Source organism: Algorimicrobium echini, assembly GCF_900115185.1.
Classification (GTDB): Bacteria; Bacteroidota; Bacteroidia; order Flavobacteriales; family Flavobacteriaceae; genus Algorimicrobium; species Algorimicrobium echini.
This window is the reverse complement of record NZ_FOVN01000001.1, coordinates 922,506-1,037,848: the sequence shown is the minus strand read 5'-3', so window position 1 is coordinate 1,037,848 and position 115,343 is coordinate 922,506. Positions and strand designations below refer to the sequence as shown.

Sequence of the window (115,343 nt, the reverse complement as noted above, 5' to 3'; positions counted from 1 at the left end):
TCCATTCACCGTAACATCAACAATGCTATCGGTATTTACATCGTCTACATATTCATAATCAATATAATCAATGAGTCTATTTAGCTTTTCTTTCTTACTATTAGAACTAAATAAGCGATCTGGTTTGTCAGAAAAATTTAATTTTCCACCAATAAAAATTCCAGCCGCAATCCCGAGACCTAATAAAAGTGGTAAATATTTCTTTTTAAATGTCATTCCGCTTGTAAATCTGTTATTAATTTTAGTTCTATTCCTGCTTTTTCTAAAAATTGCAGACCAGAATTATCTTTATAAGCATCTTTATAAACCACCCGTGTTATACCAGCTTGGTGTATTAATTTACTACATTCTTTACAAGGTGAAAGTGTAATATAAAGGGTAGCTCCCATACAAGATTGAGTTGAGGCTGCTACTTTTAAAATGGCATTCGCTTCTGCATGAAGTACATACCATTTGGTGTAACCTTCTTCGTCCTCACAAAAATTTTCGAAACCTGTGGGTGTACCGTTATAGCCGTCGGAAATTATCATTCTGTCTTTTACAATTATAGCTCCAACTTGTTTGCGTTTGCAATAGGATAATTTGCCCCATTCGGAAGCCATTCTTAAATATGCTTTATCATATTTAAGTTGTTTTTTCTCTTTCATAAACATACTTACTTATAACGAAGATAGTGGCTTCGTATTTTAATTACAACCTGACTATTAAAGATTTATGAAAACTTTAGGTAAACCGAGCTGTTAAGCTATAAAATCGCTATTTAAAATCATAGGAATTACCAGACCAACAACGACTGCTGAAATAACCATTACCCAATCGCGTTTTGAAAAACGAAAAACCGTTTGCATAATATAACCGAGAAACAAAACAACAAACACAATAATTACTTGCGCTATTTCAATACCCAAAGCAAACTCTAATAAGGTAATTATTTTATTATCAGATTTTCCGACCATCATTTGAAACTCTCTAGCAAAACCTAATCCATGGACGAGTCCAAAAAAAAGTGTAGAGAAAAACAGAACCCCAATTTTTTCTTTTTGGGCACCTTTTCCTGCGGTAAAGACATTAAACAAGGCAACAATTAAAATGGTAATAGGAATTAAAAATTCTACTAAAGCACCATTAACACTCACAACACCATAAGCCGCAAGCACCAATGACAATGTATGTCCTAATGTAAAGATAGAAACTAAAAGTAGGACGCGTTTCCAGTTATTAAATAAATAAGGAACGGTAAGTACAATAAGGAATAACACGTGGTCATAGGCGTTGATATCTAAAACGTGATTGATACCATATTCAACATTAAACCAAAAATTTTCAAGCATTATTTAAGTAGTTTTTAGGGTGTTTTCAAAGATACAATTTAAAATGAATTGATAAAAAACTGCCCATAAAATAGCTAAAGTTTTAAACCCGTGTAGATGTATGGCATTTACTTGCTATTTTTATCTGTATTTTTATAATCTACCGTTACAGGTATACTAGTTTGCGAACCATATAATTTAATTTCAGTTATATCTGCTGGCATATTTAAGCCGTTCTCCATAATAACTTGTTTCACGTTCCTTACAACACTACTTTTAACTTCTAAAGCTCGTTTTCTATATTCTTTAGTTTTGGTCCAAAACAGTATTTTTAAATTTACGGTACTAACGCCTAAAGACTCTACAACAACCAGACACTCATGCTCTTCATCTTCGTACACGCCTTCTGAATTCCTTACCGTTTCTAAAATAACGTGTTTCGCTGTATCAATATCATCTTCATAATCAATACCTACCATAAAATCCAATCTAAAATAGCCATCTTCTGTATAATTATAGACGGCTTTTTTTATAATATCACTATTTGGAATATATACGTCCCGACCATCAAATGTTTTTACTTTGGTATATCTGAATTCAAGAGATTTTATTTTACCAAAAATATTATCTACCATAATTGTATCATCAACATTAAACGGACGGTTAAACGATAGAATAATACCAGAAATAAAATTTTCACCAACATCCTTAAAAGCAAAACCGATTATAACGGCAGAGGCGCCAGCTGCAGTAAGTAAACCAGTAGCAATACCTCCTAACCCAGCTACTTTTAACGCCATCATAATCACCAAAGTTAACACACCTAATTTAACTGTTTTAGACAGAAAATTGACCATTAATGGATCTTCCGTTTTTAGTAAGTAGGTTCTTTTAAATAAACGAGAAATGGCATTGGCTAATAAAAACCCAACAATTATCATTAATAACGCCAAAATAAATTTAGGAACGCCCAAAATGAAAGACTCCCAATAGGCTTGTATAGATTCTTTCATAAGCTGTAAAGATTCATTCATGGCTATTACTTTATTTGAAATAGAATTTTTTTAAATATACAGCGTTATAGGAATCCTTGTTACACCTAAAACTAAAAATATTAACTGAAACTAATTAACTAGCTTAATGTTTAACACATGGTCTTTGTCAAAATAAAATTTACAATCTTCAAATTTTGGTGCCGAAAATTTGGGCTTAAAATTATTTGAGAAACCATAAGGCTCTTTCGGAATACCAATAAAATTTAAATTACAAATCCCATCAGAATTTTCATCATGATACATAGAAATAGCATAATCTCCACTAGGCAAATCGTCAATTATTAAACGCTCTGTACTGTTCTCTACCTTAATTGAATAATGTTTTATTTCTACATCTTTTTTTAAAAAACCTTCTTCAGCATTGTAAATTCCTACAATAATATTCCCTTGTATCTTTTCTATGTTTTGAATATTAATGGTCAACTTTGGGTTGTTGTTTGTTACTAAACCTAATATTAATGAGAAATATACAATAAGTGTATTCATATTTTTTGGGGTTTAAACTAAAAATGAGCACAATCCATTAAAATGGTACAAACATCGTGACTCATTTTCAAATACTAATTTACAAGTTTTTTAAATAGAAATTAAACAGATTCAATATTTTACAGTTTATAGTATGTAAAATTCTATTTACAAGCTGACTTAAATTTTATTGTACTGTCTGTTTTTTGAGATCACTTATACCCTATTTACTTAATTCAAATGTCTAGTAAACACGTTGTAAAAACGGAAAAAAATACAGCATAAAAAAACCTCAAACCATTTAAAATTAAATAGTTGAGGCTTTTATTAGTACTCAAGGTGGGAATCGAACCCACACTCCCGAAAGAACTGGATTTTGAATCCAGCGCGTCTACCAATTCCGCCACTTGAGCATGCTTATAAATTTAGTAGAGCACAAAATTATAAAATAAAAAACTTTTAACCATTAAAAATACACCCTATTATGCTTTTGGAGTTGAAATAAATTCCTAAATTTGCACCTCGTTAAGACAACCTGAATATAATTAGTTATAATACAACCAATTAAACATGCCAAACGTACAAACAGAAGCCAAAATTTTTACCTGTACACAAAGTAAAGTACTCGCACAGAAAATTGCAGATGCCTTTGGTATTAGTATGGGTAACGTTATTACCTCTACTTATAGTGATGGGGAGTTTCAGCCGTCTTACGAAGAGTCTATTCGTGGAACGCGTATTTTTATTATTGGTTCTACAAATCCAGGCCCTGAAAATTTAATGGAAATGTTGTTAATGATTGACGCTGCTAAACGCGCTTCAGCCAGACATATAACTGCTGTTTTGCCTTATTTTGGTTGGGCAAGACAGGACCGAAAAGATAAACCACGTGTGCCAATTGCTGCAAAACTAGTTGCTAAAATGCTTGAAGCAGCTGGAGCTACACGTATTATAACTATGGATTTGCATGCGGATCAAATTCAGGGATTTTTTGAAAAACCAGTTGATCATTTATTTGCTTCTACTATTTTTCTACCGTATTTAAAAAGCTTAAATGTTGATAATTTAACAATAGCTTCGCCAGATATGGGAGGCTCTAAAAGAGCCTACGCATACTCCAAAGCATTGGAAAGCGATGTCGTAATATGCTATAAACAACGTGCTAAAGCAAATGTCATATCACACATGGAATTAATTGGTGATGTTACAGGCAAAAACGTCGTTCTTGTAGATGACATGGTTGATACAGCCGGAACATTAACTAAAGCTGCCGACTTAATGATGGAGCGTGGAGCGTTAAGTGTTCGTGCCATATGTACACATCCTATTTTATCAGGAAATGCTTACGAGCGTTTAGAAAATTCTAAATTAGAAGAATTAATTGTAACCGATTCAATTCCTTTAAAACAAGAAAGCGCTAAAATACGCGTATTGAGCTGTGCTAATTTATTTGCTGAAGTCATGCAAAATGTGCATTACAACAAATCTATTAGTTCAAAATTTATCATGTAATATCATGTATGATATTACCAAAATTAGAATATTAATAACAATTATATATAAACAATGAAGTCAATTACAATTAACGGATCTCAAAGAGAAAGCGTAGGCAAAAAAGCAACAAAAGCCTTACGTAATGCTGGACAGGTACCTTGCGTATTATACGGAGGTGACAAACCAGTACATTTTAGTGCAGAAGAACTCGCATTTTCAAAACTGGTTTATACGCCTAACGCGCATACAGTTGTGATTTCTTTAGAAAATGGTGATGAATTCAACGCAGTTTTGCAAGATATTCAGTTTCACCCAGTAACAGATAGAATCTTACATGTAGATTTCTATCAGTTATTTGAAGACAAACAAATTTCAATGGAAATTCCTGTTCACTTTGTAGGAAATTCTAAAGGTGTGAAAGCTGGTGGTGTTTTACGTAAAAACGCTCGTAAGTTACGTGTGAAAGCGTTACCAAAAAACTTACCTGATTTTATTGAAATAGATATTACAGATTTAAAAATTGGTTCAAAATTATATGTTACTGCTTTAGAAAACGAAGCATACAAAATTTTACATACCGATAACACCGTTGTTTGTCAAATTAAACGTGCAAGAGCTGCTATGGCCATTGCTCTTGAAGAAGATGACGAAGAACTTGAAGAAGGTGCTGAAGGAACAGAAGGAACTGATACTCCAGAAGCAGAAGGTCAAGAGTAAACATATTTTAGTTTTAACATATGTAAAGCATTCTGTCCCGATAGCTATCGGGATTGAATGCTTTTTTTATTTTATATAAATTTGAAGTATGTGGAACATATTTACGTTATTAAACAAACGCCAAACTTTTAAAACAGACGAAACGGATAACATGAAAAAATTTCTAATTGTAGGCTTGGGAAATATTGGTGATAAATACCAAAACACAAGACATAATATTGGTTTTAAGATTTTAGACTTTTTAGCAAACAAAGAAGACCTCACCTTTACAACCGATAAATTAGGCGATTTAACCACCTATAAATTTAAAGGAAGAACCTTCATTTTATTAAAACCGAGTACTTATATGAACTTAAGTGGAAAATCTGTTTTGTATTGGCTGACGAAAGAAAAAATTCCTTTAGAAAATTTGCTAATCATAACCGACGATTTAAATTTACCTTTTGGAAGTATTCGACTAAAAACCAAAGGAAGTGATGGTGGTCATAATGGACTTAAAGATATTCAAGACAAATTAAATACTACAAAATATAATCGTTTCCGATTTGGCATAAGTAATGAATTTAGTCAAGGTCGCCAAGTTGATTATGTGCTTGGAGAATGGAGCGATGACGAATATAAATTACTTCGGGAACGTTTAGAAAAATCGGTTGAACTCATCAAATCTTTTGGAACCGCAGGTATTAATAACACCATGAATACCTTTAATGGTAAATAAAAAAAGGGACGCTAAATTAGCGTCCCTTTTTTTATACTGTTTACATAGTATTTACTTAATAACAATCTTTTTAATTGTTTCTTTTAATCCATTACTAACTTTAACTAGATAAACACCAGACTGGGCATTTTCTAAATTAATTTCTTGATTAAAGTCTGTTGAACTAGTAAACGAATTATTAAATATTGTGCGTCCTCGAATATCATAAACTTGCACATTAATACCCTTATCAGAATCGGATTGCAATTTAATATTAAACGAACCATTATTTGGATTCGGGAAAATAGCAAAACTAGCAATATCAAACTCTTCAACAGAAGCAGTTGGCTCGAAACATAATTCTATAGACCAGTAATTTATTTGCCCACCATCTTGTGTTGCATCATCCGTTACAGTTAGAATCCAATCTCCAGCTGCATCTTCACCATATAATGTTGATAAGTCTCCTTCAGGAATAAATGTTCCTGTAAATGGAGATGACCCTGTTGTAATTGAGGCGCCAGCTTCTTGATCAAAAACAGTAGCAGTATAATTTTGACCTGCAACACCACCGTTATCAGATGTCAATTCAACAACGGTTCCTGCTGGACTTGTTAATGTAATATCTAAATCTGCATTCCATGTATGAGTTATATCAATAGTAACATTTACATCTTCTAAAATTCCAGCAGTAGCTGTTATTATAGAAGTATATGTTTGCCCTCCAGCTCCATCTGAAATAGGTATTTCTGTATTATTTGTTAAAGAGGAACATGCTGGACAAGCTGCTCCAGAGACTACTGATATGTAATCTGTTAATACAAGTGTATTGGTGCCAAAGGAATTGGTTGCAACTAATGTTACATCATACATGCCATCAGCTGCATACGTTACAGTAGGGTTTTGAGCCGTAGATGTTGCTGGTGAACCACCTTCAAACGTCCATAACCAAGATGTGGCATTAGGTACTGTTTCATCTGAAAAATTTACCGTATTATTTGTGTCTAAACAAATAGTTTCATTATCTGCGCTAAAAGCTGCAACAGGTGGTCCAGGTAAAGCTGGAAGAGTATATCCACAAGAGGTTAGTGAGCTATGGATGATATTAATATCTGATGTGCTATAGTTTAAATTCACAGCTGCCTGATAAACAGCAACTGCTGCATCATTCTGACCTGTAGTTCCCCCTGTCATACCAAGTCCTTCCCAGAAAATGATATCCATTTCTTGTTGGCCAATTTGATCCCAAATACCCATTAAACAAGAGGCCCAAATTTGACCATCTGTATGTATTGAACCTGTTAATCCACCTGGATAACTAGCCGTATAATTAGTAACACGACCATTCCAACAAGCGTTATGACCATCCCAGTTAAATACCCAATTATATTGAGGATCTGCTGCTGTCCAATAACCATTGGCATTATTAACACCTCTATTGTATGATTGCGCTACATAATCCCCAGTTCCTTCGCCTAGACCTTCGGCACCACTATTTGCTCCTGCAGTAACCCAATCATGAAGCCCATGACCTAATTCATGATGAATAACATCTGAATCTTCAGCATCATCCACACAACCTTCACCAAAGGATAATCGGCCAGCAGCTGGTTGATAGTAAGAATTATCAGCACCTCCTGCACCATGAGGGTCATAACGGACACCTCCAGAATATTGATATGGCTCTATAGTTAGTCCGAGAGTATTGTTTAAGTAATCCATCATATAATCTATATGAAAATACGTGTTTACAGCTTCAAAACCTTGATCCTGCCTTGTAAAGCTAAAATCGGATGAGTTTTGAGAGAATAAACCAGTTGTTGGCGCATCAAAATCAATTATTTCTGCCCTTGGCCCTACTAATGAGTAAGTGCTTCCTGTTTGTGTTATATCATTCAGAGTTACACTAAAACGAGCTGCTGTAAGCTGGGCTGTATTAGCGTCTCCGCCATCAACATAACCTGTTGCGCCATATGTTGCCATATTAGAAGTTAAAGGGTCTGGATTAAAAACCATACCTGTACCGTTTACACGTCTTCTGTACTCATTTCTTTCAGTTGTTGACTTATCATGGTTACAGTTTTCATCATGTTCTCCATCATCACCACAATAATAATGATTCATATCTACAACTTTAAAAATTTCTCCTGTTCTTGCATCAACAAATACATGCCACTCTCCTAAAGGGTTCGTACTAGAAATAATTACCTCATGTGCTAACCTTGTTATTTTAGTGTTTTTATAAACCATTAATCGACTATCATTAAAACTAATGTCACTTTGTACATTCAAGTAATTAAGCGCTCTAGTGTAGGCATTATCTTTAGAAATACTCGGTTGCACATTTGCCATGTTTACTCCGGCTTCAAAACTATTCATAACAAAAACAACTTTATTTTGTGGTGAAATGCTAATAGTGACTTCGTTTTTATTTACAGGATAAGCTCCTGCATACTGTCTGAATCTAACAACCGAACCTGCATTAGAAGTTCGCGTGGCATGGTGCTTTAAATTTTGAAGTTCTTCTTTAGGAATTCCTAAAGTCTTTGATTCTTTATCTAAATAATAAAGCGCCATAGATTCTGGCGACCCTTGAGGAACCTCATAGTTAAGACCGTAAAGCGCAACTGGAACGCCTGTTTCTGAATTAAAGCGTCCATTATTTTTAATTTCAGTAGGAATGTATTCTTCTGCTTCTAAAGAAATTTCGATGGATCGTTTTTCCATTGGCTTTTGCGCCATAGCAAATTGCCCCATCATTACAAACATTGCTAATAACAATAAATGCTTGGGAATTAAAGCATGTCGAGTAATTGTTTTCATAATTTTTATAGTTTTCTAATTTTTAACAAGGGGTTTAAATTACTGAATATAAAGTAAATAAATTTGTAAAATTTACTTTTTTTTGATTTTGATTTTTTTTAAAAAAGAAATAAAAAAGGGAAAACTCAATGAGTTCTCCCTTTTTAAGTCATAAAAATTATTACTATTAATTAATAATAATTTTTTTAGTAATAGTTTTAGAATCTTCTGACACTTGTAATAGGTACATACCGGATTGGACATTACCCAAATCTATTGCTTGATTAAAATTTGGATCCCCTTTATATGTATTATTAAATACGCGTCTTCCTTGCATGTCAAATACTTGTACAGATACATTATTACGAGCACTCATTGATACCGTAAACTCACCATTATTAGGATTTGGATATACAGAAAAATTTGAGATACTTTCAAATTGGTCGGTACTCAAAGAAATGGTTGTTGTACAAACTGAAATAGACCAATCATTAAGAGTTCCTGTAATTGCATCCCAGTTGTCGGTTACGGAAATTGTCCAATCTCCACTACTATCAAGTCCAGAAAACACAGACAAGGGTGACGCAGGATTGTATTCTCCAGCTGTTGGTGAAGCACAAACAATTGCTTGTGCACCATCTCTAAAATCAATATCTATATCATCTTCACCGCCACAGTTTCTATTCCAAACAGTTGTAGCTACACTTCCGTTAGGGTGGATAACCTCAACAATAAGATCGTTTATCCAGCCGTGAGAAACATCTGTGTTTACAGTGATATAATCTATAATTTCAGAATCTGGAATATTAATAACATTGACCACTGGTGCACCAGGATTACCATTACCTCCTGCACCATCAGGAATAGCTAAATTTAAGTTTTCTGCAGAAGCGTATTCTGTACATGATGTTTCAACAATATAACCTATGGAGAACGTTTCAGCATTTAAGGCATAATAAATATTATCTACTGCTTCAATCATAATACGGCAGTAAGGAGCTGCCAATCCCGCAGGTAATTGAATAACTTCTGAACCATCATTAGGCGTATTTGCAGCTAAAACAGTATCAAAAGTAACACCGTTATCTGTAGACAACAAAATATTCACACTATTAGTATTTATACCATTGGCATCAGTACCTGCAACATCCCAAGTAAAAGTTTCCATAGCACCGACATCTAAAACAATATCAGATGTGCTTTGTGAAGTAACTGCAAATGGCCCAGCAGTTCCACTAACCGTAACCGACATTAAATCAGCATCCGTTTGGCCAATTCCTGAAGCAAAGCCACTACCATTATCGCGTACTATAAAAGAGAACTCCATATTTCTTCCAACTGAAGGGGTGACTTCCCAAGTAGGAGTAAGATTTCCTGCTAAAACATCACTAAATTTTGGCATATACCTATTAGGAGAATCGCTTGGCAGAATGGAACGATATAAAGGGCCAACTGTCCAAGTGGATTGTGGCGCACCGTTTCCAGGCGCTCGTTCTGGATCATTCTGACTCCAGTTATACGTTAAAGATTCTAAACCATCAGGATCTGTAGCCGTACCTCTTAAAACAAAAGCTGTACTTTTTGGAATGGTATAATTGTCTCCTGCATCTGCAACAGGTGGTTGATTTGTTAATGCTGTTTCAACATCACAATTACTTGATACTCCAGACTGAATGTTTGCAGAAATATCACGAATATTTACATAATTAAAATGTGCATCACTATTGGGTTGTACGTTGGTGGTACAAATACCAGCATAACCCATAATGGAACTTCCCGAAGCTGGTTCTACTTCTGTGGCTCCATTTCCAGAACGACTACAAGTGTTCATAGAGTGCCAACCGTCAAACTGATGTCCCATTTCGTGTGCTACATAATCAATATCAAACGGATCGCCTGTTGGATCAGCTCGACCTGTAAAACCTCTACCTTTATGAAAATTAGTTTGAGACTGACTTGAACAAACACAACCCAAACAACCTGCACTACCACCTCCTGAAGTGTTAAAGTTATGACCAATGTCATAATTAGCAACACCTATAATATTATCTAATGTTTGTGCTGTTGTTGTATTAAACTCACCGCTCCAAGGATCTGTAGCTGGATTTAAATAAATAACATCATCATTATTATCAACAAAAACCAATGTAATTGCCAAATCACGTTCATAAATTTCATTAACACGGTTTATAGTCAATGCCATTTGTGCTTGTACATTTGCTTTTTGTTGTTCTACTGTTCCAGAACCTGCAAAAATTTGTCCATACTCGCCATTACAAGATTGCGCAAGTCGGTATGTTCTTAATTTTTGATCATCCGTATCAGCACGATTTGAAGCACGTTCATTTTCTAAAGATTCTAAATCTATATTTTCTTCAATAAGGCATTCAAAACTTTGTAAATCTTCACCTAAAGATTTACGACTATAAACCATATATGAGTTTCTATTTTCTGTATATGGATCTATGTAAATGCTACTTCTCTTTCCCGAAAGGACCATAGCATGCAGTCCAAATTGAGTTACACTAAAACGCATGGTGGCCGTAGGGTCGTCAATACCAACTGCTTTATATGTTTTTATCATTGGATATCTAGCTGCTAATCCAGGCGCCATAATTGGCGATTCAGAAACCCTATATTTTTCGAAAGTCCCTTCTGGTGTTGGAAATTCAACTATCACGTTTGATTGATTTGCTCTCTCATTTCTTAATGGTGCATTTTGAATTACTCCTTTAAAGGCTTCTACATTTAAATTAAAAACTTCAAAATACTCGGGGTGAGAGGCACGATGAACTTTATCAACACCTCTTAAAGAGGAGATGGAAGCTTTACTCCAATAGGCATTATTTTGCTGTCCAGTAACAAACTGACTAATTGCAAGCACCATTATTAGTAATAATAGTTTGCTCTGGGAAATGTAACATTGTGTAATTTTTTTCATGAGAATTAACTTTTTTATTCTAGAAAACAATTTAGTCATAATTTACATATTTTCATAATTAGTGTTAAAACTTATCAAAAAGTGATTTTTAAGCTCCAAATTAATATGATTTACTTATTTTTAACAAAAATTTCACATTAATATATTAACAACATGAAAAAAACTACAATGGCAAGATTACTCTTTATGCTTTTATGTGTTCCGAGTTTTATTCTTGCACAAGAAAAAAACTCACAAGGTTCTGAAAAATGTTTTACAGACCAATATAATGCCGCACTATTGACTGCCAATCCAACTATGATGGGAAGTGAAGTATTTAAAAATCAATTAAATACCCAGATTGAAAAAGCAAATAATGCGTCTGAAAGACGTGTTGTTATTTCCATCCCATTGGTTGTGCACGTATTACATAATGGCGAACCGTTAGGAACAGGTGCAAACATTTCTGATGCACAAGTACTTTCACAAGTAACCGTAATGAATGAAGATTTTAGAATGATGATGGGAACACCTGGCCAAAGTACGGCAGGAGGTGTAGATGTTGAAGTAGAGTTTGTTATGGCACAGCGTACACCTGATGGTTGTCCAACAAACGGTATTAACCGCGTAAATATTTGTCAAGATGGAACAAATAGTGCCGATGTAAATTTCTGGAAAGCTCAAACAAACTGGAATCCTTCTACTTACATGAATATGTGGTCCTCTAAATATGTTGGAGACTTAAGTGGTATTCTAGGATTTGCACAGTTTCCTGGTGGACCAGCTGCAACTGACGGTGTAAGCGCAGGACACACCTTTTTTGGGAGTTCAGATTACAATGATGGAACATTTACATTAAGCCCTCCTTATGACAAAGGTAGAACCATGACTCACGAAGTGGGACATTATTTAGGCTTATACCATACCTTTCAAGGTGGTTGTTCTGGAGCTGGAGATGAGGTTGCTGATACACCTGCAGTAGACGCTCCAAATTATGGTTGTCCTACAGGCCATGTTTCTTGTGGTACAACAGATCAAATTGAAAACTATATGGACTATACGGACGATTTATGCATGAACACCTTTACAGCTGGACAAAAAACGCGTGTTCAAGCTGTTTTAGCTGGATTTAGATCAGGACTTGGTAGCTCTAATGGAGATTCACCTGTTACTCCAGAAACAAATGATGCGCAAGTTTCTATTGAATGCTTAAGCACTATTCCTTGTACTTCAAATCTTGATGGTAATTTTAAACTTACTAACTGGGGAACTGCTACTTTAACTTCAGCTACTATAAGCTATAATTTAGATGGTGGTACAAGTGAAAACATTGATTGGAATGGCTCGTTAGCTTATGGTGAATATGCAATTGTAAATTTACCAACCATTACAGCTAGTGGAGGAAACCAAACACTAAATGTTTCGGTTGTTAATACAAATGGAACCTCTGATGCACGTGCTTGTAATAATACCGATTCAAAAAGTTTTTCAGCCTCTGGAGCTTATACGACTACAGAAGTACGCTTAACATTAATAACGGATAACTGGTGTGAAGAAACTACTTGGGAGTTTAAAGACGAAAACAACAATGTACTTTATTCAGGAGGTCCATACACTGCAAATGTTCAAGATAATACTACATTTAATGAGGTCTTCACATTAACAACTGCTGGCTGTTATACGTTTACAATTAATGATTCTGCTGGTGATGGAATTTGTTGTGCTTACGGAATAGGCTCCTATGAATTAAGAACAGATGATGACACCGTTATTTTCAATGGTGGTGAATTTGGAGATTCAGAAGACACATCTATTGTTGTTTCTTCTTTGAGCGTTTCTGAATTCGACTTAAATAACACCATCAGTATTTTTCCAAACCCAACGACATCTGTTTTAAACATTAAAACTACGGACAGCGATTTACCAAATAACTATGCTATTTACAACATGCTTGGGCAAGTTATTAGAACTGCCACTATAAACGGTGCATCAGATTTACAAATAAGCACCTCTGATATGAGTAATGGTATGTACTTTATTAAAATTAGTAAAGAGAATGCAACATTAACGTTACCGTTTATTAAAAAATAACAGACGTTTCTAATAAAAACTTAAAAGCGGATTGGTATTTATATCATTCCGCTTTTATATTTTTGTATAAATACTTTTTTCCTTTGAAAATAATACAAACGCTCCATAGCGAATTTGAAAAAGAAACTGTTGTAACTATTGGCACCTTTGATGGCGTTCATATTGGCCATCAAAAAATAATAGAACGCCTAGTTACATCTGCAAAAAAAAATGGATTAAAATCAACTATTTTAACCTTCTTTCCACATCCACGTATGGTTTTACAGAAAGACACTTCTATCAAGTTACTGAATACTATTGATGAAAAAGCAGCCATTTTAGAAGCGCTTGGTTTGGATTATCTAGTGATAAAAAAATTCACTAAAATATTTTCTCGGATTAAAGCAGAAGATTTTGTTTCGGATATTTTAGTCAAGCAACTACAAGCAAAAAAAGTAATTATTGGTTACGATCATCATTTTGGAAGAAATAGAACTGCCAATATTGATGATTTACGAAAATTTGGAAACAATTATCAATTTGATGTTGAAGAAATCTCGGCTCAAGACATCAACGATGTTTCTGTAAGTTCTACAAAAATTAGAACAGCCTTATTGAAAGGTGATATTAAAACAGCCAACAATTATTTAGGGTACAACTACATGTTAACAGGAACTGTTATTAGCGGAAAAGGCCTTGGTAAAGACATAGGGTTTCCTACTGCCAATTTGTTTATTAAAGAAAACTATAAACTAATACCTGCCGAAGGCGTTTATGTTATTAAATCTGAAATAAACAAGCATACGTATTTTGGTATGATGAATATTGGCACTAATCCTACAGTAAACGATAATGACAATCAATCCATTGAAATAAATTTCTTTAATTTAGACGCTTCGTTATATGGCCAAAAACTAAAAATAGATATGCTTGAGCGAATCAGAAATGAACAGAAGTTTAATTCAGTAAGCGAATTACAAGCACAATTGAAACGCGATAAACAAACAGCATTGCAGTATATAAAAAATTATGCCACTCACTAATTTCCTTTTTAAGCAAGTTGATAATTCGTCCTTAATCGTTTTTCGAATTATTTTTGGATTGCTTTGCTTTCTAGAATCTATTGGTGCTATTTTTACAGGATGGCTCAATCGGACTCTAATTGAACCACAATTCACGTTTTCGTTTATTGGATTCGAGTGGCTACAACCACTACCAGGCAATGGCATGTATTTCTATTATACCATAATGGGGCTTTTTGGTCTATTTATTATGCTAGGATACAAGTATCGTTTTAGTGCATTTATGTTTACACTCTTATGGACAGGCACCTATTTAATGCAAAAATCGTCCTATAATAATCACTACTATTTATTGATACTTTTAAGCGCTATCATGATTATTTTACCAGCTCATAAAAATGTATCTCTGGACGCTAAATATAACCCAAGTATAAAACGAATAGCCATGCCCAATTGGTGTAGGTATATTTTTATCTTACAAATGTTTATTGTTTACACTTACGGCTCAATTGCTAAATTGTATCCAGATTGGTTAGACACCTCTGTAATGTCCATTTTAATGACAAGTAAAGCACATTACTTTCTAGTTGGCAACTTATTACAACAGGAATGGATGCATTATTTTTTAGCTTATGGTGGTATTTTATTTGATGGTTTAATTATTCCTCTATTTTTATATAAACCCACAAGAAAACTCGCTTTTTTTGCCTCCATATTTTTTCATCTATTTAATTCCTTTGTTTTTCAGGTAGGCATTTTCCCTTATTTATCGTTGGCATTTGCTTTATTCTTTTTTGAGCCCAAAACAATCCATCGTATTTTCTTAAAAAGAAAACCTTTTTATAAAGGTTCAGAAGTCATTATACCTCCATATAGAAAACCAATGCTTATTGTTTTTACTTTATATTTTACTGCTCAAATATTATTGCCTCTACGTCAGTATGTATTTCCACAATCTGTATTATGGACAGAAGAAGGGCATAGGATGTCTTGGCGCATGATGCTTCGTTCAAAAAGTGGCTATGCTCTTTATTACGTCATTGATAAAAAAAGTAAGGAAAAAACATTCATTAATTTAGACGAGTACTTAACACCCAAACAAAAACGTTTAGCGAGTGCCAAAGCAGATGTTATTTGGCAATTTGCACAGAGATTAAAAAACGATTATGCAAAAAAAGGCCAAGATGTTTCCGTATTTGTTAATTGTAAAATTAGTGTGAATGGCCGTGACTATATTCCATTTATTAATCCCGATACAGATTTAGCAGCCGTAAAATGGTCCGCATTTAAGCATAGTGAGTGGATTTTACCTCCAAAACAAGATTATTTCACGCGGTAATTGCGTAAATTTGCCGCTTAAATTTTTTATCCCATGTTACAAGTACCTTTTATTAGAGAGCATAAAGATTTAGTAATTGAACGTTTATTAAAACGCCAAATTGATGCTACAAAACTGATTAATGAAGTTATCGCTCTTGATGAACAAAGACGTCAAGAACAAACACGTCTAGATAACATGTTAGCAGAATCTAATACGCTTTCTAAAGAAATTGGCGCACTTTACAAATCTGGTCAGGCCGAAAAAGCAAACGAATTTAAAGCTAAAACTTCAGAATTAAAAACGGAATCTAAAAATCTAACAGACCAATTAAATGAAACTACTGAAGCTTTAAACCAGTTATTATATAAAATTCCAAATATTCCAAATGAGTTGGTACCAACAGGAAACTCGGAAGATGATAATGAGGAAATATTTAAGGAAGGAACTGTTCCAAAGCTCCACGATGGTGCTTTACCGCACTGGGAATTAGCTAAAAAATATGATATCATTGATTTTGAATTAGGCAATAAAATTACAGGTGCTGGCTTCCCTGTCTATAAAGGAAAAGGCGCCAGATTACAACGTGCACTTATTGCTTATTTTTTAGATAAAAACACCGAAGCCGGTTACACCGAATACCAATTACCGCTTTTAGTAAATGAAGCATCCGGTTTTGGAACTGGCCAATTGCCTGACAAAGAAGGGCAAATGTATCATGTTACTGAAGATAATTTATACCTTCTACCAACTGCCGAAGTGCCTGGAACCAATATATTTCGCGATGTTATTTTAAACGAGAGCGAATTGCCCATTGGTATTACAGGCTACACACCATGTTTCCGTCGTGAAGCTGGAAGTTATGGCGCGCACGTTCGTGGTTTAAACCGTTTACACCAATTTGACAAAGTAGAGATTTTACGGGTTGAACATCCAGAAAACTCATACAAAGCTTTAGATACCATGGTGGAACACGTAAAAGGAATTTTACAAGACCTTAAATTACCATATCGTATACTAAGACTTTGTGGTGGTGATTTAGGCTTTACGTCTGCTATGACTTATGATTTTGAAGTGTTTTCAACAGCCCAAGACCGTTGGCTAGAAATTTCATCAGTTTCTAATTTTGAAACATTTCAGGCTAATCGTTTAAAATTGCGATTCAGAAATAGCGAAGGAAAAAATGAATTAGCGCACACTCTTAATGGAAGTTCTTTAGCATTGCCTCGTGTATTAGCAGGCATTTTAGAAAACTATCAAACTCCCAAAGGCATTGTTATTCCAGAAGCATTAGTACCTTACACGGGATTTACACTAATAGATTAAATTTGTAGTTAATATCTTACTGTATTTTCACTAAAAACAGTCAAAAAATCGTTAAAAAGCAAAAAACACCTGCTGTTTAACGATTTTTTTGCGTTTTATTTTGATATGTAATAAATATTGTTGATGTTCGTATGCCCTAAATTTTTATCCTAACAATCATGAAAAATCTTGCACGAATTTTTCTACTAATAATATTAGCAGTAATCGCAGGCAAAGTCCTCGTTTCTGACTTCCATTTATCACAAAAAGAACACCTGAATGCAACGGCTTCCGTTGTTTCTGAATAACATATTTAAAATTGCCCCAATCAGGTAATTGAATCATGTTGTAATATACAATGATTAATAGCACTTTTATTTTGGTTGGTAAAATGCCTGAAAACACTTCAGGCATTTTTTTTATAAAAACATTCACACCATCTACTTCGCACTTTTGTTATATTTACACAAAGTAATGTTATGCGTCTTTTTATTTTATGCTTTTTTTTAGCCACTGTTAGTATGTTTTCACAAGAAGATTTACTTGCAAAGGAATATTCTAAAAATGGAGAATTCCAGAAAGCATTAGTGGCTTATCAGGAGTTATATAAAAACTCTTCAAATAATAATGCCTATTTTTTAGAACTCATCAAAACACATCAACAATTAGAACAATTAGATCAAGCGGAAGCCTTGCTAGTCAATCAAATTGAACGTGTAAAATACCCGGCACTTTACGTGGAATTAGGCTATAATTTTCAATTAAAAAACGATCTAGAATCTGCTAATAGTAATTATAACAAAGCCATTTCATTTTTGGATGAAAATCCAAACTACGCTTACTCTGTTGGTAAATTTTTTGAAAATCGTTCGCTTTTAGATCAAGCTATTACAACTTACGAAAAAGCTATGATTATAAAACCAGCCATGAATTTTAACCTTCAACTATCTCGTATTTATGGCGAACAAGGTGATGTAGAAAAAATGTTTAATAGCTATTTAGGCTTTATTGATGCAAATACGTCCTATTTAAATACCATTAAACGAGCCATGAGCGATTTTATAACGGATGATTCAGAAAATGATAATAACATCATTCTAAAACGCTTATTACTCAAAAAAATTCAACAAGAACCAAACCTACTTTGGAATGAATTGTTGAGTTGGCTTTTTATTCAACAGAAAGATTACAATAAAGCATTTGCTCAAGAAAAAGCTATTTTTAACAGACAACCTGAAAGTTTAGAACGTATAGAAGAATTGGCATTTACAGCTATGAATGACCAGGCCTATGAGGTTGCTAAAAGCATTTTTACCTACCTAACGGAAACAGCTCAAAATCCAGATGTTCAAATTGGCGCTCATTATAACTTATTACAAATTGCCTTAAAAACAGAAACCGATTTAAAAATAATAGAGGACACCTATTTAGAGCTTTTTGAGAGATTTGGAAAGTTTAATCAAACCATAAATTTACAAGTTTCTTATGCGCATTTTCTAGCATTTTATAAACATGAGCCCAAAGCAGCAACCACATTCCTGAAAGAAAGTTTAAAACTACCGCTATCTGACTTAGAAGAAGGAACCGTAAAATTAGAATTGGGTGATATTCTTGTTTTACAAGAAAAATTTAATGAAGCTTTAATTTATTTTACACAAATTCAACGGAATCTAAAAAACAGCACATTATCTCAAGAAGCCCGTTTTAAAGTAGCCCAAACAAGCTATTATAAAGGGGATTTTAAATGGGCAGAATCCCAACTTAAAATTTTAAAATCTTCTACATCACAACTAATTGCTAATGATGCTTTAGATTTAATGCTTTTAATAACCGATAATAAGTTTGAAGATTCTACTCAAGCCGCATTAAAACTTTATGCAAAAGCCGATTTGATGGCTTTTCAAAATAAACCCAACGAAGCGATAGCCCTTTTAAATTCCATTTTAGAAAATTACAAGGGGCAATCCATAGAAGACCAAGCCCTATACAAACAAGGCAAACTTTTTGAAACAAAAAAACAGTACGATAAAGCGGTAATCAATTACCAAAAAATCATTGCTAATTTTAAAGATGACATTTTAGCCGACGATGCCTACTTTGCATTAGCCGAATTATTTGAAAACCAACTTCAGGATTCACAAAAAGCTAAAGAAAACTACGAACAAATTATTTTTAATTACCAAGACAGTATTTACTTTGTCGATGCCAGAAAACGATTTCGTGTACTACGCGGTGACAATCTAAATTAACAAGAAAAAACAAGCGTTTATAAAAAAGCGCAAAACCCTTTGATGATGAGCTAGAACTCCTGTAATTTGCACATCTAGTTTTAAACAATAAACCCATTCCCTATGATTATATATAATGTAACCATAAACATTGAAAATAACCTGCATGAAGATTGGTTAAATTGGATGAAAACAGACCACATTCCAAAAGTATTGGCTACTGGAAATTTTAAAGAAGCAAAGCTAACACGTGTTCTCATTGAAGAAGAAATGGGAGGCGTAACTTATTCCGTGCAATACCGTGCACATTCGCGCGAGAATTTAGAGAATTATTATAAAAACAATGCAGACGCCCTACGCTTAGAAGGACTTAAAAAATTTGGTGAGAAAATGCTTGCATTCCGAACAGAATTAGAAATTATTGAAGAATTTACTGCAAGTGCTGAATAGAAAATAGTCTATTTTCAAAAAAAAACAAAAACACATATCATGTCTGTAAAAGCAAAAAAACATTTAGGCCAACATTTTTTAACCGATGAAACTATTGCGGAAAAAATAGCCGACACCTTGTCTTTTAAAGGCTACAAGCATGTTCTTGAAATTGGTCCAGGTATGGGTGTGTTAACCAAGTACCTTCTAAAAAAAAATAGCACAACCCATGTTATAGAAATTGATACCGAATCCGTTGCGTATTTAAAAAACAACTATCTTAATTTAGCCGATAGGGTTATCGAACAAGATTTTTTAAAGTACGATTTAACCACCGTTTTTAAAGATGAGCCTTTTGCTATAATTGGAAATTTCCCGTATAACATTTCTACACAAATCGTTTTTAAAACTTTAGAAATGCGGGACCAGATTCCGGAGTTTTCGGGCATGTTTCAAAAAGAAGTTGCCCAACGTATTTGCTCTAAAGAGGGCAGTAAAGTATATGGTATTTTATCCGTTTTAACACAGGCATTTTATGAAGCAGATTATTTATTTACCGTTCCGCCAACGGTTTTTAATCCACCTCCAAAAGTCGATTCTGGCGTACTTATTTTAAAACGAAAAGAAAATTTTAAACTCCCTTGCAACGAAAAGCTATTTTTTAAAGTGGTTAAACAAGCGTTTCAACAGCGGAGAAAAACACTTCGAAACAGCTTAAAAACCTTTAATCTGTCTGATAATTTAAAAGCAAATACTATCTTTGACAAGCGACCAGAACAATTGTCTGTAACCGCTTTTATAGAACTTACACAACTGATAGAAACTGATGAAACCGACTAAAGTTTTGTTATAATAACAAAACAAACTAACAAAAACGCATGTCCGAAGAAAAAGAAAACATACAATTTCAGCTCACTGATGAACTTATAGAACAGGTTGAAACCCTCATCGAAAATAAAAACGATAAGGAATTAAAAGCCTTGTTAAATGAATTTCACCATGCTGATATTGCTGAAATTCTTGATGAAATAAATCTGGAGGAAGCCGTTTATGTAATCAAGCTATTAGATTCTGAAACCACCGCAGATATTCTGATGGAATTGGATGAAGATACACGAGAAAAAATTCTTAAAAACCTTTCGGCTAAAGAAATTGCGGAAGAAATTGAAGAATTAGATACCGATGATGCAGCCGATATTATTGCAGAATTATCTGAAGAACGTCAGGCCGAAGTCATCTCTCATATTGAAGACACGGAACATCGTGACGAAATAACCGAACTTTTAGCCTATGATGAGGACACTGCTGGTGGACTTATGGGTAAAGAGCTGGTAAAAGTTTACGAAACTTGGACGGTTGCAGGTTGTTTACGCCGTATTCGTGGACAAGCTAAAGATGTTACTCGCGTACATTCTATTTATGTTGTGGACAGAAAAGATAAACTGAAAGGACGTTTATCCTTAAAAGATTTAATTGTTGCAAAAAGCGATCAGAAAATTGCCGATATCTACATAACCAGTGTGGATTACGTTTTTGTTGATGAAGACGCTGAAGAAGTAGCGAAAATCATGCAAAAATATGATTTGGAAGCCATTCCTGTAGTCGATAAAAATTACACACTTTTAGGCCGAATTACTATTGATGATATTGTAGATGTTATTCGTGAAGAAGCCGATAAGGATTACCAATTAGCAGCAGGTATCTCACAAGGTGTAGAAGCCGATGATAGCATTTGGAAGCTCACCAAAGCACGATTACCATGGCTATTAATTGGTATGTTTGGCGGACTTGGAGCTGCAGGAATAATAGAACAATTTAATGACCATATGGGAGCCTTTGTCGTTCTGTTAAGCTTTGTACCGTTAATCCAAGCAACCGCTGGTAATGTGGGTGTTCAGTCGTCTGCCATTGTTGTACAAGGTTTGGCCAATGACAGTATAGATGGCAATATTATTAAACGGCTTTTAAAAGAAGCACTTCTAGGTTTAGTAAATGGCGTTGCCATTGCTTGTATTGGATTGTTAATTACGCATTTTGTGTTCAGCACACCTTATATCGTTTCTATAACCATAAGTATTGCTTTGGTTGCCGTAATTCTTATGGCTGCGTTGGTTGGAACCTTTATCCCTATCTTCTTGGACAAACGCGGTATAGATCCAGCAGTAGCAACCGGACCTTTTATCACCACCAGTAATGATTTATTTGGTATTTTAATTTACTTTACCATTGCCAAACTCATTTTAGGGTTTTAATATTTAAATAGTTTTTCGGTGTAACTATACAGTCGCGCTATACAGCCTATTTTTTCTTTTTTTAAACGAAAGGATGCCGTTTCAACTAGAAAAGAAATCTTAAGTACTTATTTACCAAATGAAGAAGGAATTCATAAGTATAAGCACGAACAATATCTTGAATTGAAAATCGGGAGTTCATGTTTAGGTTTCATATATTTGAATAAACTAATCTGTTGTTTTTACATACATGAAAATACTCCATTTAGACACCAATCACCCATTAATGCTGGAGCAATTAAACGCTATGGGCTTTCAAAATGATGAAGATTATTCGTCTTCTAAATCTGAAATTGAAGCTAAAATTCAAAACTATGATGGTATTATTATCCGTAGTCGTTTTTCTATAGATAAGCAATTTTTGGATGCAGCTACCAATCTTAAATTTATTGGTCGTGTTGGTGCAGGTGTTGAAAATATTGATGGTGAATACGCGCTACAAAAAGGAATTCAACTTATTTCAGCACCAGAAGGTAACAGAAATGCTGTTGGCGAACATACATTAGGCATGCTGCTTTCTTTATTTAACAAATTTAACAAAGCAGACCATGAAGTTAGAAACGGCCAATGGTTACGGGAAGAAAACCGAGGTATTGAGTTAGATGGAAAAACCGTAGGCTTAATTGGTTATGGAAATATGGGGAAAGCCTTTGCTAAAAAATTACGAGGCTTTGATGTCACCGTTTTATGTTACGACATTCAATCCCATGTTGGTGACGAAAATGCAGAACAGGTCACTTTAAAAACATTGCAAGCCCAAGCCGATGTATTAAGTTTACACACACCACAAACACCCCTTACACTAAATATGGTGAATACAGAATTTATAAACGCATTCAAAAAACCATTCTGGCTTCTCAATACAGCACGCGGAAAAAGTGTGGTTACAAGTGATTTGGTATTAGCCTTAAAGTCAGGTAAAATTTTAGGTGCTGGATTAGATGTTTTAGAATACGAAAAAGCATCGTTTGAACAGTTATTTTCATCTAAAATGCCAGAGGCTTTTCAGTATTTAATTAAAGCCGAAAATGTGCTTTTAACACCGCATATTGCGGGTTGGACAATAGAGAGTAAAGTAAAATTAGCACAAACCATCGTCAATAAAATCCAAGCAAAATTTTGTTAATTCATCCTTATGAAAAAAACCGTTTTTATTTTCTCTGCACTTATTATTGCTTTACTTTCATTATTTCAATTGAGCCAGTATGCCGTAATTTCTGGAGACTTAAAAATTGAAATCGCCATTGCGTTTAGCGCTATTGTATGTTTCTTTGTCGGCGTTTATATCAGTAAGAAAAATGCTACGCATCAACCTATACTGACCAAAAAAATAGACACGCACAAATTAAAAGAATTAGAAATTACAACGCGTGAATATGCTGTTCTAAAACAAATATCAGAAGGCTTATCTAATAAAGAAATTGGCGAAAAATTATTTGTTTCTGAAAGTACTGTAAAAACACATGTATCAAACTTATTGGCAAAACTACAGGCTAAAAGACGAACGGAAGCACTAAAAATAGCCAAACAACTCCAAATTATTTAATTTCCCTACATTTATACTAAAGTAAGTGGGTTTTGGTACTTTAGTATGAGCGCTAAAAATAACAAATCTTCTATTTTTGATTATTAATTTTAAACTATCATATTATGGAATTAGGAGCTTTTTCAGTTAGCTTAAGTGTTAAGAATTTATCAAAATCAAAAATATTTTATGAAACTCTCGGATTTAAAGTTTTCGGTGGTGACATGGAAAAAAATTACCTGATTATGAAAAACAATAAAACCTTAATAGGCTTATTTCAAGGAATGTTTGAAAATAATATTCTAACTTTTAATCCGGGTTGGGATGAAAACGCTAACACGCTAAAAACATTTACAGATGTTCGTGACATTCAAAGCCAACTCAAGGAAAAAGATGTATCATTTATATCTGAAGTAAAAACCAACACGTCTGGTCCAGGTAGCTTTGTTATTAGTAATCCTGATGGGAATACGATTCTAGTAGACCAACACATCTAATTGATAAACTATTAAAAATGAAATCCACGGTAAAAAAATTTGGTGTCTACAGCAGTACCTTGTTAATAATACTCTTTAGTTTTTCTTTTCTTATTGAAGATTACATGAACTACACAATTAGTGAAGTTTTTGGATACGTTAGCATTATTTTAGCATTATCCGTTATTTATTTTGGAATAAAAAGTTATCGAGACACCATTAATAATGGCATAATTAGCTTTTCAAAAGCATTAACTTTAGGCTTATTAATTTCAATATGTGCCGCTATAACTTTCGGGTTAATTAATGTGATTTATACGGAGTATATTAATCCAGATTTTATAAATGAGTATTATGCACATTATGTGGAACAATTTCGAGAGAACCTAGACCCTGCGGAATTTGAAGAAAAATTAAAAGAACTTGAATCTGAAAAAGAATTGTTTAAAAATCCATTCATTGGTTTTACAGTCATGGCCTTGACGGCTTTAATTATAGGATTTATTATATCTTTAATATCTGGTTTAATACTACAACGTAAAAGCAAATAGAATGCAATACAAAGCAACATCGGCTGAAGATTATATTAATCAAACGCCTAAAGAACGCCAAGAAACACTAAAAAAACTTCGTAATACTATAAAGGATAATTTACCCAAAGACTTTCAAGAAGGCATTCAATATGGTATGATAGGTTATTTTGTACCACATAGCATTTACCCGGACGGATACCATTGCAATCCAAAAGAACCTTTACCATTTATGAGTTTTGCTTCACAGAAAAACTCAATTAATTTATATCATAGCGGTATCTATGCGGTTCCAGAAATTCACGATTGGTTTGTTTCCGAATATCCAAAATACTGTAAACGAAAACTGGATATGGGCAAAAGCTGTATCCGATTTAAAAAGATAGACGAAATTCCATTAGAGCTTATTGCGGAACTTTGTAAAAAACTCACCGTAAAAGAGTGGATTTCTATCTATGAAACAAATATTAAAAAAGCATAATTATGAAAAAACGCGTTACAGGAATTGGTGGCATTTTCTTTAAAGCAAAGGACCCTAAAGCATCCAAAGACTGGTATAAAAAACATTTAGGCTTTGATACAGATGATTATGGAAGTACTTTTAAATGGCAGGATAAAGACGGTAACGATTGCACCACGCAATGGAGTCCGTTTCCCGAAGACACAACATATTATGAGCCTTCTAAAAAAGACTTTATGTTTAATTACCGAGTTGAAAATTTAGTGGAGCTCTTAAAAGTTTTAAAAGAAGAAGGTGTTACCATTGTTGGCGACATGGAAGAATATGCATACGGTAAATTTGGTTGGATTCTGGATAACGACGGTAATAAAATTGAACTTTGGGAGCCTATAGATTCTGAATTATAAACTAATCTTTTTCTGGCTGATAATCCAGTGGTAGCGTATCAGCAATTCGTTGTTTACCAAAATAACCAGTAAAAATAAGGCCATCTACAGGTGAATGATTACCATTTTTATCCAAATAAAAATAGGTGTCTTTACTAGTTATTCTAGATTGATTATGTGTGTCATTATCATAAACAACCAACAAAGGTTTAAACAATCGCACTTGATACAATTCTGGATTATCGGTAGCATAGATACTGATAAAGTTTTTTTGTGGTACTTCCTTGCCCTCAAATATCAATTTAAATTTATTATCCGCTAATTTCCCTAGTAATAAGACACGCATAAAATGCAATACCGAACCGTTATAAACTTTATTTCTTCGCTTAATAATTCGTTTATTTACAGCACCTGACATGTAAAAAGATGTTCCTGCATAAAAAACACTTGAAGGGTAAAAATCTTGTAAGTTATCACCCATCTGATAGGTTACTTCAAAATCTTGTAAGTCGTATTGAATTTGGTACTTTAGGTTTTCATTCAAAATAACCAAAGGCGTTGTAGCACTTGCCACTAGTTTGTTTTCGGTTTCTAGGAACTGTAAACGAATAACTTCTTCATTTAAAATTTTACAGGATAACGCGTTATTGGTTTCTCCTAAAAAATAGGTTTTGAAATCTTTCAATTTCCGTGCACGCGACCAAGAATCTTTGGACTCTAAAAACACTTCGTTTAAAGCATTAATATCTTCAACTAAAAAAATGGTCAGTTTTTCTTCAGTGGAATAATTAGAGATAACTTGTTTTTTATATCCCAAAAAGGAAACTACTAACGGACTATTGATAGAAGCCGATTTGGTGATATTAAAAAGTCCTTCCATGTCTGAAATTGTACCAACGGTTGTATTATCGAAATATACAGAAGCACCTTCAATTGGTGTATTTGTTTTTGAGTCAACAATGATACCTGAAACCTCTTGAGGAAAAGATTTTACAACACACAATAGAAAAAATAGAAAGATTACATTAGCTTTCATTTTGTTCAGAAAGCTTACGTTCTAACTCTGCCTGAAACTCTTCCATTACTGGCTTTACAGTGCTTTCAGGCAAATCGGCAATTTTAATATACATCAAACCATCAACCGAATTATTAAATAACGGATCCACATTAAAGGCTACTAATCTGGCGTTTTGTTTGATGTATTTTTTAAGCAAAACTGGCAAACGTAATGCACCTGGTTCAACCTCATCTATTATTTTGTCAAACTTATTTAAATCGGCTTCTGCTTCATCAAACACAAAGTCTTTATCTGCATCTTTTAGTTTAACTTTAAATTCTTTTTTAGGATGCACATACTGTGCAACATAAGGATCGTAATAATGAGATTTCATAAACTCTATCATTAACGATTTAGAAAAGTTTGTGAATTGATTACTAATACTAACACCTCCAATTAAATATTTATGTTCTGGATACCGCAAGGTGGTATGAACAATCCCTTTCCAAAGAAGGAATAAAGGCATGGGCTTTTGCTGATAACTCTTTATAATAAACGCACGACCCATTTCAATGGATTGGCTCATCATTTTATAGAGTTCTGGTTCAAAACGGAATAAATCTTGAAGATAAAATCCATCTATACCAAACTTTTTAAATATTTGAGATCCGAGACCCATTCTATAAGCTCCAACTAGAATATCTTCATCAGAATCCCAAAGAAACATATGGTGATAATAGGTATCAAATGCGTCTAAATCTATAGCTTCATTGGTTCCTTCGCCTACTTCACGAAACGTTATTTCGCGTAGTCGCCCAATTTCTTGCAAGATATTAGGTACTTTATTAGCAGGTGCTAAAAACACCTCGTAATTTTTACTTTGTAGAAGTCGGAAATCACCTTCACGTAGCACAGCTACCTCTTTCGTCATTAACTTTTTATCAACCTGACCTACAATCCGTTTTGGAGGTTTTGGTAATTTTAATTTTGTTGGAAAGTTACTTAATAAATTATCTTTTTCATCAAATGAATTAGATAGCATATATGTTTTTCGCCTTAAAAACTCCGAAAAACTCTCTAGCGTAGCATGTTCATTTTGATCTGCAACTGGTATTGGTCTACCAATTCTTACTTTAATTGTTCGGCGTTTTTGTGTTAGTAATTCACTTGGCAATTTAGCCGTTCTAAATGTGTCACTAATTTTTGATAGTTTATAAAATAGCTGACTGTTTTTGGCATGAAAATAAATAGGAACAACAGGCACGTTGGCTTTTTGAATGAGTTTAATAGCAGCAGGTTCCCAAGGTCTATCCACAACTAATTTACCGTCACGATAGGTTGAAACTTCACCCGCTGGAAAAACACCTAACGGATGACCTTCTCGTAAATGAAGAATAGCATTTTTAAATCCTGCAATACTTGATTGGGCATCTTTCTTGTCCTCAAAAGGGTTTACAGGCATGATGTAAGGCTTTAAAGGCTCTATTCTATTAAGTAAAAAATTAGCAATTATCTTAAAGTCTTTACGTTGCTCCAACATTAATTTTAAGAGCAAAATACCATCAATTCCACCTAATGGATGGTTGGAAACAGTAATAAAAGGACCTTCTTTTGGTAAGCGTTTTAAGTCTTCTTCAGGAATATCAAATTTTATTTGAAATTCATCTAAAATACTATCTAAAAATTTTAAATCGGACAAATGCTTATTGCGATTATAGATAGCATTTAATGTAGAAATTTTTAGTAATTTCATTAAACCCCAACCAGCAAAAGTGCCAATAATACCATACTTATCAAGTTGTATAGCTTTTGCGACTTCCTTTGCGGATACTAATCCTTTTTCTGATTGTTTGCTCATTTAAACAAATGTAATTAAAAAATTTATGCAGTTATCATTTGCATAGTTTCTTGTGCTAATTGCTTCATTAAAACCGTTTTACCTTGTTCTAACTGCGAAACAACTTCAGTATTATAATGTCTGATTGTGTATAAAGATACATTTTCATGGCAAGTTACCTTGAATTTTGCTTTTAAATGTTGCAATAACTTATCCAGATTGTGGTAAATATCATCCACACAAACTGAAAAACTAATAGCTGAATTTTGAATGACATCTACTTTCATTTTATACAAATGCAATAAATTGAAAATGTCACTAATATTTTCTTCAACGATGTAAGAAAAATCTAAAGACGATAAGGAGATTAATATTTGATTGCGTTTTAGTATATAACATGGAATTTCAGGCTCTATCCCTTTTCCTTTTCCTACACAGGTTCCAGGGTTTTGAGGATTTAAAAACGACTTTACAAATAACGGTATTTCCTTACGCTGTAATGGCTGTAATGTTTTTGGATGAATGACAGATGCACCATAAAATGCCAACTCAATAGCCTCTCTATACGAAATAGAATTTAATAATTGTGCGTTTTCAAAATATCGCGGATCTGCATTTAAAACACCAGGAACATCTTTCCAAATAGTAACACTTTCAGCATTTAAACAGTAAGCAAAAATAGCAGCTGTATAATCACTACCCTCACGCCCTAAAGTTGTTGTAAAATTATTAGCATCACTACCTAAAAAACCCTGTGTTATATTTAGTTTATTCTGATTGAAATGGGTAGTAATTTGTAATTGTGTTTCCAACCAATTTACATTGGCTCGTCTATAATAATTATCCGTTTTTATAAATTCACGAACATCCAACCAGTTATTTTCTAAACCAACTTCGTTAAGGTAAGCACTAATAATGGTTGTAGATGCTAATTCTCCATAACCAATGGCTTGGTCGTAAACAAAGTTATAATCTGGGGACTTGTTACGGTCGAAAAAAGCGGCCAACTCATCAAATAATTTAGATATTTTATTAAAAATGATATGGTTTTCATTTTCAAATAAATCGAGTAAAATGGCGTTATGGAACTTACGAACTTCTTGGAGCGAACTTTGTAATTCGGTTTTATTATCAAAATAATTACCAACAACACTTTCCAAGGCATTGGTCATTTTGCCCATGGCAGACACAACAATCAATGTGTTTTTATGTCCAGCTTCTTGTAAAACAGTTACTAAATTTTTTACACCTTGTGCATCCTTAACAGAGGCACCACCAAATTTAAATACTTGCATGCTATAAGTTTAATAGGTATTCTTTAATTGCTTTTTCATTAAGATGTACCACATTCCAATCGCGCATAACGTTAGCGCCTTTTTGCTCATAAAAAGTAATGGCTGGTTCATTCCAATCTAACACTTCCCAACTAATCCGTTTTACGCCTAATTGATTTCCGTATTTTACCACCTCATCTAATAGAATTGTACCAATACCCTGTCCACGCATGGCTTGACTAACAACTAAATCTTCCAGATGCAAAACAGAACCTTTCCATGTAGAATAACGCATATAAACCAACGCAATTCCTACAATATTTGTACGGTTTTCTGCAACAAAACAATGAAATGCAGGATTCTCTCCAAACCCATCACGTTCTAAATCAGTTGTAGTAATTTCTACCGCTTTAGGTTCCTTCTCAAAAACAGCCAACTCATTAATCAGTTTTATAACCGCTTTCATATCGCCTTTTTGTGCTACCCGAACCGAAATACTCATACCTTAATTTTGGCGTAAATATAGTTTAAACTTGGGTATTTAACCACATATAATTTTGACGAAAACGTTGTAGTTTCCTAAAAAATACGATATTTGCACAAACCATACACACACGTTCATGTCAAGAAAAAATCAAACGCTCGGTGAGTTTATTATTGAAAATCAGTCCTCTTTCAAATATACATCAGGTGAATTATCCCGATTAATTAATTCCATCCGTTTAGCTGCCAAGGTCGTTAATCATGAAGTTAATAAAGCTGGGTTAGTTGATATTATTGGAGCAGCTGGCGAAACTAACATACAAGGTGAAGATCAACAAAAACTGGACGTTTATGCTAATGATAAGTTTATTCAAACGTTAACCAATAGAAATATTGTTTGTGGTATTGCTAGTGAGGAAGAAGATGATTTTATATCCATTAACAGTCAAGATGAAAACAATAATAATAAGTATGTAGTTTTAATTGATCCCTTGGATGGCTCTTCTAATATTGATGTTAATGTGTCTGTGGGTACTATTTTTTCTATTTACAGACGGGTAACACCAGTTGGGACACCCGTTCAATTAGAAGATTTTTTACAAAAAGGCAATCAGCAAGTAGCAGCTGGTTATGTGGTTTATGGCACGTCCACTATGTTGGTTTATACAACTGGTCATGGTGTTAATGGTTTTACTTTAAACCCAGCTATTGGAACATTCTACTTATCGCATCCAAACATGACCTTTGCTAAAGATGGTAAAATATACTCTGTTAATGAAGGGAATTATATTCATTTTCCACAAGGCATTAAAAACTATATTAAATATTGCCAAATGGAAGAAGGAGACAGACCATACACCTCAAGATATATTGGATCTTTAGTATCAGACTTCCATAGAAACATGATTAAAGGTGGTATTTATTTATATCCTAAAAGTTCAAAAACATCAAACGGGAAATTACGTTTATTATATGAATGCAACCCAATGGCCTTTTTAGCTGAACAAGCTCAAGGAAAAGCCAGTGATGGCTTTACACGTATTTTAGATATTGAACCTACTGAACTCCACCAACGTGTCCCTTTTATTTGTGGCAGTTGGAATATGGTAGAAAAAGCAGAAGAGTTTATGCGTTTAGCACCATAAAAAAAAGCCACTAATTAAGTGGCTTTTTTTTTATTAACTGTATAAATATTAACGATTCATTTGCTTCATTTCCTCGGTAAAAGTATCTAAATCAACTCCATTATTTACCAGAGTTAAAGCCTTATCAACAATATACTTTACATTTTCAGATGAAAATCCAAGGCCAATGGCTATTTTGCGCAATACAATTTCCTCATGATCACCTTTAATATGATCCACATAAACCATACGAGCCAAATCATATAAACGCTCTAATCGTCTATCATAAGACGTTGGTGGATTGATTGGATGCGATTGGTAATCCTTTAAAATCATTTTGTAATCCGCCTCGCTAATATCTAAATTTCTTGCTAAACGATCTAAAAATGCTTTTTCTTCATCGGTAATAATACCATCATCCATAGCAACTCTCACAATGGAAGCAAAATGATCTTCGTTCCGTTTTTTAAATCCGCTGTCGAATAAATCTGAAAATGACATATCTTTCTATTTTTAATCCCCACATTTAGGGACTGCAAATATAAATAAAGTTACCACTCTTTAAAATATTAATTTCGCTTTTTTAACAGATGATTTTTTATTTTCAATTTTTAATTGAAGTCGAAAAAAAATAGGCTAACATCAATTTAAAAAAGAAAGTTTAAAGCCTGTAATTACTATATTTGCACAAAATAAAATTGCTTTTGAGTACATCCATCCTCTCGCAAACATACGCACAGGCTTTGCAAACGCAAAATCTGCAAACTGCTATTGCCCAAACCCAGAATCGTACACATATAAAAGGCCTTGTTGGCTCGGCATTTTCCCTCGTTATTAGTGAAGCGTTTAAACAAGCAGACAAACCTTTTTTACTGGTTTTTAACGATAAGGAAGAAGCTGCTTTCCACCTCAACGATTTGGAAATCCTATTAAATGATAAAGATGTGCTTTTTTATCCAGGAAGTTATAGACGGCCTTATCAAATTGAAGAAACGGATAACGCTAACGTTCTACTACGCTCCGAAGTTTTAAACCGTATTAATTCGCGTAAAAAACCAGCCATTATAATCACTTATCCAGATGCGCTTTTTGAAAAAGTTGTAACCAGACGAGAACTGGAAAAGAACACACTCAAAATTTCGGTGAATGATAATTTATCCATCGATTTTGTAAACGAAGTCCTTTTCGAATACAAATTTAAACGTGTTGATTTTGTTACCGAACCTGGGGAATTTTCAGTACGTGGTGGTATTGTAGATGTGTTTTCATTTTCCCATGACGAACCCTACCGAATTGAATTTTTTGGTGATGATGTTGATAGTATCCGAACCTTTGATGTGGAAACACAATTGTCCACAGATCAGATTAAAAAAATAAGCATCATTCCAAACGTTGCAAATAAATTTCTTGACGAAAGCAGACAAAGTTTCTTAAAATACATTGCCCAGAAAACCGTTGTTTTTACAAAAAATGCCGATCTGGTTTTCGATAGAATTGACGATTTTTATAGCAAAGCCGAAGAGGCTTTTAAAAACCTATCGTCTGAACTGAAACATGCCGAACCTGAAACTTTATTTTGTAACGCAACGGAATTAAAAAAGCAATTACTGGATTTCAATTTAGTAGAATTTGGTAGCAAAGCCGTTTTTGCTTCACAAGACCATATAATTACATTCAACACCACACCACAACCAGCTTTCAATAAGCAATTCAACTTATTGATAGACGATTTAAACTTGCATCATGACAAGGGTTACACCAATTACATTGCCTGTGTTAGTGAACAGCAAGCCAAACGGTTTCATGATATTTTTGATGATGCGGAACAAACCGTTCATTATAAAACCATCGTCCTGTCCTTATACCAAGGATTTGTAGACCATGAAAATAAAATTACTTGTTATACGGATCACCAAATATTCGAGCGCTATCATAAATTTCATTTAAAAAATGGCTACGCTAAAAAACAAGCTATTACTTTAAAAGAGCTAACCAATTTAGATATTGGCGATTATGTAACACATATAGACCATGGAATTGGACGCTTTGGAGGGCTTCAAAAAATAGATGTTGAAGGACAAAAACAAGAGGCTATTAAATTAATTTATGGTGAACGCGATGTGCTATATTTAAGCATTCATTCATTACATAAAATAACCAAATTTAATGGTAAGGATGGTAAGCCTCCTAAAGTTTATAAGTTAGGAAGTAAAGCTTGGAAAACACTTAAAGCCAAAACCAAATCGCGCGTTAAGGAAATTGCGTTTAATTTAATTCAAGTTTATGCCAAACGGAAATTAGAAAAAGGCCATCAATATCATCCAGACAGCCACATGCAACATGAGCTGGAAGCCTCTTTTATTTATGAAGATACACCAGACCAAAGTACAGCAACTGCTGATGTAAAAGCAGATATGGAAAGTAAACGTCCTATGGACAGACTGGTTTGTGGTGATGTGGGTTTTGGTAAAACGGAAGTCGCTATTCGTGCCGCTTTTAAAGCCGTAGACAATGGTAAGCAAGTTGCCGTATTAGTTCCTACAACCATTTTAGCCTATCAACATTCCCGAACTTTTAGAGAGCGCTTAAAAGATTTTCCCGTAACGGTAGATTACCTTAACCGTTTTAGAACGGCTAAAGAAAAACGCGAAACTTTAGAAAATTTAGAGTCTGGTTCCGTAGATATTATTATTGGTACGCACCAATTGGTAAACAAAAATGTCAAGTTTAAAGATTTAGGTTTGCTAATTGTAGATGAAGAACAAAAATTTGGTGTTGCCGTAAAAGAAAAGTTAAAAACTTTAAAAGATAATGTAGATGTCTTGACCTTAACGGCAACACCAATTCCAAGAACCTTGCAATTTAGCTTAATGGCTGCTCGCGACTTATCGGTTATTACAACGCCTCCACCTAATAGATATCCTATAGAAAGTCATGTCATTCGATTTACCGAGGAGAGCATTCGCGATGCTGTAACCTATGAAATTCAACGTGGTGGACAGATATTTTTTATCCACAACCGCATTGAAAACATCAAGGAAGTAGCTGGTATGATTCAACGATTAGTACCTGATGCTAAAATTGGCATTGGTCATGGCCAAATGGAAGGAAAAAAACTAGAGCAACTGATGTTAGCTTTTATTAATGGTGAATTTGATGTTTTAGTCAGCACTACCATAGTAGAAAGTGGATTAGATGTTCCAAATGCCAATACCATTTTTATTAATAACGCGAATAATTTTGGCTTAAGTGATTTGCACCAAATGCGCGGACGTGTTGGGCGAAGTAATAAAAAGGCCTTTTGTTACTTTATTACTCCCGAATATTCAGCCATGACCGAAGATGCTAGAAAGCGAATTACAGCCCTAGAGCAATTTAGCGAATTAGGCAGCGGCTTTAATATTGCTATGAAAGATTTAGAAATTCGTGGTGCTGGCGATTTATTAGGTGGTGAGCAAAGCGGATTTATAAACGATATTGGTTTTGATACTTACCAAAAAATTCTAAATGAAGCCATTGACGAACTGAAAGAAACCGAATTTGCAGATTTATACGAAGATGATGGTAAAGAAAAAGAATATGTTAAAGATATTACCATAGATAGCGATTTTGAATTACTGTTTCCAGACGATTATGTGAATAATATTTCGGAACGTTTAATTCTGTACACCAAATTGAACGAGGTAAAAACAGAAGCCGAACTTGAAAAATTTGAAAGCGACATTCGCGATCGTTTTGGAGAACTACCAACCCAAGTAGAGGACTTAATGAATAGCGTTCGTATTAAATGGGTTGCAACTAAAATGGGACTAGAAAAAGTAGTGATGAAGCAAAATAAACTAATTGGTTATTTTATTACCGATCAGAAAAGTGGATTTTATCAAAGTCCGAATTTTACACGTGTTTTACAATTCGTACAAACGCATCCGCAAGCATGTAAAATGAAAGAAAAGCAAACTAGAAATGGTTTGCGATTATTGTTAACCTTCGAAAACATTAATAGTGTTGACAAAGCCTTACAGGTTTTAAAACCAATTGTGGCATAAGCCTTGCTATGATAAATAAAACATATTATTATGAAAAAATATCTTCTTCTGTGTCTATTATTACCATTAGTAACGTTCGCTCAACACAGCATTCAAGGTCAGTTTTCACCGGCTGAATCATTCAGTTTTGCATTGCTTTATCATGTAACACCTAGTGGTACAAACTACATTGAACAAGCTAAAACAAATACCGACGGAAGTTGGATAATCAATTTAAATGAAGATTCGGAAGTTGGGATTTATAAAATAGTGTACGCAACACCTGTTGAAGCCAATAATTTTGATGTATTTTATAACGGAAAAGAATCTATTTCATTAACCTTCGATTTAGAAACAGGATTACATTTTGTAATATCAGAAGAGAATAAATTATGGCAAAACTATACAGATAGTATTTTTAAACTAAACCATCAAATCAGTGACTATTTTATGACACAAAAAACGGATACATCTGAAATAACTGCCATTTTTAAAACATTGAAAAACACGCAAGATGCGTTCGAAAAAAAATCGTCAAACATGATGGTTTCCCCTTTTATAAAATCCAACAGAACCTATATTCCAGATGTTTATGAAGATGTGAGTACGTATTCAGCAAATCTAAAGAAACACTATTTTGATTATATGGATTTTAGTAATCCGTTATTACTAAGCTCTGATTTTTTAAATGAGCGTGTAGAAGCTTATGTTTTGGCAATGCCAGAAGATGCACACTACTACAAAATGGCTATAGATGACGTTGTAAATGCAACAAAGGATAATGAGGACGCCAAAATTATGATTCTGGAAAATCTGTGGAAAATCATGATGGATAAACAGCAACCTGAAGTAGTAAATTATATTAGCGACATCTACTTATTACCACTAGCCAAGGCAACTAATAATACATCTTTAATAGAAGCTTTAGAAGATTATAATAAATCTGCCATTGGTAAAAAAGCTACGGATTTTAATTTTACCTATTTAGAAAACAACAAGGCTATTAAAACAACCTTATATAATTTTAATACCTCAAAAAACACACTTCTTATTTTTTGGAGTAGCGGATGTAGTCATTGTTTGCAGGAGTTGCCAAAAGTTAAAACACTAATGGAAAACCATCCAAATATTACCGTTTTAGCTTATGGTTTGGAAGATGGCGTTAGAAATTGGAATCAAACTATTGAGCATTTTCCAAGTTTTATTCATACTTACGATTTAAAAAAATGGGAAAGTCCTTTAATTAAGGCTTATGGCGTTTCTGCCACACCATCCTATTTCGTTTTAGATTCTGATAAGATTATTTTAGCAAAGCCAGAACATGTTGAAGATTTGGAAAGTTATTTTAATAAATAATTTCAGAAAATAATCATTTTTGATGGCGACTTAAAAATGATAAAACGCATTTTCATAATGCGAAATAGTTTCAGTAGTTTTATTTTTCAGAACAGCTATAATATCAAACCGACTTTCTAAATCAATGTCATTTTCGGTTACATAAGCATCCATAGCTTTTACGAGTAATTTAACTTTTCCTGGCGTAACAAATTCTTGCGGATCGCCAAAAAAATCGGAATTACGAGTTTTCACTTCCACGCAAATCAGTTGATTGTTGTGTCTGGCAATTATATCTATTTCGGCTTTTTGAAATCGGTAGTTTCGCTCTAAAATAGCATAGCCTTTAGCTTGCAAATACTCTGCTGCTAGTTGTTCTCCTAAATCTCCTAATTCGTTATGGTGTGCCATGACCAGTTCCCATATCAATCAATATTAATTACAAGATAGTGAATTAGTAGAGTTTAAGTCTGGTTTAATTCAAGCTTATACCCAACTCCATGGACATTAGTAATTTTTATAGATGAATCATCTTGGAGTTTCTTACGTAATTTAGAAATATATGTATCTAAACTTCTGCCAACAAAAACACCATGATCCTCCCATACTTTTTTAGTAAGCTCATCGCGTTTTATAATTTGATTTGGATGGGCTACAAATATTTCTAACAGCTCACATTCCTTTTTAGAAAGACTAATTTCTTCTGTTTGCTTCACCAATTTATTCTGTTCTGGATAAAAATAAAAACTACCAATTTCAGAATAATTTCCCGATTCAACAGGTTTCAAAGCTGCTTCTTTTGCTTTATAAAAACCGAAAAACAACAAGCTACAACCGCCTATTAGCAAGCTATAAAATCCAGCATTTTTTAAAGATGTTTGCGGTTTAAAATCCGTAAACACTACCTCAATAGCGTAACAACTTTCTGGTAAATACCGACCGCTACAAGGCACAATGCTATTTTCTACATTATTTAAAATTTGAAAACTATAGGCAACCTCTTGCGCTTCGCAAGCAATGGTTTCCACGATATAATTATTGGGAAGTTTTGCTTTTTGAAATGCCGAATCAATAATAGAAACTAACTGACTAGGTTCAAAAGATAAAGGGTTTTCAAAGGTTAATTGAAAATTATTGTTTTTAAGCGCTTTTACAGGTAAAACTAATGATGTAGAGTCTTGATTAATAAGTAATAATTGGTTGCCAACATCGCGTAAAGACACCTTAACCCGTTCCGAAAACAAGGCATGATTATCATTAGAAGTAAGTAGTAATACAATTGAGAATAATACAATAAGTAACCCACTAATTTTAAAAATAAATCTTTTTGTCATAACAACTGTAAAGAACTAACATTTTGCTGACTTTTTACAACCGTTTACACTTCTTTTACATTTTTTTGACACTTTTTGAAGGTGTTTCAGCTAGTTTTACTAATAAATCAAAACGAATTAATTATGTACAAATCAGTTATTTACAGTCTTATTTTTTTAAGCACAGCATGTATTCAAACCAAAACAATGAATACAGAGTCAAATCAAGAGTTAGCCACACTAACCGATAATGAAAACCAGAATTCATTGGAATTTAATGGTAATCCGTTATTTATTACTGATCCGTATGATATAGAATTAACAATAAAAGAAACCGAAAACAGCGGCTACCAATTAGTAACAGAAATTATACTAAAAAATGATTCTTATTTTGTATCTCCACACTCTAAAGTTGCTTACAAAGGCAGGTTTAGTTCCGATTTGCAGAAAAACAAAAACCTTGAAATGATTAATAAAATTATTGAAACTCCACGTACTGTTGAAGAGATAGACCCACATCCTTTTGTAAATGGTCCAGTAAATTGGGTTCGTGAAAACACAACTTACAGACAACCTTTAAAACTTCATACAGATTCTGATTTTGAAGTTTCGGGATTAATCAAGTTTACTATTGAGCCTCGATGCTCTCTAGAGAAAATTGGTTATACAATTAGCTATAAAAATGGTAAGATGTCTGTAAAAATATTGAAAGGCTGCCAAATTGCAGATTTTTAAGCGTTTATCATATGACACCGTAGCTAATCTGTTTATTCAAGATACATCTTTTAATCGTATCTTTGTTTTTCCATTAAAACGTGATATGGCTAATCAAATAAAATGCCCAAATTGTGGTGTTTACAATACAAATGAAGATTATTGCACAAATTGTGGCACCTTATTGTCCTACCAGAAAAGACGTGAATTAGCGTTTGCACAAGAAGAAAAAGACCGCAAAAAACGTGCTCAGATTCAAAAGGAAACATCACCTTCCTTCTACGAAAAAAATAAAAATCACCGTTTTTTAGTCGTTCGTATTTTTGTAAAAATCATTCATTCCATCTGGATGGCGTTTATGGCTATAGGTATGTTTATTGCCTGGCTCGTTTCAGCAATTGCCGCATGAAAATTATTAAACATCCTGTTTTTATCATAAGTGCATTAATGGCGCTTATAATTTATATGTCGCAAAGATTTCAGCTGCCACTACCTAATTGGATCTACTTTTATGTGAATAATTTTTTATGTATGCCTGTTGTTTTAGGCTTGTGTTTGGCCATTATAAGACGACTAAAAAAAACCGAAAATAGCTACGTACCGTTGGTGGTTGTATTGGGATTAACAACCTATTTTGCAATATATTTTGAATGGTTTATGCCACAAATCAGTACGCGCTATACAACGGATATTATAGATATTGGCTTATATTATTTAGGCGCTATATTATTTTTCAGTATTCAGAAACGCTTATTTTAAAAACTGTAACGTAGACTGCTGGTTACCAACCACTAGTTCCACATTTTGTCCTAAAATCATGGCACGATTATCATCTTCATGACCAGCAGGCATATTAAAAGCAATAGGGAAATCGTAGTCTGATAAGGCATCCAAAATTAATTGTTCAATGGAACTTCCCCAAGCTGTTGTGTTTTTTCTCATTTTAGTCATGTCGCCAACTAAAAGACCAGCACAATTATCAAAGTATCCAGCACGTTTCAAACTCTGTAACATACGGTCTACATGGTATTTGTATTCGCCAATTTCTTCAATAAACAAAATTTTACCCGATGTATCTATACTGCTTTTAGAGCCTAACATGGTATGAAGTATGGTTAAATTCCCTCCAATAAGTGGTGCTGTTACCGCTCCAATTTTATTATAATCAGAACCCTTTAAAATATAAGTAAGTGGTTCGCCAAAAAGCGCTTTTTTAAAGGTAGCTATGGTTTCATCCAAACCGGATTCATCAGCTGTTAAACTGGTGCACATCATGGCATGAATGGTTTCAAAACCGTTATTATGAAAATCATTATGTAAGGCTGTAATATCACTATAACCTATCAACCATTTTGGTTTTTTTTTAAGTTGCGTATAATCTAATTTATCTAAAATGCGTACGGTTCCATAACCACCTCTTGCTGCCCAAATAGCACTAATGGTTGGATTGTCCATGGCTTTCTGCAAATCTTCACAACGTTCAGCATCTGTTCCTGCAAAATGGTTATCCTGACTAAAAACATGCTTACTAACCAAAGCATGTAAACCCCAACTTTCTAATAATTTTATAGCTCGTTGAACTTCTGCTTGGCGATTTTTTAAAATTCCCGAAGGTGCTACAATAGCAACCGTATCACCTGCTTTTAAATAGGATGGTTGTATCAATTTTTGTGTGTTTTGAGTTGATAATTCAGCCTGTTTTGCAGTATTTGTTCCAAAAAACAAAACCGAACAACAGAGAACGACTAGTAATGAGAGTTTCGACATAGGGTAAATGTACATTTTTTTTCACTTGTTATAAATTTTAACCAGCAATAATCTAAAACAGCTTCACTTAAAAATACCTTCTAAAAATAATAATTCCACACTTCAATATAGACCTTAAAATGTGTACTTTTGTGACTTCAAAATTAATAATAAAAAACAGTCAAGCATGCATTTGTCTGCTAGATTTGATATAAGATTTTCACACCATGAATCAACCTAAACGATATACTATTACAGCTGCTTTACCGTACACAAACGGCCCTATACACATTGGCCATTTGGCTGGTGTGTATGTACCTGCTGATATCTACGCACGTTATTTACGCTTAACCAATCATGATGTCGCTTTTATTTGTGGTAGTGATGAACATGGTGTACCTATTACCATTAAAGCTAAAAAAGAAGGTGTGTCACCTCAAGATATCGTTGATAAGTACCATGCCATTATTAAAAAATCGTTTGAAGATTTCGGAATTACCTTTGATAATTATTCCCGAACATCTGCAAAAATTCATCACGATACCGCTCAAGAATTTTTTAAAACCTTATACAATAAAGGTGAATTTATTGAAGAAGTTACCGAACAATTATACGATGAGGAAGCCAATCAGTTTTTAGCCGATCGTTTTGTAACGGGAACCTGCCCAAAATGTGGTAATGAGGACGCTTATGGCGACCAATGTGAAAAATGCGGAAGCAGTTTGAATGCCACGGATTTAATTAATCCTAAATCCGCCATTACTGGAAATGTTCCAACCTTAAAAGAAACCAAACACTGGTTTTTACCATTGGATAAACATGAAGATTTTTTAAAAGAATGGATTTTAAAAGGTCATAAAAAAGATTGGAAACCAAATGTTTATGGGCAAGTAAAATCGTGGATTGATGATGGCTTACGACCACGAGCGGTAACTAGAGATTTGGATTGGGGAATTCCTGTTCCTGTTGAAGGTGGTGAGGGTAAAGTCCTCTACGTCTGGTTTGATGCACCAATTGGATACATATCAGCTACTAAAGAATGGGCCGAACGCGTTGGAAAAGACTGGCAACCATACTGGAAAAGTAACGATACCAAATTGGTACATTTTATAGGAAAAGACAATATTGTATTTCACTGTATTATTTTCCCAAGCATGCTAAAAGCTGAAGGTTCTTTTATATTACCGGACAATGTACCTGCCAATGAATTTTTAAATTTAGAAGGCCAGAAATTATCAACCTCAAAAAACTGGGCGGTTTGGTTACCAGATTATTTGGTAGATTTCCCGAATCAGCAAGATGTGTTGCGTTATGCCTTAACAGCTAATGCACCAGAAAGTAAGGACAACGATTTTACATGGGCTGATTTTCAAGCTAGAAATAATAATGAACTCGTTGCCATCTTCGGAAACTTTATTAATCGTGTGGTGGTTTTAACTAATAAATATTACGATGGTTTTATTCCGGAAGCATCTGATTTTTCGGCAGTAGATGACGATATTTTAGCTGCCATTAAAGCCTATCCAGCCGTTATAGCGAGTTCTATAGAACGCTACCGCTTCCGTGAAGCCTGTCAAGAATTCATGAATTTAGCGCGATTAGGAAATAAATATTTAGCAGACGAAGAACCTTGGAAATTGGTTAAAACAGATGAAGCACGAACCAAAACCATCATGTTTGTAGCCTTACAAATTGCTGCTGCTTTGGCTACTTTAGGCGAACCATTTTTACCCTTTACTTCTGCGAAACTTAAAAAAATTCTGAAGGTCTGTTCTAGTGATTCAACGCAGGAGAATAGTATTGAGAACTCATGGAGCGACATTTCTACTAAAAACACGCTAATTCCAACAGGACATCAAATTGGTCAAGCCGAATTATTGTTTTCAAAAATTGAAGATGAAACCATTCAACAACAATTAGACAAATTAGAAGCCAGTAAAAAAGCGAATGAAGCGGCCAACAAAAAAGTAGAACCTGAAAAAGATACCATTACATTCGAAGATTTCTCGAAACTCGATTTACGGGTAGGAACGATTTTAGAGGCCGAAAAAATGCCAAAAGCCAATAAGCTTTTGGTTTTAAAAGTAGACACCGGAATTGATGTAAGAACTATTGTTTCGGGTATTGCCGAAAGTTTTAAACCCGAAGATATTATTGGCAGAAAAGTGACGGTTTTAGTGAATTTAGCTCCAAGAAAATTACGAGGCGTGGAAAGTCAAGGCATGATTTTAATGACGGAAAACCCAGAAGGTAAATTGGTGTTTGTAAATCCAGATGATGCTTCGGTAACAAATGGACTTCAAATTTCTTAAACCTACTTTATGAATAAAATTACCGTATTGATGTTGCTCTTTTTGAGTGTATTCAGCATGTTCAGTCAAAAAGCAGTTTTATCATTTAAAAACGAAGACGTTTCCAGAAAAACAAGTAAAGATGCTTTTACACTTTCTAATACAGTTACTAACGATTTAACCATACTGATGGTAGAGCGTAAAGATGTTTATGCCTACTTGTTTAATTCGGATTTTGAATTGCAATCGGAATTTCAAACAGAACTTATAAAAAGTAAATATGACCAGGCTTTAGGTTTTAAATTAACGGACTCCCAACAGCACATTTTATTTTCTAATGAAAAGAAAACGCAATTTGCCGTTCTTACTTTAGATTTCAAGACAAAAAAAAGTACAGCAACGGAACTTGATTTCGACTTTAATAATGAACTGTTTATTGAGGCTATTAATTATAAAAACAAATTATATGTTTTATCCAGCACATCAGAACAAGTAATTATTATTCGGGAAATGACCGACGCTTTAGGCTTCAAAACTGTCACTCGCATACCAATAAACCACGACGATGTTAATTTGCGCGAACGGAAAAGTTATAGTTCGTTTTCATTTGCTGGAACCTTAAAAACAAATATTCAAAAAATTGATCCGCGTGTACCTAATGCTATTGAGCAAACGTCAAGAGCTAATAAAATGTACCAGTATGATAATTTAGTATTTCTTACTTTTGAGATTGAAGATATCGGAACATTAGCCTTCACCATTAATTTTGATGATTTTTCGCATAGCACAAAAATTTATGAGTATCCAACAGGCAAATTGGGCGATTTAAAACGGTATAACTCGTATATGAGTCCTGAATACTTTTATCAAATAGCAAGTTCCAGAGACGAAATGCGCTTTATAATCAATGATATTTCGGGAACGCCAATTAAAGAGTTTTTTGTAAAAAAAGATGCTCATATCACGTTTAAAAACACACCAATAATTCAGGAAGGAGCAACAGCTGTGCCTTTTGTAAACCGTCGTGAACTAGAAGAAAGTTCGAAATATTTGCGTAAAATTTCCACTGGTGATTTAGGTTTGACTGTTCTGTTTCAGGATAATCATTACTATATAACCCTTGGTGGCAATAAAGAAATAAGCACAGGTGGAAGTATGATGATGACAGGCGGAATGGTCACTGCTGGAACGACACATGTGGTGACAATAAATCCTACACATTATAGTTACAGCTCGTATACATCGTCAAAATCAACATATTTCACTTCTAAATTTGACAGCGATTTTAATCATGTGAAAGGCAAGGTTTCTGAAAATGTTTTTGAAAAAATAAAAAAATTCAGCCATAACTATAAATATATCACAGCTGAAGATGTGTTTTTTCATCATAATCAACTTTATTATGGATCTTTCGATTTAAAAAACGCAACATATAGTTTAGTGCCTTTTAAATAGGTGTTAATTGGCAGTCACGTTATCAGAAAGTACAACAGGGATAGATAAGCTCAATATTAGACAGATTTAAAGGGTTCTAATTCTTTTTTAGCATTCGGATTTTTTTCATTTGAATTAATATACAAACCTATTAAAATGTACATTTGAAATATAAAATTAAACATTTATGAGACATTTAATAATATTAGTATTGACATTGAGTTTACTGTCCTGTGGTACTTCCAAAGTTGTTCGCGACTCGGAAAAAGATTTAAAAGGAAATTGGACTTTGAACTCTTTCAATTACAGTAAAACAGGATCCTTTGCAGTGAATTTATTTAACGATACCTCTACAGATTGTTTTGAGGGTAGTACCTGGGAGTTTATTCCTAACAATAATTCAGGAACCTATGAAATTAATAGTTCAGACTGTGTTACAGGACCTCGAAAATTCAAGTTTTTCATCCAAGAAATTGATGCCGCAACTGGTTTATATGATTTTATGTTAAAACCAGTAAATGCTAAAGGAAAATCGGAAACCAATCAAGGGTATCGTTTAAAGCTTGCAGGAATAACAGAAACAACCATGCAATGGCGTCAAACCGTTACTTTGGATGGTAGTCCATTTACCATTTTTATGAATTTTACTAAATTATAATATAATGAAAAAGACAATAAATAAATTAACAGTACTGGCTCTTGCAGCAATATTGGTAATTAGTTTTACCAACTGTAAAGCAGTAGAAAATTCAAATAACAGACAAAAAGGAGCAGCCATTGGTGCTGCTGGAGGTGCCATTTTAGGAGCTATAATTGGGAATAACGTAGGACGCGGAAATTCAGAATTAGGTGCTGTTATTGGCGGTGTTGTTGGTGGTGGTGCAGGTGTCATTATTGGAAACCAAATGGACAAGCAAGCACAACGGATTGAAGAAGAAGTACCTGGCGCAACTGTAGAACGTGTAGATCAAGGTATTGTAGTTACATTTGATGAAAATAGTGGTGTTCATTTTGCTACCGAAAAATATAATATTAATGCCACATCACAACAAAATTTAGATAAATTAGCAAATGTGTTTAAAGAGTATCCAGATACCAATCTGTTAGTGGTTGGACACACAGATAATACTGGAAATGATGCTTATAACATGACGCTGTCTAAAAACAGAGCAAACGCTGTAACTGATTATTTAAAAAACGTAAAAGGTATAAGCAGTTCACGCTTAACAACACATTGGTTTGGTGAAGAACAACCAATTGCAGATAATTCAACAGCAGCAGGTCGTGCTAAAAACAGGCGTGTAAATATTGCTATTGTTCCAAACGACGAAATGATTAATGAAGCCAAACAACAATCTGGAAATTAAAAAATTAGAATTATGAAAAAACACTTGATAACCTTTGCCGCAATAGCTCTTGTTCTTTCTGTAAGCTGTAAATCAGATAAAGAAAATAACCCTGAAGCTGCTGAAATGGAAGCTGTAGAAACTGAAAAAAAACCCGATATGCATACCAGTCAAAATTCATTAGATTGGAAAGGTACCTACGTTGGAATTTTACCATGTGCAGATTGTGAAGGTATTAAAACAACACTTCGTTTAAATGAAGACATGTCTTATGAAGCCGTAACAGAATATTTAGGCAAAAAAGATGGGGTTTTTGATTCACGTGGTTATTACAAATGGGAAGATGATGGACAAAACATCTTATTATCTGATGAAAACGAAACCAAGTACAAAGTTGGAGAAAATAAGTTGATTCAGTTAGACAAATCGGGTAACGTAATTACCGGTGAATTGGCTGATATGTACATCTTAAAAAAACAAGACACGAATAATAATGATGCCATAACATTTACCGATACCAAATGGAAATTAGTTAAACTTATGGGTCAAGAAATTACTGATAACAAAGCATTTATCTCTTTTTCTACCGAAGATAACCGCGTATTTGGAAATGCTAGTTGTAATAATTTTAACGGCACATTCGAGATTGAAAATGAACTACAAATTAAACTTTCTAAAATGGCAACAACCATGATGGCCTGTCCAGATATGAGTATTGAAAAGCAATTTTTGGAAGTTCTTGAAAAAGTAGATAACGTCTCATTAAACGGAAAAACCATGACCTTAAACAAGGCAAAAATGGCACCTTTAGCAGTTTTTGAAGCTGTAGAATAGTCCATTACATTATTATAAATGAAAAACCTCGCAGACTATGTACTGCGAGGTTTTTTTAGTAATTTACAGCACTGAAAAAATGGCGTTACGTATCATAAATCGGTAACGTTTCAAATACCTTATATCATGTCATCGGAATTAAAATTGCATTGGAATACCGCTTATAATAAAGCCGATAATCAATTGGGTTGGTTTGAAAAATATCCAGAAAAAACAATGACGCTGGTTACTCAAACACAATTACCTAAAGATGCTAAAATTCTGAATGTTGGTGCAGGAACAACCACCTTAATCGATGCGCTTTTGGATGCTAGCTATACAAACCTTATTGCAAATGACTTGAGTAATCAAGCACTTGAGAAACTGCAAACACGCATTAAAAACTCACATAATTATAATGTGAATTGTGTGGTTGATGATTTAACCAACCCTAAAAAATTAAACCAATTAAAACCCATAGATTTATGGATAGATCGTGCCGTGTTGCATTTCTTTCTTACCGAAAAGGACCAACAAGCATACTTCAATCTCATTAAACATATAGTTGCTAAAAATGGGTTTGTCCTCATTGCCGTTTTTGCAACTAATGGCGCTGAAAAATGCTGCGGACTGGATTTGAAACGTTATAACACCAGCATGCTTCAAGACGAATTAGGTTCCGATTTTGAACTTATTTCCAGCTTTAATCACACCTTTATAAATCCGTTTGGTGGCGAACGTCCATATATTTACACTTTATTTAAACGACTTACATGCAATTAGTATCCTATATTATTTCCCATACCCAATTACCAGAAACATCTGTAAAAAACACGGTTGAATTATTACATGAAGCCTGTACCATTCCGTTTATTTCGCGCTACCGAAAAGAACGCACCGGAAATTTAGATGAAGTTCAAATTGGTGACATCGTCAAGTATAAGGAGCAGTTTGAAACGCTAGAAAAACGAAAAATTACTATTTTAAAAGCGTTAGATGATCAAGATGTTTTAAGCGCTGAATTGAGACAAAAAATAGAAGCCACTCAAGATATTACTGCTTTAGAAGACATCTATTTACCATATAAAAAAAGCAGAAAAACCAAAGCAGAAACGGCCAGAAAAAACGGTTTGGAGCCTTTGGCTAAAATAATCATGAGTCAGAATGCTTCTGATGTTGAATCCATTGCTCATAAATATATTAAAGGCGATATTTCTTCTGCTGAAGACGCTTTAGAAGGTGCCAGACATATTATCTCGGAATGGATTAACGAACGAACCGATATTAGAAATAATATCCGACAGCAATTAGAACGTTTTGCGACGATTTCTACCAAGGTGGTAAAATCTAAAAAAGATGATGAAGCAGCACAGAAATTTCGTGATTACTTTGAATGGGAAGAATCGTTAAGCCGTATTCCATCACATAGATTACTCGCCATTCTTCGTGCCGAAAAGGAAGGATTTATAAAATCAAAAATCTCCATTGATGACGAAAAAGCCTTATTTAAAATTGAAGATCGCATTCTTAAATCCAGAAACGCATGTGCCTCTCAAATTCAATTAGCCATCCAAGATGCTTACAAACGCTTATTATTTCCGTCCTTAAGTAATGAAGCTCTTCAAAATGCCAAAGAAAAAGCCGATGCTTCCGCTATTACTGTTTTTGCCAAAAATTTAAAACAATTATTACTCGGTTCACCACTAGGTGAAAAACGTGTTTTGGCCATCGATCCTGGTTTCAGAACAGGTTGCAAAATTGTGTGTCTAGACGCGCAAGGCAATTTAAAACACAACGAAACCATTTATCCGCATCCGCCAAAAAGTGATGCCATTGGTGCCATGAAAAAAATAAGCTCCCTTGCGGAAGCTTATCAAATTGAAGCTATTGCCATTGGTAATGGAACAGCATCTCGGGAAACCGAAGCGCTGATTCGAAAAGTCCATTTTAAAAACGACATTCAAGTATTTGTAGTAAGTGAAGCTGGAGCGAGTATTTATTCCGCTTCGAAAATTGCGCGTGAGGAATTTCCAAATTACGATGTTACCGTTCGTGGTTCGGTATCTATTGGAAGACGTTTGCAAGACCCACTTGCCGAACTTGTGAAAATTGATGCCAAATCTATTGGCGTGGGTCAGTATCAGCATGATGTAGACCAAACAAAACTCCAAAGTGAATTAGATACGGTTGTGGAAAGTTGTGTAAATGCGGTTGGTGTAAATATTAATACAGCTAGTACATCGTTATTAAGTTATGTCTCTGGAATTGGCCCGAAATTAGCCGAAAATATTGTTAATTACAGAACAGAACATGGTGTTTTTAAATCGCGAAACGCTATTAAAAAAGTGCCGCGTTTAGGCGATAAAGCTTTTGAACAAGGTGCTGCTTTTTTAAGAATAAAGGAATCTAAAAATCCGTTAGACGATTCTGCAGTACATCCTGAAAGTTATGCCATAGTAGAAAAAATGGCTAGAGATTTAGGCAAACCTATTTCCAATTTAATTGGAAACTCTACAGTGCTTCAAAAACTGAATTTATCAGATTATTGTTCAGATTCTGTTGGTTTACCCACGCTTCAAGATATTATTAAAGAATTAGAAAAACCCGGTTTGGACATTCGTGAGCAAGCCAAAGTATTTACATTCAACCAAAACATCAAATCCATTACAGACTTACAGGAAGGGCAACTGCTTCCCGGCATTGTCAATAACATTACCAATTTCGGCGCTTTTGTAGATGTAGGTATCAAGGAAAGTGGATTAATCCATGTTTCTAATTTATCGGATAGTTTTGTAAGCGATGTGAATGCACATGTTAGCTTGCATCAACAAGTTATTGTAAAAGTATTGGAGGTGGATGTCCCACGAAAACGCATTCAATTAAAACTACATAAATAATTAGCTGTTTAATTGATCTTGCAAAGCACTTCTGGATTCACTACCATAAATACCATCGACAAAAATATGGGAATCGGTTTGGAATTTAATGAGGGCTTGTTCGGTTTTTGGTCCGAAAACACCATCGGCATGACCGTTTAAATAATCTAATTTTATTAGGATTTTCTGAAGCAGTTTTACGTTTTCGTTACTATCACCTTTTCGTAAATATCCTGTTGGAATGGTTAGTGATTCATCAACCGCATCGGTTAAACTTCTGAACTCCAAAATACGATCCAAGGGAAAGGTTTGAATATTTACTTCATCATTTTGATTTCCACCCAAGCAGTAAATAGATTTGCCACTTTTGGTATAGCCCAAAAAGAAACCCACATGACCGAATATACCATTAATATCGGTTCGCCAAAATACGACAATATCACCAGGTTGTGGCCAATCGGTTTTATTACCAATTTTAAGCCAGCTTCTGGCCATAGCACTATTAGATCTGGGTAAATTGGCTTGAAGCGCCACCCAATTTGCAAAAATGCTGCACCACGCTACCTCATCATTTCCAAAATTTAAACCCGTTGTTTCTTGATATTCTAAAATGCGATCGTTGTGGGCATTTTCGCCTTTAATTTCTTTCTGCCCCAATTCACCAAAGGCAATTTTTAATGTTTCTCCTAACATAATGTATTGTTTATAATGAATAAATACGCTATCAATCAATATGTTATAACAGGAAGTATTAAATATACACAAAATAACAACACGTTTCTGAAACACTTTTTTGGTCCGGTATTCTTACAAAAAACCGCATAAAACGATTACATTGCTGCTTTCAAATTAATCAAAAAATTGCATGCTTCAAATTGCCTTCCACCCTATTTACAAACATCCATTACCAGAAAGGCATCGGTTTCCCATGTTGAAGTATGAGTTGCTTCCCAAGCAATTACTTTACGAAGGAACTTGTACAGAAGCTAATTTCTTTGAACCTGAAATTCCCGATGATTCTCATATTTTACGCGTGCATACCGAAGCATATTATCACGATTTATTGAATCTGACATTAGAACCTAAAGCCATTCGGAAAATTGGATTTCCATTAAGTGATGCATTAGTACAGCGTGAAGTTATGATTGCCGATGGCACCATAAAAGCGAGCGAATTTGCTCTAAAATATGGCATTGCCATGAATATTGCTGGTGGAACGCATCATGCATTTACCAATCGAGGCGAAGGATTTTGCATGTTGAATGACCAAGCCATTGGCGCACGTTATCTTCAAGAAAGGAAGTTAGCAACTAAAATTCTAATCGTAGATCTAGATGTGCATCAAGGCAATGGAACTGCCGAGATTTTTAAGAATGATTCCTCCGTTTTCACATTTTCTATGCACGGAAAAAGCAATTATCCCTTTAAAAAGGAAACCAGTGATTTGGATATTGCTTTAGAAACGAATACGACAGATGACACCTATCTGACTATTCTAAAAGAAACGCTACCAAAACTAATAGCTTCAAAAAAACCAGATTTCATCTACTATTTATGTGGTGTGGATGTAATGGCTTCCGATAAATTAGGAAAATTAGCACTCACCATAACAGGTTGTAAAGAGCGTGATCGGTTTGTATTGCAGACCTGCCATGACCTAAACATTCCTGTTATGTGTAGTATGGGTGGTGGTTATTCGCCAGATATAAAAACCATTATTGAAGCACATGCCAACACCTTTCGTTTGGCACAACACATTTATTTTTAATACAAAATTCGCCTGTTTTTCATTCATACTCAAATAAGGGATAATATAGTATCAGAAATAGCCTATTTAATATCATAATAATCACACGTGAGGCGCTACTTTTGCGGCCTGTTAAATTGTAAGGTTTGATATTATGAAAAAGGCTAGAATTGCTCTTGTTATTGGTATTATTTGTATTTCTGTTTTCCCTATTTTGGTTAAATTAAATTTAACGCCAGGTGTTATTTCGGCATTTTACCGAATGGCATTTTCGTTTGTATTATTAGTACCATTTGTTTTATGGAAAAAGCAGTTTAAACTTCCCAATTTAAAAGTAGGACTTTTAGCCGTACTCTGCGGTATTGTTTTTGGTAGCGATGTAGCCGTTTGGAATATTGCTATTCAAGAATCTACAGCAACACAAGCATCCTTATTAACGAACTTATCGCCAGTTTGGGTTGGTGTTTTAGCTTTGTTTTTCCTAAAAGATAAACCACGAGCCAATTTTTGGATTGGAACCATGATAGCTGTTTTTGGTATGATGATGCTGGTTGGTTTTTCTACGTTTAGAAACTTGGATTTCGATTTAGCTTTTAGTTTTGGTATTCTGTCTGGTATATTTTATGCGTTCTACATGCTAATTAGTAAAGAAGTATTAAAACAATTAAACGTACTTACATTTATGACCATCAGCCTGGGCGCTTCATCCGTATTTTTAGGGTTTTTAAGCTACGGATTAAACGAACCGTTTTCGGGATTCTCCAACATGGGTTGGTTTGTACTAGTTTTACAAGCCGTTATTTGTCAACTTGCTGCTTGGTTACTAATTAGTTTTGCCACTAAAAAAATGCGTGCTACGCGTGTTTCTGTCAGTTTATTAGGACAAGGAATTTTGGCGTCTATTCTAGCTTGGTTGTTTTTAGATGAAACCATCACCTTGCAAATGGTATTAGGTGGATTCGTTTTACTTTTTGGCATCCGATTGACATTTTACGAAAAACAACTTCATAAAAATTTACTATCAAAACGTTTCGTAAAACAGTCTGCATAACGTCATTGAAAATAAGTATTTTAGAGCCAGTTTATAACTACTTTAGAAAAACGTATGAATTGGATTTTATTAATTATTGCTGGTTTATTTGAAGTGGCATTCGCGGCCTGTTTAGGAAAATTTAAGGAAACCTCTGGAAGCTTGGCCACCTATTGGTTTATAGGTTTTCTGGTGTGTTTAACCATTAGCATGGTACTTTTGGTAAAAACCACGCAAAGTTTACCTATTGGAACCGCTTATGCCGTTTGGACAGGCATTGGAGCCGTAGGAACCGTTTTAGTTGGCATCTTTATTTTTAAAGAACCTGCCGATTTTTGGCGTTTATTCTTTATAACCACTTTAATCGTTTCCATTGTTGGGTTAAAATTTGTTACCAACTAAACAGAGTCAGAATAGCAACATATTTAGGAATATTATAACTAGAACTCCTCAAGAAATTATGTAACTTTACTTAAAAGCATAAATTATGGTATCAAAAAACATTGAAAACGCATTAAACGAACAAATTCGTGTAGAAGCAGAATCGTCTCAAATATATTTAGCCATGGCCTGTTGGGCGGAAGTAAAAGGCCTTGAAGGTGTGGCAAACTTTATGTACAGCCAATCTCAAGAAGAGCGTGACCACATGTTAAAACTGATTAAATTTGTAAATGAACGTGGCGGACATGCCCATGTTTCGGAATTAAAAGCGCCAAATGTAACCTTTAAATCCTTCCAAGAAATGTTTGAAAAACTCTATGAACACGAAGTGTATGTTTCTGAAAGCATTAATGAGTTGGTACATATTAGTTTACAGGAAAAAGATTACGCCACTCACAATTTCTTACAGTGGTATGTAGCCGAGCAAATTGAAGAAGAAGCTATGGCACGCACCATTTTAGATAAAATAAATTTAATAGGAAACGATAAAGGCGGATTGTATTTGTTTGACCGTGATATTGAACAATTAACCATTAATTCTGCAGCCTCAACGGGAACTGTTTAATTTTAACAGTTAATTTTATTTAGAATCAATAAAAACAATTAATTTTGTCTTATCATCTACAAATGAATCCATTGTGGGCAAAAAGAAAGATAAGAAAAAACAGAAAAAGGCTTTAAAAGCACTACGCGAAGCAGGTATCATTTCTGCGGAGAAGAAAGTAAAAAGCAAATGCTGTGAAAAATATTTAAAATGCGAAAAAAAACGATGTGGCAAATGTCCGTGTTTTGATTTGCTTCAAAAAGTTGCATAAAAAAAGCCGCGAAGGTCATTCGCGGCTTATCTTTTTTTATGGCAATTTTTACTTGCCAAACATCAGCAATTCGTTGCATAACACTTCGGTTATGTAATGCTTCTTGCCGTCTTTATCATCCCAAGATCGGTTGGTTAATTTGCCTTCTATAGCAATTTCTTGTCCTTTGGTAACATACTCCTCAACGACTTTTACCAAGCCATTTTTTACAATAACATGATGCCAGTAGGTACGTTCTACTTTTTCACCATTTTTGTCTTTATAGCTATCGTCTGTAGCTAAAGAAAATTTAGCCATTTTATTACCATCTTCAAAACTGATGATTTCTGGATCTTGTCCAAGTCTTCCAATTAACTGTACTTTGTTTCTTAACGTATTCATAAGATAAGGTTTTAATTATGTTGAAAATCATTCGGTCAAATCAACAGGGCAAAGATGCAACCCCTTGCAAGTATTAGTCGGTAGTTACCTATTTAAATTCGTTTGTAAATGTTTGTAGTCGTTTGGAAACGGGTAATTGCTTGAAATAGTTTATATTTATATGTTGGCAACAAGCTGTGAAATTCGTCAATTAAAGAAAAACAGTTGATTAAATTGATAATTTTGTATCTTTGATAAAAAGCTGAATAAAATGAATTTAGAAGCTCGAAAAATAGAATTTGTACAAGAATTTTTAAAACTTCAAAACGAAGAAGCGGTTTCACGTCTCGAAAAAATTTTGAGAAAAGAAAAAAACGCCTCCAACGAGCGAATATTTGAACCTATGACACAAGAGGAACTGAATAAAAGAATTGACAAATCGGAATCTGATTTCCGAAATAATCGATTTAAAAGCAGTTCTGAACTTTTAGCAAAATATGAATAATGACATTGAAAATTATTTGGTCTGAATTTGCTGAAACTCAACTTGACGAAATCTACGAATATAATAAAAAGGAAGCCAGTAGCAGAATAGCAAAAAAACTTGTGAAAGGAATTATCAATGAGCCCAAAAAGTTGATAAAAACACCATTCATTGGACAAGAAGAAGAATTACTAAAACAAAGAGAAATTCATTATCGATATTTAGTATTCAAAAATTATAAATTGATTTATTCTGTGGACAAAGAAAACGGATTTATAAAAATTGCTGACATTTTTGATACACGACAAAATCCACCAAAAATAAAACGGACAAAATAAAAGCCAGTTGCCAACAACGTGTATAATTAATGGCTAGTTCTATCATACTTACGAAAATCCTCGCGGATTTTCTATTCGGTTTTTATTTGCTAAATAGGTGCTTAAACCACGCAACGAAAACACACACAAAACCGTTGGCAAAAATATGACCAAACTTCCTCAAATATTGATTTTAATAATGGTTTGTTTCACTCTATTTAATTGTGAACAGAAAACTGAATTGACAAATCTGGAATTTGAGAAAAAGGTATTCTACGATTTGTTCCCTGAACTTTCGGATAAAATGTATAATGATATACGCTTAATGCCAACGCCACCACCACCTTCACCAAAATATCTGACCGCAAAAGGATTTGACACTAAAAATGATTACCACAAAGCACTCAAAGATTGGGAAGATTCTGATGATTATCGACATAGACTAAATAACTGGGAAGAAAGAAGGGATTCTATAATAAATGACGAAACTTTAATTTACATAGCTTTATCTGATTCAATAAATCAATTTGAAAGAGAAGATATATATGAGCTAATTAATCATTTTAATGACCAAAAACTTGTTGTTGACTCTGAAGACTTTGAATTGGAAAAAGGATTTAAAGTCGATTTTGACAAACTAAAGTCAGACAACAAAAAATTGCGATTTAAACCAACATCTGAATTTCCAAAAGGACGTGACTTTTGGAAAACGAATTATGCTTTTAATTTCGGAGGTTCACTTTCATTTTCAAGAATTTTATTCGACAACACCAAATCATATGGCGTTTTGAATACTGGATTTGTTAGAGGTGGTTTAGATGGCGGTGGCTGTAGAATTTTTATCAAAAAAGATGAGAATGGAAATTGGAAAATAGATAAAATTGAGGGAACTTGGGTCTCGTAAAATTCGTTTGGAAACAACCTATATAAGCTATGGCTTGGTAATCACTCATCTGGAAAATCAACCGATTTTCCAAAGCCACTTTTTATAAGGAAAAGTCTGTGCCGAAACACGACACAGCTCTGATACAAAACCGTTGTATTGCATTTGACTAAACCAACAAGCTGTTTAACCAAAAAAAAAGAATACTTCACTCATTTAGACTTTTGAATTGAAATAAAACTGAATAGATTTACCAAAAAACAATGAAAAAAACCAACCTAATTTTAGCTTTATCAATATTGTGGTTTTCATTTTCCTATGGTCAACAAAAAGACACAATTTATGGAAAGGTCAAATCTATAAGAGAAAAGGTAATATTTCTAACTGAAAGAGAAAACCCAAGACTATTTGAAATTGACGGTGACTATGGACACTCTGGTTTTATGGGACCTGAATCTACAATCTCTCGATTTAAAAACATATGGTACTCAACTAACTTCTGCTACTTCATTAATTACGAAAGACGTTTTAATGAGAATAATGTTTTGATTGAAGACATTTGGTACGACAAAAAAGATTCACTTCAAAACTATTACAGGTATGAGTACGATAAGAAAGGGAGACTTGTTAGAAAAATTGATTCATTGTATGATTTAGTTTACATTGACACACACTACTATGAAGGAGATAGACACGAAACTATCATAAGCCAAAATTCGGATTTAGACTATTATAATTATCGCTATAAAAAATATGACGACAATGGAAAGTTAATTAGACAAAAAAGTATTGACGAATACGGAGTAATAGATGAGTATATTTTTAAATACAATGATAGTGGAAAACTACTTTATCGAATTTATAAAGACCCGAATAGCTACAGAAAAGTTGGAGAAAGAAGTTGGTCTTGGGGTGTACAAGATACAATTGGGAATATTTATAAAGATTTAGTAAATAAATATGATGAATCCAATAGGCTGATTGAAAGAAAAGGTTATGGATTAAATTCGGATGGTGACCATAAGGGAACAAAATTGGGTGAACACAAAATTTTCAAATACAAGAACGATAATTTAATTCAAGAAATAAGCGGTTACTCAAGCGATAGACCTTACTACACTAATTACGAATATGATAAAAAAAATAGATTAACGAAAAAATTCTATTATACCGAAAAAGTATCGAATACCAAGAGAGTTGAAAAATATGACTATAAAGGAGATCAAATAACATCTTTAGAATATATTGAAGAATCTTGGCCGTCTAAAGAATTAAGAACTTATGAAATCGAATTTAGCTATAAATATGACGATAAAGGAAATTGGAATGAAATAGTTAAAAAAGTAGATGGAATTGAATTATATAAATGGATAAGACAAATAGAATACTATAAATAAAAACGCCTTACAACAAAGTACTGTGGTAAAAAACCTGTCTGCCGACAGGCAGGCAAGTGAAATTGAATTAATTTCTCACCAAAGTACTTCTATAAGTATCCTCATATATTAATCCTGATTTTGCACTAGCAAAAGCCTGTTTTAACGGCTTATTACAGACTGCAATTAATGCTAATTTTGGTTTTCCTAGAACAACTATGCGCTCATAAATTTCGCTATCTTTGTTATCTACCAAACAAGACAACCCTTATGATTTTCATAGACAATGAAGGCCACACCAACCCGAAATTAAACCTCGCTTTAGAAGAATATGCCTTAAGGCATTTTGATACTTCCACAGATTATTTGCTGTTTTACATTAACGAGCCATCCATTATTATTGGAAGAAACCAAAATACCTTGGAGGAAATTAACCAGGAATATATAGATGATAACAACATCCATGTGGTGCGTCGTGTTTCTGGTGGAGGCGCGGTTTATCACGATTTAGGAAATTTAAACTTTAGTTTTATTACCAATCATGATGGGAAACGTATTAGCAACTTTAAAAAATTTACAGCACCCGTTATTCGGGTTTTAAATAATATGGGCGTTTCGGCTGAACTCAAAGGCCGAAATGATATTTTGGTAAACGAGAAGAAAATTTCTGGAACCGCTCAATTTTCAACGGGAAAACGGATGATTAGTCATGGTACGCTTTTATTTGACACAGATATGAGCGAAGTGACAAAAGCGCTTCAAGTAAAAATGAGCAAAATTGAATCTAAAGGTCATAAATCCGTAAGAAGTCGCGTGGCTAATATTAGCGACTTTTTAAAAACACCCATATCTATGGAAGCTTTTAAAAATCAGCTACTCGTTGGATTATATGAAGCCAGTGAACCTTTTGAAACCTACAAATTAACGGAAGCGGAATGGCAAGCGGTTCATAGACTGAAAGCCGAGAAATACGATTTATGGGATTGGAATTTTGGACGATCGCCCAAGTTTAATATCCAACGCAACAAGCGGTTCTCTGTAGGCGAAATTGATTTACGCATTTTTGTTGAAAAGGGCCATATTTCGGAATTAAAAATATTTGGCGATTTCTTTGGTAGAAAACCTGTTTCAGATATTGAAAGCTTACTTATTGGTGTGCCTTATGATAAAGTTGAAATCACAAAGGCATTAAAAAACTTGTCTGTTACAGAATACTTTGGCAATTTAGAAAAAACGGAGTTTTTAAATCTCATTTATGGGAATGATTAAGTACTGGGCGTTCTCCATGGATAATTAATACTCAAAATCAAGCAGCAATACCTTAAAAAATTTTATCTTACCATAAGAATAAAAAGGCTTTTTAGAATTTTATCCTATTTTAAAAAAGCACAAAAAACAAACAGCCAATAATGACCTACCATGTAATTATAGTTGGCGGTGGATTAGCCGGATTAACCAGTGCTACACATTTGTCCAAACAGGGACTTTCGGTGCTTCTAATTGAGAAGAATAAATACCCAAAACATAAGGTTTGTGGCGAATATATTTCAAACGAAGTCCTTCCCTACTTACAAGCTTTGGGTTTTAACCCCTTTTCCTTTGGAGCTAAAAAAATCAATCAGTTTACATTAAGCACACCTAAAAACCAATCCATACGTACCAAACTCCCTTATGGCGGATTTGGAATGAGTCGCTATAGAATGGATTGGGAATTATCCAAACTTGCCAAGAAATATGGTACTGAAATTTTACATGAAAAAGCCGTCGATATTCAGTTTTCAGATAATCAGTTTACAGTTATTACACATGAAGAAAAACAATTTAAGGCCCAATTTGTAATTGGCGCCTTTGGGAAACGGTCCAATTTAGATATAAATATGAATCGTACATTTGTCCAAAAACCAACGCCATTTTTAGGAATAAAAGCCCATTATAAAGGTGATTTTCCAGAAAATATGGTCGCGCTGCATAATTTTAAAGGTGGCTATTGTGGGATTTCAAAAGTGGAAACGAATTTGGTTAATGTATGTTATATAGCCGATTATAAATCGTTTAAGAAATACAAAAACATTGACGATTTTCAGCAAAACGTATTAAGTAAAAACACGCATTTAAAAACCGTTTTTGAAACTTATAAATTGACTTTTAAACATCCGTTATCCATTAGTCAAATATCCTTTTCAGCCAAGCATCCTGTAGAAAATCATATATTCATGTGTGGTGATAGCGCAGGTATGATTCATCCTTTGGCAGGAAATGGTATGAGTATGGCCATTCGAGCCGCTCAAATGGTGTCATTAAAAATTTTAAACTACAGGTCTGGAGCCATAGCATCACGTGCCGATTTAGAGAGCCAATACACACAAATCTGGAACAAAGAATTTCGTGCTAGACTAAAATCTGGACACATTATAGCAAGCATATTCAAACTGGGTTTATTTTCTGAATTAATTATGGTATTTTTAAAGGCCTTCCGCTTTGTGCTGCCAAGCATTATAAAAAGCACACACGGAAAACCAATGAAACCAGAATTATAATGCTTATAGACACCACATACAGAAGTCATACCATTGAAATTATGGACAATCTCGATTTATCGGGAGATGTGTTAATTGATGCCTTAGACCAATTGGCAACCATAAACAAATTATTGGGAGGCAATCAGGTAACCCTCAATGGTCTCAAGAAAATTTTGGAAGGTCAGCCAAAAGATAAAACCATTAGCATTATAGATTTAGGATGTGGTAGTGGTGATATGTTACGGATAGTTGCAGATTATGGGAGAAAAAACGGGTATACTTTTAAGTTATTAGGAATTGATGCCAATCAAGCAACCATTGATTATGCCAATCAATTAGCAACCAATTATCCAGAAATACAATTTATAAAAGAAGATATTTTAACTGAAGCATTTAACACACATACCTATGACATTGCTATGTGTACTTTGTTTTTGCACCATTTTGATGATAAAATAGTTCTGAATTTACTTAAAACCCTTCTGAAAAATGCTAGAATCGGTGTTTTAATAAATGATTTACATCGGCATAGAATGGCGTATTATCTTTTTAAAATCATCACATTAGGCATCAAAAACAACATGACCAAAAATGATGGTTTGATATCCATATTACGAGCATTTAAACGGAAAGATTTGGAACGATTTTCAAAAGAATTAAATTACAATAGCACCATACGTTGGCGTTGGGCATTTAGGTATCAATGGATAATAAAAACAACATGAGTGTAAAAGTAACATCTGTAGCCACGCAGCTACCAAAACATACCCGAACGACTGAAGAAATTATACCATTTCTAAAAGTTTGGTTAAATGGTCAAAATGAGCGCTATCGACGTAAAGTTATAAAGCTTTTTGAAAACGCTGGCGTAGATAGGCGCTATTCTATTATGGAACCAGAAGCGGTGTTTTTAAAAACATCTTTTGAGGAAAAAAATGCTATTTATAAGCGCGAAACCATAACTTTAGCTGAAAAGGCATTAACAAAAGCGTTAAATAAAGCCCAGCTCAAACCAACTGATATTGATTATATTATTACGGTAAGTTGTACCGGTATCATGATTCCATCGGTAGATGCCTATTTAATTAATAAATTGCAAATGAAACAGGATATCGTTCGGCTTCCTGTTACCGAAATGGGCTGCGTAGCTGGAATTTCAGGGATGATTTATGCCTATAATTTCCTAAAAGCTAATCCAAACAAACGCGCTGTAGTGCTAGCTGTTGAGTCACCAACGTCCACCTTTCAAATTGATGATTATTCTATGGTGAACATTGTTAGCGCAGCTATTTTTGGCGATGGTTGTGCGTGTACCATTCTGTCATCATACCAAAATGAATCAGGCCCAGAAATCATAGATGATGCCATGTACCACTTTTACAATGCGGAACAGATGATGGGGTTTGAATTGAAAAATACAGGCTTACAAATGGTGTTAGACAAAGCAGTTCCTGAAAAAATTGCTGCACATTTCCCCATGATTGTACATCCTTTTTTAGAACGAAATGGTTTAGATATTAAAGATGTAGACCATCTTATTTTTCATCCTGGCGGCAAGAAAATTGTACAAACTATTGAAGAATTATTCGGCGCACTAGGAAAGAATATCAGTCATACTAAAGGTGTTTTAAAAGACTACGGAAACATGTCTAGCGCTACAGTTTTATATGTTCTTGAACGATTTATGGAACAAAATCCCAAAAAGGGAGAAATCGGATTGATGTTAAGTTTTGGACCAGGTTTTACAGCACAAAGATTATTATTAAAATGGTAAGAGAATTTGAAAATAGAAACGAATGGGCAATTATTTTAGGAGCTTCTAGCGGTATGGGCTTAGCAACGGCTAAAAAACTTGCCCAAGAAGGCTTAAATGTATGTTTAGTTTATCGTGCCCTGCGGAACGATATGGAGGGCATTGAAGCCGAATTTAAAGCCATTGTTTCACAGCACAACGTCCAATTAATTCATTTTAATAAAGATGTGGTAAAACCAGAAAATAGAGAAACCATTCTCTCTAAATTAGAAGACATTTTGCTAGAAACTGGTAAAGTAAAATGCTTGGTCCACAGCATTGCAAAAGGGAATTTAAAACCGATGGTTTCTGATGAGAAAAGCGAACTTCAAAATGATGATTTTCACATTACTATGGAAAACATGGCATTTAGTTTATACGATTGGACCAAACACATTTTTAGTAAAAACCTATTTGCCGAAGATGCCAGAATTATCAGTTTTACAAGCGAAGGCAACAAAAAAGCTTGGAAGAATTATGCAGCCATTTCAGCAGCTAAAGTTGCATTGGAAGCCATTTCAAGAAATATAGCCTTAGAATTTGCTGAACATGGTATTAAATCCAATTGCATTGAAGCAGGTATAACAGATACCGCATCTTTCCGAATGATTCCTGGTAGCGAAAAATTAGCAGAATACACCATAAAGCGCAATCCATTCCACAGACTTACCAAACCCGAAGATGTAGCCAATGTGGTTTACTTACTAACTAAAGAAGAATCCAAATGGATAAACGGCATTACACTTCAAGTAAACGGTGGCGAACATTTAAGCTAATTTTAAAATTATGACAGGTGCAGATATTATAGCAAAACTCCCATACCAAAAGCCTTTTCTTTTTGTAGATGAGTTACTGGAAGTTCATGAAAATGGCATTCGAGGCACTTATACCTTTGATGCTTCTAGCGATTTTTACAGGGGTCATTTTAAAGATAATCCCGTTACGCCAGGCGTTATTTTAACAGAAACTATGGCGCAAATTGGATTGGTTTGTTTCGGTATTTATCTAATAAATAAATTGGGAGACAATCTAGATGGTGTTGAAATTGCTTTAACATCATCGGAAATGGATTTCTTTAAGCCTGTTTTTCCAGGTGAAAAAGTTTTTGTGAAAAGTAAAAAAAAATACTTTCGATTTCATAAATTGAAGTGTCAAGTGGACATGTATAATGAAAAAAATGAATTGGTTTGTAGAGGTGAAATTGCTGGAATGTTAGCTGAAAAAACGGACTAATTTAAACCTGAAAACATATGGAAAATAGAGTCGTTATAACTGGACTTGGAGTTGTTGCTCCCAATGGCGTTGGACTTACCGACTTTATAAAAGCTATAAAAAATGGAACGTCTGGGATTGTTTATTATCCCGAATTAAAAGCACTCGGTTTTTCCTGTTGTATTGGTGGAAAACCAACTGTTTCAGAAGAAAAAAAACGCGACTATTTAACTGAATTGCAACTCCGCGATTTTAATAGTTCAGGAATTTTATATGGTTGTATGGCCGGAATGGACGCCTGGAAAGATGCAGGGCTTTCCATATCAGATCATACAGATTATGACAGCGGAACTATTTTTGGCGCTGGAACTTCGGGAGTTGAAAAATTTAGAGAAGCTGTTTATAAACTAGATGACAAACAAGTCAGACGTTTAGGAAGTACTGTTGTTCCACAAACCATGGTGAGTGGTGTTAGCGCATATCTAGGCGGAATTTTAGGTTTAGGAAATCAAGTTACCACAAATTCTTCCGCCTGCACTACAGGAACTGAAGCTATTTTAATGGGTTTCAATCGTATAAAAGCAGGATTAGCCAAACGGATGATTGTTGGAGGAACAAGCGATGAAGGCCCTTACGTTTGGGGTGGTTTTGATGCCATGCGTGTCTTAACGTATAAGCATAATGAATCACCTACAACTGGCTCTAGACCTATGAGTGCGTCGGCTTCAGGTTTTGTACCAGGAAGTGGTGCTGGCGCTATGGTATTAGAAACTTTACAAAGTGCTTTAGAACGGAATGCTACCATTTATGCAGAAATTTTAGGTGGCAACGTTAATTCTGGTGGACAGAGAAATGGTGGCTCCATGACGGCTCCTAATTCTGAAGCTGTTCAACACTGTATAAAAAAAGCCATTGAAAATTCTAAAATCCACCCTACAGAAATTGATACTATCAACGGTCATTTAACCGCAACAATTAAAGATTTTACTGAAATAGAAAACTGGTCAGAAGCGTTAAAACTAAAAGGTTTTGATTTTCCATATATCAATTCATTAAAATCTATGGTTGGACATTGCTTATCCGCTTCTGGTGCTATTGAAAGTGTAGCAAGCGTATTGCAAATTCATCAGAATTTCATCTTTCCTAATATAAATTGTGAAGATTTACATGAAGAGATAACCCGTTTAATTTCAGCAGAAAAAATACCTCAAAAACTCATTGAAACAGACGTTAATATTGTTGCCAAAGCGAGTTTTGGTTTTGGAGATGTTAATAGTTGTATAATATTTAAAAAATACAGAAAATAATGCCAGATAAAGATAATATGATTGCCGAATTAAAATTGATAGTAAAACCCTACATTCAAGATGAAGAAGGTTTTGAAAACATGCATGAAGGGTCGGATTTTATTAATGATTTAAAAATAAATTCAGCCAATCTTATAGATGTAATTTTAGATATCGAGGACAAATATGATATTGTATTCGATAATGAATCCATGGACAAAATGTTAAATGTTAGAGCGGCTTTAGAAATTATAAATCAAAAAATTTCCGAAAAACAATGATTGGAAATGATATTATAGACCTAAATGAAACAAAACGGACAACAAACTGGAAAAGACCTGGTTTTTTAAAGAAGCTTTTTACCGAAACTGAACAAGACATTATTGCAAATTCCGATGATCCCTTTACAACTGTTTGGCAATTATGGAGTATGAAAGAAAGCGCTTATAAAGTTTTCATTCAAGCTGGAGGCAAACCATTTTACAATCCAAGGAGATTGGCTTGTAATTTAAAAGCTGCTCATGGTGAAGTGTTAATAGAATCTATGCTTTTAAAAACAGACACGATTATTAATGCCAATTATATTTTTAGTGTTGCTAAAAAGCGGGAAACAACCGCTAAAAATGGTATTTTTAAACTAGATGGATTGGATATTAAAAAACAAAGTGATGTTTTAAAACAACAGTTTTTAAAATACATTTCAGTTGAAAACAATTTAAATGTTCATGCCCTTGCCATCAGAAAATCAGAAACAGGTGTTCCCAAATTATTTAACAAGAACACCAAAATAAACGTGGCATTTTCATTATCGCATCATGGAAAATATGCTAGCTATTCCATTTTAAATTGAACCTTAAAAACAGATTGCCATTCTAAAAATCCATTTTATTCAGAAGATTAAAATAGTAATCAAAAATGTAAAAGCACTACCTTTACAACCATGGCAAAACTGTTAAGCTATTTATATCCTATTACCAAAAAAGTAAAATCGGAAATTAACGGGACATTAGAAATTACTTGGTACAACGGAAAAAAACATTTGAATTCTAAAAACGCAAACTATTCGTATGGTTCCCTTCAACGTATTTTAAAGTTTGGCTTGGAAAAGCTAGATCTTAAAAATGTCCATTCTATTCTAATTTTAGGTCTTGGTGGTGGCAGTGTAATTGAAACACTTAAATCAGATTTTAACTATCAGAATCAAATTACAGCTATCGATATTGACCCACAAATAATAGCCATTGCGAAGCATGAATTTCAGATAGACACCTCTAAAAACTTAAAAATAATTTGTGATGATGCATGGCATTATATTGAAAACACTTCTGATACTTTCGACCTCATTATTATCGATTTATTTATAGATATTACAGTACCCGAACAATTTTTAGACGTATCGTTTTGGGAAACGATTCTAAAACGGAAATCAGCTAGTGGCTCTATTTTATTTAATGCCTCTTTGGAAAAAGAGCTTTCTCAAAAATTAGAGCATATAATCAGTTATTTAAAAGCGCATATCTATCAAGTGGAAGTTTATAAAAAAGTAAATCAAACCAATACGGTTATTTTAGCCAGATCAATATAAACTTACTTTTGTCATTTTTTTGTAAATTGAGACACATTCAAAATTAAATTTATGTCTTATTTTTTTTCCACAACGTTAACAAATATTTCCTTTGAAGATGCCATAGATAAAACAAAAACCGCATTAAAAAATGAAGGTTTTGGTGTCTTAACTGAAATTAATATAAAAAATACACTTAAAAACAAACTAGATGTAGATATAAACCCGTACACCATTTTAGGTGCTTGCAGCCCAAAACATGCACACCAAGCTATCAGTAGCGAACCTAATATAGGTGTGTTTCTGCCTTGCAATGTAATTGTTAGAGCTTTGGACAGCAACCACATATCCGTTTCTGCAGTTGACCCAATTGCCTCCATGGGAACTGTAGAAAACAAAAATTTAGCAACAGTAGCGCAAGAAGTTGAATCTAAACTCAAAAAGGTTATTAACGCTTTAAAACAGTAACATGCAAAAACAATGTCCAGAATGTGGAACAAAAATTGTTGGCCGGATTGATAAAAAATTCTGTAGCGATGCCTGTAGAAATTCGTTTAATAATCGCGTGAATAAAGATGCCAAAAATTTGATTAGAAATACCAATAATCGGTTACGAAAAAATTACCGCATTCTAGAAGAATTGAATCCAGAACAGAAAACCAAATTATCCAGAGCCAAACTTGTTGAAAAAGGTTTCGATTTTAATTATTTCACTAGTATATACACAACCAAAGCTGGCACTGTTTACTATTTTGTTTACAATCAAGGCTACTTGCCTTTGGAAGGCGATTATTTTGCTTTGGTGAAACGGGAAGAGTAAATTACCGACCTTAACCAATATATTTCCAACATTTTAAGAAATTATCAACTTTTATAACATTTCATGACTTATGTCATGTTTTAGAATGAAGCACTCGTTTATTTTTGCATAGAAGATTAAAAGGTCTTTTTAACCAATTAACTAAAATCATATGTTATCAAAGAAACAAGCACGCGCGTTTTTCTTGGGAGGAACTGTGGTAACATTCCTAATATTTATAGGATTAACCATATTCTCGTTTAGCAAAGAGCAAGATCAAACAAACCATGAAGGTATAACTGAACAAGTTGTTCGTGGTAAAGTTTTATGGGAAGAAAATAACTGCATGGGCTGCCATACCATATTAGGTGAAGGCGCTTATTACGCTCCTGAATTAACAAAGGTACTCGATAGAAGAGGTGAAGGTTATGTTAAAGCTGTTTTAATGTCGCCTATTCCATGGAACCCGAATGGCCGTCAAATGGTAGCTTACGGCTTCACGCCTGAAGAAGCAGAAGACTTAATAGCCTTTTTTGATTGGATTGGTGGTATTGATCTCAATGGATTTGATACCGTTGTGTCGCCATTAGCTAAAGATAAAATTGAACGAAATAAGAAATAACTAAACTTGAAATACCTCAAAAATAGATTTCCAAATGCATTGAAATAATTTTAGGTATAACAACTAACTTCTAGAACTAACAAGATGAAATACAAATCACAAAAAGTAGCATATTGGTTTTTTGCCTTTTCCATGTTACTCCTCGTTTTACAAATTACCTACGGATTCATAATGGGTTTTGCTCGTATTGGTTTTGATGGTCTTCACGAATTCATTCCTTTTAATACAGCAAGAGCTGTCCATACCAATCTATTAGTCGTTTGGTTGCTATCCGGATTTATGGGTGCCGCCTACTATATTATACCTGAAGAAGCCCAACGTGAATTAGTTAGTGTTAAGTTGGCTTATGTTCAATTAATCTCGTTGGCTGTTGTTGGTGTTACTGCTGTTATTGGCTACCATTTTAATTGGTGGGAAGGTCGCAAATTTCTAGAAATCCCTAGACAATTGGATTATCTTGTTGTGGTAAATGTCCTACTATTTTTAGGACTTATATTAATTACTCTTTTTAAAGGAAAACGGAAAACAACAACAGCTCTTGTACTCAGTATGGGCTTGCTATTTGCCGCACTCCTTTATATTCCTGGTATGTTACCTTTTGATAGCCAAGTAACCGATTCGTTTTTTAGATGGTGGGTTGTTCATTTATGGGTAGAAGGCGTTTGGGAACTTATTATGGGAGGTATTTTATCTTTTCTACTGATAAAACTCACTGGAGTTGACCGAGAGGTCATTGAAAAATGGCTGTATGTTATAGTTGGTTTAACCTTTTTATCTGGAGTTTTAGGCACAGGACACCACTATTATTACATAGGTGTCAATAAAATATGGTTAATAGTAGGAGGTATATTCTCTGCATTGGAACCGTTAGCATTTTTAGCTATGGCATTGTTTGCTGTAAATATGTACAGAAAAGGAGAAAAGAAACACCCAAACAAAATTGCATTATTCTGGACATTGGGTTCTGCCATAGTATCTTTTGTTGGTGCAGGCTTATTAGGTTTTGCACATACGCTGCCACAGACAAATTTATACACACATGGTACTTTAGTAACAGCTATGCATGGTCACTTGGCATTTTGGGGAGCATACGCTATGATTGTTTTAGCTATTATAAGTTATGCACTACCAAATATGACAGGAAGAAAATTATATGACAGCCCTGTTGGTCGAGCCGCATTTTGGACAGCTAATATTGGCATGATAGGTATGACGGTTGCTTTTGGTGTTGCAGGTGTTGCCCAAGTATATTTAGAACGGAAATTTAAAATGGACTTCATGGAGGTTCAAGCCGAAATAAGCATTCATTTTGTAGTATTAATATTATGTGCTACGCTGTTTGCAACTGGAATTATTTTATACATCTGGGATTTTTATAAACATGGACTACCATCAGATGAAGCTTTAGATATTGATTCAGATTTATAACACTGAATAGCAAAGAAAGGTTCATTTAGTTAAGTCAAGATCTTGAAGTTATATTTGCTCATACCTGACACACCATGGCTTCAATCATCTTTAACTAAAGAGCCTTTTTTTAATTTACAAACATGAAAAACGCGGTATTAACATACCATCTAAAACCTTCTATTTTGAAAACAGAAAATCAACATACAGAAATAGCAATCCCTTTTTACAAACCTATAGCAAAAGAAGTTGAAGTATTTGGTCATGCTTTTAAAAACAAAATTCCCGTATTATTAAAAGGGCCAACTGGAACAGGAAAAACACGTTTTGTGGACTTTATGGCGCATCAATTGCACAAAAAACTCATAACTATTTCCTGTCATGAAGAAACATCCTCCACGGATTTAATTGGCCGCTATATTATTCAAGGCTCCGAAACCGTTTGGATGGATGGTCCACTTACAAAAGCCGTAAAAACAGGTGCTATTATTTATTTAGATGAAATTGCCGAAGCCAGACCTGATGTTATTGTGGCCATTCACTCCTTAACAGACCATCGAAAAGAACTCTATATTGATAAATTAGGCGAGACCGTTAATGCACATCCAGATTTTATGCTAGTAGCATCATTCAATCCTGGTTACCAAAAAGGCTTTAAAGAATTAAAACCATCCACTAGGCAACGTTTTATTGCCCTGGCTTTTAATTATCCAAATGAAAAAGATGAAGCCGAAATCCTAATCAGTGAAACACAAATTGATGCGTCAACTGCTAAAAAATTAGTAGCCATTGCTACTAAAATTAGAAATCTTACAGAATTAGGCCTTACAGAAACTGTATCCACAAGGCTTTTAGTAGATGCCGCCAAATTAATTCATACGGGTTTAGGAAAACGCCTAGCTGTTCGTGTGGCTGTGGTTGAGCCCTTAACAGACGACCATGAAATTACAGAAGCTTTAGCCGATTTATGTGATTTAATGATTTAAAAAAATGAATCATGTTTGAACCCGATGAATACCTCTTTTCCAAAGTTGCCAAGTTTTTAAAGCGTCGTAAAAAAAATGCTTTAGAAACTTTAGAACACGCGGTAAAACTACATGATATTAAACAGCGGCTCACCATTTTCGCTCGAGCCATTACAGGTCAAGCCATTGAAATTTTTGCAGCCGAACGCGAAGGTGGTTATAAAAATAACAGCTTCTTTTTACCAACGCAATTTTCAGAGTTTCCCACTTTAGAGCAAAATACCCAATTTTATATTTTCCGAATTGTGTATTTATCCATTCAAAAAAACAAGCAGTTAAATTATTTATCTGATGCTGAAATTACTTTAGAAGAAGCTCGTGAAAAAGCCCTTGAAAGTTCTAGTTTGGTACTAAATGAGATGTTTCAACAATTTCCAATAACCAAGAAAATTCATCAGGAATTAATCACCTTATATTTCAACAAATCAACCGAAAAAACACCAGAAGATTTAAGCTTTATTTATGGCAAATGGATGAAAAACGACCCTGAAACCTTAAAAAAAGCTGTATTACAAAACATTTCAGAACAGGTTAAAAAAGCTATCAACAACGAAATAAACACCATTTTAAAAGCCAATGCTGTTGAAGAAATAAATACTTTAGAAATTGACAAAAAGCAACAAGAAGATTATGTGCTCTTGCATAATTTTGAAAAAGCCGAAACAGCCGAAGAATGGGAAGGCGGCTGGCGCGATTTTGATGGCGATGATGATTTAGATGATCATGCAAATGCCTTGGAAGACCTTAACATGAAACATACTGTTCGGGTAGACGATCCGGTACATTCCATTTATCAAGCAGAATTTATTGAAAACACCACCATTTCTGAAAGTACCGAATTAAACACAGAAGCACCTCATTTTACTTATGATGAGTGGGATTATTCCAAGCGTGCTTATAAACCTAATTTCTGCAAAGTATATCCTAAAAAGCAACTAGAAACGGATGTTGTGTATTATAAAAACACACTTCAAAAAAATGCGGCTACTTTAACGGGTTTACGAAAAATGTTGACATCGGTTAATAATAAATATCAACAACAGCGCAGGCAAACCCAAGGCGATGATTTTGATTTAGATGCTCTAACGGATTTATACGTGGATGTGCATTCCAAACGCACACCTTCGGAAAAAATATATCTGTCTAAACGCAAAAAGGATAAAGATTTATCGATTTCAATCTTATTAGATGTCAGCTTGTCTAGTGATGGGTATGCTGGTGGCAATAAAGTTATTGATGTGGAAAAACAAGTCTCTATTATTTTCGGTGAAATTTTAAACGAATTCAATGTGGACTTCTCCATAGATTGTTTCTTTTCGAAAACGAGAAATTATGCAACCTACCTCACTCTAAAAGGATTTGATGACTCTTGGGACAAAAGTAAACATAAAATTGGCGCTATAGAACCTAGTGGTTATACTAGAATTGGAGCTGCATTAAGACATTCTGGTGCTTTATTAGATTCTAGAGATACGAAAAATAAATGGGTTATTTTAATTTCCGATGGTAAACCAAACGACTACGATAAATACGAAGGCAAATATGGTATTCAGGACGTAAAACAAGCCTTACGTGAGTTAAATCAGCGAAATATAAATTCCTACGCATTAGCAATTGAAGCGGAGGCTAAATATTATTTGCCGCAAATGTTTGGGCAAAACCATTATCAGATATTAACAACACCTGTCGAGTTATTAGAATCGTTAGTAAAACTTTACGAAAAGATTAAACACCAAACGTAATGACAACAATTAGTAAAAAGCATGCTTCTAAAAGTATACTCTATCCACCAGGCGGAATTTTAATGTGGATTATTATTTATTTAGAACTTATTACGTTTGGCGGAGTGCTAATTGCTATGGTACTATTTAGCAAAGATGAACCAGAGGTTTTCCAGCAATCTAGATTACTTTTAAATACCAGTTTTGGTACTATAAACACTTTACTTTTGTTGGTAAGTGGTTATTTTATGGCGCTCACAGTAAGTACACTGAAAGCTCAAAAGATTCAAAAATCCAAATTATATTTAAAGCTTACTATGCTTGGTGGTTTCTTGTTTTTAGGCGTAAAAACAATCGAATACATGGATAAAATTGATTTAGGTTTAACCATGGGCTACAACACCTTTTTCTCTTTTTATTGGATGCTTACCTTATTTCACGTGATTCACGTTTTGGTAGGATTGGTAATTTTAGCTTCGGTTTTAAGAACCCTGGTAAAAAGTCCCGAAAAACTCATTTTAGAAGATGTAGAAGCCAGTGCCACCTTTTGGCATATGTGCGATTTAATTTGGCTCTTATTATTTCCATTAATCTATTTAGTATTTTAATATGAAACAGAAAGCACTCCTTTATGTTCTAATGGTATTGATTCTTTTAACCGTTATATCAGCTGTTATATCCAATTTGAAAATAGGGAATGCTACTGACATCATCATGATTTTAGCTGCTCTTAAATTTTTAGTGGTTGCCTTTTATTTTATGGAACTACGGGATGCCCATATTTTTTGGAAGCTGTTATTAATTGGTTGTTTAACTATTTTTACTGGCTTAACAATAATTATTTAGGAAGGTTCTTCTAAAACATCAAATGCCTTTAAAGAAATATAACGGCCTTTGAGTTTTATATCATCAACAAACTCGGCAATAGATTTCTCTTTAAAATCTTTAAGTATTTTTTGTTTGAAAGCCGAAACCGTAAAATGCACAGGACACGGATTATCATCACCACATTTAGAAAGTCCTAAAAAGCATTGATTAAATTTATCATGACCATCAATAACCAAAACAATGTCCCAAACGGTTCGTTGTTTATTATCATCGCTCAAATAAAACCCTCCGTGAGGCCCTTTAACAGAGGTAACCAATTTATTTTTATTTAGTTGTTGAAGTAATTTGGCCAAAAAAGGTTGAGGCGCTTCTAATTCTTCCGAAATAATTTTAACACCAATTTTATGGTCTATATCAGAACACATTCCCAAGTATAAAATGGATCTTATTGCGTATTGACAAGCATTTGATAACACAGTTTTTTTTTCAAAGATATAAAAAAGATATTTTAGTCCTATTTTTTTATACATGGGTACTCATTTATGATTTTTGTCATGATTTAAAAATCTCATTACCCATAAATTTGCTACTTATTAAATTTGTAAATAGTTAGATACTTTGAGTTTAAAAGAAAACATCTTACGGTTAAAAAAAGAAAAGAATGCGGTTATTTTAGCCCATTATTATCAAACACCAGAAATTCAAGATGTAGCGGATTACGTTGGCGATAGTTTAGGACTTTCACAAAAAGCAGCCGAAACCAATGCCGATATGATTGTCTTTGCTGGTGTGCATTTTATGGCAGAAACAGCAAAAATTTTAAACCCAAATAAAATGGTTGTTTTACCAGATTTAAATGCTGGGTGTTCTTTAGCAGATTCCTGCCCGCCTGATGCTTTTAAAGTTTTTAAGGAACAGCATCCCAATCATAAAGTTATTACATACATTAACTGTTCGGCTGAAATAAAAGCCATGAGCGATATTGTCTGTACTTCATCTAACGCACTTAAAATAGTAGAATCTGTTCCAAAAGAAACACCTATTATTTTTGCGCCAGATAAAAATTTAGGACATTATATCAGTAAAGTTTCTGGTCGTGATTTAGTGCTTTGGAATGGTGCCTGTATAGTTCACGAAGCGTTTTCTATAGATAAACTATTAAAGTTATTTCAAGAAAATCCAGGCTCTAAAATTATTGCGCATCCAGAATCTGAAGCTCATATTTTAGATGTAGCCAATTATATTGGCTCTACAGCTGGTATGATAAATTACGTGAAGGCGCACCCTAAAGAAAAATATATTGTCGCTACCGAAGCGGGTATTCTACACAAAATGCAACAAGAAGTACCAAACACCCTTTTAATCCCTGCACCTGCTCAAGAAAATAACACCTGTGCTTGTAGTGAATGTGCGTTTATGAAAGTGAATACGCTTCAAAAATTATATGATTGTTTGTTAAACGAATCACCAAAAATTGAGGTTCCTGAGACGATTAGAAAACAGGCTTTAATTCCTATTGAACGGATGCTGGAACTTTCAAAATAAAACCATGAAAACCGAATTATTAATTATTGGTTCGGGCGTTGCTGGCTTAACTATAGCTGTAAAATATGCCAAGACATTTCCGAAGAAAAACATCACAATTGTTACCAAAGGGAATGAGGACGAGTCCAACACTAAATACGCGCAAGGTGGTGTTGCCGTTGTATTAGATGATAAAACCGATTCGTTTCAAAAACACATTGAAGACACCTTAATTTCAGGTGATGGTTTATGTCATGAAACCATTGTGAATATGGTTATTAAAGAAGGCCCTAAACGTTTGAAAGAATTAATGGTTTGGGGCGCACAATTTGATTTGGACCACACAGGAAACCTAGATTTAGGCAAGGAAGGTGGTCATAGTGAGTTTCGAGTGGTTCACTATAAAGATATTACGGGTTATGAAATTGAGCGCGCATTATTAGTACGCGCGCATCAACTCACCAATATTCAAATTTTACCTCATCATTTTGCTGTTGATTTAATAACCGAAAAGCAGCTACAACAAAACGCGGAACCTACAACCTGTTTTGGTGCCTTTGTTTTAAATGAAATCAACAATGAAATGATAACCATTCAAGCAGATAGTACTGTTTTAGCAGCAGGTGGTATAGGTCGCGTTTATGGCCACACAACCAACCCAAATATTGCCACTGGTGATGGTATAGCAATGGCCTACCGAGCAAAAGCACGCATAATGGATATGGAATTTGTACAGTTTCACCCAACGGCATTATATACTAAACAGGAAGGCTCTGCTTTTTTAATTTCAGAGGCCGTTAGAGGATTTGGCGCCTATTTACGCACTAAAAATGGTATTAGATTTATGCCAAAATATGATAATCGTGCCGAATTAGCTTCTAGAGATATCGTTTCACAAAGTATAGATACCGAATTAAAAAAATCGGGCGATTCTTGCGTGTTTTTAGATTGTACGCATTTAGATTTAAATGGTTTTAAAAATCATTTTCCTACTATTTATAAAACCTGTTTGGAAAATAATATTGACATCAGTAAAAATTGGATTCCAGTAGTGCCTGCCTCGCATTATGTATGTGGCGGCATCAAGGTAAACCAAAATGGACAAACGTCTATTAGTAATTTATTTGCTTGTGGTGAATGCAGTCGGACAGGACTTCATGGCGCTAACAGGTTAGCATCAAACTCACTTTTAGAAGCATTGGTCTATGCCCACAATATTTATAAATATCATGTTGATTTTCCAGTTTCAGAAAACAGACATAAGTTCTTAAATTGGCAGCATGTAGGAACAGATAATCTAAATGATGCTCATTTTGTAGAAAATAATGTAAAAAAACTACAAACTGTAATGCGAGATTATGTGGGAATTGTAAGGAGTAATAAACGCCTGCAAGAAGCCATTATCTTATTAGATGGCATAAATAAAGATGTCGAAGTGTTTTATAAAAAGTACAAACTTAATACTGCATTGTGCGAATTAAGGAATATGGTAAATGTAGCTCATTTAATTATAACACAATCTATAGAGCGACATGAAAATCGCGGTGGTTTTTACAATGAAGATAATGTGTAATTACTTCCAATTATGACCTTTGAGCTGCATGGCGGCTTTTAAAATATCTTTCTGACTAATCTGTCCAACTAATTTACCTTCTTGGACTATGGGGAATCGCCTAATTTTAGAGTCTAAAAACTTTTTAGCCGCATCAAAGATATCCATGTTGCCATCAATTGTTTCCACATTCTTAATCATGCGCTTATCAACAGTGTCTTGTTCAATAGGCATATTGTAATAGTGGCTTTCACAAATTTGTTTTAAGCAATCACCTTCTGATATAATGCCAACCAATTCATTTTGGGCATTGACAACTGGACCTCCAGAGATTTTATTAGTCAATAAAGAATGAACAACCTCATCAATCAACTGGTCTGGTTTAAAGGTTATTAAGTCGCGTGTCATGTAATCGCTGACCTTTAATTGCTGATTCTCAGTTGTATTATCCTGTTGCTTTCGCGCACCTTGAAAACTTTTTATAGCCATATTTATAGAAGTTTAGAAACTTAAATATAAAAAATTCAGGACTGTTATCCTAAACTGTTAAGACAAGTTTAAGATTGCTTATAATTTTATGTACTTTTAATTTTTAAAACTAACTACAGCCTCTCATGCTTAAAAAACTAATTGCCTTAATACTTATCATTGCTGCTGTTTACTGGAGTTTTTCAGTGTTATTACCAAGCAATATCTCTAAACTAGACACTCCGGAAAATCAGTTTTCTACAGAGCGAGCGCTCGTTCATTTAAAAAAAATATCCAAAGCACCACATTATTTAGGGAACAAAGAACATAACCAAGTTAGAAAGTATCTCTTGGCACAATTAGAAGCTTTAGGATTAGAAACGGAAGTCCAAGAAGCTTTTTCCATGAGCAAATGGGGAAATTTATCCAAACCCAAAAACATTATAGCACGACTCAAAGGGTCTGAAAATGGAAAATCCTTGGTGTTATTAACACATTATGACAGCCAACCGCATTCCTCTTTTGGTGCTAGTGATGCAGGATCGGGTGTGGTAACCATCTTGGAAGGAATTCGTGCTTATTTAAGTACTAACAAAGTACCTAAAAACGATATCATAATCGTTTTTACTGATGGTGAAGAGTTAGGTTTAAATGGCGCTGATATTTTTGTAAACAAACATCCTTGGGCAAAAAATGTAGGATTGGTTTTAAATTTTGAAGCTCGTGGTTCTGGTGGACCTAGTTACATGCTTATAGAAACCAACCAAGGCAATGCAGAACTGATGAAACATTTTGTAGCTGCTAATCCAGAATTTCCTGTCGCCAATTCTTTAGCATACAGTATTTATAAAATGTTACCCAATGACACCGATTTAACTCGTTTTCGTGAAGATGGAAATATAGATGGCTTTAATTTTGCGTTTATTGATGATCATTTTGATTACCATACAGCTCTAGACACCTACGAACGACTGGACAGAAACACTTTAGAACACCAAGGCAGTTATTTAATGCCATTACTCCATTATTTTTCAGATGCCAACTTATCCACTGTTAAAAGTACAGAAGATTATATTTATTTTAATATCCCATTGTTTAAAACCGTTATATACCCATTTTCTTGGATTTTCCCAATGCTTATAGTAGCATTTTTTGGGTTTATAATGCTTTTAATTTACGGTTTTAAGCAAGAGGCATTTATTGGTTCGGAAATTGGCCGTGGGTTTGTAGCTTTCTTTGTGTCGCTCCTTTCCGCTGGTGGAATTGGTTTCGGTCTGTGGTTCATTTTAAAGCAAATATATCCACAATATAGTGAGATGCTTCATGGCTTTACTTATAATGGTCATATGTACATTGCTGCATTTTCATTATTGGCTCTAACTATTTGTTTTTGGGTCTATCATAAGTTTTATAAACCAGTAAATACAGCTAGTTTATTTGTAGCACCTTTATTTTTCTGGCTTGTAATCTGCACAGTTGTTGCTTTTGTATTACCTGGAGCTAGCTTTTTTATTATTCCTGTTTTCTTCGGATTAATAACCTTGTTTGTTTTAATAAGACAGAAAAAACCCAACCTAATTTTATTAGCGCTTTTAACGTTTCCCGTCCTAACTATTATGGCGCCATTTATTAAAATGTTTCCAGTAGGTCTTGGCTTAAAAATACTTTTTGTTTCTTGTATTTTGGTGGTTTTAATTTTTGGCCTGTTGGTTCCTGTACTCGGATTTTTCAAACGAAAAAAATTATGGTCAATAGTATTTTTAGGAATAACCCTTATATGTTTGATACTAGCACATTTGAAATCTGATTTTTCAGAAAATAGACCCAAACCAAATAGCTTAAATTATGTTTTAGATAGTGATACGAATACCGCCGTTTGGGCAACGTATGATGACGCATTAGATAGTTATACGCAACCTTACATAACGGAATCTCCTGATGATGCTTCAGTATTGAACCAAAATACCATGGGAAGTAAATATAAGTCGGGTTTTACGTTTACTAAAAAAGCACCTGTTAAAACCCTTGAGAGTCCCGATATAACAATTATTTCAGATACCATTATTGGTAATAGCCGACATATCAGACTTCAATTTATATCTAATAGACAAGCCGAACGTGTAGAAGTATTTGCAGATAGCACGATATTGTTTCAAGAGGCTGTTATTAACGGTATTCCAGCATTAAAAGATAATACAAGTGGGTTTGTTTTTAAAGATCGGTATCACAACCGATTGTTTAGTTACTATATATCAGATAATAATCCCTTACTTATGCAATTTACTGTACCTAAAGAACAAGAGACAATCTTACAATTTTATGAGTCTACATATGATTTATTAACCAACCAACATTTTACAATACCTAGCAGGCAAAACACGATGATACCGAAGCCCTTTGTACTAAATGACGCTATTATTATTAAAACAACTATTAGAATCAAATAATTAGGATTGTTTTAAGATAATCAATCACTATTTTTTTTAGCTTTGAGGCCTATTAAACTCAAGTTATTATGAAGAAATTACTTATTGCTGTATTATGTGTTATTGGATTTCAAGCACAAGGACAAACGAGTCAAGAGTTATTGAATCATTACCGCGAATATTATAAACAAATGAAAATTCAGGGCGATTCTCAAGGGATTATTAATGGTTTAACCCATTTAATTCTATTATCACCTACTGAAGTTCAAGCGCATAAAGACACATTAGCCATGGTGTATATGAGTGAAGGCAACCATGTTCAGGCCTTGAACACCATAGGTATCGATACAAATCCGTCAGATTCTGATATAGCTGTGGAAGTAAAAGCGGTTTCATTAAAAGCACTTAATGAACCTAATCGTGCACTCATTCATTTTGAAGAATTGTTTAAACGTACACCAGACCCATCAGTAGCTTATGAGCTTGCTGAATTATATCTGCAAATAAATAATTTACCAAAATCCAATACTTATATAGAATATGGTCTGGCCAATGTAAAGGAAAACATGGGTAAAACATTTTATGAAAGTAAACAACCCTATCAAGTTTCTCTAAAGTCTGCATTTTTATACTTGAAAGCCTTGTCTAAATTTAATGAAAATAAAGAAACCAATATAGACCTTGCTGTCTCTATTCTAGATGAAGCTATCAAAATATCCCCTAATTTTAATTTAGCTTTATTAAGTAAAGATGCATTATTGAATCAGAAAAAAGAAAAATCTGAAACTAAAGAATAACGAATTATCATTTTAAATATTAGTACTTTTTTAAACATCCATTTTAAAATAAAATGGATGTTTTTTTTTGCCTAAAAATTGAAAATTATAAGAGGTAATTTACAGATTTTAAACCTATTATTTCGATATGTTTTTAGAATGATTAAGCGGAAAAAGACAAATAATTAATTGAAATCATTCAAAAAAACAGAAACACAAAAAAATTATAATAAAAGTGCTTAAATAGAATTATAAAACTGATTTACAGATACTTAACTTGTTTTTATGCCTTTCAAATTTCGGGAAATACTAAAGTATGTTCCTTTATATATAGTATTACTATCCATAAATTTAAGCTTTCAACGATTCAATAACGCAAAAAAAAAATGAGGTTTCAAATACTTACAAAGAATGCAGATTTTGAATACTAAAAATTACAGCATAATAATTTTACAAATAACTAATTACTAATTTAAACTATAAACAATGAAGAAAATTACCTTTTATTTAATGATGCTTCTAGGTGTCACGGCTTTCTCTCAAATAGAGATTGTTGAAAACTTCGATGGCGGTATACCTGCTGGATGGACAAATTCAGGGCTATCCTCTGGCACAACAGGTGCTTGCGGTGGTTCAGGTCAAGCTGTTTCTGCTAATTTATTTGACGCACAGACGGGAACAATTACCACACCAAACTATATTGGTATATCTAATGGTACAGCAATTACCATAAACTTTAGTTATAATGTATTTTCTGTTGCTTTTGGTTTTCCACCATCATTTAACGCGCCTCCTGCAGGTTGGGGAAGTATTGATTTAGACTACTCGACAAACGGTGGAACAAACTGGCAAAGCTTAATAAGTGTTGATGATACAGATTTTACTTTTGTAGATATAGAAAATTGTGCTACCGCTAGCACAACTCTTCCAATGGGTACAATAGCTAGTGGTGAAGATGTTCAAATTCGTGCTTCAGCTATTAACACATCTGGCGTAAGACTCTATTTTGTTATTGACAATCTGTCTATAACGCAAGTAGCTGATACTGTTCCAAACTGTGACGCAACCCTTATTTCGCCAGCAAACGGATCTACGACTGCAGATTCTGATACAACATTAACTTGGACCGCAGCCACTGGTTTAGCAACAGGCTATAAAGTATCTGTTGGTACAACTATGGGTGGTACTGAAGTTGTAAACGAAGCTACCACTACTGAAACAAGTTACTCGCTTTCTGGTTTAAGCTATGAAACTCTATACTACGTTAATATTGTACCGTTTAATAGTTTTGGTGATGCCATGACCTGTACTGAAGAGAGCTTTACAACACGTGTTGCTCCAATTGCTGGAGCTACCTGCTCTACTGCAGTATCAATTACAAATTTCCCGTACATTTTACCAATGGGTGACACCAATGATTATGAAAATAATATTGATGTAAGCCCTTGTAATAATGGCTATATGCGAGGAAAAGATGTGTTTTATGAAATTACACCAACAGAAGATATTTCTATTAATATTGATTTAACAAGTATTACAAACAACGGTGCCAGTATTCATGTGGTACAAGGATGTCCTGATGTGGCAACAGAATGTGTTGCTTATGTTGGTACTTTTAACACAAGTGGTGGCTCTTTAAATTTATCAGATGTAGTTTTATTAGCTGGTAATACCTATTATGTTGTTTTAAGTAACTCAAGCGCATCAAGAACCTATACGTACAGCTTAATTATACAAAGAAATTCATGTATCAATCCTACATTTACTTTAGCCAATGTATCCGATTGTGGTAACGATCAGTTTTCTATTGACGTGGATGTTACCTATTTAGGAAGTGCTACCTCTTTAACATTAAGTGATGATAGTGCAGCTACAAGCGACATTACAAACATCACGAGCACTGGTGTTGTAAATATTGGTCCTTACCCAAGTGGTACCACAGTAAATGTGTCTTTAACGAACGATCAAGATTCTGCTTGTTTATTTGACGATTCTACTTTTTACTACTGCCCACCAGAAAATGATGAGTGTACAACAGCTACGGATTTAACCGTTAATACAGATGGTACGTGTACCACTTTAACCGTTGGAACTAATGTAGGCGCAACCGAATCTGTTGCAGATCCTAACTCATGTACAGGTACTGCTACTAATGATGTTTGGTACTCATTTGTTGCTACTAACGAAACACTTATTTTAGAGTATTTTAATGTGACTCCTATAGTTGGTACAGCTACAAGTATGACAACAGAATTATTAGAAGGTAACTGTGGCACCTTAACAAGTTTAGCTTGCTATAATAGTAACTCTTACATTGTATTTAACAACTTAACGGTTAACAACACTTATTACGTACGTAATAGATCAGCCTTTTCTGGAAATGAAACAAACTTTGTAATTTGTTTAAAAACACCTCCAGCTCCACCTGTAAATGATGAATGTTCTGGCGCTATCGCTCTAACTGCATCTACAGATGACCAATGTAACAACTCTATAAACGGAACAACTGTAGGGGCAACACGTTCAGCAGATTCTACATGTCCTGACACTTCATTTTCTACGTTTTCAGATGTTTGGTATGTATTTAATCCAGGTGCAGATGGTTTTTATGAGTTTAGCTTTACACTAAATTCTGGTGCCCCTTCATCGTATTATATCTACAGTGGAAGCTGTGGCTCATTAACCGACATTAGCAGTAATTGTAATAGTACTTCAAACCAAATATTAGATTTGGACAGTTCAGAAACGTATTATGTTATGGTAAAATCTAGTCAATCGGAAGCAGGTGCTGATTTTGATTTATGTGTGTATGCATTACCTCCAGCAGTAGCTAACAGCGATTGTTCAGGTGCCATTGCACTTATAGAGTCTCCAAATGATCAAGGTGGTAATACCATTTCTAGCAATTTAGATAATGCCTACCCTTCAGCTGAAGCCTGTAATACAAGCAACGAATCAGTTTGGTATACGTTTACACCAACATATACTGGCATGTATAACTTCGACTTTACTAGAGTTTCTGGAAGCGCTAGTTACACCGTTTATAATACAGACAACTGTTCTCAAGCATCAACTTCAGGTTATGTTACTGGTTTTAGTAGCTGTTTTAACTCTGGAGATAAAACAGCAGAATTGGTAGCTGGTACAACATACCTAATTGTTGTACACGCAAGTAGCGCTGCATCATTTGAATTGTTTGCATATCCAGATCCATCTTTAAGTGTTGATACTAATACATTTGAAACGTTTAAATACTATCCAAATCCTGTTGTTAATACCTTAACAATTGAATCTGGAAACACCATTTCAAATGTTAGAATCTTTAACATAGTCGGACAACAAGTTCAAGTTACAGCACCAAACAACTTAAAAACAACTGTAAATATGAATGCATTGGAAGATGGTGTTTACTTTGTAACGGTAACAATCAACAATGCTCAAAAAACCTTTAAGGTTATAAAGAAATAGTTTTTAAACAAGGCTATAATTGATTAATAGTAGTAGTAAAATCTGGGTGGTATGTCATTATATCACCCATTTTTTTAAACTGAAAGAGGAAGCAACCTCTTTTAATTTATCAATATGTGGGGCATGTTCTAATTATTTATGTCCATACACATAAGCTATTTGTAAACAAGAACCTTTTTAGTGAAAAATTATAATGCCTTTGTATTTATTAGGTTAATAGCTAATAAATGTATTGTGCGGAAAATTTATAAATACCGATTGTAACCATCTATTAAGTGAATTTTTATCAATCGTGTATTTATATGTAGCTCTGTAAGAGTAGTTTTTTTCAAAGAAAAAGCAGTCTAAAATAGACTGCTTTTTTTATTTTCAAATATCTGATATGTGTTACCAAATTCTAACACGGTTTTCTGGTGCTATGTACATACTATCTCCTGCCTTAATATTAAATGCTTCATAAAAGGCATCTACATTTAATAAAGGTTGAACAGCACGATTCATTCCTGGTGAATGTGGATCTGTTTTAATACGTGTTTTTAAAGCATCATCACGCATTTTGGTTCTCCAAACTGTAGCCCAACTCATAAAAAAGCGTTGTTCTGGTGTAAAACCGTCAATGTTATCTGGTCTACCATTTTCTTTAAAACTTAACTGAAGCGCATCATAAGCAGCTAGAACACCTCCTAAATCACCAATATTTTCACCTAAAGTGAATTTTCCATTTATAGTAACGTCTGGTAGTACCTCAATGGCACTATATTGATCTGCTAATTGATTACCTAATGATTCAAACTGTTCTAAATCGGCATCTGTCCACCAATTATTTAAGTTTCCATCCTTATCATATCGTGCGCCTGAATCGTCAAAACTATGCGATATTTCATGACCAATAACGGCTCCTATACCACCATAATTTACAGCATCGTCAGCTTTATAATTATAGAATGGTGGTTGTAAAATGGCAGCTGGAAATACAATTTCATTAAAAGCTGGATTAAAATAGGCATTTACCACTTGTGGTGCCATATACCATTCTGTTTTATCTACTGGTTTTCCTAATTTATCTAAATCCTTTTTAAAATTCCAAGCACGAGCATTTAAGGAATTCTGTAAATACGATCCACCTTCATCTACACCTTTAATTTCTAATGCTGAATAATCTTTCCATTTATCTGGATAGGCTATTTTAATGGATGTTGCTTGCAGTTTTTCAATCGCTTTTTTCTTGGTTTCAGGACTCATCCATTCCAAATTATTAATACGATTTTCAAAAGCTAAAATAACATTGGAAATCATTTTTTCGGCTTTAGCTTTTGCTTCTGGTGGAAACATTTTATCCACATACAATTTCCCCAAAGCTTCACCTATGGTACCATTTAAAGCACCTAATGCACGTTCATCACGTGGCCGTTGTTTTTTAGCGCCATTAAGTTCACGACCATAAAACTCCCAACTTGCAGTTTCCAAATCTGTACTTAATTTACCTGCGGCTCCGTTAAAGGCATCCCAGCGTAAATAGGCTTTCCAATCAGCTACATTCCCTTCTGCCAACACGTCTTGTAAGCGATTAAAATAATTTAAATCGCCTATAATGACAGTATCTATTTCTTTAACACCTATTCCGCTTAAAAAGTTTTTCCAATTAATAGCGGGAACCATTTTTTGTACCTGATCAATTGATCTTGGATTATAGCGTTTTCTAGCATCGCGTCTGTCTACCTTATCCATTTTAGCTTCAGCTAAACGGGTTTCAAAGGCTAATATTTGTTTTGCTTCGGCATTGGCATCCGCTTCTGTTTCGCCTAAGTACTGTAACATTTTAGTAATGAATTCAACATACTTTTCACGCTTTTCCTTGGAATCGGCATCATCTTTTACGTAATAATCACGATCTGGTAAACCAGTGCTTCCTCCTCCTAAATACGCAACATTTCTATTACTATCTTTAGGATCAGAGCCAACACCAAAACCATATAAGCCACCACCTCCAAGAGGCTCCATTTCTATCATATAGGCCTGTAAATCGTCAATGTTTTCAATAGCATCAATCTTTGCTAAATAAGGTTTAATTGGTTCAATACCTTGCTTGTTTCTACCAATAGTATCCATAATTGTTTGGTATAAAAACACTGCTTTTTCTTGATCAGAACCAGGTAAAACCTGTATTTTTTCCATATCCTTGTTATCAGACATAGCTGCATCTAATATGGCCAAAGCATCAGCATCTGTTTTTTTACGAAGCTCATTAAAACTTCCCCAAGTGGATTGATCATCAGGAATTTCAGTTGTTTTAAGCCAAGTACCATTTACGTAATTAAAAAAATCATCGTTTGGTTTGACATCGGTGTTCATGTACTCCAAGTTAATTCCTGGAATAGACTCCTCTTCTACAAGAGCAGTTTCTTCTTTAGCATCATTTTTACATGCCATTAACCCTACAAAGGCTGCTGCACTTAATAATGATGCTTTTTTAAAGTTTGAATTCATAAGTTTTGTGTTTATTTTAACGGTACAATTTACCACTATTTGATTTTTGTTAATTATAATCGAACAGATATTAACAAAATATTAATAAATGAATTAGTGGTTAATAAGGTTTTTGAATCCGTTGAGATTCCCTTTCTAGCTGCTTATTCATTTGAAGATTTAAATTTGAATAAGCTACTAAAAGTTCTTTTACCGTCTCTAAAATAGATTCTTTTGTAGGGGAAGATAAATTTATAACACCTTCAAGTTTATACATTTTAGTTTCAACGGCTACAATACGAGCTAAAATAAGTGGTGAACTTACAACTTCAGGAACGGTTGATTTTAGTTCGTTATTAAGGGTGGCAACAATTTCTTTGTTTGATTTAAAAAATGATAAATTGCCAGATTTTACATCTAAAATAATACTACTTAATTCACGATATTTGGCCCAGCCACTCACGGCTTTTTCAACTTGAGCATCGGCTACAAAATCTGTGTATTTTAAAGCATCAATATCCGCTTTACTAACTAATTCGTTGATGGCTTTTTCATTAGTCAGCTGGCTTGATTCAGAATCATTATCTTGACAAGAAAGCAGGCACAAAACAAGTATTAAAAAGATATTTTTCATAAATTTTGTAAATCGAATTACAAATATATTGTATTCGTGGGTTTTAGCTATCAATTATAATAATACTTTATTTTCTAGCCATTATTTTAAGTTAAATTTATCATTTCATCAGTAAATTCTTGTTATTTTTGAATGATTTTTTAAAAAAAACTAGTTGATGAAATCTAAAATTTTAATCATTGGAGCCTGTGGCCAAATTGGTTCAGAACTAACCTATAAATTACGAGAAATTCACGGTGATAATCAAGTTATTGCTAGTGATATTAGTTACGGAAATTTGGACATTGTTAACTCTGGTATTTTTGAAATTTTAGATGCACAAGATGCAACTAGTCTAAAAGTATGTATTGAAAAATACGAAATCAACACGGTCTATCTTATGGCCGCAATGTTGAGTGCTACAGGTGAAAAATTCCCAATGAAAGCTTGGGATTTAAATATGAGTACGCTTTTTAATGTTCTAGATTTAGCTAAAAATGGACAAATTAAAAAAGTATTTTGGCCTTCAAGCATTGCTGTATTTGGGCCTACAACCCCTAAAGACGGAACGGCTCAATACACAATAATGGAACCTTCAACAGTTTATGGAATCACGAAGCAGGTTGGCGAACGTTGGTGCGAATATTACTTTAATAAGTATGGTGTTGACGTAAGAAGCATTCGGTATCCTGGAATTATTAGCTGGAAAACGCTGCCTGGTGGTGGAACAACAGATTATGCTGTAGACATTTATCATAAAGCCATAGCCGATAATCATTATAACTGTTTCCTGTCTGAACACACAGAATTACCAATGATGTATATGGAAGATGCTATAAAAGCAACCGTTCAGATTATGGAGGCACCTGCCAATAACATTAAAATTCGCTCATCCTATAATCTAGCAGCCATAAGTTTTACACCTAAAGATATGGTAGCCTCAATTAAAAAGCATTTAAAAGACTTTACGATTGAATACAATCCAGACTTCCGTCAAGAAATTGCCGATTCTTGGCCAAGCAGTATTGATGACAGTCATGCACGCCAAGATTGGAATTGGAAACATGAGTTTTCATTAGATGATATTACCAAGGAGATGCTAACTAATTTGGCGAAATAGTCTTCTCACCATTACATTGCTTATTCGTTTAAATAAAAATACGTAATTCATCGTATGTTTTATATGTTGAAGTTTCACTACTTTAGCTTCATAACCAACACGTTAAAACAACATGAAAAACATTTTTTTATTTACAGTACTAATGGTATCTACCACCATTTTCTCACAAAAAGCTAAAATCACTCAAGGCGATTGGAAAGATCTTAAAGGAATTTCAACTTATAATTTAGTGTTTGAATACACCGATTTACAGATTCCTAAATACGACTCTGAAGAAGCGTTTTTAGAAGATAAGATGAATAAACGGGATGATAAGGAAGAAGGAACTGGTGAGGAGTTTAAGAAAAATTGGTTTGCAGATCGTGAAAACCGGTATGAACCAAAATTTATTGAATCATTTAATAAACGCTTTGATGACAACGAAGTTAAAGTTGGCAAAAACATAGACGCCGAATATACAATGAAAATCCACACAACCATGCTATATCCTGGTTATAATGTAGGTGTTATGCGCCAGAATGCTAAATTAGAAGCTACCTTATATGTATATAAAACAGAGACACCCAATAATATTCTTTTTTCAGTAGACTACACGAAAGTAGAGGGTTATGGCGCAATGGGTAATGATTATAATTCAGGATATCGTATCTCTGAAGGCTATGCTAAATTAGCTAAAGAGTTAGCCAAAACCATCCAGAAAAAAGCCAAGTAATTAAACGTAGCTATTACGTAAACTTTAAGGGCGAATTCTTACTGAATTCGCCCTTATTTTATTTATTTAATTTTCAAAGTATTAGCATCTAATTATTAGTTTTCGTTGTAAGTTTTTAAAATAAAATAATCTAAAAATTTATATTTGCCGAAACCAACCCCTTAAAATCAACTTATGAAAATTAACGTTCTCTTTTTAATTGGATTCTTGCTTTACAATGTTTCAACTGCCCAAGTAAGTATTGGAAGTAGCGTATCGCCAACCAACTTATATGTTTCAAAAATAAAAGACACTGAATTTGATTATCTTAAAAAAACAAAAACTTATTTCGTAGTTCCAAATGAACTAGATTTTGAAAAAACTAAAAATCTAATTACAAGCATTTGGACATTTAACCCAATAGAATTTATTGCGCAAGATGATTATAATGAAAATGATTACGTAGTAGAAAATAATACCATTATTAGAATTCATGATAAAAATTATTCTATGACAAAAACAACCATAGGAAAAGGTTCTAGAACTATTGGTAATTGGTTTGTAAATAAGTTCGAGTTAATATCATACCCAAGTGTACGTATTAAAAAAAATGGAAAAAAAGATCCAGAAATTCATCAATTTGCCGATGTATTTTTCACACAAAGTATATTAAGTAGATATAAAAACCACCCATCTTATAGAGCAAAAAAAGCTGAAGAAATTGGCGAAGAGCCAGATTATTACAATTTTGATTATGGGTATATAAAAAATTACTTTCAGGTATTAAATGATAAATTGAATAAAAAGGAAATGCTGAATGTGCGTGATGGTATTGTAAACACTAAAAAGTTAAAGGCTTTAAAAACACAAACCTTATTTGTTCCAGATTGGATTTTGAAAACAACCAATGCATTCACAGGAGCATTAGGAAAAATACGGGAACCAGAAGAATTATTTGAAAAATACGATTTTCCCTACGAAATGATTTCTTACCAAGCATTAAATGATAAAATTTTAAGTGGCGAAAAATTCTACTACCTCATGCATAGTCAATTTAACGAATATAAACTGCTATCCATTATTGATAGTACAACGGGTGAAATGATTTATTTAGTAGAAAATAAAGGGTATAATATTGATAGCGGAGACATTAAGGATATTAATAAAGAAATAGTAGACTAATAGTAAAAAACAGACTAAAAAGCGTTTCTAAACAGAAGCGCTTTTTTCATTTTCCATATTAATTAAATGTGCTAAAGATTTAACAATTCGGTTGTGTTTGGTAACAAATGGATTGGTTTCATCCCAAACGTAACCAGCTAAAACGGCACATATTTGGCGTTTTACTTCTAAATTTTCAGGCCTATGAAAAAATAGGGTTTGTAAATTTCCAGTATACCATTCCTTTACATAGGTTGCAAAAACATCTACACCAGATTTAATGTAGTTAGAATAATCTTCTTCCCAGTTTACCGTTTCACCTTGTAATTGTTTACTGATTAATTTAGCAGATCGTAAAGCAGATTCTGTAGCAAAGGTAACACCAGATGAAAACACAGGGTCTAAAAATTCGGCACTATTTCCTGTTAATACAAAACCGTTTCCATAAAATTTAGTGACAGCTTTGGAGTAATTTCTAATACTTTTTGGCTCAAACAGTAATGGCGCATCTTTAAAACGCTCGTAATAATAATCAGATTGTTTAAACATGGTTTGTAATCGTGTGGAAGTATCTCCTTCAAAAGAATCTATAAATTCATTTTTGCCAACAAAGCCTAAACTTGTATTACCATTAGAAAAAGGAATTACCCAAAACCAAGTATCTTTATCAAGGACATCAAAAGTAATCAAGGTCCCTTCTTCGCCTTTTGGTCTATTAACATCCTTAACATGACCGAAAATTGAAGAGTGCTCTGGAATGCTTGAAGGTTTGTCTAAGTTTAATAAACGTGGTAAAACACGTCCATAACCACTAGAATCTACAATAAACTGGGCTTCAACTTTATATGGGTTACCATCTGCATCATGAATGGTTGTAGTGGATGTACCATTATCGGCAATTTCAACTGCTACCACTTCGTGTTCAAAAGAAATATCAACACCCATTTTTTCAACCTCGTTAGCTAAAATGGTATCAAAGTCAGCACGAGGAACCTGCCAAGTCCAATCCCACCCTTCTGAATGCTTATCACTAAAATCAAAATTACACACAACATCATCTTTCATAAACCGTGCACCACGTTTTATTTCAAAATTAGCAGCTTTTAAAGCATCTAACAAGCCTACTTCTTCAAAATGATCCATACATCTTGGAAGCAAACTTTCGCCAATTACAAACCTCGGAAACGTTGTTTTTTCTACTACTTTAACGTTTAATCCTTGCTGATGAAGGTAGGCTGACGCCACACAACCTGATGGTCCCGCACCTATAACCAAAACATCTACTTTCATATCACGTGTTCCCATAGTAGTATTAATTCATTAATTATTATAAATTTGCAGTCCAAAATAACTACTTTAGTAGTAATTATTTATACAAATTTATTGAAAAAAAATATTATATCATAGATGCTTAAATTTAAAGGAAAATTAGGAATAGACGATTTTTATAACGTAATTTTTAAAAACGAACCTATTCAGATAGACAAAGCGGTACTTGAAACAGTGGAAGATAGTTTCAATTTTTTAAAAGAATTTTCCGAAAACAAAGTCATCTATGGTGTCAATACGGGTTTTGGACCTATGGCACAATATAAGATTGAGGATTCCGAGCGTATTCAACTTCAATATAATTTAATTCGTAGTCATGCTTCTGGTACTGGGCAACCAATTGCTCCAATGTATGTAAAAGCCGCCATGTTAGCTAGATTAAACACGTTATCATTAGGGCATTCTGGTGTTCATGTTTCGGTAATTAAACTCATGGCTGAATTAATAAATAGAAATATTACTCCATTAATTTATGAACACGGTGGTGTTGGTGCCAGTGGAGATTTGGTGCAATTAGCACATTTAGCCCTTGTATTAATTGGCGAAGGTGAAGTGTTTTATAAAGGCGAGCGTAAAAACACGAAAGATGTTTTTGAAATTGAAAACTTAAAACCAATTTCTGTAGAATTACGTGAAGGGTTAGCCCTCATGAATGGTACCTCCGTTATGACAGGTATAGGTATTGTAAACACCCTATATTCTCGTCAATTATTAGGATGGATAACTAGCAGTTCAGCAGCAATAAACGAAATAGTAAAAGCCTATGACGATCATTTATCTTATGAATTAAACCAATCTAAAAGACATATTGGGCAGCGTCAAATTGCAGAAAGTATGCGTGAGCATCTTCAAGATAGCAAACTAACCCGTAAAAGAGAACACCACTTATACAGTAAAAATGAAGATGTTTCTGTTTTTAAAGAAAAAGTTCAAGAATATTATTCCTTACGTTGTGTACCGCAAATTCTTGGTCCTGTTTTAGATACGCTGAATTCTGTTGAAGATATTCTGATAGAAGAAGTCAATTCTGCAAACGACAACCCTATTGTTGATGTTGCTAAAAAACATGTATATCATGGTGGAAATTTCCACGGCGACTATGTATCATTAGAAATGGATAAACTAAAAATTGTAGTTGCCAAGTTAAGTATGCTTTCGGAACGTCAATTAAATTACCTACTAAACGCTAGATTAAATGATATGCTTCCACCATTTGTTAATTTGGGGAAACTTGGCTTAAATTTTGGTATGCAAGGTGTCCAATTTACTGCTACTTCTACCACAGCAGAAAATCAAATGCTTTCTAATCCAATGTATGTACATAGTATTCCAAATAATAACGACAATCAAGATATTGTTAGCATGGGAACCAATTCGGCATTAATAACCAAAAAAGTTATTGAAAATGCATTTGAAGTGGTTGCTATTGAGTTAATTACAATTGTTCAAGCCATTGAATATCTTAACGTTCAAGATGGTATTTCTTCCAAAACAAAGAAAATGTATGATGCCATTCGCAAATTAGTTCCAGCCTTTAAAGAAGACGTAATTATGTATCCATATGTTAACCTTGTTAAAGATTATATCATCAACAATAAAACATAAAACAATTTTATATTATGAAAACAACAGCATTCTTCGTTACACTTCTCTTTTTGGGTATTTTTTGTCATGCACAAGATTTAGCTTTAGCAAATCTAGATGGTGATTATGGCTACATTACAAAAACAGGCACTTGGCAAATTAAACCACAGTTTAAAGTAGCTAAAAACTTTTCAGATGATTTAGCAGAAGCCTCCTTGGATAAAAAAACATGGGGTTTTATAAACCGTAAAGGTGAATGGGTTATTCAGCCACAATTTGATAAAACAAAAGCATTTAATTCAGGTATTGCTGTTGTTTTAAAAGATAAGGATTGGATTTACATCAACAAAAAAGGCGAACAGGTTTTAAAAGATGTAGCAACCGATAAGGTTTACGATTTTGAAAATGGCTATGCTATAATTAGAAAAGAATCTGGTGTAGGGTTTATAAATACCAAAGGTGAAATTGTAGTAGAACCAAAATTTACTAAAGTATTCAATTTTGAAAATGGTTCAGCTAAAGTATTGGAAAATGATAAATGGGGATTGGTTGACGCTTCAGGAAAATATATTGTAAAAACAGAATATGATGGTGTTAGCAACGAATACAATGGTCATATTGTAGCCAACATTGGTGAACGCTACGGACTAATAATAAATGGTGAATTTAAAGAAGTTCCTGGTGCTGAAAAAATATGGGATTTTTCTCATAATGCAGAAAACACCTATGCTAAAAAAAATGATAAAATAGGATTTATAAACTCGAATGGTGACTGGATTATAGAACCAAAATTTGATAAGGCACGTGCCTTTGTAAACGGATTAGCACCAGTAAGTGAAGGTAAGAATTGGGGCTATATTGATACGTCTGGTGCGGTTATTATTCCGTTTCAATACAAAGATGCTGAAATCTTTAGTGAAAGTGGTTTAGCACCTGTTACAACAGGAAAAGAATGGGGCTTTATTAATACAAAAGGCGATTTGGTTATTCCTGAAGATTATGAAATTACTGCTGGTGGATTTTCTATTTTTTCAAAAAACAACCCTAAAGGTTTTATTGATGGACTGGCACGTGTTAAAAAGAAAAAGTCTTGGACTTATTTAACACCAAAAGGTGAACCATTAAACAACCTGTGGTTTGAAAATTTAGAATTATTTCATTAGTTTAACAAACAACTAATTAGCAATAGCCTGAAAAAAACATATACATGAAATGTGCTTTAATTACTGGTGGTTCTCGAGGAATTGGGAAAGCTATATGCAAACAACTTGCACAAGACTCGGATTACCACATCTTAATAAATTATAATAGTAACAAAACTGCTGCTTTAGAAACCCAAAAAGACATTGAGTCTTTAGGGAAAACAGCCGAAATAATCCAATTCAATGTCACAGATGCCAACCAAGTAAAATCTGCGTTAGATGCCTGGCAAGAACAGAATAAGGATGCGATAATAGAAGTTATTGTAAATAATGCTGGAATTACAAAAGACGGTCTGTTTATGTGGATGCCACCGGAAGACTGGCAAGATGTTATAAACACCTCGTTAAATGGTTTTTATAATGTTACCAACCACCTTATTCAAAAATTATTACGCAACCGTTATGGTCGTATAATTAATGTGGCCTCGGTTTCAGGTGTTAAGGGTACCGCTGGACAAACTAATTATTCCGCTGCAAAAGGTGCATTAGTAGCTGCTACCAAAGCATTGGCTCAAGAAGTCGCTAAACGAAATATTACAGTAAACGCTGTTGCGCCTGGTTTTATAAAATCGGATATGACAGCCAATTTGGATGAAAAAGAACTAAAAAGCATGATTCCTATAAACCGCTTTGGGGAACCAGAAGAGGTTGCTTATGCAGTATCATTCCTTGCTTCCAAAAGGGCATCCTATATAACTGGCGAAGTAATTAATATAAATGGAGGTATTTACTCTTAAATGTTGTTTGATAAAATGAGAAGAGTTGTGATTTCTGGGATGGGTATTTATTCCTGCATAGGTGAAAATTTAGAAGCTGTAAAACAATCACTTTATAAAGGTGAATCTGGAATTATAGCTGATAAGGATCGGCTAGACTTTGGTTATCGTTCCCCTTTAACTGGCATGGTCAAGCAACCTAACCTAAAAAATTTATTATCCCGTAGGCAACGCATTAGTTTGGGTGAAGAAGGTGAATATGCCTATATAGCAACACTAGAGGCCCTTGAAAATGCAAAAATATCACAAGATTTTTTAGACCAACATGAGGTTGGTATTTTATATGGAAATGATAGTACAGCTAAATCTGTTGTAGAATCTGTTGATAAAATACGTGAGAAAAAAGACACAACACTTGTAGGTTCTGGCGCTATATTTCAAGCAATGAATTCGTCTGTTACTATGAATTTGTCCACTATATTTAAATTGCGTGGTATTAATTTTACTATTAGTGCAGCCTGTGCCAGTGGATCTCATTCTATTGGCATGGCATATCAACTCATTAAAAGCGGTCTTCAAGACTACGTTATTTGTGGAGGTGCCCAAGAAATAAATGCTATTGCCATGGGCAGTTTTGATGGTTTAGGTGTTTTCTCTATTAATAGTGATCCCAAAAAAGCTTCTCGTCCATTTGATAAAAATAGAGATGGTTTGGTTCCAAGTGGTGGTGCAGCTACATTAATTTTAGAAACTTATGAGTCTGCAATTAAACGCGGTGCCCAAATTTACGGTGAAGTTATTGGATATGGATTTTCCTCCAATGGAGATCATATATCAACACCTAACGTGGACGGTCCTGCACGCGCCATGAAAATGGCTATAAAACAAGCTGAAATTAAAGCGTCAGATATTGATTATGTGAATGCGCACGCAACCTCAACACCAGTTGGAGACGCCAATGAAGCGTTAGCTATATTAGAAGTTTTTGGAGAAAATGGCCCATACGTTAGTTCTACTAAATCCATGACAGGACATGAGTGCTGGATGGCTGGAGCTAGTGAAGTACTATATTCCATCCTAATGATGCAGAATGATTTTATTGCACCCAACATCAATCTAGAGGAAGTAGATCAAGCAGCAAGTAAATTAAATTTAGTTAACAAAACGTTAGATAAAAAATTTGATGTATTTTTGTCTAATTCGTTTGGATTTGGGGGAACAAATTCGGCTTTAATTATTAAAAAATAATTTTGTGGAAATGACAAAAGAAGTTATTATTGAAAAAATAAACGACTTTCTTATTGATGAGTTTGAAGTAGAAAGTGATGATATTTCTCCAGAAGCAAACCTTAAGAACACTTTAGAGCTTGACAGTCTAGATTTTGTAGATTTAGTCGTTGCAGTTGAGTCTAATTTTGGTGTAAAATTAGTAGGTGAAGACTTTGTAAACGTTACTACACTTCAAGATTTTTATAATCTTATTGAGCGCAAATTAAGCTAATCTATATCCGTTTTTTTTATGGCTACAGAATGGCAAGGAAAATCAAGAGGAACCGTTCTTGGTTATAAAATATTTGTCTTCTTCATGAAGCACTTAGGGATGAGTGTCTCTTATGTTGTACTATATTTTGTAGCTGCTTATTTCTGTTTTTTTTCAAAAGAAAGCACTAAAGATATTTATTATTACTTTAAAAAGCGACTAAACTATTCTAGCTTCAAGAGTTATTTAAGTATTTACAAAAGCTACTATGTATTTGGACAAACCATATTAGATAAAATTGCTATATCTTCAAATTTGAGTAATAAATTTACCTATGAATTTGATGGTATCCATAATATCACTGAAACCTTACAAGAAAAAAAAGGTGGAATATTAATTAGTGCTCATGTGGGAAATTTTGAAATATCTGAATATTTTTTCAATCAATTAGATGATAATGCTTCCATTAGTTTATTAACAACAGACGTAGAGCATACAGATATTAAAAATTATTTAGATAGTGTCCGTAAAAAATCTAACATCAATCTTATTATTATAAGTGAAGATTTATCTCATATTTTTGAGGTCAACGCAGCTTTAGCTAGAAATGAAATAGTTTGTATAACGGGAGATAGATACACTAAAGACACAAAATATCTATCTGAAATATTACTAGGAAAATCCGCTAAATTTCCAGCTGGCCCGTTTCTTTTAGCTTCCAGATTAAATGTGCCGGTTTTATTTGTCTATGTTATGAAAGAAACCAACAAACATTATCATTTATATGCTAGACGCTCCAAAGCTAAACATCGCGATGCTCAAGGTTTACTAAAAGAATATACCGAAAGTTTAACATGGATGTTAAAAAAATACCCATTACAATGGTTTAATTATTTTGATTTTTGGGACTCTAAAAACACCTAACATGAAACAAGTTTTAGTCATCTATTATTCGCAATCAGGCCAATTAACCGAGATTTTGAACAATATCGTTAAATCAATGAAAAATGACGAAACGGCTTTCACTTATTTAAATATTCACATGGAAGAAACGTTCCCATTTCCATGGAATAAAGAACAGTTTTTTGGAGTTTTTCCAGAAACTTTTCGCCAAGAACCACGGCAGATAAAACCCATTTCCGAATCTATTTTAAACAAAAAATACGATTTAATTTTATTTGGATATTCCGTTTGGTATTTAACGCCCTCACTACCAACCACCTCATTTCTAGCAACACCCGAAGCTAAAAAACTTTTCAAAAACACGCCAGTAATAACCGTAATTGGTTGTAGGAATATGTGGATAATGGCTCAAGAAAAAATGAAGAGTAAACTACAAGAACTTCAAGCTAATTTAGTTGGTAACATTGTATTGGTAGACAGACATATAAATCACGTTAGCGTTATTACCATTGTCCAATGGATGTTTACAGGTGTAAAAAAACGATTTTTAGGGATTTTCCCAAAACCAGGTGTCTCTCAAAAAGATATTGATGAAGCCACAAAATTTGGAACCGTAATTGCTGAACACCTTAACCAAAATAACTATAATAACTTACAAAACAATCTTTTAAATGTTGGCGCCGTAAAAATAAAACCGTTTTTAATAACAGTTGATAAGCGTGCTAATGCAATATTCTCAAAATGGGCAGATATGATTAGCACAAAAAGTGAGAAAAACACTTCAAAAAGACGGTTTTTAGTTAAATTATTTAATTATTACTTATTAATTGCAATTTGGTTAATTTCGCCACTAGTTTTTATCTTATTTTTGTTGACTTATTTACCATTTTATAGCCAAATAAAAAAAGAAAAAGTATATTACGCATCTGTTGCATTAAAAGAGAAGGAAGTTTAAAATGAAGGAAGTATACATTACTAAAATATCAAAATTTTTACCAAATCGTCCTATCAGTAATGATGAGATGGAAGATAAATTAGGAATTATAAACGGAAAAGCGTCCAAAGGACGTAGGATTGTTTTACGCAACAATCAAATAAAAACACGCTATTACGCATTAGATGATGACGGGAATGTAACTCATAACAATGCGCAACTTGCCAAAGAAGCCATTGAGCAACTTTTTGATGAAAATTTTACGTCCTCAGATATTGATTTATTATCCTGTGGCACTTCAAGTCCTGATCAAATATTACCATCTCATGCTGCTATGGTTCATGGTTTTTTAAAGTGTGACAATGTTGAAATAAACTCACCTTCAGGTGCCTGTTGTTCTGGTATGAATGCCTTAAAGTTTGGGTTTCTATCTGTAAAATCGGGACAAACAAATAATGCCATAGCATCCGGATCTGAACGAATTTCCTCGTGGATGAAAGGACATATATTTGAAAACGAAATTAAACATTTACAGGCTTTAGAAGACAACCCCATTTTAGCTTTTAATAAAGATTTTTTACGTTGGATGCTCTCTGATGGTGCTGGTGCATTTCTATTAGAAAATGAACCAAATGGGGAAACACCTTTGCGAATAGAATGGATGGAGGGTTACTCCTATGCTCATGAGCTTGAAGCCTGCATGTATGCTGGAGGAGATAAGCTTGAGAATGGTTTTTTAAAACCATGGAGTGAGTATAAAACAAGCGATTGGAGCGAAAAATCTTTATTTGCTATCAAACAAGATGTGAAACTATTAAGTGCTAATATCCTTAAAAAAGGTGTTGACAGCTTAAAACGCGCCCTAACTAAACACGATTTAAAACCTAGTGAGATAGATTACTATTTACCACATATTTCTTCACATTTTTTTAAAGATAAACTCTATCAAGAAATGGTAGATAATGGTGTTGAAATACCTTGGGAAAATTGGTTTATGAATTTAAGTAAAGTAGGTAATGTGGGTTCAGCATCTATCTTTTTAATGTTAGAAGAACTTGCACATTCTGGGAAACTTAAAAAAGGCCAGAAAATATTACTTTCGGTTCCTGAAAGTTCCCGTTTTTCATATGCATATGCACTTTTAACCGTTTGCTAAATAATGACAACGCAACTCTTACCTATTACCAATATAGCTAATTTAATTCCACAAAAATCACCTTTTGTTATGGTTGATACATTAGTGGAATTTTCAACTGATAATTTAGTATCTAGTTTTAGAATTTTAGAGTCTAATATTTTTATCGAGAGTGATTATTTAACAGAACCCGGATTAATAGAAAACATGGCTCAATCGGTCGCTTTACACACTGGTTATGCATATTTTCTTAAAGGAGAAGCAGCGCCAACTGGTTATATTGGCTCAATAAAATCCATAAAAATCCTGAAGCTTCCTAAAATAAATGAAAACATCACTACCAACGTAACCATTTTACATGAATTTATGGGTGTAACCATGGTTGAAGTTCAGGTGCTAAATGAAGCGGAACTGGTAATTGCTCAAAGCGAAATGAAAACCGTTATTGCTAGCTAATGGATGTTCGGCACCTAGATATCGCTAAATTTTTACCTCACAGATCGCCATTTTTAATGGTTGATCAACTTCTTACACTTGATGACACCCACGTTTCTACAACATTTACTATAAAACCAGATTGTATTTTTAATGAAAATGGCGTGTTCAATGAAGCTGGTTTGGTAGAAAATGCGGCACAAACCTGCTCGTCAATAGTTGGAAAAAGCTTTTTTAATGAAAATGATGTTGAAGGCGAAGGTACAAAGCTCATAGGTTTTATCAGTGCTATTAAAAAAGTCACCATAAAATCCTGCCCAAAAGTAGGTAGCACAATCCTGACAAATGCCACATTGAAATCGCGTTTTGATACAGACGAATACAGTATTTGCACCTTAAGTTGTCGTATTACGTTAGAACATATAGAATTGCTATCTTGTGAATTGAATTTAGTTATTCAAGAACTTAAATAACTTCAGCATGAAAAAAGACGAAGTTCCTCAAGACACCAGTAATTTAGAAACGGCTAAACTTAAAGAATTATGTTACGCCTTAGACGACGATGGAAACTATACAACTGTAAATAGTTCTGGTTGGGATCCAAAAACCATTGCTTTAAATCAAGCTATAGAAGAAATTAATGCGCGTATTGCAGATGCAAAAAGACGTGTTTTAAAAAATAAAACAAGCCCAATAGAATACTATATGGAGTTTCATAAAATGGATGTATCCATTCTAGCCAGTTATGTTGGTATGTGGTCTTGGCGTGTAAAACGTCATTTTAAACCAACAATTTTTAAAAAACTTTCAAACAAAAAACTTCAAAAGTATGCAGATACCTTTGATGTTTCAGTGGAACAACTAAAAGATATCACCAAACATGGAAATTAATTTCACACATCATCAAACAGCTCATTGTGAAAACGGTGTGATTTCCAATTTAATGAAACATCATGGCTTTCAAATAAGTGAGCCTTTAGCATTTGGTATTGGGTCTGGACTTCTGTATTGTTACATTCCATTTTTAAAGGTAAACCATGCACCTGCTCTGACTTATAGAGCCATGCCAGGCTTTATATTTAAACGATTTGCTAAACGTGTTGGTATTGAAATAAAGCGCGAAAAATTTAAAAACCCTCAAGTTGCCAAAGAAAGACTGGATACCAATTTAGAAAACAACAATCCAGTTGGCCTACAAGTTGGTGTATATAATTTAGTTTATTTCCCAGACGAATATCGTTTTCATTTTAATGCGCACAACCTTATTGTATATGGAAAAGAACAGGATAGGTATTTAATTAGTGATCCTGTTATGGAAACCGTAACAACTTTAACGGAAAAAGAACTCGAAAAAGTCCGTTTTGCTAAAGGACCATTTGCTCCGAAAGGGCATATGTATTACCCAATTTCATTTCCTGAAAAATTAGATATCGAAAAAGCCATTATAAAAGGCATAAAACATACCTGTCGCGATATGTTGGCTCCTATGCCAGTATTAGGTGTAAAAGGCATTCGTCATGTAGCCAAACTAATCCGTAAATGGCCCAAAAAGAAAGGTGTTAAAGTTGCTAACCACTATCTAGGCCAAGTAGTTCGTATGCAAGAAGAAATTGGAACAGGTGGTGGCGGATTCCGTTACATTTTTGCTGCTTTTTTACAAGAAGCAAGTGGCATTTTAAACAATCCAAAATTAGCCGATTTATCAAAAGAAATGACCGATATTGGCGATTTATGGCGTGATTTTGCTCTAGATGCTTCTCGAATTTATAAAAATAGAAGCGCTAAAGAAGATGCCTATAACAACGTTGCTTCGCAATTAGAAACCCTAGCAGAAAAGGAAGAAGCATTCTTTAAAAAATTAAAAAAAGCCATTAAATAAGTGATAGATATTCAGCACATATCAAAAAAATACAAAGGTGCCGATAACTTTTCGGTAACTAATTTGGACTTATCTATTAGTGAAAAAGAAATTTTTGGCTTATTAGGACCAAATGGTGCTGGAAAAACAACACTTATTTCCATTTTGTGTTCCCTAATTAAGCCCACATCTGGCACTTTTTCAATAGCTGGATTAACGTATCAAAAAAACAAAAATCAACTAAAGCAAATTATTGGTATTGTTCCACAAGAATATGCTCTTTACCCATCTTTAACGGCTTTCGAAAACTTAAAATACTTTGGCAGTATGTATGGCCTAAAAGGAAAAAACTTGAACACCAAAATTAATTCTGCTCTGGAGCATTTAGGTTTATTAGCCTTCGCTCATAAAAAAATTGACACCTTTTCAGGAGGCATGAAAAGACGTATCAATTTAATTGGTAGTGTGCTTCACAATCCAAAAGTCTTGTTTTTAGACGAACCAACTGTTGGCGTAGATGTACAATCCAAAAATGTAATAATTGCCTTTTTACAAGATCTCAATAAAAATGGTACGACTATTATTTACACATCTCATCATTTAAATGAGGCCGAGACGTTTTGTACACGTGTAGCTATAATTGATCATGGTAAATTAGTTGTAAAAGGAAAACCTCAAGAACTCATTACACAACATCCTGGTGCTAATAACCTAGAAGATGTCTTTATCAATATAACAGGAAAAGCCTTAAGAGATCATGCATAAACTATGGGCTTCAACATACAAGGAATTTTTATTATTAACCCGAGACATTGGTGGTATTGCCATACTTTTTGTTATGCCTTTGGTGTTAATTATTACCATAACACTCATTCAAGATAGCACATTTAAATCTGTTACTGATAGTCAAATTCCTATTTTGGTGGTCGATAATGACCAAGGGAATGTATCTGAAATCATTTTGAATGGGTTAAGTGAATCAGGCAGTTTTCAAGTTATTACAGAGTCTGAAGAAACCACTGCACGCGATTTGGTATTTAAAGGAAAATACCAATTAGCTATAATTATTCCTGAAAATTTATCATCCAGTCTTTCGAAAAAAGTAACACAAAATGTTGATGGTATCATTGCCAAATTTGGATTAGAAGAACCCAATGAAACTCAAGAAATTGGAAAAATTAAAAGCAAACAAGTTATCCTCTACTTTGATCCAGCAACCCAATTAACATTTAAAAGTTCTGTAAAAAATGGCATTGATAAAATGATATCAAAAATAGAAACACAATCCATTTATAAAGCATTTCAAGAACAAATTTCAGACGATCCAAACGACGTTATTTTTGAAACCGATACATTTATCACGTTTAAAGAAGTTTTACCAACAGATGAGGATAAGGAAATGATACCAAATTCAGTTCAGCATAACGTACCTGCTTGGACACTATTTGCCATATTTTTTATTATCGTTCCTCTTTCTATTAATATTGTTAAAGAAAAAAGCCAAGGTACGTTTGTACGTTTACGCACAAACCCAGTTTCCTACGCAACCGTTTTAGGCGGAAAAACAATTATTTATTTAGTGGTTTGCTTAATCCAGTTTGTACTCATGTTATTAATTGGCATATATGTTTTCCCTGCTATTGGCTTACCAACTTTAGATGTTTCTGGTAGAATTCCATTACTATTTGTTGTCGCTACATTTGCTGGATTAGCGGCAATAGGTTTAGGATTATTATTAGGAACCATAGCAAAAACACAAGAACAATCGGCTCCATTTGGTGCAACTTTCGTGGTTATTCTTGCTGCTTTAGGGGGTGTTTGGGTTCCTGTATTTGTCATGCCAAAAGTCATGCAAACCCTATCACATATTTCACCCATGAATTGGGGTTTAAATGCATTTTACGATGTATTTTTACGAAACGGATCTTTTATTGATATTTTACCAGAAATCAGTTTGTTGCTCCTATTTTTTATTGCAACAACTTTAATTGCAATTATTTATAATGAAAAAAAGAATGCCGTCTAAACAAAAAGAAATTGTTCATACCAGTGAGGTTCGGGTACGTTTTGTAGAAACCGATCCGCTAGGAATAGTATGGCATGGAAATTATATTCAATATTTTGAAGATGGCCGAGAAGCTTTTGGTCGGGTGCATGGAATTTCATATTTAGACCAAAAAAAATATGGCTTTGCAACTCCCATTGTAAAATCGAGTACAGATCATAAATTACCTTTGCGCTATGGCGATATTGCTACCGTAAAAACTATTTTTATAGACAGTCCAGCAGCAAAAATGGTATTCCGCTATGAAATTTATAATCAAAATAATCAACTAGTTTGTACTGGTGAAACCACTCAAGTATTTGTAGAAAAGATTGGTGAAGGCGATTTATCATTAAACATTCCACTGTTTTTTAAGGAATGGAAACAAAAAGTGGGATTATTGGATGACTAATGTGTATGTTTCATATAACAATATTGTTTCTGCTCTAGGTTTTACTAGCAAAACGGTTGTGGAGCAAATTCATAATGAAACATCTGGATTAAAGCGTATTCATGATACAGCTATTTTACCGGACCCGTTTTATTCGGCACTAATAGATTCTGAAGTTTTGGAAACTGAATTTCAAAAGCTGCACCCAAAATCAGACTTTACTAGATTGGAAAAAATGATGCTTACATCATTACATTCGGTGATTACAGATTCTAAAATCGAGTTAAACGAGCGCGTCGGACTCATCATTTCCACAACAAAAGGTAATATTGATGCGCTTGATACAAACAATCCCTTTCCAAAAGAGCGCGCCTATTTACATGAACTAGGAAATACTATTCGTAATTTTTTCGATTTTAAAAACGATGCTATTATTGTATCCAACGCATGTGTTTCTGGAATTTTAGCAGTGGCTATTGCAAAACGCTACATATTACAAAACGTATATGATCACGTTTTTGTAGTTAGTGGTGATGTTGTTAGTCAATTTATTTTATCCGGATTCAACTCGTTTCAAGCTTTAAGTAATGAACCCTGCAAACCTTATGACAAGGACCGAGTTGGCATTAATATAGGGGAAGTTTCGGCTACTGTTTTAGTAACAAAAGATAAAGAAAATTTAGCACATGAAGCTGTAGAGGTTTTAGGAGAAGGCTCCTGTAACGATGCCAATCATATTTCTGGTCCATCCCGAACTGGCGAAGGCCTGCACCGAAGTATTGAGTCTGCCCTTAAACAAGCTAAACTGGATTCGTCAGATATCGATTTTATTTCAGCACATGGAACAGCCACGCAATTTAATGATGAAATGGAAGCCATAGCATTTAATCGTTCCAATTTGCACCGAGTTCCCGTTAATAGTTTAAAAGGTTATTTTGGACATACCCTTGGCGCATCTGGTCTTTTAGAAACTATTATTGGCATGCACAGTCTTAAAAATAACACCTTATATGCTTCAAAAGGCTTTAATTTATTAGGTGTTTCACAACCTTTAAATATTATTAAAAACACGCAACCAAACAAAATGTTACACACTTTTATAAAAACGGCATCTGGTTTTGGAGGTTGTAATACGGCTGTTATTTTTAAAAAAACGAACTAAACACTATGAGCAAAAAATCTATAAGAGCTATTGATGCTGTTCAGGAAGCAGAAAAAATTGCCTTTGCACCATTTGTTTTTCAAGCCGTTGTTGCGCTTCGTAAATTAGGGATTTTTAATCTTATTTTCCAAAATCGCAAAAAAGGAGGTATTTCATTAGAAAACATTTCTGAAGAATTGAATATAAGTAATTATGGAATTGGTGTTCTTCTAGAAATTGCTGAAAGCTATAATATTGTTGATAAAAATGAAAATGGTTGTTTTGAACTTACAACAACGGGTTATTTTTTAGCTTTTGACAGAACAGTTGATGTTAATATCAATTTCACGCAAGATGTTTGTTATAAAGGATTATTTCATTTAACGGAAGCTATAGAAACTGGCAAACCAGCTGGATTAAAAGAGTTAGGTAATTGGGATACTATTTACCAAGGTCTTTCTGTTTTACCTCCTAATGTTCAAAAAGCATGGTTTGAGTTTGATCACCACTACTCTGATGAAGTATTTCAGGAAGCTTTAGAGTTTGTTTTCAGAAACAACCCAAAAACTATTTATGATGTGGGTGCAAATACCGGTAAATTTGCCATTAGTGGTAGTAAATACAGTGAAACTGTTTCCATTAAAATGATTGATTTACCAGGTCAATTACAAATTGCGTTAAAAAACGTAGAATTAGCAGGTTTTAAAGACCGTGTTTCGCATTATAAAATAGATTGGCTATCAGAGAACCCACAATTACCTAAAGGAGCAGATGTTATCTGGATGAGTCAATTTTTAGATTGTTTTTCTGAAGCTGAAATTCTGGTTATATTAAAGGCGTGTGCAGCAGCAATTGTAGATAATGGTGAAGTATTGATTATGGAAACCTTTACAGACAGACAACGTTTTGATAATGCAAAATTTATTTTAGAAGCTACTTCGCTTTACTTTACCGTCATGGCCAACGGAAATAGTAAAATGTATCCTTCAACAGTATTATTAAAATTAATAGACCAAGCAGGCTTAAAGTTAATTGAAGATCGTGCAGTTGGCGAATATCACACTATTTTTGCTTGTAAGAAAAAATAAATTATGGCCTCTAATTATCACATAAAATCCTATTGCCATATTAAAAACCAAACGGTTTCATTAAATGGACAAATAGTGTTTGAAGATGATTCTAAATTATTTCCAGATTTTATAAAAAACGCATACCGAGCTTTAGATACCAAATATGCCAAGTTTTTTAAAATGGATAATTTAAGTAAATTAGCTTTTATTGCTGCAGATGTCCTTTTGAAAAATGAAAATCTAAACCCAGAAAAAGAAGAAAATATAGCCATTGTATTTTCTAATAAAGCAGCCAGTTTAGATACCGATCGTTTGCATCAAGAAGCCATACAAAACAAGAACAACTATTTTCCAAGTCCAGCAGTATTTGTTTATACATTACCTAACATTTGTATTGGCGAGATAAGTATTAAATATAAGCTGTTTTCTGAAAATAGTTTTTTTATCTTTGACAGCTTAAATGCAGAACATTTAGCGAGTTACTCCAATAGTTTATTGGATATGAAAAAAGCAGACCAAGTGCTATGTGGTTGGATAGATTTGGATGAAAATCAGTATGAGGCTTTTTTATATTTAGTTTCAAAGAATGGGAAAATAGCACATAGTAAAGAACAGATAATAACGTTATATAATACATAATATGGACGCACTAAAACAAGAATTAAAAGAAAACATAATTGAGCAGTTAAATCTGGAAGATATGACCACTGCTGACATTGGTGATGATGATATGCTTTTTGGAGATGGACTCGGTCTAGATTCTATTGATGCATTAGAATTGATAGTCATGTTAGATAAAAACTATGGCATTAAATTAACAGACCCAAAGGAAGGCCGTCATATTTTTGAATCTGTTAATACCATGGCTGCTTACATAACTGAACATCGTTCTAAATAAGGTTTCAGCATTCTGCAAACAAATAATATGAGTCAAGGTATTGCAATAACAGGAATGGGAATAATTTCTGCCATTGGAAACAATGTAGCTGAAAATTATAACGCGCTTGTTACTGAAAATATAGGAATCACGCGAGTTTCAAAAATTGATACCATACATAAAAATGATATTATGGTTGGTGAAATTGCATATACCAATCAAGAACTTGAAACACTTTTAAAATTACCTCCTGAAAATAATTATTCCAGAACAGCCTTTTTAGGAGCTATTGCTGCCAAAGAAGCTATAAAACACGCTGGAATTACAGATATTTCCGCTTATAAAACAGGTTTAATATCTGCCACAAGTGTTGGTGGAATGGATATGACTGAAAAATATTATTATCAGTACTTGGAGGATACAAGCACACAAAAATATATTGCTGGTCATCATGCTGGCGACTCGACTCAAAAAATAGCGGAACAATTAGGTATCCAGGAAAGCTTGGTAACTACCATCAGTACAGCTTGCTCATCAGCAGCCAATGCTATTATGCTTGGCGCTCGATTAATAAAAGCTGGAAAGTTGGATCGAGTGGTTGTTGGCGGTTCGGACTGTATGTCTAAATTTACCATCAACGGATTTAAAACTCTCATGATTTTATCAGATACCTATAACACGCCATTTGATGATAACCGTAAAGGATTAAATTTAGGTGAAGCTGCAGCATATTTGGTATTAGAATCGGATGCTGTTGTAAAAGCAGAAAACAAACCAGTTTTGGCTTATGTAAAAGGTTATGGAAATGCAAATGATGCCTTTCATCAAACGGCATCTTCTGAAAACGGTGATGGTGCAACGTTAGCCATGGAAAAAGCCTTAGAAGTTGCTAATTATAAACCAAAGGATATTGATTATATCAATGCGCATGGAACAGCAACAGGTAATAATGATTTGTCTGAAGGTCGCGCTATTATTCGTGTTTTTGGTGATAATATACCAGAATTCAGTTCTACAAAAGCCTATACAGGACACACATTAGCGGCTGCTGGTGCTATTGAAGCGGTTTACGCTGTTTTGGCCCTACAGAATAATGTTATTTTTCCCAATTTGAACTTTCATACCCAAATGCAGGAGTTTTCAATAACACCTGAAATATCTCTTAAAGAAAAACCTTTAAAAACAGTTATGTCTAATTCTTTTGGTTTTGGAGGAAATTGTTCAACCATTATATTTTCTAAAGAAGCCAAATGAAAAACGTCTATATAAATAGTGTTGGTTCTGTTTCTTCCCAAAATACGACGGATGATGCGGATTTTCTAAAAGAAATCATTTCTTATAATGACACGACTATTCCTGCCTTAAATCCTAACTATAAAGATTTTATTCCTCCAGCTGCCGCAAGACGTATGGCAAAAGGTATTAAAATGAGTATCGTAGCTTCCAAAATAGCGCTACAAAAAGCAAATTTGGAAACCGTGGATGCCATTATAACAGGAACTGGAATGGGTTGTTTACACGACTCTGAAAAATTTTTAAGTGCTATAATTGATAATAATGAAGAATACTTAACACCAACGCCATTTATTCAATCGACACATAATACAGTTGGCGGACAAATTGCACTGGAAATTCAGTGTAAAGGCTATAATTTTACTTACGTTCATGGGAGTAATTCGTTTGAGTCTGCTCTGTTAGATGCCAAAATGCAATTAGAATTAGATGAAGCTACAAACATTTTAATTGGTGGTGTTGATGAATTGGCTGCTCATACTATTTTACTCAATAAAGCAATCCATCACATTAAAGAAACACCCGTAGAAAGTTCAAAGGTGTTAAACTCTAATACTAAAGGCGCCATTTATGGTGAAGGTGCTAACTTTTTTGTCCTTTCAAATAAAAAGCAAGATTCCTCTTTAGCCATTGTTGCAGATTTACAAACGTTTAATACGTTACCGATACAGTCAGTAGCCGAAAAAGCGCGCGAATTTTTACTAGCAAACAACTTACACCCTTCCGAAATTGACGCCCTTATATTAGGCAATAATGGTGATGTTGAATTTGATACTTTTTATAATCATTTAGCAACAACCGACTTTCAAAACGTCCAACAATTTGTTTACAAACCTTGGATAGGCGAATTTAATACGGCTTCTTCTTTTGGCGTACTTTTGGCCACAAATATTCTAAAAACGCAATCTGCTCCAAAAGCATTTCAAATGAATAATATTGTATCTTCTCAATATAAAACCATACTTTTATACAACCAGTACCGAGGAGAAAATCATAGTTTCACGTTACTACGTCAATGCTAAATTTTAAATCGATAAATGTAGCAACTCTTGTTATTTTTATAAGTTTATTAGTTGTATTCCTTGTAAACCCCATAAGTATTTGGTGGTTTGTATGCTTGCTTTTTATTTGGCTTATGGTAACAGCTTTAGGGTCTGGATTAGTTGGTTGGAATTATCATTTAAAAATTCTGAATAGTAATAAAAACGCAACAAAAAACCATATATCCATTACCTTTGATGATGGTCCAAATTCAGAATTTACACCTCAAGTTCTAGCATTATTAAATAAATTTCAGGCTAAAGCCACGTTCTTCTGCATCGGAAAGCACATAGAAATTCATCCTGAAATATCTCAACAAATTATAACAGCTGGTCATACCATAGGGAATCATACGTATTCACATGCTAATAATTTCGGTTTTTATAATACAGAAAGAGTACAATCAGAATTAGAAAAAACAAATAGCGTTATAAAAGAACTCAGCGGTTTAAACCCTCAATTATATCGTCCTGCTTTTGGTGTTACCAACCCTCATATTAGGCGAGCAGTTCAAAATTTAAATTTAATAACCATAGGTTGGAATAAACGCTCGCTAGATACTACAAATCTATCTGAAAAACAGATTTTAAATCGAATAACTAAAAATCTCAAATCGGGAGATGTTATTTTATTACATGACACGAGTGACAAATCGGTTAGGGTTTTGGAACAGTTATTGTTATTTTTACGTGAAAATAATTTTCAATCTGTAACGATTGACACCTTATTTAATATTAAAGCATATGCGTAACATCCTGATAATTTGCCTTTTATTTGTTATTAATTTACAGGCGCAAAAACCCATGAATTCAGCAGAAGCAGACGCTTTAAAAAGCTTAGTGAAACAACAGGCGAAAACAACCAAGACTATAACCAGTGCTTTTACACAGTATAAACACATGGATTTTTTATCTAATGATATAGTTACAAAAGGCACCTTGCATTTTAAAGCTCCAAACCTTGTAAAATGGTCCTATGTTGAGCCTTTTGCATATTCGGTTGTTTTTAAAAACGAAACACTTTTTATTAATGATGAAGGCAAAAAAAGCCATATTGATATGCGTTCTAGTAAGCTGTTTAAACAACTAAACAGTCTCATTATAAAAAGTATTAAAGGCGATATGTTTAACGCTGAAGAATTCATTATAGAATACTACAAATCTGGTGAGAATGGCTTGGTTTACTTTAAACCGAAAGACAAAAAATCGGCATCCTTTATTGCTTCTTTCCAATTAACTTTTAATAAACAAGGGGATGTTGAAATTGTAAAAATGATAGAACCATCTGGCGATTACACCAAAATTGTTTTTAGTAATAAAGAATTAAACAATCCGGTTTCTGATGCGCTATTTACTAATTAGTTGTTGTTTTTTAATGGTTAGTTGTGGGTCGTATTCTAAAAAGCACCAATTAACTGAACGTGAAATAAGCAACAAATTTATTACAAATCCCTATTTCTCGGACACCAGTCAAGATTTTGTATACAAAGCCAACATTCAGGTTTACGACAATAATTTTGGTGGTTTATTGATTATTAAAAAAATTGAAGACGGTAATCATCGCGTGGTTTTTACAACAGAGATGGGAGCAAAACTGTTCGATTTTTCTATTACCGAAACCAATTTTAAGGTCAATTATATTCTAGATGACCTCAATAAAAAACTTCTAATAAATCTTTTAAAAACGGACTTTAAGGCTTTAGTCCAAGAGCGTAATTTGGTTTCTCGGCGTTATATAAAAGACTCTTTTGATATATACAAAACAACTATTTTAGGTAAAAGCCACTTTTATTACGTTTCAGACCAGTTGGATCAAATAATACGCACGGGACACCGAAAAGAGAAAGTTCACTTTTTGTTTACAGATATAAATAATAATATTGCAAACCATATCATCATTAAACACCATAATATTAATCTTCAAATTGCCCTAAAATCAATTCAATAACAATATGAAAAATCAATTATTATTTTTAGTTTGCCTTGTTTTTACTTTAGTGAGCTTTGCTCAAGTAAAAGTCCGCCCTGGCTTTAAAGCTGGTATCAACTCTGCAACGGTAACGGATATTAACCATAGCAGCCGAAGAATTGGTTTTCAAGGTGCCATGTTTGTCAATATTCATTTTCCAAAAGTGTATGAGTTACAAATAGAAGCATCATATTCTAATCAAGGGTTTAATCAAAATAATTTTACAACAATTAACCCATATGATGGTGAAGTTTACAGAAATTCTAATAACGAGGTCAGCATCCATTATATAGGTGCTGCAGTTTCAAATAAATTCTTTTTTATTCCGGATGTTGGTTTACACTTTTTAGTGGGACCTAGTTTAGAAATTAATGTATCTGATAACACCAATGGCGATATCATTCCTATAGACATTGCTTTTTTTGGCGGTATTGGTTATGAATTCCCAATGGGATTAGGTTTAGAAGCACGCTATAAGCAAGGTTTTATAGATGTTAGAGATGATTTTTATAACAATAATTATTACGATGATGATTTCACCTACGGAAATGATAATAACTATTACAACGGAAACAACAAATTGAATTCAGTCATTCAATTAAGCGTTTATTATAAATTTGGATTTTAGAGGAACCCATGAAAAACCTAATCCTATTTTTTGCATTAGTTTGCGTTGTAAATCTATCGTTTTCACAATCTGAAAAGGGAATAGGGTTTCGTGGAGGTGCTAATATTTCCACCTTAACTAATTCAGAATTAGAGGCTAAAACCAACCTTTATTTGGGTCTGTTTTATCAAGTGCGGTTTTCTGAATTATATGCTTTACAACCCGAATTAGGTTATTCCAATCAAGGTGGTAAAACTAATGATAACCATACCGTTTATATAGAATATATAACACTTGGAGCAACTAATAAATTTTTTCTTGCTCCAGCTCAAGGCCTATATCTATCCATCACACCTGGTTTTGATATTGATATAGATGATACGTTTTTCAATATATCAAACAGTGATGATGACCTTTTTGATGGAAACGATGCGACCTTTATTGATTTTAGCCTGTCTTTTGGTTTGGGATTCGAATTAAAAAATGGCTTATCCTTTGACGCTCGTTATAAACAAGGATTTATTGATGTTTATTCTGAAGCATTTCATAATTTTGATTCAGAATTATATGAAACTAAAAACCAATTTAATGCCGTTTTTCAAATTGGTATTGCTTATAAATTTAATCTAACTAAAAATAAATAGTCATGTTATTAAAGGACTTTTACACCATAAATAAATTAGAATCCGATAATGGTAAGGCTTTTGCCCAAATTACCATTAATAAAAACCATGATGTTTTTAAAGGACATTTTCCTGGAAATCCAGTAACACCTGGTGTTTGTATGATGCAAATTATCAAAGAGCTTACAGAAGAAATCCTTTCCAAAAAACTCTTTATGGAAGCAGCAAGCAACGTGAAATTTATGGCGATTATTAATCCAGAAAAAACACCAGATTTGGAATTAACATTGGATATTGATGAAACAGAAACAGGCTTTCGTGTTAAAAATACAACCAAATTCAATGATACTGTGGCATTAAAATTGACTACTGCATACAAAGTAATTTAAACATCAATTATGAAATATTTACTTATAGGCTGTCTGCTACTGGTTACTAACGTACAAACGTTAGAGCTGAAAACGGTGCGTGAAGCGTATAAAAAAGCCGCTCAAAACCAAGAACTCGTGGATGCATTTTTTAAAACCATGCAAAGCGTTTCTAAAACAGATTCAGCAGCTTTAATAGCCTATAAAGGTGCTGCTATTGCCTTAAAAGCTAGAAACGCTAAAACACTCAAAGATAAAAAAGATGGTTTTATTGAAGGTGTGAGCTTAATTGAATATGCTATTGAAACCGAACCCAATACAATAGAACCTCGTTTTATAAGATTAGGCATTCAAGAAAATACACCCAAAATTTTAAAGTATAAAGATGCCATTGAAGTGGACAAGCAGTTTATTTTAAAACAATACCAATATATAACCTCTAGTAACTTAAAGAACCATATTAAAGATTTTATTTTACAATCTACTGTGTTTACAGATGAGGAAAAACAAACCATAACAGCCAAATAACTAAACTAAATATGAGGAAAATTACTTATTTATTACTTTTCTTTTTTACCTTTTCAATGTCTGCACAAGACATTATTTTAACAACAAATAACGAAGAGATTTCTTCTAAAGTAGAGGAAATTCATATTGAGACAATTTCTTATAAAAAATCTGATAACCTCACAGGACCATCCTATCATATAAAAAAATCTGATGTTTTAAAAATCACCTTCCAAAATGGTCATGTAGAAACCTTTCATTCCGTTGCACCAAGCAATTCTAGCGGTATTTCATTGACAGAAACAAAAGCTTTTTTAATAGAAAACATTGAAAAATATTGTTACGAACACAACAGTCATTTAAAAAAGGGATACAAAGCTGCTTTTGAAGGAGACTATTTAAGATTATCCGTTATGAATAAAAAGGGTACCAAAGCTATAAATTCCATGCTATATGACTTTGAAAATGTTTATGCTTATAAAAACATTGATAAAAGAAATAAGGATCAAGCATATCTAAATATTTTTGTCCCTTTTTTAAAGTATGAAAAGAAAAATAAGTGGGATAAAATAAAACTGGTATTAAGTGTTGATGGTCACGATCATGCCGAATCTATTTTAAATGCGTTTAAACATTATACGGAACTACTGAAAGAACAAAGCAAAAAACCTGGGCAAAAATTTTAGTTCCTACTGACTAAATTATCATAATCCATTAAAAATCAGTATTTTTCAGTCACTAACACCAAAAGGCTTTTAGTACGTGCAAAACCAGAGTATTACAGAAAAAATTACCGATTTAAACGTTTGTATCTTAATTCCAACGTACAACAATCAGCGGACTTTAAAACGTGTCGTTGATGGTGTTCTAGCATATACACACAATATCATTATTGTTAATGATGGGTCAACTGATTCCACTGCTGACATTCTAAAAGATTATCCTAAAATTCAACAAATCCATTTTCCAAAAAACAAAGGAAAAGGAATTGCATTACGAACGGGATTTAAGGCCGCTATTGCATTAAACTATGAATTTGCTATAACGGTTGATTCAGATGGTCAACATTTCCCGAGTGATATTCCAAATTTCATTTCAGAACTTGAAAAACACGATACCAAGAACGTGTTAATTATTGGTTCTAGAAACATGAAACAGGAAGGTGTACCTGGAAAAAGTAGTTTTGGGAATACATTTTCTAACTTTTGGTTCTGGTTTGAAACTGGCATTAAATTAAAGGATACCCAATCTGGTTTCAGGCTGTACCCTTTAAACATTATCAAAAATCTGAAGTTTTTTACCTCTAAATTTGAATTTGAAATTGAAGTCATTGTCAAATCTGCTTGGAAAGATACAGAGGTTAAAAACATACCCATACAAGTACTTTATGATGAAACGGAACGTGTATCACACTTTCGTCCCTTTCAAGATTTTACACGTATTAGTATCCTAAATACTTGGTTGGTTTTTCTAACACTTATTTATTACAAACCAAGACAGCTATTCCGAAATATTAAAAAAAAAGGGTTAAAACGATTCTTTGTTGAAGATTTTCTAGGTAGTAACGATTCTCCAAAAAAGAAAGCGCTATCTGTTGCTTTAGGAGTTTTTATCGGTTATTCGCCACTGTGGGGATTTCATACACTAATTGTGTTAACACTTGCTGTATTTTTTAGGCTGAATAAAACCATAGCTTTTGCATTTTCCAATGTCAGCCTACCACCTTTTATTCCCTTTATAATTTATGCAAGCCTAGAGTTAGGACAAGTAATTTTACAAGAGTCTATTTCTTATTCTATAACAGATTTGTTAGATAATTTTGAGGTTTTAAAGCATCTTAAAACGTATATTGTAGGAAGTTTTACACTAGCAACGCTTGGTGCTATTGTGTTTGGTTTTGCTGCCTATTTTTTCTTCAGCATCATAAAAAAGAAGAAAACGGTTTTACAACATGATTAACTTTTTTTATTACATATACCTATGGATAGCTTCTAGAAAATTAATCAGTTTTCTGGGCTTATTAATCATGATTACTGGACTTGTTTTTTTAGCAAGTAATATTACGTTTGAAGAAGACATTACCAAACTTATTCCTACAAGTAACGAAAACAAAAATGCCCAAAAGGTTTTAAAAACGGTTAATTTTGCTGATAAAATCATTGTCAATATCACTCGTGAATCTGGCGCTTCCGTTCAAGACTTAACCCAGTATGCCTCACAATTTATTGACAGTTTAGAAAGGCATTCTCATCCCTATTTCACAAAAATTCAAGGTCAAGTTCCAGATGAAACAATTCAAAACACTTTGGATTTTGTTTACCAGAATTTACCACTTTTTCTAGAAGCTAAAGATTACCAAACAATAAAAAGCAAGTTAGATACAGACAGCCTACAAGCTATTACTAATGCGCACTATAAAACATTAATTTCGCCTTCAGGTTTTGTGGCAAAAGAAACCATTCTACGCGATCCTTTAGGTTTGTCCTTTGTAGCTTTAAAAAAATTACAGCAATTAAGTTTTGGTGATGCGTTTATTTTAGAAAACGGTTTTTTGTTAAGCAAAGATAAACAGCATTTATTATTATTTATTACACCAAAACACAAGTCCAGTGAAACATCTGAAAATGCCCTTTTTGCCGAACAGCTCTACAAGCTTCGTGATAATTTAAACAGCGAATTCGAAAACACTGTAAACAGTGAGTATTTTGGCGGTGCTTTAATTGCAGTTGCCAATGCCAAACAAATAAAACGCGATATTCAAATTACAGTGGGTATTGCCATGAGCGTTTTACTAATACTACTAATAGGGTTTTATAGAAAGATTTCAATTCCAATAATTCTATTTATACCTACTGCTTTTGGTGCATTGCTGGCAGTTGCCATGTTGTTTATAATTCGTACGAATATATCAGCTATTTCATTGGGAATTGGATCTGTTTTATTAGGTATTACCCTAGATTACGCCCTTCATATTTTAACCCATATTAGGAATAACAATAACATAAAAGAACTATATCAGGAAATTACTAAACCCATTTTAATGAGTAGTTTAACAACTGCTTTGGCATTTTTATGTCTGCTCTTCTTAAAATCGCAAGCCCTTCAAGATTTAGGAATTTTTGCAGCTATTAGCGTATTAGGAGCTTCTATATTCTCATTAATTTTTATTCCGCAAGTGTATGGAATAGGCAAAAAACCCCTTCAAAAGAAAACAATTTTAGATACAATTGCCCTCTATCCATTCCATAAAAATAAATGGCTTATTGGCGGTTTAGTTGCCCTATTTGTATTAAGCATGTTTACTTATAACAAAGCAGGATTTAATAATGATATTTCGCAACTTAATTATGAACCAAAGGAATTATTACAAGCGCAACAACGCTTGGATGCTTTAACTAATATCCAATCTAAATCTGTTTATTTAGCAGCTTTTGGCTCTAATTATAAAGAAGCTATTACAGCCAATGATGTGGTTTTTTCAAAATTGCAACAGCTTAAAAAAGAGAATCAGATTATCAATTTTAGTTCCATTGGTGCTTTAGTTCAAAGCCAAGAACAACAAAAAAAACATATTGAAGCTTGGCAGAATTTCTGGCAACCGGAAACAGTAGCTTTTACTAAACAAGAATTAATTTCTAATGGTGAAACGCTTGGCTTTAAACCAAGTACTTTCCAGAAATTCTATAGTTTGATGGAGGCTGATTTCAACATCTTAAATCTAGATGATTTTAAAGCGTTAAAAACGGTTTCTATTGATGATTATGTTAGTGAAACTGATGATTTTTATACAGTCACTTCATTAGTCAAATTAGAGGACAAACAAACCGATACTTTTATAAAAACTTTTCAGCGCCAACCACAAACATTGGTTATAGATAGAAAACAAATGAACGAAACCTTTTTAGGTGGTTTAAAAAATGACTTTAATCGTTTGGTTGGTTATTCATTAGTGATTGTTTTACTCTTACTATTACTATTTTATAGAAGTGTATCGCTAACAATAGTAACCGCTTTACCCATTGCATTAACCTGGTTATTAACCATTGGTGTAATGGGTTTAACAGGAATAGAATTTAACATTTTTAATATCATAATATCCACGTTTATATTTGGTTTAGGTATTGATTATAGCATTTTTATAACCAACGGTTTATTACATGAGTTAAAAACAGGTGAGCGGGTTTTACCAACGCATAAAACATCCATAATTTTATCTGTAATAACCACTATTTTAGG

At 33.7% G+C, this 115,343-nt stretch carries 119 protein-coding genes, 1 tRNA gene and 1 pseudogene (2 of these 121 cut by a window edge); 96 read left to right on the top strand and 25 right to left on the bottom strand.

The features are described 5' to 3' along the window. The 6 genes from BM239_RS04730 to BM239_RS04705 form a co-directional block, all read right to left on the bottom strand. Positions 1-216: the start of a S41 family peptidase gene (locus BM239_RS04730; protein WP_092206468.1), read on the bottom strand. It extends 1,374 nt beyond the left edge of the window; 216 of the gene's 1,590 nt are visible here — the first part of the coding sequence; its start codon is at positions 214-216; its stop codon lies beyond the left edge, outside the window. Beyond that, positions 213-647 (bottom strand): deoxycytidylate deaminase, encoded by a 435-nt coding sequence (locus BM239_RS04725; RefSeq protein WP_092206467.1) that lies wholly within the window; start codon positions 645-647, stop codon positions 213-215. Before BM239_RS04725 ends, BM239_RS04730 begins: the two co-directional genes overlap by 4 nt. 93 nt (positions 648-740) lie before the next feature. Beyond that, entirely contained in the window at positions 741-1,331 is a 591-nt protein-coding gene (locus tag BM239_RS04720; RefSeq protein ID WP_092206466.1) for a HupE/UreJ family protein, read from the bottom strand. A gap of 107 nt (positions 1,332-1,438) precedes the next feature. Further along, positions 1,439-2,344: a mechanosensitive ion channel family protein gene (locus tag BM239_RS04715; protein ID WP_092206465.1), complete on the bottom strand. Its 906-nt coding sequence runs from the start codon at positions 2,342-2,344 to the stop codon at positions 1,439-1,441. Between the two features lie 90 nt (positions 2,345-2,434). Next, complete coding sequence (locus BM239_RS04710) at positions 2,435-2,851, bottom strand: DUF2141 domain-containing protein (RefSeq protein ID WP_092206464.1); 417 nt, start codon at positions 2,849-2,851, stop codon at positions 2,435-2,437. 310 nt (positions 2,852-3,161) lie between these two features. Further along, a tRNA-Leu gene (locus tag BM239_RS04705) sits at positions 3,162-3,243 on the bottom strand. Positions 3,244-3,400: 157 nt separating this feature from the next. Here BM239_RS04705 and BM239_RS04700 point away from each other — a divergent pair. The 3 genes from BM239_RS04700 to pth all read left to right on the top strand — a co-directional run bounded on the left by BM239_RS04700 (position 3,401) and on the right by pth (position 5,759). Then, positions 3,401-4,342, top strand: coding sequence for a ribose-phosphate pyrophosphokinase (locus BM239_RS04700; protein WP_092206463.1), 942 nt, complete (start codon positions 3,401-3,403; stop codon positions 4,340-4,342). A gap of 54 nt (positions 4,343-4,396) precedes the next feature. Beyond that, entirely contained in the window at positions 4,397-5,041 is a 645-nt protein-coding gene (locus tag BM239_RS04695; protein ID WP_092206462.1) for a 50S ribosomal protein L25/general stress protein Ctc, read from the top strand. A 151-nt stretch (positions 5,042-5,192) separates the two neighbouring features. Next, a complete protein-coding gene (gene pth / locus BM239_RS04690) occupies positions 5,193-5,759 on the top strand; it encodes an aminoacyl-tRNA hydrolase (RefSeq protein WP_092206785.1) in 567 nt (188 codons plus the stop codon). A 51-nt stretch (positions 5,760-5,810) separates the two neighbouring features. On the opposite strand, the gene BM239_RS04685 is transcribed toward pth, so the two are convergent. Continuing rightward, the gene (locus BM239_RS04685) at positions 5,811-8,561 is read right to left on the bottom strand and encodes a T9SS type A sorting domain-containing protein (RefSeq protein ID WP_092206461.1); all 2,751 of its coding nucleotides are present in this window, start codon (positions 8,559-8,561) and stop codon (positions 5,811-5,813) included. A 166-nt stretch (positions 8,562-8,727) separates the two neighbouring features. Beyond that, entirely contained in the window at positions 8,728-11,481 is a 2,754-nt protein-coding gene (locus tag BM239_RS04680) for a zinc-dependent metalloprotease (RefSeq protein WP_177208979.1), read from the bottom strand. 153 nt (positions 11,482-11,634) lie between these two features. Here BM239_RS04680 and BM239_RS04675 point away from each other — a divergent pair, with 153 nt between their 5' ends. The 4 genes from BM239_RS04675 (at position 11,635) to serS (ending at position 17,196) form a co-directional block, all read left to right on the top strand. After that, a complete protein-coding gene (locus BM239_RS04675) occupies positions 11,635-13,551 on the top strand; it encodes a M43 family zinc metalloprotease (protein ID WP_092206459.1) in 1,917 nt (638 codons plus the stop codon). A gap of 83 nt (positions 13,552-13,634) precedes the next feature. Then, complete coding sequence (locus tag BM239_RS04670; protein ID WP_092206458.1) at positions 13,635-14,573, top strand: bifunctional riboflavin kinase/FAD synthetase; 939 nt, start codon at positions 13,635-13,637, stop codon at positions 14,571-14,573. Continuing rightward, on the top strand, positions 14,560-15,891 hold the full coding sequence (locus BM239_RS04665; protein WP_092206457.1) for an HTTM domain-containing protein: 1,332 nt from the start codon (positions 14,560-14,562) through the stop codon (positions 15,889-15,891). The genes BM239_RS04670 and BM239_RS04665 overlap by 14 nt, the downstream gene beginning before the upstream one ends. 33 nt (positions 15,892-15,924) lie before the next feature. After that, positions 15,925-17,196 carry a serine--tRNA ligase gene (serS, locus tag BM239_RS04660; protein ID WP_092206456.1) on the top strand — a complete coding sequence of 424 codons (1,272 nt, stop codon included), beginning with the start codon at positions 15,925-15,927 and terminating at the stop codon, positions 17,194-17,196. Positions 17,197-17,352: 156 nt separating this feature from the next. On the opposite strand, the gene BM239_RS04655 is transcribed toward serS, so the two are convergent. Beyond that, a complete protein-coding gene (locus tag BM239_RS04655) occupies positions 17,353-17,589 on the bottom strand; it encodes a hypothetical protein (RefSeq protein ID WP_092206455.1) in 237 nt (78 codons plus the stop codon). A 107-nt stretch (positions 17,590-17,696) separates the two neighbouring features. On the opposite strand from BM239_RS04655, the gene BM239_RS04650 reads away from it, so the two are divergent. From BM239_RS04650 to BM239_RS04605, 10 genes are all read left to right on the top strand, one after another. Then, entirely contained in the window at positions 17,697-19,424 is a 1,728-nt protein-coding gene (locus tag BM239_RS04650) for a tetratricopeptide repeat protein (RefSeq protein WP_245758191.1), read from the top strand. Between the two features lie 102 nt (positions 19,425-19,526). After that, a complete protein-coding gene (locus tag BM239_RS04645; protein WP_092206453.1) occupies positions 19,527-19,853 on the top strand; it encodes a DUF4286 family protein in 327 nt (108 codons plus the stop codon). 39 nt (positions 19,854-19,892) lie between these two features. After that, positions 19,893-20,672, top strand: a complete 780-nt coding sequence (gene rsmA / locus BM239_RS04640; RefSeq protein ID WP_092206452.1) for a 16S rRNA (adenine(1518)-N(6)/adenine(1519)-N(6))-dimethyltransferase RsmA — start codon at positions 19,893-19,895, stop codon at positions 20,670-20,672. A 38-nt stretch (positions 20,673-20,710) separates the two neighbouring features. Further along, positions 20,711-22,084, top strand: coding sequence for a magnesium transporter (gene mgtE / locus BM239_RS04635; protein WP_092206451.1), 1,374 nt, complete (start codon positions 20,711-20,713; stop codon positions 22,082-22,084). Positions 22,085-22,313: 229 nt separating this feature from the next. Further along, positions 22,314-23,249: a 2-hydroxyacid dehydrogenase gene (locus BM239_RS04630; protein WP_092206450.1), complete on the top strand. Its 936-nt coding sequence runs from the start codon at positions 22,314-22,316 to the stop codon at positions 23,247-23,249. 9 nt (positions 23,250-23,258) lie between these two features. After that, on the top strand, positions 23,259-23,669 hold the full coding sequence (locus BM239_RS15555; RefSeq protein ID WP_092206449.1) for a response regulator transcription factor: 411 nt from the start codon (positions 23,259-23,261) through the stop codon (positions 23,667-23,669). Positions 23,670-23,773: 104 nt separating this feature from the next. Beyond that, positions 23,774-24,145, top strand: coding sequence for a VOC family protein (locus BM239_RS04620; protein WP_092206448.1), 372 nt, complete (start codon positions 23,774-23,776; stop codon positions 24,143-24,145). A gap of 17 nt (positions 24,146-24,162) precedes the next feature. Next, entirely contained in the window at positions 24,163-24,675 is a 513-nt protein-coding gene (locus BM239_RS04615; protein WP_092206447.1) for a DUF4199 domain-containing protein, read from the top strand. A gap of 1 nt (position 24,676) precedes the next feature. Beyond that, complete coding sequence (locus BM239_RS04610) at positions 24,677-25,135, top strand: DUF1801 domain-containing protein (RefSeq protein WP_092206446.1); 459 nt, start codon at positions 24,677-24,679, stop codon at positions 25,133-25,135. A gap of 2 nt (positions 25,136-25,137) precedes the next feature. Continuing rightward, positions 25,138-25,521 (top strand): VOC family protein, encoded by a 384-nt coding sequence (locus BM239_RS04605; protein WP_092206445.1) that lies wholly within the window; start codon positions 25,138-25,140, stop codon positions 25,519-25,521. A gap of 1 nt (position 25,522) precedes the next feature. Here the strand turns inward: BM239_RS04605 and BM239_RS04600 are convergent, their stop codons facing one another. From BM239_RS04600 to BM239_RS04585, 4 genes are read right to left on the bottom strand one after another with little or no spacing between them, the layout of a single operon-like run. Continuing rightward, a complete protein-coding gene (locus BM239_RS04600) occupies positions 25,523-26,536 on the bottom strand; it encodes a carboxypeptidase-like regulatory domain-containing protein (RefSeq protein WP_092206444.1) in 1,014 nt (337 codons plus the stop codon). Next, entirely contained in the window at positions 26,526-28,355 is a 1,830-nt protein-coding gene (locus BM239_RS04595; RefSeq protein ID WP_092206443.1) for a GNAT family N-acyltransferase, read from the bottom strand. Before BM239_RS04595 ends, BM239_RS04600 begins: the two co-directional genes overlap by 11 nt. A 23-nt stretch (positions 28,356-28,378) precedes the next feature. Then, complete coding sequence (locus BM239_RS04590; protein WP_092206442.1) at positions 28,379-29,629, bottom strand: aspartate kinase; 1,251 nt, start codon at positions 29,627-29,629, stop codon at positions 28,379-28,381. Between the two features lies 1 nt (position 29,630). Next, complete coding sequence (locus BM239_RS04585) at positions 29,631-30,110, bottom strand: GNAT family N-acetyltransferase (RefSeq protein WP_092206441.1); 480 nt, start codon at positions 30,108-30,110, stop codon at positions 29,631-29,633. A 118-nt stretch (positions 30,111-30,228) separates the two neighbouring features. Here BM239_RS04585 and fbp point away from each other — a divergent pair, with 118 nt between their 5' ends. Continuing rightward, complete coding sequence (fbp, locus tag BM239_RS04580; protein WP_092206440.1) at positions 30,229-31,236, top strand: class 1 fructose-bisphosphatase; 1,008 nt, start codon at positions 30,229-30,231, stop codon at positions 31,234-31,236. Between the two features lie 48 nt (positions 31,237-31,284). On the opposite strand, the gene BM239_RS04575 is transcribed toward fbp, so the two are convergent. Continuing rightward, positions 31,285-31,716 (bottom strand): TerB family tellurite resistance protein, encoded by a 432-nt coding sequence (locus tag BM239_RS04575; protein ID WP_092206439.1) that lies wholly within the window; start codon positions 31,714-31,716, stop codon positions 31,285-31,287. A 203-nt stretch (positions 31,717-31,919) separates the two neighbouring features. Between BM239_RS04575 and mfd the strand changes: the two genes are divergently transcribed. Continuing rightward, entirely contained in the window at positions 31,920-35,261 is a 3,342-nt protein-coding gene (mfd, locus tag BM239_RS04570) for a transcription-repair coupling factor (protein ID WP_092206438.1), read from the top strand. Positions 35,262-35,291: 30 nt separating this feature from the next. Next, complete coding sequence (locus tag BM239_RS04565) at positions 35,292-36,596, top strand: TlpA family protein disulfide reductase (protein WP_092206437.1); 1,305 nt, start codon at positions 35,292-35,294, stop codon at positions 36,594-36,596. Positions 36,597-36,626: 30 nt separating this feature from the next. On the opposite strand, the gene BM239_RS04560 is transcribed toward BM239_RS04565, so the two are convergent. Together BM239_RS04560 and BM239_RS04555 are read right to left on the bottom strand one after the other, a co-directional pair. Then, positions 36,627-36,986: a YraN family protein gene (locus tag BM239_RS04560; RefSeq protein WP_092206436.1), complete on the bottom strand. Its 360-nt coding sequence runs from the start codon at positions 36,984-36,986 to the stop codon at positions 36,627-36,629. Between the two features lie 53 nt (positions 36,987-37,039). Further along, a complete protein-coding gene (locus BM239_RS04555) occupies positions 37,040-37,909 on the bottom strand; it encodes a winged helix-turn-helix domain-containing protein (RefSeq protein ID WP_092206435.1) in 870 nt (289 codons plus the stop codon). Between the two features lie 123 nt (positions 37,910-38,032). On the opposite strand from BM239_RS04555, the gene BM239_RS04550 reads away from it, so the two are divergent. From BM239_RS04550 to BM239_RS04540, 3 genes are all read left to right on the top strand, one after another. Further along, positions 38,033-38,623 (top strand): hypothetical protein, encoded by a 591-nt coding sequence (locus BM239_RS04550; protein WP_143094890.1) that lies wholly within the window; start codon positions 38,033-38,035, stop codon positions 38,621-38,623. 85 nt (positions 38,624-38,708) lie between these two features. Beyond that, positions 38,709-39,011, top strand: coding sequence for a TFIIB-type zinc ribbon-containing protein (locus BM239_RS04545; RefSeq protein WP_092206784.1), 303 nt, complete (start codon positions 38,709-38,711; stop codon positions 39,009-39,011). Then, positions 39,008-39,361 (top strand): hypothetical protein, encoded by a 354-nt coding sequence (locus BM239_RS04540; protein ID WP_092206433.1) that lies wholly within the window; start codon positions 39,008-39,010, stop codon positions 39,359-39,361. The genes BM239_RS04545 and BM239_RS04540 overlap by 4 nt, the downstream gene beginning before the upstream one ends. Here the strand turns inward: BM239_RS04540 and BM239_RS04535 are convergent. Next, positions 39,353-40,369, bottom strand: coding sequence for a S66 peptidase family protein (locus tag BM239_RS04535; protein WP_177208978.1), 1,017 nt, complete (start codon positions 40,367-40,369; stop codon positions 39,353-39,355). The genes BM239_RS04540 and BM239_RS04535 overlap by 9 nt on opposite strands. Positions 40,370-40,575: 206 nt before the next feature. Between BM239_RS04535 and metG the strand changes: the two genes are divergently transcribed. The 7 genes from metG to BM239_RS04500 all read left to right on the top strand — a co-directional run bounded on the left by metG (position 40,576) and on the right by BM239_RS04500 (position 49,129). Next, the gene (gene metG, locus BM239_RS04530; protein ID WP_092206431.1) at positions 40,576-42,660 is read left to right on the top strand and encodes a methionine--tRNA ligase; all 2,085 of its coding nucleotides are present in this window, start codon (positions 40,576-40,578) and stop codon (positions 42,658-42,660) included. A gap of 9 nt (positions 42,661-42,669) precedes the next feature. Beyond that, entirely contained in the window at positions 42,670-44,094 is a 1,425-nt protein-coding gene (locus BM239_RS04525) for a hypothetical protein (protein ID WP_143094889.1), read from the top strand. Positions 44,095-44,260: 166 nt separating this feature from the next. Continuing rightward, positions 44,261-44,731 carry a lipocalin family protein gene (locus BM239_RS04520; RefSeq protein WP_092206429.1) on the top strand — a complete coding sequence of 157 codons (471 nt, stop codon included), beginning with the start codon at positions 44,261-44,263 and terminating at the stop codon, positions 44,729-44,731. A gap of 4 nt (positions 44,732-44,735) precedes the next feature. Continuing rightward, positions 44,736-45,440, top strand: a complete 705-nt coding sequence (locus tag BM239_RS04515) for a YiaD family glycine zipper/OmpA-like lipoprotein (protein WP_092206428.1) — start codon at positions 44,736-44,738, stop codon at positions 45,438-45,440. Positions 45,441-45,452: 12 nt separating this feature from the next. Continuing rightward, complete coding sequence (locus BM239_RS04510; protein ID WP_092206427.1) at positions 45,453-46,253, top strand: copper resistance protein NlpE N-terminal domain-containing protein; 801 nt, start codon at positions 45,453-45,455, stop codon at positions 46,251-46,253. A 126-nt stretch (positions 46,254-46,379) separates the two neighbouring features. Further along, positions 46,380-47,015, top strand: a complete 636-nt coding sequence (locus BM239_RS04505) for a class I SAM-dependent methyltransferase (RefSeq protein ID WP_092206426.1) — start codon at positions 46,380-46,382, stop codon at positions 47,013-47,015. Next, positions 47,006-49,129 carry a Tex family protein gene (locus tag BM239_RS04500; RefSeq protein ID WP_092206425.1) on the top strand — a complete coding sequence of 708 codons (2,124 nt, stop codon included), beginning with the start codon at positions 47,006-47,008 and terminating at the stop codon, positions 49,127-49,129. Before BM239_RS04505 ends, BM239_RS04500 begins: the two co-directional genes overlap by 10 nt. Here BM239_RS04500 and BM239_RS15390 read toward each other — a convergent pair whose 3' ends face one another. Further along, positions 49,130-49,801, bottom strand: a complete 672-nt coding sequence (locus BM239_RS15390; RefSeq protein ID WP_177208977.1) for a C40 family peptidase — start codon at positions 49,799-49,801, stop codon at positions 49,130-49,132. Positions 49,802-49,973: 172 nt separating this feature from the next. Between BM239_RS15390 and BM239_RS04490 the strand changes: the two genes are divergently transcribed. The 5 genes from BM239_RS04490 to BM239_RS15385 all read left to right on the top strand — a co-directional run bounded on the left by BM239_RS04490 (position 49,974) and on the right by BM239_RS15385 (position 53,141). Continuing rightward, a complete protein-coding gene (locus BM239_RS04490) occupies positions 49,974-50,876 on the top strand; it encodes a histone deacetylase family protein (RefSeq protein ID WP_092206424.1) in 903 nt (300 codons plus the stop codon). Between the two features lie 133 nt (positions 50,877-51,009). After that, positions 51,010-51,906: a DMT family transporter gene (locus BM239_RS04485; RefSeq protein WP_092206423.1), complete on the top strand. Its 897-nt coding sequence runs from the start codon at positions 51,010-51,012 to the stop codon at positions 51,904-51,906. A gap of 54 nt (positions 51,907-51,960) precedes the next feature. Next, entirely contained in the window at positions 51,961-52,287 is a 327-nt protein-coding gene (locus tag BM239_RS04480) for a DMT family transporter (protein ID WP_092206422.1), read from the top strand. 85 nt (positions 52,288-52,372) lie between these two features. Further along, a complete protein-coding gene (locus BM239_RS04475) occupies positions 52,373-52,891 on the top strand; it encodes a ferritin (protein ID WP_092206421.1) in 519 nt (172 codons plus the stop codon). A 73-nt stretch (positions 52,892-52,964) separates the two neighbouring features. Further along, on the top strand, positions 52,965-53,141 hold the full coding sequence (locus BM239_RS15385) for a hypothetical protein (RefSeq protein WP_177208976.1): 177 nt from the start codon (positions 52,965-52,967) through the stop codon (positions 53,139-53,141). A 48-nt stretch (positions 53,142-53,189) separates the two neighbouring features. Here the strand turns inward: BM239_RS15385 and BM239_RS04470 are convergent, their stop codons facing one another. Next, positions 53,190-53,522 (bottom strand): single-stranded DNA-binding protein, encoded by a 333-nt coding sequence (locus tag BM239_RS04470; protein ID WP_092206420.1) that lies wholly within the window; start codon positions 53,520-53,522, stop codon positions 53,190-53,192. A gap of 250 nt (positions 53,523-53,772) precedes the next feature. Between BM239_RS04470 and BM239_RS04465 the strand changes: the two genes are divergently transcribed. The 4 genes from BM239_RS04465 to BM239_RS04450 all read left to right on the top strand — a co-directional run bounded on the left by BM239_RS04465 (position 53,773) and on the right by BM239_RS04450 (position 56,582). Beyond that, positions 53,773-54,006: a hypothetical protein gene (locus BM239_RS04465; RefSeq protein ID WP_092206419.1), complete on the top strand. Its 234-nt coding sequence runs from the start codon at positions 53,773-53,775 to the stop codon at positions 54,004-54,006. Continuing rightward, positions 54,006-54,323 (top strand): type II toxin-antitoxin system RelE/ParE family toxin, encoded by a 318-nt coding sequence (locus tag BM239_RS04460; RefSeq protein ID WP_092206418.1) that lies wholly within the window; start codon positions 54,006-54,008, stop codon positions 54,321-54,323. Before BM239_RS04465 ends, BM239_RS04460 begins: the two co-directional genes overlap by 1 nt. Before the next feature lie 145 nt (positions 54,324-54,468). After that, positions 54,469-55,206 (top strand): hypothetical protein, encoded by a 738-nt coding sequence (locus tag BM239_RS04455; protein WP_092206783.1) that lies wholly within the window; start codon positions 54,469-54,471, stop codon positions 55,204-55,206. 242 nt (positions 55,207-55,448) lie between these two features. Then, positions 55,449-56,582 carry a hypothetical protein gene (locus tag BM239_RS04450; RefSeq protein ID WP_092206417.1) on the top strand — a complete coding sequence of 378 codons (1,134 nt, stop codon included), beginning with the start codon at positions 55,449-55,451 and terminating at the stop codon, positions 56,580-56,582. 67 nt (positions 56,583-56,649) lie between these two features. Here the strand turns inward: BM239_RS04450 and BM239_RS15500 are convergent. Then, a pseudogene (locus BM239_RS15500) lies at positions 56,650-56,796 on the bottom strand (IS110 family transposase); the annotation flags it as partial. Between the two features lie 35 nt (positions 56,797-56,831). On the opposite strand from BM239_RS15500, the gene BM239_RS04445 reads away from it, so the two are divergent. The 18 genes from BM239_RS04445 (at position 56,832) to BM239_RS04360 (ending at position 71,354) form a co-directional block, all read left to right on the top strand. Then, complete coding sequence (locus BM239_RS04445; RefSeq protein ID WP_092206416.1) at positions 56,832-57,830, top strand: lipoate--protein ligase; 999 nt, start codon at positions 56,832-56,834, stop codon at positions 57,828-57,830. Between the two features lie 140 nt (positions 57,831-57,970). Continuing rightward, entirely contained in the window at positions 57,971-59,098 is a 1,128-nt protein-coding gene (locus BM239_RS04440) for an NAD(P)/FAD-dependent oxidoreductase (protein ID WP_092206415.1), read from the top strand. Then, positions 59,098-59,805: a methyltransferase domain-containing protein gene (locus BM239_RS04435; protein ID WP_092206414.1), complete on the top strand. Its 708-nt coding sequence runs from the start codon at positions 59,098-59,100 to the stop codon at positions 59,803-59,805. Before BM239_RS04440 ends, BM239_RS04435 begins: the two co-directional genes overlap by 1 nt. Beyond that, complete coding sequence (locus BM239_RS04430; protein WP_092206782.1) at positions 59,802-60,854, top strand: type III polyketide synthase; 1,053 nt, start codon at positions 59,802-59,804, stop codon at positions 60,852-60,854. The genes BM239_RS04435 and BM239_RS04430 overlap by 4 nt, the downstream gene beginning before the upstream one ends. Continuing rightward, entirely contained in the window at positions 60,848-61,648 is an 801-nt protein-coding gene (locus BM239_RS04425; protein WP_092206413.1) for an SDR family oxidoreductase, read from the top strand. Before BM239_RS04430 ends, BM239_RS04425 begins: the two co-directional genes overlap by 7 nt. A 10-nt stretch (positions 61,649-61,658) precedes the next feature. Beyond that, positions 61,659-62,105, top strand: a complete 447-nt coding sequence (locus BM239_RS04420; RefSeq protein ID WP_092206412.1) for a 3-hydroxyacyl-ACP dehydratase FabZ family protein — start codon at positions 61,659-61,661, stop codon at positions 62,103-62,105. A gap of 17 nt (positions 62,106-62,122) precedes the next feature. Further along, positions 62,123-63,391, top strand: coding sequence for a beta-ketoacyl-[acyl-carrier-protein] synthase family protein (locus tag BM239_RS04415; RefSeq protein WP_092206411.1), 1,269 nt, complete (start codon positions 62,123-62,125; stop codon positions 63,389-63,391). Continuing rightward, positions 63,391-63,651, top strand: a complete 261-nt coding sequence (locus BM239_RS04410) for an acyl carrier protein (protein ID WP_092206410.1) — start codon at positions 63,391-63,393, stop codon at positions 63,649-63,651. Before BM239_RS04415 ends, BM239_RS04410 begins: the two co-directional genes overlap by 1 nt. Continuing rightward, a complete protein-coding gene (locus tag BM239_RS04405) occupies positions 63,648-64,220 on the top strand; it encodes a 4'-phosphopantetheinyl transferase superfamily protein (RefSeq protein ID WP_092206409.1) in 573 nt (190 codons plus the stop codon). Before BM239_RS04410 ends, BM239_RS04405 begins: the two co-directional genes overlap by 4 nt. A 90-nt stretch (positions 64,221-64,310) precedes the next feature. Continuing rightward, entirely contained in the window at positions 64,311-64,955 is a 645-nt protein-coding gene (locus tag BM239_RS04400; protein WP_092206408.1) for a fused MFS/spermidine synthase, read from the top strand. Positions 64,956-65,006: 51 nt separating this feature from the next. Then, positions 65,007-65,402 carry a DUF302 domain-containing protein gene (locus BM239_RS04395; RefSeq protein WP_092206407.1) on the top strand — a complete coding sequence of 132 codons (396 nt, stop codon included), beginning with the start codon at positions 65,007-65,009 and terminating at the stop codon, positions 65,400-65,402. A 1-nt stretch (position 65,403) separates the two neighbouring features. Then, positions 65,404-65,754: a hypothetical protein gene (locus BM239_RS04390; protein WP_092206406.1), complete on the top strand. Its 351-nt coding sequence runs from the start codon at positions 65,404-65,406 to the stop codon at positions 65,752-65,754. A gap of 151 nt (positions 65,755-65,905) precedes the next feature. Next, positions 65,906-66,355, top strand: a complete 450-nt coding sequence (locus BM239_RS04385) for a c-type cytochrome (RefSeq protein WP_092206405.1) — start codon at positions 65,906-65,908, stop codon at positions 66,353-66,355. An 84-nt stretch (positions 66,356-66,439) separates the two neighbouring features. Continuing rightward, a complete protein-coding gene (locus BM239_RS04380) occupies positions 66,440-67,783 on the top strand; it encodes a cbb3-type cytochrome c oxidase subunit I (protein ID WP_092206404.1) in 1,344 nt (447 codons plus the stop codon). 122 nt (positions 67,784-67,905) lie between these two features. Beyond that, the gene (locus BM239_RS04375; protein WP_092206403.1) at positions 67,906-68,748 is read left to right on the top strand and encodes a CbbQ/NirQ/NorQ/GpvN family protein; all 843 of its coding nucleotides are present in this window, start codon (positions 67,906-67,908) and stop codon (positions 68,746-68,748) included. Positions 68,749-68,759: 11 nt separating this feature from the next. Next, positions 68,760-70,529 (top strand): nitric oxide reductase activation protein NorD, encoded by a 1,770-nt coding sequence (locus tag BM239_RS04370; RefSeq protein ID WP_218151650.1) that lies wholly within the window; start codon positions 68,760-68,762, stop codon positions 70,527-70,529. Then, complete coding sequence (locus tag BM239_RS04365; RefSeq protein WP_092206401.1) at positions 70,529-71,116, top strand: cytochrome c oxidase subunit 3; 588 nt, start codon at positions 70,529-70,531, stop codon at positions 71,114-71,116. The genes BM239_RS04370 and BM239_RS04365 overlap by 1 nt, the downstream gene beginning before the upstream one ends. Before the next feature lies 1 nt (position 71,117). After that, positions 71,118-71,354, top strand: coding sequence for a cytochrome C oxidase subunit IV family protein (locus BM239_RS04360; RefSeq protein WP_092206400.1), 237 nt, complete (start codon positions 71,118-71,120; stop codon positions 71,352-71,354). On the opposite strand, the gene BM239_RS04355 is transcribed toward BM239_RS04360, so the two are convergent. After that, positions 71,351-71,866 carry an RrF2 family transcriptional regulator gene (locus BM239_RS04355; RefSeq protein WP_092206399.1) on the bottom strand — a complete coding sequence of 172 codons (516 nt, stop codon included), beginning with the start codon at positions 71,864-71,866 and terminating at the stop codon, positions 71,351-71,353. The two genes, BM239_RS04360 and BM239_RS04355, sit on opposite strands and share 4 nt — an antisense overlap. A gap of 88 nt (positions 71,867-71,954) precedes the next feature. On the opposite strand from BM239_RS04355, the gene nadA reads away from it, so the two are divergent. After that, the gene (nadA, locus tag BM239_RS04350; RefSeq protein ID WP_092206398.1) at positions 71,955-72,881 is read left to right on the top strand and encodes a quinolinate synthase NadA; all 927 of its coding nucleotides are present in this window, start codon (positions 71,955-71,957) and stop codon (positions 72,879-72,881) included. A 4-nt stretch (positions 72,882-72,885) separates the two neighbouring features. After that, entirely contained in the window at positions 72,886-74,433 is a 1,548-nt protein-coding gene (nadB, locus tag BM239_RS04345; RefSeq protein WP_092206397.1) for an L-aspartate oxidase, read from the top strand. On the opposite strand, the gene BM239_RS04340 is transcribed toward nadB, so the two are convergent. Beyond that, entirely contained in the window at positions 74,434-74,901 is a 468-nt protein-coding gene (locus tag BM239_RS04340; RefSeq protein WP_092206396.1) for a CBS domain-containing protein, read from the bottom strand. Between the two features lie 125 nt (positions 74,902-75,026). Between BM239_RS04340 and BM239_RS04335 the strand changes: the two genes are divergently transcribed. The 3 genes from BM239_RS04335 to BM239_RS04325 all read left to right on the top strand — a co-directional run bounded on the left by BM239_RS04335 (position 75,027) and on the right by BM239_RS04325 (position 81,550). Then, on the top strand, positions 75,027-77,327 hold the full coding sequence (locus tag BM239_RS04335) for a M28 family peptidase (protein ID WP_092206395.1): 2,301 nt from the start codon (positions 75,027-75,029) through the stop codon (positions 77,325-77,327). Between the two features lie 68 nt (positions 77,328-77,395). Then, on the top strand, positions 77,396-78,103 hold the full coding sequence (locus tag BM239_RS04330; protein WP_092206394.1) for a tetratricopeptide repeat protein: 708 nt from the start codon (positions 77,396-77,398) through the stop codon (positions 78,101-78,103). A gap of 465 nt (positions 78,104-78,568) precedes the next feature. After that, a complete protein-coding gene (locus BM239_RS04325; protein WP_092206393.1) occupies positions 78,569-81,550 on the top strand; it encodes a T9SS type A sorting domain-containing protein in 2,982 nt (993 codons plus the stop codon). 387 nt (positions 81,551-81,937) lie between these two features. On the opposite strand, the gene BM239_RS04320 is transcribed toward BM239_RS04325, so the two are convergent. After that, the gene (locus BM239_RS04320) at positions 81,938-84,037 is read right to left on the bottom strand and encodes a M13 family metallopeptidase (RefSeq protein WP_092206392.1); all 2,100 of its coding nucleotides are present in this window, start codon (positions 84,035-84,037) and stop codon (positions 81,938-81,940) included. Positions 84,038-84,137: 100 nt separating this feature from the next. Beyond that, entirely contained in the window at positions 84,138-84,650 is a 513-nt protein-coding gene (locus BM239_RS04315) for a hypothetical protein (protein ID WP_092206391.1), read from the bottom strand. A 157-nt stretch (positions 84,651-84,807) separates the two neighbouring features. Between BM239_RS04315 and BM239_RS04310 the strand changes: the two genes are divergently transcribed. The 3 genes from BM239_RS04310 to BM239_RS04300 all read left to right on the top strand — a co-directional run bounded on the left by BM239_RS04310 (position 84,808) and on the right by BM239_RS04300 (position 87,622). Continuing rightward, a complete protein-coding gene (locus tag BM239_RS04310) occupies positions 84,808-85,749 on the top strand; it encodes an NAD-dependent epimerase/dehydratase family protein (RefSeq protein WP_092206390.1) in 942 nt (313 codons plus the stop codon). A gap of 112 nt (positions 85,750-85,861) precedes the next feature. Then, positions 85,862-86,461 carry a hypothetical protein gene (locus tag BM239_RS04305; protein WP_092206389.1) on the top strand — a complete coding sequence of 200 codons (600 nt, stop codon included), beginning with the start codon at positions 85,862-85,864 and terminating at the stop codon, positions 86,459-86,461. Between the two features lie 174 nt (positions 86,462-86,635). After that, positions 86,636-87,622 (top strand): hypothetical protein, encoded by a 987-nt coding sequence (locus BM239_RS04300; RefSeq protein ID WP_092206388.1) that lies wholly within the window; start codon positions 86,636-86,638, stop codon positions 87,620-87,622. Positions 87,623-87,649: 27 nt separating this feature from the next. Here the strand turns inward: BM239_RS04300 and BM239_RS04295 are convergent, their stop codons facing one another. After that, the gene (locus BM239_RS04295; protein ID WP_092206387.1) at positions 87,650-88,906 is read right to left on the bottom strand and encodes an NAD(P)/FAD-dependent oxidoreductase; all 1,257 of its coding nucleotides are present in this window, start codon (positions 88,904-88,906) and stop codon (positions 87,650-87,652) included. A gap of 102 nt (positions 88,907-89,008) precedes the next feature. Here BM239_RS04295 and BM239_RS04290 point away from each other — a divergent pair, with 102 nt between their 5' ends. The 31 genes from BM239_RS04290 to BM239_RS04140 form a co-directional block, all read left to right on the top strand. Further along, entirely contained in the window at positions 89,009-90,535 is a 1,527-nt protein-coding gene (locus BM239_RS04290; protein ID WP_092206386.1) for a flexirubin biosynthesis tyrosine ammonia-lyase FlxA, read from the top strand. A 14-nt stretch (positions 90,536-90,549) separates the two neighbouring features. Further along, on the top strand, positions 90,550-91,677 hold the full coding sequence (locus tag BM239_RS04285; RefSeq protein WP_092206385.1) for a WG repeat-containing protein: 1,128 nt from the start codon (positions 90,550-90,552) through the stop codon (positions 91,675-91,677). Between the two features lie 44 nt (positions 91,678-91,721). Further along, complete coding sequence (gene fabG / locus BM239_RS04280; RefSeq protein WP_092206384.1) at positions 91,722-92,453, top strand: flexirubin biosynthesis SDR family reductase FlxB; 732 nt, start codon at positions 91,722-91,724, stop codon at positions 92,451-92,453. 15 nt (positions 92,454-92,468) lie between these two features. After that, positions 92,469-93,680, top strand: a complete 1,212-nt coding sequence (locus tag BM239_RS04275; protein WP_092206781.1) for a beta-ketoacyl-[acyl-carrier-protein] synthase family protein — start codon at positions 92,469-92,471, stop codon at positions 93,678-93,680. Between the two features lie 10 nt (positions 93,681-93,690). Further along, positions 93,691-93,933 carry an acyl carrier protein gene (locus BM239_RS04270; protein ID WP_092206383.1) on the top strand — a complete coding sequence of 81 codons (243 nt, stop codon included), beginning with the start codon at positions 93,691-93,693 and terminating at the stop codon, positions 93,931-93,933. An 18-nt stretch (positions 93,934-93,951) separates the two neighbouring features. After that, complete coding sequence (locus tag BM239_RS04265; RefSeq protein WP_092206382.1) at positions 93,952-94,836, top strand: LpxL/LpxP family acyltransferase; 885 nt, start codon at positions 93,952-93,954, stop codon at positions 94,834-94,836. 1 nt (position 94,837) lies between these two features. Next, positions 94,838-95,770, top strand: coding sequence for a hypothetical protein (locus tag BM239_RS04260; RefSeq protein ID WP_092206381.1), 933 nt, complete (start codon positions 94,838-94,840; stop codon positions 95,768-95,770). Between the two features lies 1 nt (position 95,771). Then, the gene (locus BM239_RS04255; RefSeq protein WP_092206380.1) at positions 95,772-96,905 is read left to right on the top strand and encodes a dialkylresorcinol biosynthesis protein DarB; all 1,134 of its coding nucleotides are present in this window, start codon (positions 95,772-95,774) and stop codon (positions 96,903-96,905) included. Positions 96,906-96,908: 3 nt separating this feature from the next. Further along, entirely contained in the window at positions 96,909-97,340 is a 432-nt protein-coding gene (locus BM239_RS04250) for a hotdog family protein (protein ID WP_092206379.1), read from the top strand. A gap of 56 nt (positions 97,341-97,396) precedes the next feature. Next, positions 97,397-97,792, top strand: coding sequence for a hotdog family protein (locus tag BM239_RS04245; RefSeq protein ID WP_245758189.1), 396 nt, complete (start codon positions 97,397-97,399; stop codon positions 97,790-97,792). Between the two features lie 7 nt (positions 97,793-97,799). Beyond that, entirely contained in the window at positions 97,800-98,210 is a 411-nt protein-coding gene (locus tag BM239_RS04240) for a flexirubin biosynthesis protein DarG (protein ID WP_092206377.1), read from the top strand. Next, positions 98,200-99,198 carry a BtrH-related acyltransferase DarH gene (locus BM239_RS04235; protein WP_092206376.1) on the top strand — a complete coding sequence of 333 codons (999 nt, stop codon included), beginning with the start codon at positions 98,200-98,202 and terminating at the stop codon, positions 99,196-99,198. Before BM239_RS04240 ends, BM239_RS04235 begins: the two co-directional genes overlap by 11 nt. Further along, complete coding sequence (locus BM239_RS04230; RefSeq protein ID WP_092206375.1) at positions 99,199-99,942, top strand: ABC transporter ATP-binding protein; 744 nt, start codon at positions 99,199-99,201, stop codon at positions 99,940-99,942. It abuts the gene before it with no gap. Continuing rightward, positions 99,935-101,203, top strand: a complete 1,269-nt coding sequence (locus BM239_RS04225) for an ABC transporter permease (protein ID WP_092206374.1) — start codon at positions 99,935-99,937, stop codon at positions 101,201-101,203. Before BM239_RS04230 ends, BM239_RS04225 begins: the two co-directional genes overlap by 8 nt. Beyond that, complete coding sequence (locus BM239_RS04220) at positions 101,181-101,633, top strand: acyl-CoA thioesterase (protein WP_092206373.1); 453 nt, start codon at positions 101,181-101,183, stop codon at positions 101,631-101,633. Before BM239_RS04225 ends, BM239_RS04220 begins: the two co-directional genes overlap by 23 nt. After that, positions 101,626-102,774 (top strand): beta-ketoacyl-[acyl-carrier-protein] synthase family protein, encoded by a 1,149-nt coding sequence (locus tag BM239_RS04215; protein ID WP_092206372.1) that lies wholly within the window; start codon positions 101,626-101,628, stop codon positions 102,772-102,774. Before BM239_RS04220 ends, BM239_RS04215 begins: the two co-directional genes overlap by 8 nt. A gap of 5 nt (positions 102,775-102,779) precedes the next feature. Further along, positions 102,780-103,841, top strand: coding sequence for a methyltransferase (locus BM239_RS04210; protein ID WP_092206371.1), 1,062 nt, complete (start codon positions 102,780-102,782; stop codon positions 103,839-103,841). Positions 103,842-103,844: 3 nt separating this feature from the next. Further along, positions 103,845-104,462: a 3-oxoacyl-ACP synthase gene (locus BM239_RS04205; protein WP_092206370.1), complete on the top strand. Its 618-nt coding sequence runs from the start codon at positions 103,845-103,847 to the stop codon at positions 104,460-104,462. A gap of 1 nt (position 104,463) precedes the next feature. Then, entirely contained in the window at positions 104,464-104,721 is a 258-nt protein-coding gene (locus BM239_RS04200) for a phosphopantetheine-binding protein (RefSeq protein ID WP_092206369.1), read from the top strand. 27 nt (positions 104,722-104,748) lie between these two features. Further along, positions 104,749-105,954 carry a beta-ketoacyl-[acyl-carrier-protein] synthase family protein gene (locus BM239_RS04195; RefSeq protein ID WP_092206368.1) on the top strand — a complete coding sequence of 402 codons (1,206 nt, stop codon included), beginning with the start codon at positions 104,749-104,751 and terminating at the stop codon, positions 105,952-105,954. Next, the gene (locus BM239_RS04190) at positions 105,951-107,015 is read left to right on the top strand and encodes a beta-ketoacyl synthase chain length factor (RefSeq protein ID WP_092206367.1); all 1,065 of its coding nucleotides are present in this window, start codon (positions 105,951-105,953) and stop codon (positions 107,013-107,015) included. Before BM239_RS04195 ends, BM239_RS04190 begins: the two co-directional genes overlap by 4 nt. Before the next feature lie 113 nt (positions 107,016-107,128). Continuing rightward, positions 107,129-107,785: a polysaccharide deacetylase family protein gene (locus tag BM239_RS04185; RefSeq protein ID WP_245758188.1), complete on the top strand. Its 657-nt coding sequence runs from the start codon at positions 107,129-107,131 to the stop codon at positions 107,783-107,785. 52 nt (positions 107,786-107,837) lie between these two features. Further along, positions 107,838-108,395 (top strand): flexirubin biosynthesis/transport protein LolA2, encoded by a 558-nt coding sequence (locus BM239_RS04180; protein ID WP_092206365.1) that lies wholly within the window; start codon positions 107,838-107,840, stop codon positions 108,393-108,395. After that, a complete protein-coding gene (locus tag BM239_RS04175; protein WP_092206364.1) occupies positions 108,376-108,981 on the top strand; it encodes a flexirubin biosynthesis protein LolB2 in 606 nt (201 codons plus the stop codon). The genes BM239_RS04180 and BM239_RS04175 overlap by 20 nt, the downstream gene beginning before the upstream one ends. Positions 108,982-108,985: 4 nt before the next feature. Continuing rightward, complete coding sequence (locus tag BM239_RS04170) at positions 108,986-109,630, top strand: outer membrane beta-barrel protein (protein WP_092206363.1); 645 nt, start codon at positions 108,986-108,988, stop codon at positions 109,628-109,630. Between the two features lie 8 nt (positions 109,631-109,638). After that, positions 109,639-110,253: a porin family protein gene (locus BM239_RS04165; protein WP_092206362.1), complete on the top strand. Its 615-nt coding sequence runs from the start codon at positions 109,639-109,641 to the stop codon at positions 110,251-110,253. A gap of 2 nt (positions 110,254-110,255) precedes the next feature. Continuing rightward, positions 110,256-110,621 (top strand): ApeI family dehydratase, encoded by a 366-nt coding sequence (locus BM239_RS04160; protein ID WP_092206361.1) that lies wholly within the window; start codon positions 110,256-110,258, stop codon positions 110,619-110,621. A 9-nt stretch (positions 110,622-110,630) separates the two neighbouring features. Continuing rightward, positions 110,631-111,128 carry a hypothetical protein gene (locus BM239_RS04155; protein ID WP_245758187.1) on the top strand — a complete coding sequence of 166 codons (498 nt, stop codon included), beginning with the start codon at positions 110,631-110,633 and terminating at the stop codon, positions 111,126-111,128. Positions 111,129-111,139: 11 nt separating this feature from the next. Beyond that, positions 111,140-111,793, top strand: a complete 654-nt coding sequence (locus BM239_RS04150) for a hypothetical protein (RefSeq protein ID WP_143094888.1) — start codon at positions 111,140-111,142, stop codon at positions 111,791-111,793. Between the two features lie 76 nt (positions 111,794-111,869). After that, on the top strand, positions 111,870-113,066 hold the full coding sequence (locus BM239_RS04145) for a DUF2062 domain-containing protein (protein ID WP_092206359.1): 1,197 nt from the start codon (positions 111,870-111,872) through the stop codon (positions 113,064-113,066). Continuing rightward, a protein-coding gene (locus BM239_RS04140) for a 1-acyl-sn-glycerol-3-phosphate acyltransferase (RefSeq protein WP_092206358.1) crosses the window boundary here: on the top strand, positions 113,059-115,343 show its 5' portion. Its footprint extends 1,399 nt past the window's final position; the window shows 2,285 of its 3,684 coding nt (coding positions 1-2,285); it begins with the start codon at positions 113,059-113,061; its stop codon lies off the right edge, out of view. The genes BM239_RS04145 and BM239_RS04140 overlap by 8 nt, the downstream gene beginning before the upstream one ends.

Excerpts from the sequence above, each read along its gene's own strand:
- BM239_RS04725 (WP_092206467.1), bottom strand. The coding sequence starts at position 647 with ATGAAAGAGAAAAAACAACTTAAATATGATAAAGCATATTTAAGAATG.
- BM239_RS04720 (WP_092206466.1), bottom strand. The coding sequence starts at position 1,331 with ATGCTTGAAAATTTTTGGTTTAATGTTGAATATGGTATCAATCACGTT.
- BM239_RS04715 (WP_092206465.1), bottom strand. The coding sequence starts at position 2,344 with ATGAATGAATCTTTACAGCTTATGAAAGAATCTATACAAGCCTATTGG.
- BM239_RS04710 (WP_092206464.1), bottom strand. The coding sequence starts at position 2,851 with ATGAATACACTTATTGTATATTTCTCATTAATATTAGGTTTAGTAACA.
- BM239_RS04700 (WP_092206463.1), top strand. The coding sequence starts at position 3,401 with ATGCCAAACGTACAAACAGAAGCCAAAATTTTTACCTGTACACAAAGT.
- BM239_RS04695 (WP_092206462.1), top strand. The coding sequence starts at position 4,397 with ATGAAGTCAATTACAATTAACGGATCTCAAAGAGAAAGCGTAGGCAAA.
- pth (WP_092206785.1), top strand. The coding sequence starts at position 5,193 with ATGAAAAAATTTCTAATTGTAGGCTTGGGAAATATTGGTGATAAATAC.
- BM239_RS04685 (WP_092206461.1), bottom strand. The coding sequence starts at position 8,561 with ATGAAAACAATTACTCGACATGCTTTAATTCCCAAGCATTTATTGTTA.
- BM239_RS04680 (WP_177208979.1), bottom strand. The coding sequence starts at position 11,481 with ATGAAAAAAATTACACAATGTTACATTTCCCAGAGCAAACTATTATTA.
- BM239_RS04675 (WP_092206459.1), top strand. The coding sequence starts at position 11,635 with ATGAAAAAAACTACAATGGCAAGATTACTCTTTATGCTTTTATGTGTT.
- BM239_RS04665 (WP_092206457.1), top strand. The coding sequence starts at position 14,560 with ATGCCACTCACTAATTTCCTTTTTAAGCAAGTTGATAATTCGTCCTTA.
- serS (WP_092206456.1), top strand. The coding sequence starts at position 15,925 with ATGTTACAAGTACCTTTTATTAGAGAGCATAAAGATTTAGTAATTGAA.
- BM239_RS04655 (WP_092206455.1), bottom strand. The coding sequence starts at position 17,589 with ATGCCTGAAGTGTTTTCAGGCATTTTACCAACCAAAATAAAAGTGCTA.
- BM239_RS04650 (WP_245758191.1), top strand. The coding sequence starts at position 17,697 with ATGTTTTCACAAGAAGATTTACTTGCAAAGGAATATTCTAAAAATGGA.
- BM239_RS04645 (WP_092206453.1), top strand. The coding sequence starts at position 19,527 with ATGATTATATATAATGTAACCATAAACATTGAAAATAACCTGCATGAA.
- rsmA (WP_092206452.1), top strand. The coding sequence starts at position 19,893 with ATGTCTGTAAAAGCAAAAAAACATTTAGGCCAACATTTTTTAACCGAT.
- mgtE (WP_092206451.1), top strand. The coding sequence starts at position 20,711 with ATGTCCGAAGAAAAAGAAAACATACAATTTCAGCTCACTGATGAACTT.
- BM239_RS04630 (WP_092206450.1), top strand. The coding sequence starts at position 22,314 with ATGAAAATACTCCATTTAGACACCAATCACCCATTAATGCTGGAGCAA.
- BM239_RS15555 (WP_092206449.1), top strand. The coding sequence starts at position 23,259 with ATGAAAAAAACCGTTTTTATTTTCTCTGCACTTATTATTGCTTTACTT.
- BM239_RS04620 (WP_092206448.1), top strand. The coding sequence starts at position 23,774 with ATGGAATTAGGAGCTTTTTCAGTTAGCTTAAGTGTTAAGAATTTATCA.
- BM239_RS04615 (WP_092206447.1), top strand. The coding sequence starts at position 24,163 with ATGAAATCCACGGTAAAAAAATTTGGTGTCTACAGCAGTACCTTGTTA.
- BM239_RS04610 (WP_092206446.1), top strand. The coding sequence starts at position 24,677 with ATGCAATACAAAGCAACATCGGCTGAAGATTATATTAATCAAACGCCT.
- BM239_RS04605 (WP_092206445.1), top strand. The coding sequence starts at position 25,138 with ATGAAAAAACGCGTTACAGGAATTGGTGGCATTTTCTTTAAAGCAAAG.
- BM239_RS04600 (WP_092206444.1), bottom strand. The coding sequence starts at position 26,536 with ATGAAAGCTAATGTAATCTTTCTATTTTTTCTATTGTGTGTTGTAAAA.
- BM239_RS04595 (WP_092206443.1), bottom strand. The coding sequence starts at position 28,355 with ATGAGCAAACAATCAGAAAAAGGATTAGTATCCGCAAAGGAAGTCGCA.
- BM239_RS04590 (WP_092206442.1), bottom strand. The coding sequence starts at position 29,629 with ATGCAAGTATTTAAATTTGGTGGTGCCTCTGTTAAGGATGCACAAGGT.
- BM239_RS04585 (WP_092206441.1), bottom strand. The coding sequence starts at position 30,110 with ATGAGTATTTCGGTTCGGGTAGCACAAAAAGGCGATATGAAAGCGGTT.
- fbp (WP_092206440.1), top strand. The coding sequence starts at position 30,229 with ATGTCAAGAAAAAATCAAACGCTCGGTGAGTTTATTATTGAAAATCAG.
- BM239_RS04575 (WP_092206439.1), bottom strand. The coding sequence starts at position 31,716 with ATGTCATTTTCAGATTTATTCGACAGCGGATTTAAAAAACGGAACGAA.
- BM239_RS04565 (WP_092206437.1), top strand. The coding sequence starts at position 35,292 with ATGAAAAAATATCTTCTTCTGTGTCTATTATTACCATTAGTAACGTTC.
- BM239_RS04560 (WP_092206436.1), bottom strand. The coding sequence starts at position 36,986 with ATGGCACACCATAACGAATTAGGAGATTTAGGAGAACAACTAGCAGCA.
- BM239_RS04555 (WP_092206435.1), bottom strand. The coding sequence starts at position 37,909 with ATGACAAAAAGATTTATTTTTAAAATTAGTGGGTTACTTATTGTATTA.
- BM239_RS04550 (WP_143094890.1), top strand. The coding sequence starts at position 38,033 with ATGTACAAATCAGTTATTTACAGTCTTATTTTTTTAAGCACAGCATGT.
- BM239_RS04545 (WP_092206784.1), top strand. The coding sequence starts at position 38,709 with ATGGCTAATCAAATAAAATGCCCAAATTGTGGTGTTTACAATACAAAT.
- BM239_RS04540 (WP_092206433.1), top strand. The coding sequence starts at position 39,008 with ATGAAAATTATTAAACATCCTGTTTTTATCATAAGTGCATTAATGGCG.
- BM239_RS04535 (WP_177208978.1), bottom strand. The coding sequence starts at position 40,369 with ATGTCGAAACTCTCATTACTAGTCGTTCTCTGTTGTTCGGTTTTGTTT.
- metG (WP_092206431.1), top strand. The coding sequence starts at position 40,576 with ATGAATCAACCTAAACGATATACTATTACAGCTGCTTTACCGTACACA.
- BM239_RS04525 (WP_143094889.1), top strand. The coding sequence starts at position 42,670 with ATGAATAAAATTACCGTATTGATGTTGCTCTTTTTGAGTGTATTCAGC.
- BM239_RS04520 (WP_092206429.1), top strand. The coding sequence starts at position 44,261 with ATGAGACATTTAATAATATTAGTATTGACATTGAGTTTACTGTCCTGT.
- BM239_RS04515 (WP_092206428.1), top strand. The coding sequence starts at position 44,736 with ATGAAAAAGACAATAAATAAATTAACAGTACTGGCTCTTGCAGCAATA.
- BM239_RS04510 (WP_092206427.1), top strand. The coding sequence starts at position 45,453 with ATGAAAAAACACTTGATAACCTTTGCCGCAATAGCTCTTGTTCTTTCT.
- BM239_RS04505 (WP_092206426.1), top strand. The coding sequence starts at position 46,380 with ATGTCATCGGAATTAAAATTGCATTGGAATACCGCTTATAATAAAGCC.
- BM239_RS04500 (WP_092206425.1), top strand. The coding sequence starts at position 47,006 with ATGCAATTAGTATCCTATATTATTTCCCATACCCAATTACCAGAAACA.
- BM239_RS15390 (WP_177208977.1), bottom strand. The coding sequence starts at position 49,801 with ATGTTAGGAGAAACATTAAAAATTGCCTTTGGTGAATTGGGGCAGAAA.
- BM239_RS04490 (WP_092206424.1), top strand. The coding sequence starts at position 49,974 with ATGCTTCAAATTGCCTTCCACCCTATTTACAAACATCCATTACCAGAA.
- BM239_RS04485 (WP_092206423.1), top strand. The coding sequence starts at position 51,010 with ATGAAAAAGGCTAGAATTGCTCTTGTTATTGGTATTATTTGTATTTCT.
- BM239_RS04480 (WP_092206422.1), top strand. The coding sequence starts at position 51,961 with ATGAATTGGATTTTATTAATTATTGCTGGTTTATTTGAAGTGGCATTC.
- BM239_RS04475 (WP_092206421.1), top strand. The coding sequence starts at position 52,373 with ATGGTATCAAAAAACATTGAAAACGCATTAAACGAACAAATTCGTGTA.
- BM239_RS04470 (WP_092206420.1), bottom strand. The coding sequence starts at position 53,522 with ATGAATACGTTAAGAAACAAAGTACAGTTAATTGGAAGACTTGGACAA.
- BM239_RS04465 (WP_092206419.1), top strand. The coding sequence starts at position 53,773 with ATGAATTTAGAAGCTCGAAAAATAGAATTTGTACAAGAATTTTTAAAA.
- BM239_RS04460 (WP_092206418.1), top strand. The coding sequence starts at position 54,006 with ATGACATTGAAAATTATTTGGTCTGAATTTGCTGAAACTCAACTTGAC.
- BM239_RS04455 (WP_092206783.1), top strand. The coding sequence starts at position 54,469 with ATGACCAAACTTCCTCAAATATTGATTTTAATAATGGTTTGTTTCACT.
- BM239_RS04450 (WP_092206417.1), top strand. The coding sequence starts at position 55,449 with ATGAAAAAAACCAACCTAATTTTAGCTTTATCAATATTGTGGTTTTCA.
- BM239_RS04445 (WP_092206416.1), top strand. The coding sequence starts at position 56,832 with ATGATTTTCATAGACAATGAAGGCCACACCAACCCGAAATTAAACCTC.
- BM239_RS04440 (WP_092206415.1), top strand. The coding sequence starts at position 57,971 with ATGACCTACCATGTAATTATAGTTGGCGGTGGATTAGCCGGATTAACC.
- BM239_RS04435 (WP_092206414.1), top strand. The coding sequence starts at position 59,098 with ATGCTTATAGACACCACATACAGAAGTCATACCATTGAAATTATGGAC.
- BM239_RS04430 (WP_092206782.1), top strand. The coding sequence starts at position 59,802 with ATGAGTGTAAAAGTAACATCTGTAGCCACGCAGCTACCAAAACATACC.
- BM239_RS04425 (WP_092206413.1), top strand. The coding sequence starts at position 60,848 with ATGGTAAGAGAATTTGAAAATAGAAACGAATGGGCAATTATTTTAGGA.
- BM239_RS04420 (WP_092206412.1), top strand. The coding sequence starts at position 61,659 with ATGACAGGTGCAGATATTATAGCAAAACTCCCATACCAAAAGCCTTTT.
- BM239_RS04415 (WP_092206411.1), top strand. The coding sequence starts at position 62,123 with ATGGAAAATAGAGTCGTTATAACTGGACTTGGAGTTGTTGCTCCCAAT.
- BM239_RS04410 (WP_092206410.1), top strand. The coding sequence starts at position 63,391 with ATGCCAGATAAAGATAATATGATTGCCGAATTAAAATTGATAGTAAAA.
- BM239_RS04405 (WP_092206409.1), top strand. The coding sequence starts at position 63,648 with ATGATTGGAAATGATATTATAGACCTAAATGAAACAAAACGGACAACA.
- BM239_RS04400 (WP_092206408.1), top strand. The coding sequence starts at position 64,311 with ATGGCAAAACTGTTAAGCTATTTATATCCTATTACCAAAAAAGTAAAA.
- BM239_RS04395 (WP_092206407.1), top strand. The coding sequence starts at position 65,007 with ATGTCTTATTTTTTTTCCACAACGTTAACAAATATTTCCTTTGAAGAT.
- BM239_RS04390 (WP_092206406.1), top strand. The coding sequence starts at position 65,404 with ATGCAAAAACAATGTCCAGAATGTGGAACAAAAATTGTTGGCCGGATT.
- BM239_RS04385 (WP_092206405.1), top strand. The coding sequence starts at position 65,906 with ATGTTATCAAAGAAACAAGCACGCGCGTTTTTCTTGGGAGGAACTGTG.
- BM239_RS04380 (WP_092206404.1), top strand. The coding sequence starts at position 66,440 with ATGAAATACAAATCACAAAAAGTAGCATATTGGTTTTTTGCCTTTTCC.
- BM239_RS04375 (WP_092206403.1), top strand. The coding sequence starts at position 67,906 with ATGAAAAACGCGGTATTAACATACCATCTAAAACCTTCTATTTTGAAA.
- BM239_RS04370 (WP_218151650.1), top strand. The coding sequence starts at position 68,760 with ATGTTTGAACCCGATGAATACCTCTTTTCCAAAGTTGCCAAGTTTTTA.
- BM239_RS04365 (WP_092206401.1), top strand. The coding sequence starts at position 70,529 with ATGACAACAATTAGTAAAAAGCATGCTTCTAAAAGTATACTCTATCCA.
- BM239_RS04360 (WP_092206400.1), top strand. The coding sequence starts at position 71,118 with ATGAAACAGAAAGCACTCCTTTATGTTCTAATGGTATTGATTCTTTTA.
- BM239_RS04355 (WP_092206399.1), bottom strand. The coding sequence starts at position 71,866 with ATGTATAAAAAAATAGGACTAAAATATCTTTTTTATATCTTTGAAAAA.
- nadB (WP_092206397.1), top strand. The coding sequence starts at position 72,886 with ATGAAAACCGAATTATTAATTATTGGTTCGGGCGTTGCTGGCTTAACT.
- BM239_RS04340 (WP_092206396.1), bottom strand. The coding sequence starts at position 74,901 with ATGGCTATAAAAAGTTTTCAAGGTGCGCGAAAGCAACAGGATAATACA.
- BM239_RS04335 (WP_092206395.1), top strand. The coding sequence starts at position 75,027 with ATGCTTAAAAAACTAATTGCCTTAATACTTATCATTGCTGCTGTTTAC.
- BM239_RS04330 (WP_092206394.1), top strand. The coding sequence starts at position 77,396 with ATGAAGAAATTACTTATTGCTGTATTATGTGTTATTGGATTTCAAGCA.
- BM239_RS04325 (WP_092206393.1), top strand. The coding sequence starts at position 78,569 with ATGAAGAAAATTACCTTTTATTTAATGATGCTTCTAGGTGTCACGGCT.
- BM239_RS04320 (WP_092206392.1), bottom strand. The coding sequence starts at position 84,037 with ATGAATTCAAACTTTAAAAAAGCATCATTATTAAGTGCAGCAGCCTTT.
- BM239_RS04315 (WP_092206391.1), bottom strand. The coding sequence starts at position 84,650 with ATGAAAAATATCTTTTTAATACTTGTTTTGTGCCTGCTTTCTTGTCAA.
- BM239_RS04310 (WP_092206390.1), top strand. The coding sequence starts at position 84,808 with ATGAAATCTAAAATTTTAATCATTGGAGCCTGTGGCCAAATTGGTTCA.
- BM239_RS04305 (WP_092206389.1), top strand. The coding sequence starts at position 85,862 with ATGAAAAACATTTTTTTATTTACAGTACTAATGGTATCTACCACCATT.
- BM239_RS04300 (WP_092206388.1), top strand. The coding sequence starts at position 86,636 with ATGAAAATTAACGTTCTCTTTTTAATTGGATTCTTGCTTTACAATGTT.
- BM239_RS04295 (WP_092206387.1), bottom strand. The coding sequence starts at position 88,906 with ATGGGAACACGTGATATGAAAGTAGATGTTTTGGTTATAGGTGCGGGA.
- BM239_RS04290 (WP_092206386.1), top strand. The coding sequence starts at position 89,009 with ATGCTTAAATTTAAAGGAAAATTAGGAATAGACGATTTTTATAACGTA.
- BM239_RS04285 (WP_092206385.1), top strand. The coding sequence starts at position 90,550 with ATGAAAACAACAGCATTCTTCGTTACACTTCTCTTTTTGGGTATTTTT.
- fabG (WP_092206384.1), top strand. The coding sequence starts at position 91,722 with ATGAAATGTGCTTTAATTACTGGTGGTTCTCGAGGAATTGGGAAAGCT.
- BM239_RS04275 (WP_092206781.1), top strand. The coding sequence starts at position 92,469 with ATGAGAAGAGTTGTGATTTCTGGGATGGGTATTTATTCCTGCATAGGT.
- BM239_RS04270 (WP_092206383.1), top strand. The coding sequence starts at position 93,691 with ATGACAAAAGAAGTTATTATTGAAAAAATAAACGACTTTCTTATTGAT.
- BM239_RS04265 (WP_092206382.1), top strand. The coding sequence starts at position 93,952 with ATGGCTACAGAATGGCAAGGAAAATCAAGAGGAACCGTTCTTGGTTAT.
- BM239_RS04260 (WP_092206381.1), top strand. The coding sequence starts at position 94,838 with ATGAAACAAGTTTTAGTCATCTATTATTCGCAATCAGGCCAATTAACC.
- BM239_RS04255 (WP_092206380.1), top strand. The coding sequence starts at position 95,772 with ATGAAGGAAGTATACATTACTAAAATATCAAAATTTTTACCAAATCGT.
- BM239_RS04250 (WP_092206379.1), top strand. The coding sequence starts at position 96,909 with ATGACAACGCAACTCTTACCTATTACCAATATAGCTAATTTAATTCCA.
- BM239_RS04245 (WP_245758189.1), top strand. The coding sequence starts at position 97,397 with ATGGTTGATCAACTTCTTACACTTGATGACACCCACGTTTCTACAACA.
- BM239_RS04240 (WP_092206377.1), top strand. The coding sequence starts at position 97,800 with ATGAAAAAAGACGAAGTTCCTCAAGACACCAGTAATTTAGAAACGGCT.
- BM239_RS04235 (WP_092206376.1), top strand. The coding sequence starts at position 98,200 with ATGGAAATTAATTTCACACATCATCAAACAGCTCATTGTGAAAACGGT.
- BM239_RS04225 (WP_092206374.1), top strand. The coding sequence starts at position 99,935 with ATGCATAAACTATGGGCTTCAACATACAAGGAATTTTTATTATTAACC.
- BM239_RS04220 (WP_092206373.1), top strand. The coding sequence starts at position 101,181 with ATGAAAAAAAGAATGCCGTCTAAACAAAAAGAAATTGTTCATACCAGT.
- BM239_RS04215 (WP_092206372.1), top strand. The coding sequence starts at position 101,626 with ATGACTAATGTGTATGTTTCATATAACAATATTGTTTCTGCTCTAGGT.
- BM239_RS04210 (WP_092206371.1), top strand. The coding sequence starts at position 102,780 with ATGAGCAAAAAATCTATAAGAGCTATTGATGCTGTTCAGGAAGCAGAA.
- BM239_RS04205 (WP_092206370.1), top strand. The coding sequence starts at position 103,845 with ATGGCCTCTAATTATCACATAAAATCCTATTGCCATATTAAAAACCAA.
- BM239_RS04200 (WP_092206369.1), top strand. The coding sequence starts at position 104,464 with ATGGACGCACTAAAACAAGAATTAAAAGAAAACATAATTGAGCAGTTA.
- BM239_RS04195 (WP_092206368.1), top strand. The coding sequence starts at position 104,749 with ATGAGTCAAGGTATTGCAATAACAGGAATGGGAATAATTTCTGCCATT.
- BM239_RS04190 (WP_092206367.1), top strand. The coding sequence starts at position 105,951 with ATGAAAAACGTCTATATAAATAGTGTTGGTTCTGTTTCTTCCCAAAAT.
- BM239_RS04185 (WP_245758188.1), top strand. The coding sequence starts at position 107,129 with ATGGTAACAGCTTTAGGGTCTGGATTAGTTGGTTGGAATTATCATTTA.
- BM239_RS04180 (WP_092206365.1), top strand. The coding sequence starts at position 107,838 with ATGAATTCAGCAGAAGCAGACGCTTTAAAAAGCTTAGTGAAACAACAG.
- BM239_RS04175 (WP_092206364.1), top strand. The coding sequence starts at position 108,376 with ATGCGCTATTTACTAATTAGTTGTTGTTTTTTAATGGTTAGTTGTGGG.
- BM239_RS04170 (WP_092206363.1), top strand. The coding sequence starts at position 108,986 with ATGAAAAATCAATTATTATTTTTAGTTTGCCTTGTTTTTACTTTAGTG.
- BM239_RS04165 (WP_092206362.1), top strand. The coding sequence starts at position 109,639 with ATGAAAAACCTAATCCTATTTTTTGCATTAGTTTGCGTTGTAAATCTA.
- BM239_RS04160 (WP_092206361.1), top strand. The coding sequence starts at position 110,256 with ATGTTATTAAAGGACTTTTACACCATAAATAAATTAGAATCCGATAAT.
- BM239_RS04155 (WP_245758187.1), top strand. The coding sequence starts at position 110,631 with ATGAAATATTTACTTATAGGCTGTCTGCTACTGGTTACTAACGTACAA.
- BM239_RS04150 (WP_143094888.1), top strand. The coding sequence starts at position 111,140 with ATGAGGAAAATTACTTATTTATTACTTTTCTTTTTTACCTTTTCAATG.